Annotated in this window: 109 protein-coding genes and 1 tRNA gene (1 of these 110 cut by a window edge); 68 read left to right on the top strand and 42 right to left on the bottom strand. The window is 69.2% G+C overall.

Annotation, left to right across the window (positions count from 1 at the left end):
* Nucleotides 1-1,440, top strand: the 3' portion of a protein-coding gene (ahcY, locus tag ABIE21_RS15035) for an adenosylhomocysteinase (RefSeq protein WP_354025657.1). Its footprint begins 42 nt before the window's first position; only the last 1,440 of its 1,482 coding nucleotides appear in the window; its start codon lies beyond the left edge, outside the window; the stop codon is at nt 1,438-1,440.
* 76 nt (nt 1,441-1,516) lie between these two features.
* Here the strand turns inward: ahcY and ABIE21_RS15030 are convergent, their stop codons facing one another.
* Nucleotides 1,517-2,422, bottom strand: coding sequence for an RDD family protein (locus ABIE21_RS15030; protein ID WP_354025656.1), 906 nt, complete (start codon nt 2,420-2,422; stop codon nt 1,517-1,519).
* A gap of 16 nt (nt 2,423-2,438) precedes the next feature.
* Here ABIE21_RS15030 and ABIE21_RS15025 point away from each other — a divergent pair, with 16 nt between their 5' ends.
* From ABIE21_RS15025 to ABIE21_RS15015, 3 genes are read left to right on the top strand one after another with little or no spacing between them, the layout of a single operon-like run.
* The gene (locus ABIE21_RS15025; RefSeq protein WP_354025884.1) at nt 2,439-3,434 is read left to right on the top strand and encodes a stage II sporulation protein M; all 996 of its coding nucleotides are present in this window, start codon (nt 2,439-2,441) and stop codon (nt 3,432-3,434) included.
* Between the two features lie 52 nt (nt 3,435-3,486).
* Entirely contained in the window at nt 3,487-3,999 is a 513-nt protein-coding gene (locus ABIE21_RS15020; protein ID WP_354025655.1) for a Fur family transcriptional regulator, read from the top strand.
* Entirely contained in the window at nt 3,992-5,491 is a 1,500-nt protein-coding gene (locus ABIE21_RS15015; RefSeq protein WP_354025654.1) for a catalase, read from the top strand. Before ABIE21_RS15020 ends, ABIE21_RS15015 begins: the two co-directional genes overlap by 8 nt.
* A 196-nt stretch (nt 5,492-5,687) precedes the next feature.
* On the opposite strand, the gene ABIE21_RS15010 is transcribed toward ABIE21_RS15015, so the two are convergent.
* The 5 genes from ABIE21_RS15010 to ABIE21_RS14990 are packed head-to-tail and all read right to left on the bottom strand — an operon-like array spanning nt 5,688 to nt 11,152.
* The gene (locus ABIE21_RS15010) at nt 5,688-7,004 is read right to left on the bottom strand and encodes a DUF58 domain-containing protein (RefSeq protein ID WP_354025653.1); all 1,317 of its coding nucleotides are present in this window, start codon (nt 7,002-7,004) and stop codon (nt 5,688-5,690) included.
* Between the two features lie 36 nt (nt 7,005-7,040).
* Nucleotides 7,041-8,021, bottom strand: coding sequence for an AAA family ATPase (locus tag ABIE21_RS15005; protein WP_436232353.1), 981 nt, complete (start codon nt 8,019-8,021; stop codon nt 7,041-7,043).
* A gap of 28 nt (nt 8,022-8,049) precedes the next feature.
* Nucleotides 8,050-9,237, bottom strand: a complete 1,188-nt coding sequence (locus ABIE21_RS15000) for a DUF4350 domain-containing protein (protein WP_354025652.1) — start codon at nt 9,235-9,237, stop codon at nt 8,050-8,052.
* Nucleotides 9,234-9,896 carry a DUF4129 domain-containing protein gene (locus ABIE21_RS14995; RefSeq protein ID WP_354025651.1) on the bottom strand — a complete coding sequence of 221 codons (663 nt, stop codon included), beginning with the start codon at nt 9,894-9,896 and terminating at the stop codon, nt 9,234-9,236. Before ABIE21_RS14995 ends, ABIE21_RS15000 begins: the two co-directional genes overlap by 4 nt.
* Complete coding sequence (locus ABIE21_RS14990; protein WP_354025650.1) at nt 9,893-11,152, bottom strand: hypothetical protein; 1,260 nt, start codon at nt 11,150-11,152, stop codon at nt 9,893-9,895. The genes ABIE21_RS14995 and ABIE21_RS14990 overlap by 4 nt, the downstream gene beginning before the upstream one ends.
* A gap of 124 nt (nt 11,153-11,276) precedes the next feature.
* Between ABIE21_RS14990 and mtrA the strand changes: the two genes are divergently transcribed.
* The 6 genes from mtrA (at nt 11,277) to secA (ending at nt 19,867) form a co-directional block, all read left to right on the top strand.
* A complete protein-coding gene (mtrA, locus tag ABIE21_RS14985) occupies nt 11,277-11,957 on the top strand; it encodes an MtrAB system response regulator MtrA (RefSeq protein ID WP_354025649.1) in 681 nt (226 codons plus the stop codon).
* Nucleotides 11,958-11,959: 2 nt separating this feature from the next.
* Nucleotides 11,960-13,567: an MtrAB system histidine kinase MtrB gene (gene mtrB, locus ABIE21_RS14980; protein ID WP_354025648.1), complete on the top strand. Its 1,608-nt coding sequence runs from the start codon at nt 11,960-11,962 to the stop codon at nt 13,565-13,567.
* A complete protein-coding gene (locus ABIE21_RS14975; RefSeq protein ID WP_354025647.1) occupies nt 13,560-15,239 on the top strand; it encodes a GerMN domain-containing protein in 1,680 nt (559 codons plus the stop codon). The genes mtrB and ABIE21_RS14975 overlap by 8 nt, the downstream gene beginning before the upstream one ends.
* A gap of 91 nt (nt 15,240-15,330) precedes the next feature.
* Nucleotides 15,331-16,008, top strand: a complete 678-nt coding sequence (locus tag ABIE21_RS14970; protein WP_354025646.1) for a ComF family protein — start codon at nt 15,331-15,333, stop codon at nt 16,006-16,008.
* Nucleotides 16,009-16,153: 145 nt separating this feature from the next.
* Entirely contained in the window at nt 16,154-16,855 is a 702-nt protein-coding gene (hpf, locus tag ABIE21_RS14965) for a ribosome hibernation-promoting factor, HPF/YfiA family (RefSeq protein ID WP_354025645.1), read from the top strand.
* Between the two features lie 183 nt (nt 16,856-17,038).
* The gene (secA, locus tag ABIE21_RS14960; protein WP_354025644.1) at nt 17,039-19,867 is read left to right on the top strand and encodes a preprotein translocase subunit SecA; all 2,829 of its coding nucleotides are present in this window, start codon (nt 17,039-17,041) and stop codon (nt 19,865-19,867) included.
* Between the two features lie 63 nt (nt 19,868-19,930).
* On the opposite strand, the gene ABIE21_RS14955 is transcribed toward secA, so the two are convergent.
* Nucleotides 19,931-20,422, bottom strand: a complete 492-nt coding sequence (locus ABIE21_RS14955; RefSeq protein ID WP_354025643.1) for an Rv3235 family protein — start codon at nt 20,420-20,422, stop codon at nt 19,931-19,933.
* A gap of 152 nt (nt 20,423-20,574) precedes the next feature.
* Here ABIE21_RS14955 and ABIE21_RS14950 point away from each other — a divergent pair, with 152 nt between their 5' ends.
* Nucleotides 20,575-21,171 (top strand): hypothetical protein, encoded by a 597-nt coding sequence (locus tag ABIE21_RS14950; RefSeq protein WP_354025642.1) that lies wholly within the window; start codon nt 20,575-20,577, stop codon nt 21,169-21,171.
* Here the strand turns inward: ABIE21_RS14950 and ABIE21_RS14945 are convergent.
* On the bottom strand, nt 21,147-21,467 hold the full coding sequence (locus ABIE21_RS14945) for a helix-turn-helix domain-containing protein (RefSeq protein ID WP_354025641.1): 321 nt from the start codon (nt 21,465-21,467) through the stop codon (nt 21,147-21,149). The genes ABIE21_RS14950 and ABIE21_RS14945 overlap by 25 nt on opposite strands.
* 154 nt (nt 21,468-21,621) lie before the next feature.
* On the opposite strand from ABIE21_RS14945, the gene ABIE21_RS14940 reads away from it, so the two are divergent.
* From ABIE21_RS14940 to ABIE21_RS14930, 3 genes are all read left to right on the top strand, one after another.
* Nucleotides 21,622-22,845: an NAD(P)/FAD-dependent oxidoreductase gene (locus tag ABIE21_RS14940; RefSeq protein WP_354025640.1), complete on the top strand. Its 1,224-nt coding sequence runs from the start codon at nt 21,622-21,624 to the stop codon at nt 22,843-22,845.
* A gap of 67 nt (nt 22,846-22,912) precedes the next feature.
* On the top strand, nt 22,913-23,557 hold the full coding sequence (locus ABIE21_RS14935) for a hypothetical protein (RefSeq protein ID WP_354025639.1): 645 nt from the start codon (nt 22,913-22,915) through the stop codon (nt 23,555-23,557).
* Entirely contained in the window at nt 23,554-24,771 is a 1,218-nt protein-coding gene (locus tag ABIE21_RS14930; RefSeq protein ID WP_354025638.1) for an AAA family ATPase, read from the top strand. The genes ABIE21_RS14935 and ABIE21_RS14930 overlap by 4 nt, the downstream gene beginning before the upstream one ends.
* On the opposite strand, the gene ABIE21_RS14925 is transcribed toward ABIE21_RS14930, so the two are convergent.
* Nucleotides 24,725-25,369, bottom strand: coding sequence for a TetR/AcrR family transcriptional regulator (locus ABIE21_RS14925; protein WP_354025637.1), 645 nt, complete (start codon nt 25,367-25,369; stop codon nt 24,725-24,727). The genes ABIE21_RS14930 and ABIE21_RS14925 overlap by 47 nt on opposite strands.
* A gap of 98 nt (nt 25,370-25,467) precedes the next feature.
* Between ABIE21_RS14925 and ABIE21_RS14920 the strand changes: the two genes are divergently transcribed.
* A complete protein-coding gene (locus ABIE21_RS14920) occupies nt 25,468-26,181 on the top strand; it encodes an ATP-binding cassette domain-containing protein (protein WP_354025636.1) in 714 nt (237 codons plus the stop codon).
* Here ABIE21_RS14920 and ABIE21_RS14915 read toward each other — a convergent pair.
* Together ABIE21_RS14915 and ABIE21_RS14910 are read right to left on the bottom strand one after the other, a co-directional pair.
* The gene (locus ABIE21_RS14915; protein WP_354025635.1) at nt 26,167-26,664 is read right to left on the bottom strand and encodes a GNAT family N-acetyltransferase; all 498 of its coding nucleotides are present in this window, start codon (nt 26,662-26,664) and stop codon (nt 26,167-26,169) included. The genes ABIE21_RS14920 and ABIE21_RS14915 overlap by 15 nt on opposite strands.
* Nucleotides 26,664-27,002, bottom strand: a complete 339-nt coding sequence (locus ABIE21_RS14910) for a hypothetical protein (RefSeq protein ID WP_354025634.1) — start codon at nt 27,000-27,002, stop codon at nt 26,664-26,666. Before ABIE21_RS14910 ends, ABIE21_RS14915 begins: the two co-directional genes overlap by 1 nt.
* A gap of 54 nt (nt 27,003-27,056) precedes the next feature.
* Here ABIE21_RS14910 and ABIE21_RS14905 point away from each other — a divergent pair, with 54 nt between their 5' ends.
* The gene (locus ABIE21_RS14905) at nt 27,057-28,553 is read left to right on the top strand and encodes a sensor histidine kinase (protein ID WP_354025633.1); all 1,497 of its coding nucleotides are present in this window, start codon (nt 27,057-27,059) and stop codon (nt 28,551-28,553) included.
* Here ABIE21_RS14905 and ABIE21_RS14900 read toward each other — a convergent pair.
* Both ABIE21_RS14900 and ABIE21_RS14895 read right to left on the bottom strand, forming a co-directional pair.
* Nucleotides 28,550-29,188: a hypothetical protein gene (locus ABIE21_RS14900; RefSeq protein ID WP_354025632.1), complete on the bottom strand. Its 639-nt coding sequence runs from the start codon at nt 29,186-29,188 to the stop codon at nt 28,550-28,552. The two genes, ABIE21_RS14905 and ABIE21_RS14900, sit on opposite strands and share 4 nt — an antisense overlap.
* Nucleotides 29,189-29,285: 97 nt before the next feature.
* Nucleotides 29,286-29,534, bottom strand: coding sequence for a WhiB family transcriptional regulator (locus ABIE21_RS14895; protein WP_147784762.1), 249 nt, complete (start codon nt 29,532-29,534; stop codon nt 29,286-29,288).
* Nucleotides 29,535-29,701: 167 nt separating this feature from the next.
* Here ABIE21_RS14895 and ABIE21_RS14890 point away from each other — a divergent pair, with 167 nt between their 5' ends.
* Complete coding sequence (locus ABIE21_RS14890; protein ID WP_354025631.1) at nt 29,702-30,139, top strand: hypothetical protein; 438 nt, start codon at nt 29,702-29,704, stop codon at nt 30,137-30,139.
* A gap of 248 nt (nt 30,140-30,387) precedes the next feature.
* Here the strand turns inward: ABIE21_RS14890 and bcp are convergent, their stop codons facing one another.
* Nucleotides 30,388-30,864: a thioredoxin-dependent thiol peroxidase gene (gene bcp / locus ABIE21_RS14885; protein ID WP_354025630.1), complete on the bottom strand. Its 477-nt coding sequence runs from the start codon at nt 30,862-30,864 to the stop codon at nt 30,388-30,390.
* 72 nt (nt 30,865-30,936) lie between these two features.
* On the opposite strand from bcp, the gene ABIE21_RS14880 reads away from it, so the two are divergent.
* Nucleotides 30,937-31,009: transfer RNA gene (locus ABIE21_RS14880), tRNA-Lys, on the top strand.
* A 53-nt stretch (nt 31,010-31,062) separates the two neighbouring features.
* Here ABIE21_RS14880 and ABIE21_RS14875 read toward each other — a convergent pair.
* Both ABIE21_RS14875 and ABIE21_RS14870 read right to left on the bottom strand, forming a co-directional pair.
* Nucleotides 31,063-31,755, bottom strand: a complete 693-nt coding sequence (locus tag ABIE21_RS14875; RefSeq protein WP_354025629.1) for a hypothetical protein — start codon at nt 31,753-31,755, stop codon at nt 31,063-31,065.
* Between the two features lie 65 nt (nt 31,756-31,820).
* Entirely contained in the window at nt 31,821-33,104 is a 1,284-nt protein-coding gene (locus tag ABIE21_RS14870) for an ROK family protein (RefSeq protein WP_354025628.1), read from the bottom strand.
* Nucleotides 33,105-33,224: 120 nt separating this feature from the next.
* Between ABIE21_RS14870 and ABIE21_RS14865 the strand changes: the two genes are divergently transcribed.
* The 9 genes from ABIE21_RS14865 (at nt 33,225) to ABIE21_RS14825 (ending at nt 43,029) form a co-directional block, all read left to right on the top strand.
* Complete coding sequence (locus tag ABIE21_RS14865; protein WP_354025627.1) at nt 33,225-34,487, top strand: ABC transporter substrate-binding protein; 1,263 nt, start codon at nt 33,225-33,227, stop codon at nt 34,485-34,487.
* Nucleotides 34,488-34,538: 51 nt separating this feature from the next.
* Nucleotides 34,539-35,459 (top strand): carbohydrate ABC transporter permease, encoded by a 921-nt coding sequence (locus tag ABIE21_RS14860; protein WP_354025882.1) that lies wholly within the window; start codon nt 34,539-34,541, stop codon nt 35,457-35,459.
* 89 nt (nt 35,460-35,548) lie between these two features.
* Entirely contained in the window at nt 35,549-36,376 is an 828-nt protein-coding gene (locus ABIE21_RS14855) for a carbohydrate ABC transporter permease (RefSeq protein ID WP_436232356.1), read from the top strand.
* Nucleotides 36,377-36,380: 4 nt separating this feature from the next.
* Nucleotides 36,381-38,066 carry a glycoside hydrolase family 13 protein gene (locus ABIE21_RS14850; RefSeq protein WP_354025625.1) on the top strand — a complete coding sequence of 562 codons (1,686 nt, stop codon included), beginning with the start codon at nt 36,381-36,383 and terminating at the stop codon, nt 38,064-38,066.
* 102 nt (nt 38,067-38,168) lie between these two features.
* Complete coding sequence (locus tag ABIE21_RS14845) at nt 38,169-38,681, top strand: hypothetical protein (protein WP_354025624.1); 513 nt, start codon at nt 38,169-38,171, stop codon at nt 38,679-38,681.
* Between the two features lie 120 nt (nt 38,682-38,801).
* Nucleotides 38,802-40,028, top strand: coding sequence for a sensor histidine kinase (locus ABIE21_RS14840; RefSeq protein WP_354025623.1), 1,227 nt, complete (start codon nt 38,802-38,804; stop codon nt 40,026-40,028).
* Nucleotides 40,025-40,702 carry a response regulator transcription factor gene (locus tag ABIE21_RS14835; protein ID WP_354025622.1) on the top strand — a complete coding sequence of 226 codons (678 nt, stop codon included), beginning with the start codon at nt 40,025-40,027 and terminating at the stop codon, nt 40,700-40,702. Before ABIE21_RS14840 ends, ABIE21_RS14835 begins: the two co-directional genes overlap by 4 nt.
* A gap of 122 nt (nt 40,703-40,824) precedes the next feature.
* The gene (locus ABIE21_RS14830) at nt 40,825-42,237 is read left to right on the top strand and encodes an acyltransferase family protein (protein ID WP_354025621.1); all 1,413 of its coding nucleotides are present in this window, start codon (nt 40,825-40,827) and stop codon (nt 42,235-42,237) included.
* Between the two features lie 66 nt (nt 42,238-42,303).
* Nucleotides 42,304-43,029, top strand: a complete 726-nt coding sequence (locus ABIE21_RS14825; RefSeq protein ID WP_354025620.1) for a DedA family protein — start codon at nt 42,304-42,306, stop codon at nt 43,027-43,029.
* A gap of 127 nt (nt 43,030-43,156) precedes the next feature.
* Here the strand turns inward: ABIE21_RS14825 and ABIE21_RS14820 are convergent, their stop codons facing one another.
* Nucleotides 43,157-43,978 carry a DUF1206 domain-containing protein gene (locus ABIE21_RS14820; RefSeq protein ID WP_354025619.1) on the bottom strand — a complete coding sequence of 274 codons (822 nt, stop codon included), beginning with the start codon at nt 43,976-43,978 and terminating at the stop codon, nt 43,157-43,159.
* A 67-nt stretch (nt 43,979-44,045) separates the two neighbouring features.
* Here ABIE21_RS14820 and ABIE21_RS14815 point away from each other — a divergent pair, with 67 nt between their 5' ends.
* The gene (locus tag ABIE21_RS14815) at nt 44,046-44,405 is read left to right on the top strand and encodes a DUF488 domain-containing protein (RefSeq protein WP_354025618.1); all 360 of its coding nucleotides are present in this window, start codon (nt 44,046-44,048) and stop codon (nt 44,403-44,405) included.
* On the opposite strand, the gene ABIE21_RS14810 is transcribed toward ABIE21_RS14815, so the two are convergent.
* Nucleotides 44,365-45,057 carry a DNA-3-methyladenine glycosylase gene (locus ABIE21_RS14810; protein WP_354025617.1) on the bottom strand — a complete coding sequence of 231 codons (693 nt, stop codon included), beginning with the start codon at nt 45,055-45,057 and terminating at the stop codon, nt 44,365-44,367. The genes ABIE21_RS14815 and ABIE21_RS14810 overlap by 41 nt on opposite strands.
* Nucleotides 45,058-45,130: 73 nt before the next feature.
* Here ABIE21_RS14810 and ABIE21_RS14805 point away from each other — a divergent pair, with 73 nt between their 5' ends.
* The 7 genes from ABIE21_RS14805 (at nt 45,131) to ABIE21_RS14775 (ending at nt 50,601) form a co-directional block, all read left to right on the top strand.
* Nucleotides 45,131-45,820, top strand: coding sequence for a response regulator transcription factor (locus ABIE21_RS14805; protein WP_354025616.1), 690 nt, complete (start codon nt 45,131-45,133; stop codon nt 45,818-45,820).
* Nucleotides 45,817-46,929, top strand: coding sequence for a sensor histidine kinase (locus ABIE21_RS14800; protein ID WP_354025615.1), 1,113 nt, complete (start codon nt 45,817-45,819; stop codon nt 46,927-46,929). Before ABIE21_RS14805 ends, ABIE21_RS14800 begins: the two co-directional genes overlap by 4 nt.
* 114 nt (nt 46,930-47,043) lie before the next feature.
* Nucleotides 47,044-47,721: a M15 family metallopeptidase gene (locus tag ABIE21_RS14795; protein ID WP_354025614.1), complete on the top strand. Its 678-nt coding sequence runs from the start codon at nt 47,044-47,046 to the stop codon at nt 47,719-47,721.
* A 45-nt stretch (nt 47,722-47,766) separates the two neighbouring features.
* On the top strand, nt 47,767-49,182 hold the full coding sequence (locus ABIE21_RS14790; RefSeq protein ID WP_354025613.1) for a glycosyltransferase: 1,416 nt from the start codon (nt 47,767-47,769) through the stop codon (nt 49,180-49,182).
* An 81-nt stretch (nt 49,183-49,263) separates the two neighbouring features.
* Nucleotides 49,264-49,821, top strand: coding sequence for a dihydrofolate reductase family protein (locus ABIE21_RS14785; RefSeq protein ID WP_354025612.1), 558 nt, complete (start codon nt 49,264-49,266; stop codon nt 49,819-49,821).
* Nucleotides 49,822-49,885: 64 nt separating this feature from the next.
* A complete protein-coding gene (locus ABIE21_RS14780) occupies nt 49,886-50,383 on the top strand; it encodes a DUF2975 domain-containing protein (RefSeq protein WP_354025611.1) in 498 nt (165 codons plus the stop codon).
* The gene (locus ABIE21_RS14775) at nt 50,383-50,601 is read left to right on the top strand and encodes a helix-turn-helix domain-containing protein (protein WP_354025610.1); all 219 of its coding nucleotides are present in this window, start codon (nt 50,383-50,385) and stop codon (nt 50,599-50,601) included. The genes ABIE21_RS14780 and ABIE21_RS14775 overlap by 1 nt, the downstream gene beginning before the upstream one ends.
* 36 nt (nt 50,602-50,637) lie before the next feature.
* Here ABIE21_RS14775 and ABIE21_RS14770 read toward each other — a convergent pair whose 3' ends face one another.
* The 3 genes from ABIE21_RS14770 to hxlB form a co-directional block, all read right to left on the bottom strand.
* A complete protein-coding gene (locus ABIE21_RS14770; protein WP_436232355.1) occupies nt 50,638-52,578 on the bottom strand; it encodes an amino acid transporter in 1,941 nt (646 codons plus the stop codon).
* Between the two features lie 115 nt (nt 52,579-52,693).
* Nucleotides 52,694-53,317 carry a 3-hexulose-6-phosphate synthase gene (gene hxlA, locus ABIE21_RS14765; RefSeq protein ID WP_354025608.1) on the bottom strand — a complete coding sequence of 208 codons (624 nt, stop codon included), beginning with the start codon at nt 53,315-53,317 and terminating at the stop codon, nt 52,694-52,696.
* 45 nt (nt 53,318-53,362) lie between these two features.
* Nucleotides 53,363-53,950, bottom strand: coding sequence for a 6-phospho-3-hexuloisomerase (gene hxlB, locus ABIE21_RS14760; RefSeq protein WP_354025607.1), 588 nt, complete (start codon nt 53,948-53,950; stop codon nt 53,363-53,365).
* Between the two features lie 101 nt (nt 53,951-54,051).
* On the opposite strand from hxlB, the gene ABIE21_RS14755 reads away from it, so the two are divergent.
* On the top strand, nt 54,052-55,326 hold the full coding sequence (locus tag ABIE21_RS14755; RefSeq protein WP_354025606.1) for a helix-turn-helix transcriptional regulator: 1,275 nt from the start codon (nt 54,052-54,054) through the stop codon (nt 55,324-55,326).
* A 51-nt stretch (nt 55,327-55,377) separates the two neighbouring features.
* Here ABIE21_RS14755 and ABIE21_RS14750 read toward each other — a convergent pair whose 3' ends face one another.
* The 3 genes from ABIE21_RS14750 to ABIE21_RS14740 all read right to left on the bottom strand — a co-directional run bounded on the left by ABIE21_RS14750 (nt 55,378) and on the right by ABIE21_RS14740 (nt 61,851).
* Nucleotides 55,378-55,611: a hypothetical protein gene (locus ABIE21_RS14750; protein ID WP_354025605.1), complete on the bottom strand. Its 234-nt coding sequence runs from the start codon at nt 55,609-55,611 to the stop codon at nt 55,378-55,380.
* A gap of 120 nt (nt 55,612-55,731) precedes the next feature.
* Entirely contained in the window at nt 55,732-61,092 is a 5,361-nt protein-coding gene (locus tag ABIE21_RS14745; protein ID WP_354025604.1) for a discoidin domain-containing protein, read from the bottom strand.
* Between the two features lie 207 nt (nt 61,093-61,299).
* Nucleotides 61,300-61,851 carry a TetR/AcrR family transcriptional regulator gene (locus ABIE21_RS14740; RefSeq protein WP_354025603.1) on the bottom strand — a complete coding sequence of 184 codons (552 nt, stop codon included), beginning with the start codon at nt 61,849-61,851 and terminating at the stop codon, nt 61,300-61,302.
* Between the two features lie 66 nt (nt 61,852-61,917).
* On the opposite strand from ABIE21_RS14740, the gene ABIE21_RS14735 reads away from it, so the two are divergent.
* Complete coding sequence (locus tag ABIE21_RS14735; protein ID WP_354025602.1) at nt 61,918-62,601, top strand: DUF998 domain-containing protein; 684 nt, start codon at nt 61,918-61,920, stop codon at nt 62,599-62,601.
* Here the strand turns inward: ABIE21_RS14735 and ABIE21_RS14730 are convergent.
* Entirely contained in the window at nt 62,584-62,769 is a 186-nt protein-coding gene (locus ABIE21_RS14730) for a DUF1918 domain-containing protein (RefSeq protein WP_354025601.1), read from the bottom strand. The genes ABIE21_RS14735 and ABIE21_RS14730 overlap by 18 nt on opposite strands.
* A gap of 112 nt (nt 62,770-62,881) precedes the next feature.
* On the opposite strand from ABIE21_RS14730, the gene ABIE21_RS14725 reads away from it, so the two are divergent.
* Entirely contained in the window at nt 62,882-63,226 is a 345-nt protein-coding gene (locus ABIE21_RS14725; RefSeq protein ID WP_354025600.1) for an ArsR/SmtB family transcription factor, read from the top strand.
* Nucleotides 63,223-63,711, top strand: a complete 489-nt coding sequence (locus ABIE21_RS14720; RefSeq protein ID WP_354025599.1) for an SRPBCC family protein — start codon at nt 63,223-63,225, stop codon at nt 63,709-63,711. Before ABIE21_RS14725 ends, ABIE21_RS14720 begins: the two co-directional genes overlap by 4 nt.
* Here the strand turns inward: ABIE21_RS14720 and ABIE21_RS14715 are convergent.
* Genes ABIE21_RS14715 through ABIE21_RS14705 form a run of 3 tightly spaced genes read right to left on the bottom strand, consistent with a single transcriptional unit; the run spans nt 63,708 to nt 67,554 of the window.
* Nucleotides 63,708-64,502 (bottom strand): ferritin-like domain-containing protein, encoded by a 795-nt coding sequence (locus tag ABIE21_RS14715; RefSeq protein ID WP_354025598.1) that lies wholly within the window; start codon nt 64,500-64,502, stop codon nt 63,708-63,710. The two genes, ABIE21_RS14720 and ABIE21_RS14715, sit on opposite strands and share 4 nt — an antisense overlap.
* A gap of 14 nt (nt 64,503-64,516) precedes the next feature.
* Entirely contained in the window at nt 64,517-66,814 is a 2,298-nt protein-coding gene (locus ABIE21_RS14710; RefSeq protein WP_354025597.1) for an SDR family oxidoreductase, read from the bottom strand.
* Entirely contained in the window at nt 66,811-67,554 is a 744-nt protein-coding gene (locus ABIE21_RS14705) for a hypothetical protein (RefSeq protein WP_354025596.1), read from the bottom strand. The genes ABIE21_RS14710 and ABIE21_RS14705 overlap by 4 nt, the downstream gene beginning before the upstream one ends.
* 182 nt (nt 67,555-67,736) lie before the next feature.
* Between ABIE21_RS14705 and ABIE21_RS14700 the strand changes: the two genes are divergently transcribed.
* Genes ABIE21_RS14700 through ABIE21_RS14690 form a run of 3 tightly spaced genes read left to right on the top strand, consistent with a single transcriptional unit; the run spans nt 67,737 to nt 70,908 of the window.
* Nucleotides 67,737-68,525, top strand: coding sequence for an SDR family NAD(P)-dependent oxidoreductase (locus tag ABIE21_RS14700; RefSeq protein WP_354025595.1), 789 nt, complete (start codon nt 67,737-67,739; stop codon nt 68,523-68,525).
* On the top strand, nt 68,522-69,190 hold the full coding sequence (locus tag ABIE21_RS14695) for a lysophospholipid acyltransferase family protein (protein WP_354025594.1): 669 nt from the start codon (nt 68,522-68,524) through the stop codon (nt 69,188-69,190). Before ABIE21_RS14700 ends, ABIE21_RS14695 begins: the two co-directional genes overlap by 4 nt.
* Before the next feature lie 56 nt (nt 69,191-69,246).
* Nucleotides 69,247-70,908, top strand: a complete 1,662-nt coding sequence (locus ABIE21_RS14690) for an FAD-binding oxidoreductase (RefSeq protein WP_354025593.1) — start codon at nt 69,247-69,249, stop codon at nt 70,906-70,908.
* A gap of 2 nt (nt 70,909-70,910) precedes the next feature.
* On the opposite strand, the gene ABIE21_RS14685 is transcribed toward ABIE21_RS14690, so the two are convergent.
* The gene (locus ABIE21_RS14685; RefSeq protein WP_354025592.1) at nt 70,911-71,582 is read right to left on the bottom strand and encodes a TetR/AcrR family transcriptional regulator; all 672 of its coding nucleotides are present in this window, start codon (nt 71,580-71,582) and stop codon (nt 70,911-70,913) included.
* 67 nt (nt 71,583-71,649) lie between these two features.
* Here ABIE21_RS14685 and ABIE21_RS14680 point away from each other — a divergent pair, with 67 nt between their 5' ends.
* Entirely contained in the window at nt 71,650-72,282 is a 633-nt protein-coding gene (locus ABIE21_RS14680; protein ID WP_354025591.1) for a LysE family translocator, read from the top strand.
* Between the two features lie 10 nt (nt 72,283-72,292).
* Here ABIE21_RS14680 and ABIE21_RS14675 read toward each other — a convergent pair whose 3' ends face one another.
* Both ABIE21_RS14675 and ABIE21_RS14670 read right to left on the bottom strand, forming a co-directional pair.
* On the bottom strand, nt 72,293-72,748 hold the full coding sequence (locus ABIE21_RS14675; RefSeq protein WP_354025590.1) for a membrane lipoprotein lipid attachment site-containing protein: 456 nt from the start codon (nt 72,746-72,748) through the stop codon (nt 72,293-72,295).
* 187 nt (nt 72,749-72,935) lie between these two features.
* Nucleotides 72,936-74,462, bottom strand: coding sequence for an amino acid permease (locus ABIE21_RS14670; protein WP_354025589.1), 1,527 nt, complete (start codon nt 74,460-74,462; stop codon nt 72,936-72,938).
* Between the two features lie 208 nt (nt 74,463-74,670).
* On the opposite strand from ABIE21_RS14670, the gene ABIE21_RS14665 reads away from it, so the two are divergent.
* From ABIE21_RS14665 to ABIE21_RS14630, 8 genes are all read left to right on the top strand, one after another.
* Nucleotides 74,671-76,050, top strand: coding sequence for a glutamine synthetase family protein (locus ABIE21_RS14665; protein WP_354025588.1), 1,380 nt, complete (start codon nt 74,671-74,673; stop codon nt 76,048-76,050).
* Nucleotides 76,051-76,087: 37 nt separating this feature from the next.
* Nucleotides 76,088-76,846, top strand: a complete 759-nt coding sequence (locus tag ABIE21_RS14660; protein ID WP_354025881.1) for a gamma-glutamyl-gamma-aminobutyrate hydrolase family protein — start codon at nt 76,088-76,090, stop codon at nt 76,844-76,846.
* On the top strand, nt 76,843-78,204 hold the full coding sequence (locus ABIE21_RS14655) for an aldehyde dehydrogenase family protein (protein ID WP_354025587.1): 1,362 nt from the start codon (nt 76,843-76,845) through the stop codon (nt 78,202-78,204). The genes ABIE21_RS14660 and ABIE21_RS14655 overlap by 4 nt, the downstream gene beginning before the upstream one ends.
* Nucleotides 78,205-78,213: 9 nt before the next feature.
* A complete protein-coding gene (locus ABIE21_RS14650; protein WP_354025586.1) occupies nt 78,214-79,002 on the top strand; it encodes a 3-oxoacyl-ACP reductase in 789 nt (262 codons plus the stop codon).
* A 2-nt stretch (nt 79,003-79,004) separates the two neighbouring features.
* Complete coding sequence (locus tag ABIE21_RS14645) at nt 79,005-79,769, top strand: FadR/GntR family transcriptional regulator (protein ID WP_354025585.1); 765 nt, start codon at nt 79,005-79,007, stop codon at nt 79,767-79,769.
* 179 nt (nt 79,770-79,948) lie between these two features.
* Nucleotides 79,949-81,328: an ABC transporter substrate-binding protein gene (locus ABIE21_RS14640; RefSeq protein ID WP_354025584.1), complete on the top strand. Its 1,380-nt coding sequence runs from the start codon at nt 79,949-79,951 to the stop codon at nt 81,326-81,328.
* A gap of 4 nt (nt 81,329-81,332) precedes the next feature.
* On the top strand, nt 81,333-82,274 hold the full coding sequence (locus ABIE21_RS14635; protein ID WP_354025583.1) for a carbohydrate ABC transporter permease: 942 nt from the start codon (nt 81,333-81,335) through the stop codon (nt 82,272-82,274).
* Nucleotides 82,271-83,209, top strand: a complete 939-nt coding sequence (locus tag ABIE21_RS14630) for a carbohydrate ABC transporter permease (RefSeq protein WP_354025582.1) — start codon at nt 82,271-82,273, stop codon at nt 83,207-83,209. Before ABIE21_RS14635 ends, ABIE21_RS14630 begins: the two co-directional genes overlap by 4 nt.
* 22 nt (nt 83,210-83,231) lie before the next feature.
* On the opposite strand, the gene ABIE21_RS14625 is transcribed toward ABIE21_RS14630, so the two are convergent.
* Both ABIE21_RS14625 and ABIE21_RS14620 read right to left on the bottom strand, forming a co-directional pair.
* Complete coding sequence (locus tag ABIE21_RS14625; RefSeq protein ID WP_354025581.1) at nt 83,232-83,720, bottom strand: hypothetical protein; 489 nt, start codon at nt 83,718-83,720, stop codon at nt 83,232-83,234.
* Nucleotides 83,721-83,723: 3 nt separating this feature from the next.
* On the bottom strand, nt 83,724-83,915 hold the full coding sequence (locus tag ABIE21_RS14620) for a hypothetical protein (RefSeq protein ID WP_354025580.1): 192 nt from the start codon (nt 83,913-83,915) through the stop codon (nt 83,724-83,726).
* 138 nt (nt 83,916-84,053) lie between these two features.
* On the opposite strand from ABIE21_RS14620, the gene ABIE21_RS14615 reads away from it, so the two are divergent.
* The 3 genes from ABIE21_RS14615 to ABIE21_RS14605 are packed head-to-tail and all read left to right on the top strand — an operon-like array spanning nt 84,054 to nt 89,445.
* The gene (locus ABIE21_RS14615) at nt 84,054-84,662 is read left to right on the top strand and encodes a TetR/AcrR family transcriptional regulator (RefSeq protein ID WP_354025579.1); all 609 of its coding nucleotides are present in this window, start codon (nt 84,054-84,056) and stop codon (nt 84,660-84,662) included.
* Nucleotides 84,663-84,664: 2 nt separating this feature from the next.
* Nucleotides 84,665-87,574 (top strand): MMPL family transporter, encoded by a 2,910-nt coding sequence (locus tag ABIE21_RS14610; protein WP_354025578.1) that lies wholly within the window; start codon nt 84,665-84,667, stop codon nt 87,572-87,574.
* On the top strand, nt 87,571-89,445 hold the full coding sequence (locus ABIE21_RS14605) for a YhgE/Pip family protein (protein ID WP_354025577.1): 1,875 nt from the start codon (nt 87,571-87,573) through the stop codon (nt 89,443-89,445). The genes ABIE21_RS14610 and ABIE21_RS14605 overlap by 4 nt, the downstream gene beginning before the upstream one ends.
* Nucleotides 89,446-89,459: 14 nt before the next feature.
* Here ABIE21_RS14605 and ABIE21_RS14600 read toward each other — a convergent pair whose 3' ends face one another.
* Nucleotides 89,460-90,428, bottom strand: coding sequence for a magnesium transporter CorA family protein (locus ABIE21_RS14600; RefSeq protein ID WP_354025576.1), 969 nt, complete (start codon nt 90,426-90,428; stop codon nt 89,460-89,462).
* A gap of 105 nt (nt 90,429-90,533) precedes the next feature.
* Here ABIE21_RS14600 and otsA point away from each other — a divergent pair, with 105 nt between their 5' ends.
* From otsA to ilvC, 12 genes are all read left to right on the top strand, one after another.
* On the top strand, nt 90,534-92,081 hold the full coding sequence (gene otsA / locus ABIE21_RS14595; protein WP_354025575.1) for an alpha,alpha-trehalose-phosphate synthase (UDP-forming): 1,548 nt from the start codon (nt 90,534-90,536) through the stop codon (nt 92,079-92,081).
* Nucleotides 92,081-92,896, top strand: coding sequence for a trehalose-phosphatase (gene otsB, locus ABIE21_RS14590; RefSeq protein WP_354025574.1), 816 nt, complete (start codon nt 92,081-92,083; stop codon nt 92,894-92,896). Before otsA ends, otsB begins: the two co-directional genes overlap by 1 nt.
* A gap of 227 nt (nt 92,897-93,123) precedes the next feature.
* Nucleotides 93,124-96,021: a Na+/H+ antiporter subunit A gene (locus ABIE21_RS14585; protein WP_354025573.1), complete on the top strand. Its 2,898-nt coding sequence runs from the start codon at nt 93,124-93,126 to the stop codon at nt 96,019-96,021.
* On the top strand, nt 96,018-96,458 hold the full coding sequence (locus ABIE21_RS14580; protein ID WP_436232352.1) for a Na(+)/H(+) antiporter subunit C: 441 nt from the start codon (nt 96,018-96,020) through the stop codon (nt 96,456-96,458). Before ABIE21_RS14585 ends, ABIE21_RS14580 begins: the two co-directional genes overlap by 4 nt.
* Nucleotides 96,455-98,017: a Na+/H+ antiporter subunit D gene (locus ABIE21_RS14575; RefSeq protein ID WP_354025572.1), complete on the top strand. Its 1,563-nt coding sequence runs from the start codon at nt 96,455-96,457 to the stop codon at nt 98,015-98,017. The genes ABIE21_RS14580 and ABIE21_RS14575 overlap by 4 nt, the downstream gene beginning before the upstream one ends.
* Nucleotides 98,010-98,561 carry a Na+/H+ antiporter subunit E gene (locus ABIE21_RS14570; protein WP_354025571.1) on the top strand — a complete coding sequence of 184 codons (552 nt, stop codon included), beginning with the start codon at nt 98,010-98,012 and terminating at the stop codon, nt 98,559-98,561. The genes ABIE21_RS14575 and ABIE21_RS14570 overlap by 8 nt, the downstream gene beginning before the upstream one ends.
* Nucleotides 98,558-98,896, top strand: a complete 339-nt coding sequence (locus ABIE21_RS14565) for a monovalent cation/H+ antiporter complex subunit F (RefSeq protein WP_436232351.1) — start codon at nt 98,558-98,560, stop codon at nt 98,894-98,896. Before ABIE21_RS14570 ends, ABIE21_RS14565 begins: the two co-directional genes overlap by 4 nt.
* On the top strand, nt 98,893-99,288 hold the full coding sequence (mnhG, locus tag ABIE21_RS14560; RefSeq protein ID WP_354025570.1) for a monovalent cation/H(+) antiporter subunit G: 396 nt from the start codon (nt 98,893-98,895) through the stop codon (nt 99,286-99,288). Before ABIE21_RS14565 ends, mnhG begins: the two co-directional genes overlap by 4 nt.
* Before the next feature lie 32 nt (nt 99,289-99,320).
* Entirely contained in the window at nt 99,321-101,030 is a 1,710-nt protein-coding gene (gene ilvD / locus ABIE21_RS14555) for a dihydroxy-acid dehydratase (protein ID WP_354025569.1), read from the top strand.
* A 38-nt stretch (nt 101,031-101,068) separates the two neighbouring features.
* On the top strand, nt 101,069-102,883 hold the full coding sequence (locus ABIE21_RS14550) for an acetolactate synthase large subunit (protein ID WP_354025568.1): 1,815 nt from the start codon (nt 101,069-101,071) through the stop codon (nt 102,881-102,883).
* 6 nt (nt 102,884-102,889) lie between these two features.
* Nucleotides 102,890-103,396, top strand: coding sequence for an acetolactate synthase small subunit (gene ilvN / locus ABIE21_RS14545; protein ID WP_354025567.1), 507 nt, complete (start codon nt 102,890-102,892; stop codon nt 103,394-103,396).
* 91 nt (nt 103,397-103,487) lie between these two features.
* Nucleotides 103,488-104,513: a ketol-acid reductoisomerase gene (ilvC, locus tag ABIE21_RS14540; protein ID WP_354025566.1), complete on the top strand. Its 1,026-nt coding sequence runs from the start codon at nt 103,488-103,490 to the stop codon at nt 104,511-104,513.
* A 242-nt stretch (nt 104,514-104,755) separates the two neighbouring features.
* Here ilvC and ABIE21_RS14535 read toward each other — a convergent pair whose 3' ends face one another.
* From ABIE21_RS14535 to ABIE21_RS14500, 8 genes are all read right to left on the bottom strand, one after another.
* Nucleotides 104,756-105,406 carry a response regulator transcription factor gene (locus tag ABIE21_RS14535; RefSeq protein WP_354025565.1) on the bottom strand — a complete coding sequence of 217 codons (651 nt, stop codon included), beginning with the start codon at nt 105,404-105,406 and terminating at the stop codon, nt 104,756-104,758.
* On the bottom strand, nt 105,403-106,569 hold the full coding sequence (locus tag ABIE21_RS14530; RefSeq protein WP_436232350.1) for a sensor histidine kinase: 1,167 nt from the start codon (nt 106,567-106,569) through the stop codon (nt 105,403-105,405). Before ABIE21_RS14530 ends, ABIE21_RS14535 begins: the two co-directional genes overlap by 4 nt.
* A gap of 35 nt (nt 106,570-106,604) precedes the next feature.
* Nucleotides 106,605-107,405, bottom strand: coding sequence for an ABC transporter permease (locus ABIE21_RS14525; protein WP_354025563.1), 801 nt, complete (start codon nt 107,403-107,405; stop codon nt 106,605-106,607).
* Nucleotides 107,402-108,322, bottom strand: a complete 921-nt coding sequence (locus tag ABIE21_RS14520; RefSeq protein ID WP_354025562.1) for an ABC transporter ATP-binding protein — start codon at nt 108,320-108,322, stop codon at nt 107,402-107,404. Before ABIE21_RS14520 ends, ABIE21_RS14525 begins: the two co-directional genes overlap by 4 nt.
* Before the next feature lie 106 nt (nt 108,323-108,428).
* Nucleotides 108,429-108,623: a hypothetical protein gene (locus ABIE21_RS14515; RefSeq protein WP_354025561.1), complete on the bottom strand. Its 195-nt coding sequence runs from the start codon at nt 108,621-108,623 to the stop codon at nt 108,429-108,431.
* Nucleotides 108,624-108,721: 98 nt separating this feature from the next.
* Entirely contained in the window at nt 108,722-108,976 is a 255-nt protein-coding gene (locus tag ABIE21_RS14510) for a DUF6510 family protein (RefSeq protein WP_354025560.1), read from the bottom strand.
* Between the two features lies 1 nt (nt 108,977).
* Nucleotides 108,978-109,712 (bottom strand): ferredoxin reductase, encoded by a 735-nt coding sequence (locus ABIE21_RS14505; RefSeq protein WP_354025559.1) that lies wholly within the window; start codon nt 109,710-109,712, stop codon nt 108,978-108,980.
* Nucleotides 109,709-110,302 carry a sulfite oxidase-like oxidoreductase gene (locus ABIE21_RS14500; RefSeq protein WP_354025558.1) on the bottom strand — a complete coding sequence of 198 codons (594 nt, stop codon included), beginning with the start codon at nt 110,300-110,302 and terminating at the stop codon, nt 109,709-109,711. Before ABIE21_RS14500 ends, ABIE21_RS14505 begins: the two co-directional genes overlap by 4 nt.
* Nucleotides 110,303-110,441: 139 nt before the next feature.
* Here ABIE21_RS14500 and moaA point away from each other — a divergent pair, with 139 nt between their 5' ends.
* Nucleotides 110,442-111,509, top strand: coding sequence for a GTP 3',8-cyclase MoaA (moaA, locus tag ABIE21_RS14495; protein ID WP_354025557.1), 1,068 nt, complete (start codon nt 110,442-110,444; stop codon nt 111,507-111,509).
* The gene (locus tag ABIE21_RS14490) at nt 111,502-111,861 is read left to right on the top strand and encodes a MoaD/ThiS family protein (RefSeq protein WP_354025556.1); all 360 of its coding nucleotides are present in this window, start codon (nt 111,502-111,504) and stop codon (nt 111,859-111,861) included. The genes moaA and ABIE21_RS14490 overlap by 8 nt, the downstream gene beginning before the upstream one ends.
* Nucleotides 111,862-112,084: the final 223 nt, after the last annotated feature.

The following is a 112,084-nucleotide window of genomic DNA, read 5'->3' as shown; positions in this document are numbered from 1 at the left end:
GCCGACCTCAGCCTCGCCGAGGCCGGCCGCCACCAGTTCCGCCTCGCCGAGAACGAGATGCCCGGCCTGATGGCCCTCCGCGAGGAGTTCGGCGCGAGCCAGCCGCTCAAGGGCGCGCGCATCGCCGGCAGCCTGCACATGACCGTGCAGACCGGCGTGCTCATCGAGACCCTCGTCGCGCTCGGCGCGCAGGTGCGCTGGGCCAGCTGCAACATCTTCTCCACCCAGAACGAGGCCGCCGCCGCGGTCGCCGTCGGTCCGGACGGCACCGTCGAGAACCCCGCCGGCGTTCCGGTCTTCGCCTGGAAGGGCGAGACCCTCGAGGAGTACTGGTGGTGCACCAGCCAGATCTTCGACTGGAGCGCAGAGGCCGCCGCGGCCGGCGAGCAGTGGGCCGGCCCCAACATGATCCTTGACGACGGCGGCGACGCGACGATCCTCGTGCACAAGGGCCGCGAGGTCGAGCTCGCCGGCGCTGTCCCGGATGCCACTGACGCCGACTCCCACGAGTGGACCGTCATCCTCGACACCCTGCGCTCCTCGCTCGCCGCGAGCCCCGACCGCTGGACGAAGATCGCCGCCGAGATCAAGGGCGTCACCGAGGAGACCACGACCGGCGTGCACCGCCTGTACGAGCTCGCGCAGAAGGGCGACCTGCAGTTCGCCGCGATCAATGTGAACGACTCGGTCACCAAGAGCAAGTTCGACAACAAGTACGGCATCCGCCACTCCCTGCCCGACGGCCTCAACCGCGCGACCGACGTGCTGATCGGCGGCAAGGTCGTGTTCGTCGTCGGCTACGGCGACGTCGGCAAGGGCGCCGCGGAGGCCCTCAAGGGCCAGGGCGCGCGCGTCATCGTCTCCGAGGTCGACCCGATCAACGCCCTGCAGGCGGCGATGGACGGATTCCAGGTCACCACGATCGAGAGCGTGCTCGACCAGGTCGACATCTTCGTCACCGGTACCGGCAACGAGAACGTCATCACCGTCGACCACATCCTCGGAATGAAGCACCTCGCGATCGTCTCCAACGTCGGCCACTTCGACAATGAGATCGACATCGCCGGCCTCGAGAAGCTCGCCGGCACCGAGAAGATCGAGATCAAGCCGCAGGTTCACGAGTGGCGCCTGCCCAGCGGACGCAGCGTGCTGGTCTTGAGCGAGGGCCGTCTGATGAACCTCGGCAATGCCACGGGGCATCCGTCGTTCGTCATGAGCGCCTCGTTCACCAACCAGGTCCTCGCCCAGATCGAGCTGTGGGTGCGCGGCGAAGAGTACGGCGTCGACGTGCACGTGCTGCCGAAGCACCTCGACGAGAAGGTCGCCCGTCTGCACCTCGACGCGCTGGGCGTGAAGCTCACGACCCTCACGCCCGAGCAGGCCGCCTACATCGGCGTGCCCGTCGGCGGACCGTACAAGGTCGACCACTACCGCTACTAGCGCCGGCCGGCCGCGACGGAACAGCCGCGGGCAGCCGACGGACGGGGCGGATGCGACCGGGGCGACGCGGCCGGGCTCAGCGCTCGGGAAAGCCGTTCGGCAGCCCGGTGAGCACGGGCGCGAGCCGCTCGAGCCCTCGGGCCTCGAGCTGCAGGGCGGTGAAGTCCCGTTCGCGGCGCACGGCCGCGACCCCGGCGAGGAACAGCTCCGGATCGACGGCGGGCAGCGGCGACACGAACGGCGAGACCTCGATCGCGAGGTCGCGCGCGACCCGCACGCGGGTGTCCGGCGTCAGCTGCCCTGCCTGGGCCAGATACTGGCTGATGCGGCGCGACAGCCGGTCGGGCATGCGCGCCACGTCGGCGGTCAGCGCCCACTGGGCGAGCTGCACGGGCACGCCGTACACGGGCTTGACGACGCGCGACACCCGCTCGTACTGGCTGTAGGTGCCGGCGAGCAGGTCGCCGAGGCGCTTCGAGCGTGAGTTGAGCAGCGACACCGCGATCGCGATGCCGCCGAACGTGAGGTAGATCTCGAGCACGCCGGTGAGCGCACGGATGAACGCGTGCCTGAACCCGATCGCCCCGCCGTCGTCGCGCACGATGCGCGCGCCGACCGCGAGCTTGCCGAGCGACTTGCCGCGCGTCAGCAGCTCGACGGTGATCGGCGCGACCACGATCGCCACGACGAGCAGCGCGATCGCGACCGCGGCCACGAGCGCGTCGTCGAGCTGCAGGCTGTCGATGAGCACGGGCAGCAGCAGGAGGATGCCGAGCACGTAGAGCCCGAAGTAGGTGAGCCAGTCGATCATCGCGCCTGCGCCGCGCAGGACGAAGCTGGCGGTGCGCAGGTCGAGCGCTACGGCCTCGCCGGTGACGATCGTGTCGTCGAATTCGGCGAAGGACTCGGGCAGCGACGTGGTCGGGGAGACGACGCGCGACGACGCGCGGGCGGACTGGTCGATCGCGGGAGGGCGCGGCATGTCATCATTTAAGCAGATGGACCTCGACGCCTACGCCGCCGCTCACCGCGAAGAATGGGACCGCCTCGCCCAATTGGGCAAGAAGCACCACTTCACGGGCCCCGAGGCGGACGAGCTCATCGACCGTTACCAGTCGGGCGCGACGCAGCTCTCGGCGATCAAGACCACGACGGGGCAGTCGACGCAGGGCGATCGGCTCTCGCTCTACCTCTCGACCGCCAGGCAGCGGTTCACGGGAACCTCGAGCAACGTCCTCGCCCAGCTGGCGCGTTTCTTCGTCCTCCAACTGCCGGCGGCGCTGTACCGCATCCGCTGGCTGAGCCTCGCCGTCACCGCCGCGAGCCTCGGCATCGGCGCCCTCTACGCGCTGTGGGCGATGTCCGATCCGCAGGTGCTCGCCACCATGGGCGACACCAGCCAGCTCGAGCAGTACGCGAAGGAGGACTTCGTGAACTACTACTCGAACTACGCCGAGGGGTCGTTCGCCGCCCAGGTCTGGACGAACAACGCATGGCTCGCAGCCCAGTGCGTCGCCTTCGGGGTCGTCGGCTTCTATGCTCCGTACCTGCTCTTCACCAACGCCCAGCAGATCGGCCTCACCGCGGCCGTGATGGAGAGCCACGACCGCCTCGACGTGTTCTTCCTATACATCGCCCCGCACGGCCAGCTCGAGCTGTACTCGATCTTCGTTGCCGGCGCGGCGGGCATGCGCATCGCCTGGTCGTGGATGGCGCCGGGTGCCCGCACGCGCGGCCAGGCGCTGGCCGAAGACGGGCGCGCCCTGTTCGCCGTCGCGATCGGACTCGTCCTCTCGCTGCTCGTCTCCGGGCTGATCGAGGGCAACGTCACCCGGCAGGACTGGCCGTGGGCGGTCAAGATCGGCATCGGCACGGTGGCGCTCGCCGCCTTCCTCGCCTACCAGTGGATCCAGGGCCGGCGTGCATTCCGCGCGGGCCAGACCGGCGACCTCGACGAGTTCGAGGCCGGTGCGAAGCAGCTCATCGCCGGCTGACCCAAGGGTGCCCTTATTTTTAGTCGTTCACGATAATGGCTAGTGTGGGCGGATGCCGCAGAGCTTCGAACCCGAACTCCGCACCGCCGGTCTCAGAGTCACCGCGGGGCGGGTCGCGCTGCTCTCCGCCCTCGAGTCCGCGCCGCACAGCGACGCCGTCGCCCTGCATCGCCGGCTCGTCGCGGCCGACGCGACCACGAGCATCCAGTCGGTGCACAACGTCCTCTCCGACCTCACGGCCGCGGGTCTTCTCCGCAGGATCGAGCCGGCGAACTCCGCGGCACGGTACGAGCTCCGCGTCGGAGACAACCACCACCACATCGTCTGCACCTCGTGCGGCGCCGTGGCCGACGTCGACTGCGTCGTCGGCCACGCGCCCTGCCTCACCCCATCCGACACGGCCGGCTTCACCCTCGCCACGGCCGAAGTGACTTTCTGGGGCCTCTGTGCCGACTGCCAGCGCGATGACAGCCAGCGTGCTGACAGCCAGCGCGCTGACGGCCGGCACAGCGCCCCCTTCCCGCACGACACACCACCGGCAACACCTAAGGAGATCCATGACTGACCAGTACACGACGAGCCAGACCGGTTCCGCAGTCCCGAGCGACGCCCACTCCCTCACCGCGGGCAACGACGGCGTCACAGCCCTGCACGACCGCTACCTCGTCGAGAAGCTGGCCCAGTTCAACCGCGAGCGCATCCCGGAGCGCATCGTGCACGCCAAGGGCGGCGGCGCCCACGGCGAGTTCGTCGTGACCGAGGACGTCTCGGCCTACACACGCGCGGCCGTCTTCCAGCCCGGCGCGACCACCTCGACGCTGCAGCGCTTCTCCAGCGTCGCCGGCGAGCAGGGCTCGCCCGACACCTGGCGCGACGTGCGCGGCTTCTCGGTGAAGTTCTACACCTCCGAGGGCAACTACGACATCGTCGGCAACAACACCCCGGTGTTCTTCATCCGCGATGGGATCAAGTTCCCCGACTTCATCCACTCGCAGAAGCGCCTGCCCGGCTCCGGCCTGCGCGACGCCGACATGCAGTGGGACTTCTGGACCCTCTCGCCCGAGAGCGCCCACCAGGTCACCTACCTCATGGGTGACCGCGGCCTGCCGCGTTCGTGGCGCCAGATGCCCGGCTTCGGCTCGCACACCTACCAGTGGATCAACGCCGCGGGCGAGCGCTTCTGGGTGAAGTACCACTTCACGTCGAACCAGGGGAACATCGAGATGGGCGGCGCCGAGGCGCAGGAGATCGCCGGTGCCGACGCCGACTACTACCGCCGCGACCTCTACGAGGCCATCGCCGCCGGCGACTTCCCCTCGTGGGACGTGCACGTGCAGGTCATGCCCTACGCCGACGCGAAGTCGTACCGCTTCAACCCGTTCGACCTGACGAAGGTCTGGCCGCACGCGGACTACCCGCTGATCAAGGTCGGCACCCACACGCTCAACCGCAACCCGGAGAACTTCTTCGCCGAGATCGAGCAGGCGGCGTTCTCGCCCGCGAACACGGTTCCGGGCATCGACATCAGCCCCGACAAGATGCTCATGGCGCGCGTGTTCTCGTACCCCGACGCGCAGCGCTACCGCGTCGGCACGAACTACAACGAGCTGCCCGTGAACGCGCCGAAGTCGCCCGTGCACAACTACTCGCAGGACGGCGCTGCCCGCCACGGCTTCAAGCCCGCGACGGCTCCCGTCTACGCGCCGAACTCCTTCGGCGGTCCCGTGGCCGACCCGGCCATCGCCGGCGCAGGCAGCTGGGAGTCCGACGGAGAGCTCGTGCGCTCGGCGGCCACGCTGCACACCGAGGACTCCGACTTCGGCCAGGCGGGAACGCTCTACCGCGAGGTCTACGACGACGCGGCCAAGGCGCGCTTCCTCGAGACCATCACGGGAGCAGTCGGCGGCACCACCGTGCCCGAGATCCGCGAGCGCGCCATCCAGTACTGGACCAACGTCGACGCGACCCTCGGCGCGGCACTCCGCTCGAACCTCGCCACGCCCGGCGAGACCCCGAACGAGGTCGCCGAGCCCGTGGGAACCGGTCCGGCCGCGTAACAGCACCGATCGAGCAGCAGCACTCAACGAGCAGCAGCACTGAAAACGAAGGACTTGCCGCTCCGTGCGGCCCGTGAACACAGGTTCAACGGGTGCACGGGCGTCAAGTCCTTCGTTTACGGTCGGGCCGCGACACCGGGCCCAGCGCACGCACCGGGCGCTCGCGCACGCACCGGGCACTCCACCGGGCGCGCGGCTACAGCCGGCCGGCGGCCTTGAGCGCTATGTACCGGTCGGCGAGGGCGGGCGGCAGGTCGGCGGGCGCGCCCGTGACGACCTCGGCTCCGAGCTGACGGATGGCGGCCGACACGCGTGCCATGTCGAGCAGGGCCCGTTCGCCGGCGGCCGCCCGGTACACCTCCGCGCGGTCCGCCCGTTGGCGGGTCGCCTCGATCACGGTCGGGTCGACGACGCTCGACACGAGCACGGTGTGCCTGCGGGTGAGCTGCGGCAGCACCGTGAGCAGGCCGCGGGAGGCGCCCGGCGCGTCGATCGAGGTGGCGAGCACGACGAGGGCGCGTTGCGACGTGACGGAGCGCACGAGGGCCGGCACCGCGCTCCAGTCCATCTCGATGAGCTCCGGTTCGACCGGGGCCATCGTCGTGACCATCCGATTCAGCAGATCGGCGCCGCTGGCGCCCTGCACGCGTCCGCGCACCCGGCGGTCGAAGACGACGAGGTCGACGCGGTCGCCGGCGCGGCTGGCGAGAGCGGCGAGCAGCAGCGCCGACTCGAAGGCGGTGTCGATGCGGGGCTCGTTGTCGATGCGCGCCGCCGAGGTGCGGCCGCTGTCGACGACGATCACAACGCGGCGGTCGCGCTCCGGGCGCCAGGTGCGCACGACGAGGCCGCGGCCGGTTCCGGCGGAGAGGTCGCCGTGGCGGGCGGTCGCGCGCCAGTCGATCGAGCGCACGTCGTCGCCGCGCACGTAGTCGCGCAGGCTGTCGAACTCGGTTCCCTGCCCGCGCACCATCACGCTCGTCGCCCCGTCGAGCTCGCGCAGGCGGGCCAGCCTCGACGGCAGGTGCTTGCGGGAGTTGAACGGCGGCAGCACGGTGATCGCGCCGGGAACCACGATCGACGCCTGGCGGGCGAGCAGCCCGAGCGGCCCGAACGAGCGCAGGGTCACGTGGGCGGCGCGCCGCTCCCCGCGCCGGAACGGGGTGAGCGCTGTGACGATCGACCGGCGCTCGGCGTCCGGGACCGACACACGCTGCCGAGTGGGGGAGGCCGCCGCGGAGGGCGGCCAGCCGTCACGCACGACCGCGCGCATCCGCCGCCCGCTCTGGTTGGTGAGGAACAGGGTCGCCTCGACGCGCTCGCCCAGGCGCACCGGCCCCGGCAGCGCCCGGTCGAGGCGGATGCGGCGGGGAGAGGCGGCCAGCACCAGGTCGAACCCGGCGAGCAGCACGCAGAAGGCGAGCCACAGGTAGAGCGCGGAGGGGTCGGCGAACACCACGACCGGCACGATGCCGGCCGCGATCAGGAGAACGAACCTGCCGCTAATGGCCATGAGGCGCGATCCTTCTTGCTCTGCCGGGGGTGCGCACTAGATCGGCACCTGCACCTGCTGCATGATCGAGCGCAGGATCACGTCGGCCGAGACGCCCTCGAGCTCGGCCTCGGGGCGCAGCTGCAGGCGGTGGCGCATGACCGGCAGCGCCATGGCCTGCACGTGGTCCGGGGTGATCGCGTCGAATCCGGTCAGCCACGCCCACGCCTTGGCCGCGGAGAGCAGTGCCGTGGTGCCGCGCGGGCTCACGCCCAGCTTGACCGAGGGGCTCTGGCGGGTGGCGCGGGCCAGGTCGACGGCGTAGCCGATGACGTCGGCCGATGCGCCGACGGATGCGGCGGCGGCCTGCGCCTGGGCGAGCTGCCCGGCGTCGAGCACCGCGGTGACGCCCGCGGACGCGAGATCACGCGGGTTGAACCCGGCCGCGTGCCGGCGGATCACCTCGACCTCGGTGTCGCGGTCGGGCAGGTCGAGCACGAGCTTGAGCATAAAGCGGTCGAGCTGCGCCTCGGGAAGCGTGTACGTGCCCTCGTACTCGATCGGGTTCATCGTGGCGGCGACCATGAACGGCACCGGCAGCGCACGGCTGAGGCCGTCGACCGAGACCTGCCGCTCCTCCATGGCCTCGAGCAGCGCCGACTGGGTCTTCGGCGGCGTGCGGTTGATCTCGTCGGCCAGCATGATGTTGGTGAACACCGGCCCGTTGCGGAATTCGAACTCGCCCGCCTTCGCGTCGTAGACGAGCGATCCGGTGACGTCGCCGGGCATGAGGTCGGGGGTGAACTGCACGCGCTTGGTGTCGAGCTTGAGCGTGTGGCTCAGGGTGCGCACGAGCAGGGTCTTCGCGACGCCGGGAACGCCCTCGAGCAGCACGTGCCCGCCGGCGAGCAGGGCGATCATCAGGCCGGTGACGGCGGCGTCCTGCCCGACCACCGACTTGCCGACCTCGTCACGCACCCGGGCGAAGGCAGCGCGCAGCTCGGTCTCTGACATCTGGTGCGTTGGTGCGTCCTGCATGCGGGCGGTGCTCTCTTTCATCGGGGCTTCAGGTGGGAGTGACGGATGTCGCGACGGAACGTTCGAGGGTGAGCAGGTCGTCCGAGAGCCCGACCAGGTCTCGGTCGGTGGCGGGCGCCGCGTCGAGCAACACGCGTCGCACCTCGGCCAGGTCGGTGCGGGTGACGGCGGCGGCCGCCGCGATCACGTCGTCGACGGTCGCGACCCGGGGAAGGCCGCAGAGCACGGCGATCCGCTGCACGGCGCCGATGCGCAGCGAGTCGATCGCCCGCATGCGCGCCGACGACTTCTCGTACAGGCGCGCGCGGCCCTGCATGGTCTCGTTCGCCCTGACGGTGACGGGCAGGTTCTCGACGATGAGCGGGCCGAAGCGCCGGCCACGCCACACCGCGGCGGCGAGGGCGGTGAGCAGCACGAGGGCCGTGGCGGGCAGCACCCAGCCGGGGCTGAGCTCGCCCAGGGTCGGCGGGACCTCGGTCGTCAGGTCGTCGACCGTCGGGATGTACCAGACGAGCGTGGGGTTCTCGCCCAGCAGGGCGAGGCCGAACGCGGCGTTGCCCCTGTCGGCGACGAACTCGTTGCTGAGCGCCCGCGTGGTGCCGACGACGGTCGCGGTTCCGTCGCCGTGGGGCACCCGAACCAGCGAGTAGGCGTCGTCGCCGTCGTCGAAGCACTGCACGGCGCTCTCGTCGGTTCCGATGTAGCGGAAGGCGAAGCCGTCGCTCGTGATCGAGCCGGCGTTCGTCGCCGCCCGCAGGTCGCACCCGGCGGTCGCCTCCCCGTCCACGGCGCCGGCCTGGGCGACGTCGGGCGAGATGTCGGCGAGCTGGTCGAAGCTCGGGTTCACGGCGACGAGCGTGTCGGCGATGGCGAACGCGCGCGTGCGCTGCTCGGTGTCGAGGATCGAGTCGGGGTCGTAGTAGAGGAGTGTGGCGGATGCGGCGTCGTCGACTGCCTCCTCGGCCTCGTCGAGGCTCGAGGCGATCTCGACGGCGACACCCTGCTGGCGCAGCACCTCGACGAGCGCCTTGGCGCCGGCCGGTGCGGGGTTGTCGGCGGCGAGCGGGTCGCTCGTCGACATCGATCCAGCGACGAGGATGCCGACGAGGCTCACGATCACGGCGAATGCCGCGGCGGCGATCCAGAACACCGAACGGCGCAGCGCGGTTCCCGGGCGTGCGGTGATGACCCGCTGCTCGCCGGCGGGGGCGCTCATCCGCCCACCGTGTCGAGCACGGGCCTGGCCTCGCGCAGTCCACGTTCCAGGGCGGCGATCGCCTCGTACTGGGTGGCGCTGCCGTCGCGGCCGAGGTAGCGCACCTCGTCGAAGGCGACGGCGGCGTCGCGGAGGGCGTCGTCGAAATCGGGGAAGGCGGATGCCGCCCGCTGGGCGAAGTCGTGCGCGGTGGTGCCCGGAGTGGTGCTGAGCACGGTGCGCTCCGCGAGCCCGCGAGCCGTCGCACGGAACATCTCGGTGATGGCGAGCGCGAAGTCGCCGCGACCCGCCGCCGACTCGGCGGCACGCCGGATCGCGGCGGCGTCGCGCGCGTCGTCGCCGAAGAGGCTGCCGGTGACCCGGCTCCTGGTGGACAGCCGCGGAAGCCCGAAGACGAGGAACGCCACCACGAGGGCGACGACCACCAGGAGGATGACGATGAGCAGGCCGATGCCGGGAGGACCGCCCGCCGAGCCGACGGTGAGCGACTGGAGCCAGTCGCCGATGGCGGTGGCGAGACGGTCGAACCACGTGGGCTGCGCCTCCCGGTACTCGGGCTTGGACAGCTCGTCGAGCAGCAGCCGCCGCGCCTCGTCGGCGTCGGGGTCGACGGGGACGCCGACGGCTCCGGCCGCCGATGCGCTCAGCCCGGCCGTCACGACCAGGGGGAGTCGTTCGTCGGGGGCATGGGCGTCGGGGGCGCGGGCTGACGGGGCGCGGACTGCGATCCGGTCGCCGCGTCGACGAGGTACGGGTTGCCGACACCGCTCTGTCCGACCTGTCTGGCCTCGACGAAGCGCACCAGCTCGAGGTCGAGGCCTTCCTTGCGCATGCGCACGTCGATGTAGAGGAGTGCCGTCACCGACGCCTGCGTCACCGACGCGAGGGCGGAGAAGACGAGGCTGACGATGCCCGTGAGCACGTAGGTGACGGCGATGACCGCGATGCCGGCGCTCATGTCCTCGTTCGGGTTCACCAGGGCGCCGCCGATGCCGCTGACGATCGAGAGCGGGAACGTGACGACCTGGGCCGCCGTCTGCACGATGAAGTTGACGAGCAGCTGCGTGCCCAGGATCTTCCAGAAGTACCCGGCGCCGGAGGTGAGGCGCCATGACCTGCCGATGGCCTCGCGCAGAGGCAGCCGCTCGAGCATCAGGATGCTCGGGATGAGCGAGAGCTTGGTCGCGAGCCAGAACCAGACGACCACGGCGCCGAGTCCGGCGAAGATCGCGAGGATGATGCCGATGACCACCCCGGCGTCGCCGCCGAACGAGATGATCAGCGTGACGATCAGGCTGACCGCGACGACGGCGACGGTCACCGCCCCGGTCACGGCGGCCGACCAGCCGATGAGCGCGCCGATGCGGCCGCGGGCGAGGCGCCAGAGGCTGCGCGTCGTCAGCTTCTCGCCGAGAGTCGCCCGGGAGACCTCGAGGGAGATGATGCCCTGCAGCACGGCGCCGACGAGCACCGAGAGAACGATGGGGATGAGCGCGGCGAGCACACCCGCGCCGATGGCGCCGGCGGTGATCTCGTCGGTGTTCTCGACCGTGGCGGAGTTGACGCGCGAGAACGCCCAGGTGGCGACGCCGGCGATGATGCCGACGAAGAGCAGGATGACGACGCCGTTGAGCAGCAGCGCGATGCCGAACGTGGGGCGCGGGTTGCGGCGGATGACCTGGAACGACGCCCCGAGGAGGGTGCCGAAGCCGAGCGGGCGCAGCGGGATCAGGCCGGGCTTGGGCGGCGGGGTCCACGCGGGCTGCTGCGTGCTTCCGGGCTGCTGCGGCGGATACTGCGCGGCCGGCGGCGGAAACTGCGCTGTCGGCGGGGGAAAGGCGCCGGGAGCCACGGGCGGGGAAGGAGGAGGTGCGGGCGTGCCGCTCGGCGGCTGCCACACATTGTTGTCGCTCACTGAGAAGTGCCTCTTCCTTCTGCGTCTCGAATGCGAGTGCGCTATTTATGCTCACACACTCGGCTACTCTTGTGCGAAAGCTCCCGCTTTTACCCGAAAGCTGGGCCACAAACGGTAGAGGGCTATGAACGCCAAAATTCTAGTAGTCGACGATGACACCGCTCTCGCGGAGATGATCGGCATCGTGTTGCGCGCCGAAGGATTCGAGATCTCGTTCTGCGCCGACGGCTCCGGTGCCCTCGACGCCTTCCACAGCGCCGATCCCGACCTCGTTCTGCTCGACCTCATGCTGCCCGGCATCGACGGCATCGAGGTGTGCTCGCAGATCCGCGAGGAGTCCGGCGTCCCCATCATCATGCTGACCGCAAAGAGCGACACCGCGGACGTGGTGAAGGGCCTGGAGAGCGGAGCCGACGACTACGTCGTCAAGCCGTTCAATCCCAAGGAGCTGGTCGCACGCATCCGCACGCGTCTACGCCCCAGCCCCGAGTCGCCGACCGGCACCCTCACCGTGGGCGACCTGGTTCTCGACGTCGCCGGCCACGAGGTGCTGCGCGGCAGCGACAAGATCAACCTGACCCCCCTCGAATTCGAGCTTCTGCTGGCGCTCGCACTCAAACCGCAGCAGGTGTTCACGCGCGAGATGCTTCTCGAGCAGGTGTGGGGCTACCACTACAAGGCAGACACCCGGCTCGTGAACGTGCACGTGCAGCGGCTGCGCGCCAAGGTCGAGCTCGACCCGGACAACCCGAGGATCGTCATGACCGTGCGCGGGGTGGGTTACCGTGCCGGCAGCCCCGGCTAGCCATGCGCTACCTCACCTGGCGCGCGTGGCTGCTGCGCCTCGAGCGGCTGTGGCGCTCGTCGCTGCAGTGGCGCACGGTGGCCATCTCGGTGGCGTTGTGCACGGTCGCCGTGGGTGTGATCGGCCTGGTCATGTCGTACAGCATCAACACGAACCTGTTCAACTCCCGCGTGAACGACGCGCTCGCCGCCTCCGAGCGGTCGAACATCGCCGCGCAGGTGCGTTTCGACGCAGCTCAGCAGTCGTCGTCTCTCGACCTCGAGACGGCGATGAGCGCGGCGTCGAACGCAGCGATCCAGGCGTCGCTCACCCCGGCGGGCACCGAGATCGCGATCCTGCGCACCCCGGGGCAGTCCGGTCCGCGCATCCCCGTCGACCTCACCACCCGCGGCCTCGACCCGGAGACCACCATCTCGCCCGAGCTGCGGGAGAGCGTCGAGTCGTCGAGCGACGGACGCCAGTACTGGCAGTCGGTGTCGCTCGACCGCGACGACGGCGGCGTCGATCCGGGAATCGTCGTCGGCTCGCTGCTCGATGTTCCCACCTCCGGGCAGTACGAGCTCTACCTCGTCTACAACCTGAGCGACACGCAGCAGGTGCTGTCGTTCGTGCAGGGCACCCTCTGGCTTGGGCTCTCGAGCCTCGTGGTGCTCATCGGCGCCGTGACGTTCACCGTGGTGCGACTCATCGTCGCCCCGGTGCGCCTCGCCGCCGAGACGAGCGAGAAGCTCGCCGCCGGACAGCTCGAGGTGCGTATCCCCGAGCGCGGCGAAGACGTCATCGCCACCCTCGCCCGCTCGTTCAACGGCATGGCCGACAGCCTGCAGAAGCAGATCACCAAGCTCGCGGCGCTCTCCCAGGTGCAGCAGCGGTTCGTCTCCGACGTCTCGCACGAGCTGCGCACTCCGCTGACCACGATCCGCCTCGCCGGCGACGTGCTCTACGACCAGCGCGACACCTTCCCTCCCGCGACCGCCCGCACCACCGAGCTGCTGCACACGCAGGTGCAGCGGTTCGAGCTGCTGCTCGCCGACCTGCTCGAGATGAGCCGCTACGACGCCGGCGCCGTCGACATGGAGGTGGAGCCGACGAACCTGGTGCGCCTCGTCGAGGACGCCATCGACTCGGTGCAGACGCTGTCGGCGTCGAAGGGCACCGAGCTGCGGCTGGATGCGCCCGGGGGATACTTCCAGGCCGACGTCGACTCGCGTCGCATCCGCCGCATCCTGCAGAACCTGCTCGCGAACGCCATCGACCACGGCGAGGGCCGCCCGATCGTCGTCTACGTCGACAGCAACGCGACCGCCGTCGCCATCGCGGTGCGCGACTACGGCATCGGCATGACCTCGGCGGCTATGGAGCGGGTGTTCGACCGGTTCTGGCGCGCAGACCCGTCGAGGCAGCGCTCGACGGGCGGCACCGGCCTCGGCCTCGCGATCTCCCTCGAGGACGCCGCGCTGCACGGCGGCTGGCTCGAGGTCTGGTCTGCACCCGGGGAGGGCTCCTGCTTCCGGCTCACCCTGCCCCGCGTCCGCGGAACGGTCATCACCGAGTCGCCGCTCGAACTGCCGCCCGTCGAGGCCGCCACGAAGGAGGACGCCGATGTCTGACCGCACCTCGCGTACCCGTCGCGCCGCCGTCGCGCTCGCCGTCGCGGCGATGCTCGGCCTCTCCGCCTGCGCCGGAATCCCGACCGACGGCCGCGTCACCGCGGGCAGCGCCGTCAACGACGAGGCCGAGCCGAACCTCGGCTTCGAGCCACAGGGCCCGCGCGCCGAGTCGACCCAGGAGGAGATCCTCTCCGACTTCATCGCCGCCGCCACCAACCCCCAGAACGGCTACGAGATAGCCCGGCAGTTTCTCGCCGAGGACTTCGCCGAGGAGTGGGACCCCGACGAGCTGACCACGATCCGCTCCGGCATCGGCACGGTGCGCCGCGACTCCGAGATCGAACTGTCATACTCGCTCTCCACCTCGGCGAGCGTCAGCCGAGAGGGCCGGTACAGCGCGAGCGACCCTGCCAGCCTGAGCCTGCCGTTCACCTTCGTGAAGGAGGACGACCAGTGGCGGATCAGCTCCGCGCCGCCGGGGATCGTGCTCTCGCAGAACAACTTCCCCCAGGTCTTCGGCGAATACCCGCTGTTCTACTTCGACCCGAGCGGCGCGTACCTGGTGCCCGACGTGCGGTGGTTCCCGACCCGGTCGAGCACCTCGATCCGGGTGGTGAACTCACTGCTCGCCGGCCAGTCTCCCTGGTTGAGCAACGGCGTCGTCGTCTCTGCCTTCCCCGCCGGCACCCAGCTCGGCGACGGGCTCGTCACGATCACGGCCGGGGTCGCCACCGTCGACCTCTCCGACGAGGCGAGGTCGACGACCACCGTCGAACGCCAGCGTATGCGGCAGCAGCTCTCGGCCAGCCTCGCCGTGGTGTCGAGCGTCGTCATCACGGTCGGCGGCATACCGCTGGAGATCCCCGACACCGACGCCGCGACCGCCGTCACCATCCCCACGGTAGAGCCGGCGCCGCTCGTGCTCTCGGACGACGAGTTCGGCTTCGCCGCCGTCAACGACATCAACCCGATCCCGCAGCTCAGCAACAAGGTCGTGGCGCTCGCGCCGACCGCCGTCGCCCTCGGGAGCGGGAAGTCGCAGGCCGCCGTGCGCAACCCGCAGGGGGTGTTCGCGGTGCGCACGGGAGCGACACCCCCGCTCCTGGTCGACGAGAGGCCCGGACTCGCGGCCCCCTCGATCGACAACTCCGGATTCATCTGGTCGGTGCCCGAATCCAGCGCCTCCGCGCTCACCGCGTTCGGCCTGGACGGCCAGCCGCACGTCGTCGGCTCCACCCTGCCCGCCGATGCGGGCGTCGTCGCGCTGGCCGTCTCCCGCGACGGAGCGCGGCTGCTGATGTACCTCAGCACGAGCGCGGGGCCGCAGCTCAACCTCTACGGGATCCTCCGCCAGGACGGCGTGCCCGTCGCGCTCGGCGAGCCCTTCCCGCTGCAGGTCGGCAAGGCGACCCCTGTGGGCGCGGCGTGGGTCGACAACCGCACCGTGGCCACGCTGTCGCGCACCGGCGGCGAGACGACCGTCATGAGCTTCGAGATCGGCGGCCCGAGCGCGGTACTGGGGCAGCTCGAGGGCGGCGTGACCATCGTCGGCGGCAACGGCGGCACCGACGGGCTGCGCGTCCTCACCGACCAGGGCGAGATCTTCCGGCCGCGCGGCACCAGCTGGCAGCAGACGGGCACCACCGCGACCCTGCTCGCGGTGCAGCAGTAGCCCCTCCTCCCCGGGTGACGGCGACGCGCACGCTTCCACGGGTCGTGCCATGCGCACCCGGCTCGGTGGGCGGCGGGCCGATACTCGGCTGATGCTGCCCGACATTCTGCTGGATGCGCTGCTCGACGCCTGGGCCCTCGTGCTGCCGGTCGACTGCGCCGGCTGCGGTGCGCGCGACCGGTCGCTCTGCTCCGTCTGCTCCGACGCCCTGGCGCCTGAGCCCGTCGCGCGCCGGCTCATCGACGGAACACCCGTGGTCAGCGCCCTCGACTACGACGGTGTCGTGCGCAGCGCGATCCTCGCGTTCAAGGAACAGGGCAGAACGGATGTCGCCCGACGACTGGCCGTCCCGCTCGCCGCGGCGATGGCCGAGGCGATGAGCGCCGCGGCAGCGGGGGCGGAGATCCTGCCGGTGCCGACGAGCCCCGCGGCCTACCGTCGTCGCGGCTACGACCCCGTCGCCCTGCTGGTGCGGCGGGCGGGACTCCGGCCGACGCGTGAGCTCGCCACGACCCGCCGCGCCGCCCAGCAGAAGAAGCTGACCGCCGACGAGCGTTCCGGCAACAGGGACGGCTACCTGCGCGCCGTGCACGTCCTGGGCGGGCGACGGTTTCTGCTCGTCGACGACGTCCTCACCACGGGATCGACTATCGCGGAGGCGTCACGAGCGGTGCGTGCCGGCGGCGGTGAAGTCGTCGCGGCGGCCACGCTGGCGTACACGCAAAAGCGCGCACAGCATCCCGGTGTCCGTTCTCTGAACGTCTTATGAGACTAGCGTGACCGGTTCGTGACATTGCCGCGCAACCGGACTACGGTTGGCGAAAAGGCGCGAGAGAACAAATTTCATCGCCTGACAAAAACAGGCTTCACGGCCTGAAATAAAGGGCGGCGCCATTAGGGCTGGGAGGTCGCACATGGAAATTTCCATCACCGGACGCAACGTTGGCGTCACGGATCGCTTCCGCGAGTACGCAATGGAGAAGGCAGACAAGGTCGTCAGTCTCGCCGAGAAAGCCATTGCATTCGAAATCAAAGTCACCCGCCATCACGAGACACGGGGAGCCACCGGCGACGACCGCGTAGAGCTCACCCTCATCGGCCCGGGGCCGCTCGTGCGGGCGGAGTCCGACGGTTCGGACAAGTACGTGGCCTTCGACCTGGCCATGTCGAAACTCATAGAACGCATCCGCCAGGCCAAAGACCGCAAGAAGGTCCATCGGGGCCAGCATCGCCCCGTCTCGTTGCGAGAAGCATCCAGTGATGGATTCAGCGTCATCGACATCACCCCTGCGGCGCCGCAGGTGCTCGAGAGCGTGCGCACCGGAGCCGTCGCGGTACAGCCCGAGGCGCTCTCCGAAGACGTCGAAGAGCCGTACTGCCCCGTCGTGATCCGTAAGAAGGTGTTCGAGGCCACGCCGATGTCGGTCGACGACGCGCTCTACCAGATGGAGCTCGTCGGCCACGACTTCTACCTGTTCATCGACGACGAGACGCACCGCCCGAGCGTCGTCTACCGCCGCAAGGGCTGGGACTACGGGGTGATCGGCCTCGACGAGAACGCGGGGCAGGTCGACGCGTCGACCGAGATGGGAGCGAAGCTCGTCGTAGCGCGTTGAGTACGCCCCGCGCGCAGAGCGTTTGATACGCCTGCGGCGTAATGCAGTAAGCAAGCCTGCCCACCCAGACAGGGCACAGCGTCTGGCTGGGTAGGCTTGCTACCATTACGAGCCGGTAACGGCGGGCGCGACACTGTGCCCGCGCGCGGAAAGACCCGCGCTCAACAACCTTTGGAGTAAGTCGTGGCCAACGTTCTCGAACGCGCACTTCGCGTAGGTGAGGGTCGACTCCTTCGTCGCCTCAAGCACTATGCAGAAGCCGTCAACCACCTGGAAGACGATTTCACCCAGCTCACCGATGACGAGCTCAAGAACGAGACCGTCGAGCTGCGCGAACGCTACGGCAACGGCGAGTCGCTCGACGACCTGCTGCCCGAGGCCTTCGCCGCCGTTCGCGAGGCGGCCAAGCGCACCCTCGGCATGAGGCACTTCGACGTCCAGGTCATGGGCGGCGCAGCCCTCCACCTCGGCAACATCGCCGAGATGAAGACCGGAGAGGGCAAGACCCTCGTCGCCACGCTCCCCGCCTACCTCAACGCCATCGCCAGCCGCGGCGTGCACGTGATCACGGTCAACGACTACCTCGCGAGCTACCAGTCCGAGCTCATGGGCCGCGTCTTCCGCGCCCTCGGCATGACCACGGGCGTCATCCTCTCCGGGCAGAGCCCCGAGGAGCGTCGCCAGCAGTACATGGCCGACGTCACCTACGGCACCAACAACGAGTTCGGCTTCGACTACCTGCGCGACAACATGGCCTGGCAGGCGCAGGACATGGTGCAGCGCGGCCACTTCTACGCGGTGGTCGACGAGGTCGACTCGATCCTCATCGACGAGGCCCGCACCCCGCTGATCATCTCCGGCCCCGCGTCGGGAGAGGCGAACCGCTGGTTCACCGAGTTCGCGAACCTCGCCAACAAGCTCACCCCCGAGGTCGACTTCGAGGTCGACGAGAAGAAGCGCACCGTCGGTGTGCTCGAGCCCGGCATCGAGAAGGTCGAGGACTACCTCGGCATCGACAACCTGTACGAGTCGGCCAACACCCCGCTCATCTCGTTCCTGAACAACTCGATCAAGGCGAAGGCCCTGTTCAAGAAGGACAAGGACTACGTCGTGATGAACGGCGAGGTGCTCATCGTCGACGAGCACACCGGCCGCATCCTCATGGGGCGCCGCTACAACGAGGGCATCCACCAGGCGATAGAGGCCAAGGAGGGTGTGGCGGTCAAGGCCGAGAACCAGACGCTCGCCACGGTGACGCTGCAGAACTACTTCCGTCTCTACAAGAAGCTGTCGGGCATGACCGGTACCGCCGAGACCGAGGCCGCGGAGTTCATGGCGACCTACAAGCTCGGCGTGGTGCCCATCCCCACCAACAAGCCCATGCTGCGCAAGGATCAGAGCGACCTGATCTACAAGAACGAGCAGTCGAAGTTCGAGCAGGTCGTCGCCGACATCGTCGGGCGTCACGAGAAGGGCCAGCCCGTGCTGGTCGGAACGACGAGCGTCGAGAAGAGCGAGCTGCTGTCGAAGCTGCTCGCGAAGCGCGGCGTCAAGCACGAGGTGCTCAACGCGAAGAACCACGCACGCGAGGCATCCATCATCGCCCAGGCCGGCCGCCTGGGCGCGGTGACCGTCGCCACCAACATGGCCGGTCGAGGCACCGACGTGATGCTCGGCGGCAACGCAGAGTTCCTCGCGGTGGCCCACATGAACAACAAGGGCCTCAGCCCGGTCGACACCCCCGACGAGTACGAGGCCGAGTGGGACTCCGTCTTCGCCGAGGTGAAGAAGGAGGTCGGCGAGGAGGCCGAGCGCGTCGTCGCCGTCGGCGGACTCTACGTCCTCGGAACCGAGCGCCACGAGTCGCGCCGAATCGACAACCAGCTGCGCGGCCGCTCGGGACGCCAGGGAGACCCGGGCGAGAGCCGCTTCTACCTCTCGCTGCAGGACGACCTGATGCGCCTGTTCAACTCGGGCGCCGCCGAGGCCCTGATGGGCCGCGGCAATGTGCCCGACGACCTCGCCATCGAGTCGAAGGTCGTCAGCCGCGCCATCCGCAGCGCCCAGTCGCAGGTCGAAGGCCGCAACGCCGAGATCCGCAAGAACGTGCTCAAATACGACGACGTGCTCAACCGCCAGCGCGAGGCCATCTACGGCGACCGCCGCCACATCCTCGAGGGCGACGACCTCCAGGACCGCGTGAAGCACTTCCTCGAAGACGTCATCACCGAGGTCATCGAGGTGCACACCGCCGAGGGACACTCCGAGGAGTGGGACTTCGACGCACTCTGGACCGAGCTGAAGACGCTCTACCCGGTCGGCATCACGATCGACGAGCTGCTCACCGAGGCCGGCGCGCGCGGCAAGGTCACCGAGGCGTTCCTCAAGAAGGAGATCCTCTCCGACGCTCAGGTCGCCTACGACAACCGCACCGCCCAGCTCGGCGAGCCCGCCATGCGCGAGCTCGAGCGCCGCGTCGTGCTGTCGGTCATCGACCGCCGCTGGCGCGACCACCTCTACGAGATGGACTACCTCAAGGACGGCATCGGACTGCGCGCCATGGCGCAGCGCGACCCGCTGGTCGAGTACCAGCGCGAGGGCTTCGCCCTGTACCAGCAGATGATGGGGCAGATCCGCGAGGAGACCGTCGGCTTCCTGTTCAACCTCGAGGTCGAGGTGACCGGCGGCGGCGCGAACGCGACCGCGCCGATCGTCGCGGCCAAGGGCCTCACCGGCAACGCGGCTCCCGTCGAGCGGCTCAGCTACTCGGCTCCGAGCGAAGAGGCCAACGGCGAGGTCGAGGTGCGCAACCAGCGCGGCCAGGTCGAGCGCGCGGCGACCGCCCGCGCCCAGCAGGCCACGCAGCAGAACCCGACCCTCGCCCGGGCCAAGGCGCCCGTCGCGGCGGCACCCACGAAGAAGGGCGCCTTCGGCCAGTCGACGGATGCCCCGGCGGACACGGCAGCGCCCGTCAACCGCCAGCAGCGCCGGGCCCAGGACAGGAAGAAGTAGCCCACACGGCTGAAGCCGGTCGAGTGGGGTCGCACGCGACCTCACTCGACCGGCTTTTTCTCATCACAGCACGTTGATCGCGGTCGCCCTCCAGCGAGTGTCGACGCCCTCGAGACGCAGCGCCACCGCGCGCGTTCGGGCCCTGCCGATCACGATCACCACGGCCTCGACCACACCGTCGCGCGGCTCGCAGATCGACATCGACCCGATCGAGAAACTCGGCCGGCGCGCCACCTGGCCCTTGGCCTGCCGGGCCCGCGTCGACAGCACGACCCGCTTGAGCAGGTGCCGGTAGACGTCGTCGTCGACCCAGCGCGCGATCTGCTCGAGATCGCGCGCTCCTGCGAGGATCTCGATGACGCAGCGGGTGAGGTTCTCGAGCAGCGGCTCGGGGTTGGGCAGTGTCGCGCGCGTGGCGGGCTGCACCCCGAAGAACTCGTCTTCGTCGAAGGGCGCCCGGATCTGTTTCGAGGCGAGGGCCGCGGCGTCGGATGGATGTCGTGAACGTGCCCGCTCGTCGTCATGGTCGTGTCGCCGGGCGGCCGCGCTCGTCATCTGGGACTCCCATCGTAAAAAACGCGAGAAGTGCACACCCCCGAACAGGGGGTGAGAAGACTCAAGCAGACCCGCCGGGCCCCTCCCCGCTCTCTACCGGAAACTGTGGATAACCGCTATCGTCCCGCCGTCGTGGTCGATAGGGTCGGCGCATGCGCTGGGACAGACTGTTCGACGACCTGGAGGGGCAGCTCGAGCGCGAGCTCAGCGCGGAGGAGTTCGACCTGCGGGCAGAAGAGGAGCGGCTGCGCATCGGGCGCCTCACGGTGCGCGACCGCCTCATCGCGATAGGCGAGTGCGGACACGCGACCGAGCAGTCGGTCGGCGTGCTGCTCACCACGGGGGAGCAGCTCGTCGTGCGCCCCTCGTCGTTCGGCCGCGACTGGTTGCTGGCCGAACTCGCGAACGAGGACCGGCGCTCCCGGTGCGTCATGCCGCTCGCGGGCGTCGCCGCGCTGCTGCTCACCCGCTCCCAGATCGAGGCGAGTCTCACCCAACCGGAGAACCCGGTGAACGAACGTGCCCTGTCGGCGCGGCTCACGCTGCCGTTCGTGCTGCGCGACCTCTGCCGTCGGCGTGCGGCCGTCTCGCTGCACACCGCCGCCGGCGACGCGCACGGCACGATAGACCGGGTCGGCCGCGACCACCTCGACCTGGCCGTGCACGAGCCCGACAGGCCGCGCAGGTCGAGGGCGGTGACGCAGTACCGGGTCGTGCCGCTCGATCAGCTCCTGCTCGTGCGGCTCTGATCGTCGGGGCCGCGACGATCGCCGCGCTCGTATGCCGGGCCCGCGAGCTCCGGGATGTTGCCGTAGTCCGACTGGTTCCACAGACTCAGTCGGCGCGACTCCTCGTACTTCGCCTCGATGTACGACTCGAGCACGTCCCGCTCGACGCGCCACTGCCCCTTGCCGCCGATCTTGATGGCCGGAAGCTCGCCGCTGCGCACGAGGATGTACGCCTGGTTCAGCGAGACGTTGAGCACCTCGGCGGTCTCGGCGAGCGTGAGAAATCGCCCGAGGCTCGCCGCATCCGTCTGGTCCATAGGTCGATTATGGACTCGGGGCTGTGGATGAAACGGAGATGTGGATAACTTTCCGGGTGCGTCGGGTCGGTGGTGTCACGTCCGGAGGCGCTGGTCAGTCGGTCTTTGTGGAGCGCATGTCGCGCACCGAGAAGACAGGCACAGGGGAGACCGAATGAGCACGCAGTCAGAGCACACCGTCGTCGTGATCGGCGCAGGGTACGCCGGCGTCATCGCCGCTAACCGGGTGCAGGCGTCGCTGTCCCCCGACGAGGCACGCCGCGTGCGCGTCGTGATGGTCAACTCGTCGCCGGACTTCATCGAGAGGGTGCGCCTGCACGAAGTCGCTGCCGGAACGCGCGCCACCGCGGCCATCCCGCTCGCCGACATGCTGCACGGGCGGGTCGAGGTGATCGTCGGCACGGTGCTCGAGATCGACGCTCCGGCCCGGGAGGTTGCGATCGAGCGGAAGGTCTCCTTCGAGGCGGGCGGCGACGTGACCCGCGAACGGTACGACAGCCTGGTCTACGCGGTGGGCAGCGTCGCCGCGCTCGGCGTACAGGGGGTGGCGGAGTTCGCCCACGCGCTCGGCGACCCGGACGGGGCCGAGACCGCCCGCGCCGCGATCTCCGCGGGCGCGTCCGACCAGCGCATCATCGTCGTCGGGGGAGGAGCCACCGGGGTCGAGGCGGCTGCGGAGTTCGCGGAACAGCACCCCGCGGCATCCGTCACGCTGGTCTCCCGAGGCGCCGTGCTCGGCCACCTTCCGGCCGCGTCCCGCAGGTCGGTCGCGCGTTCGCTGGACAAGCTCGGCGTCGAGATCGTGGAGGGCGCGGCGGTGGCTCGCGTTCATCCCGTCGCGGTCGAGCTCGCGGACGGCACGCTGATCGGCAGCGACGTGACAGTCTGGACCGCGTCGTTCGCCGTGCCCGATCTGGCCAGGCGCAGCGGCCTCGAGGTCGACGCGATCGGCCGCCTCCTCGTCGACGAGACGCTGCGCGCGCCCGCGTACCCCGAGATCTTCGGCGCGGGCGACGCCGTGCGGCCGCCCTCGTCGGTCGGCGCGCACCTGCGCATGGGCTGCGCGATCGCCATGCCGATCGGCGGTCACGCGGCCGACAACGTGCTCGCCTCGTTGCGCGGCGCCGAGCTCGCGCCGCTCGACGTCGGGTTCGGCGCCCAGTGCATCAGCATCGGACGGAAGGCCGGGCTGATCCAGCTGCTCAGCCGGGCCGACGAACCGCGCGCGTTCCGGATCACGGGGCGGCCGGCAGCCCTGGTGAAGGAGTTCGTCTGTGCGGTGCTCGCCACCGGTTCGACCCGGCGCGAGCGCACGAGGCCCGGGTCGCTCATGCTGCCCTCCGGCCCGAAGCGGATGCCGGTCGACACACGGGCGTGAGCGGCGGGCCGCGGAAAATGTGTGGATAACTTTTTCACACCTTCGCACGGATCGACAGCATGGGACCATGACAGCCACGATGCGCGACGGGGCCCGAGCCGGCGCGCGCCGGCGGTTCTGGTTCGACCCCAGATTCGCGATCGGTCTGCTGCTCATCGTCGCCTCCGTCGCGGGGGTCGTCGGCATCGTGGGTGCCGCCGACTCGAGCGTTCTCGTCTACGCCGCCCGGGAGCCTCTCGCCCCCGGCGACCGGGTCGACGCCGACGACCTGGTCGGCACGAGTGTGCGCCTCGCCGGGGCAGAGCGGCTGTACCTGGTGCCCGACGACCTGCCCGACGACGGACTCGTGGTGACGAAGGCCGTCGCCGAGGGCGAGCTCGTGCCCGCCTCCGCGGTCGGGTCGACGGAGGGGGAGCGGCAGACCTCGATCGTCGTCGGGGTCAGCGGCGAGCTGGCGGAGTCGGTCGAGGCCGGCTCCATCGTCGATGTCTGGAGCGCGCGCGAATCGACTGGCGGGGTTTTCGAGGCGCCGGTGGTCATCGTGTCGGGCGCGACCGTCGTGCGCCTCGTCGACCGGCAGGGGCTCGTGGTCGACAACGACTCCAGGTCGATCGAGGTGCTCGTGCCGCGCACCGACGTGGCCCGTGTGCTCGAGGCCATCGCGAACGACGACGCTATCGCCGTCGTGCCCGCCAGTCTGCCGGGCAAGTGACCGTGCGGATAGCTCTCGCGGTGCCGTCCCCGCACGACGAACGACTCGCGTTCGAGGCCCGGCGCCACGGCCACGATGTCGTGGTCACCGCCGTCGACGCCGACGACCTCGAGTCGGCACTCGTGCCGGCCCGGCCCGAAGTGGCGATCGTCTGGGCCGACGAGCGTTATCTCAGCTACGGAGTGCTCGCCGAATGCGACGCGCGCGGTGTGCGGGTCGTGGCCGCCGTGTCGAACGACGTCGAACGCCGCTACGCGACCGGCATCGGTCTCTACGACCTCGTCGACGCCGAGGCCGGCTGGGACGCCATCGCCACGCTGCTACCCGGAGCCGACGCGCCTGCGCCCGCGCCGCACGCGCGGGGCACGGTGATCGCCGTCTGGGGTCCGGCAGGATCGCCCGGTCGCACCACCCTCGCCATAGCGATCGCGGCCGAGATCGCGGCGGCCGGGTTCACCGTGGCGCTCGCCGACGTCGACACGCACAGCGCCTCCGTCGCCCCGGCGCTCGGCCTCATGGACGAGGCGCCCGGGTTCGCCGCCGCCTGCCGTCTGGCCGGCGCCGACAGCCTCGACCGCGCCGAGCTCGAGCGCATCGGCCAGCGCCACGACGCCGGCGACTCGTCGTTCTGGGTGCTGACCGGCATCGGGCAGCCCAGCCGCTGGCCCGAGCTCTCGGCCGACCGCGTGCTCGCGACGATCGACGAGTGCCGCCGCTGGGTCGACTACGTCGTGCTCGACACCGCGTCGAGCCTCGAGAGCGACGAGGAGATCTCGAGCGACATGTTCGCGCCGCGCCGCAACGCCGCCACGGTGACCGCGTTGCGCGAGGCCGATCACATCGTCGCCGTGGCATCCGCCGATCCCGTCGGACTCGCCCGCTTCCTGCGCGCCCACGGCGACCTCGCCGACGTCGCCGTGACGCTCGAGATCACCGTCGTGGCGAACAAGGTGCGGGCGAGCGCCATCGGGCTGGGCCCGGCGGCTCAGGTCACGCAGACGCTCTCCCGTTTCGGCGGCATCGACGACCCGGTGCTCGTGCCCTGGGACCAGCAGGCCATGGACGCGGCCGTGCTCAGCGCCCGCACGCTCGCCGAGGTCGCGCCGAAGTCGGCGGCGCGGCTCGCGATCCGGCGGCTCGTCGCCGACCGCCTGCTGCCGGTCGGAGCTACGCGGAGACGCGCTGTCGCAGGCTCTCGACTATGGCGTCGATGACGAGCTGCACCGTCTCCGGCATGTCGACACCGTCCGGGTCGAGCAGCCACTGCACCTGCAGGCCGTCCATGACGGCGATGATGGCGGATGCCGCGGCGACCACGCGCGCGTCGGCGGCGTCTGCCCCGACCGTGAGGCCGAGGGCGTCGGCGACCACGAGTCGCAGGCCGTCGAACCGGCTGCGGAAGAACTGCTGCGCCGGATGGTTGCCGGTGACCGACTCGGCGGAGAGCACGGCGTAGGCCTGCACGATGCCGCTGCGTTCGGTGTTCTCGCGAGTGGTGTGCACGAGATGGGCGAGGAACTCCGCGCCGACCGGGCGCTTGCGGTCGACGAGCCGCTCGATGTCGTCCTCGTCGCGGTGGGCGAGCACCGCGAGCAGCAGCTTCTCCTTCGAGCCGAAGTGGTGCAGCACGCCGGCGTGCGTCATGCCCACCCGTTCGGCGATCTCGACGAGGGAGCCGTTGTTGTAGCCGCGCGAGCCGAAGACGCTCGTCGCCGCCTCGAGGATCGCCGTGCGACGCTCGGCGGTCTGGGGTTTCGCTGCCCTGGTGGTTCCGGCGAGGGCCTGCGTGCTCGCGGCTTGCTTGATCGCCACGGATCCTCCTCGCAGAACGTCGGCTGACTATGCACAATGTTACCGACGCCGGCGTGCGTGTCCCGCCGGGTGACGGAGGCGTCTGCGATGATTCGGGCATGGAGTTCTCGCGGCTGCCGGTGCGCTCCGTCGGCGAGCATCCGCTCAACCCGATCGACCGTGGCGTCTGGCCGGCCACCCTCGCGCCCGTGACCCGGCTGCTCGACGACGGCCTCGAGCTGGGCGCAGCCACGGTGCTCGTCGGCGAGAACGGGGCGGGCAAGTCGACGCTGGTCGAGGCGATCGCCATGGCCTACGGGCTGTCGGGCGAGGGCGGTTCGAGCAGCGCACGGCTCGAGACCCGGGCGAGCGAGTCGCCCCTGTGGGACCACCTGCAGCTTGTGCGCAACGCCGGCGCGAGCAAGCGCGGCTACTTTCTGCGAGCGGAGACGATGCACGGCGTCTTCACCTACCTGGAGCAGATCGGCAGCCCGGGCGCCGCGTACCACGAGCGGTCGCACGGGGAGTCGTTCATCGAGTTCGCCGCCGACCGCTTCCGGGGTGCCGGGCTGTGGATCCTCGACGAGCCGGAGTCGGCCCTGTCGTTCTCCGGATGCCTCGCGCTGCTCGGTCTGTTGAAGTCCAGGCTCGCAGACGGCAGGTCCCAGGTGATCCTCTCCACGCACTCGCCGGTGCTCGCCGCGCTGCCGGGGGCCACGATCTACGAGGTCGGCGACGCCGGGCTCGAGCGGCGCGAGTGGATGGACCTCGCGCTGGTCGACGACTACACGCGGTTCCTCCTCGACCCTCAGGCGCGGCTAGACGAGCTGTAGCCGGTACACCCGCACGGCGACGCCCGTCGGAGTGACGTCGGAGCGGTCGAGGGCGAAACCGAGCCGCAGGGCGAGGCCGATCGACGGGGTGTTGCGCGGGTCGATGACCGGGGTGATGGAGTCGATGCCGGCTTCGGCGCGCGCCCACTCGATCCACGCCCTGCTCGCCTCGGCAGCGAGACCGCGACCCTGCGCGCGAGCCGCGAGCACGTAGCCGAGCTCGACCTCGTCCCAGTCCGGCCAGTAGTGCAGACCCGCCCGGCCGAGGAAAGCGCCCGTCGCCCGGTCGATCACCGCGCTCTGCCCGTAGCCCCGGTCGCGCCACTCGTCGGCGAGGCGGCCCGCTTGCGCGGCCGTGAACTCCGCGGTCCGCGCCGCGCCGCCGATGTACCGGGCGACGTCGGGGTCGGAGTACAGGTCCACCAGCTCCGGCGTGTGCGCGCGGGTGAGGGGAGGGAGAAGGAGGCGCTCGGTGTCGAGCATCAGCGGGCCGGCCGCACGGCGACGACGTTCGTGTAGCCGATCAGGTTGGTGATGGTGAAGTCGTAGGTCTCGCCGACCTCGATCTGCGCGCGAACGTCGAGGTCGCGCACGTAGAAGTCCTCGCAGGCGGCGGCTCCCGAGGTCTGAACGCTGAAACCGGGGCGTTCCGCATCATCCGCACCCTGCGTCGCATCACCATAGGTGGAGTCGACGATGCAGGTCACCGTGAGCGGTCGCGCGTTCAGGGTCGTCACGAACGAGAGTGCCGCGACGGTGCTGCCGCCGACGAACACGACGACCACGAGCACGAGCAGCGTGATGGCCCAACCCTTGCTCATAGCAGCTATTCTCGCAGCCGATGGGCGCACGGCAGACACGGTAGCCTGAACAACGTGTCGACCCTCAGTGATCTCGTACAGGCCCAGGGACGTTCCAGCGAAGCGGACATCGAGTGGCTTCACCTGCTCGTCGGCGACTGGCAGCTGCTCGCCGACCTCGCCTTCGCCGACATCGTGCTCTGGGTGCCCAGCGCCGAGGGCAGCTTCGTGGCCGTGGCCCACGCACGCCCGTCGTCGAGCGCCACCCTCTTCTACCGCGACTTCGTCGGCCAGGCCGTGAAGCCCGAGTGGCAGACGCAGGTCGTCGAGGCCTTCGAGACCGCCACCATCATCGACACCGGAGCACCCACCTGGTACGAGGAGACGCCCACGCGCGTGCGCGCCGTACCCGTGCTGCGTCGGCTGTCGCCGAGCGGCGCCGCCATCTCGGAGCATCCCGTCGCCGTCATCACCCGCCACAGCAACCTGAGCGAGGCCCGCACTCCCGGCCGCCAGGAGCTCACCTTCAACGAGTGTGCCAACGACCTGTTTGCGATGATCGCCTCGGGCGACTTCCCCGACCTCGGCGCACCGACCGGTCCGCGTCGAGGCGCGCCCCGGGCATCCGACGGTCTGATCCGTCTCGACGTCGACGGCACGGTCACCTTCGCCAGCCCCAACGCGCTCAGCGCATTCAACCGCATGGGCTTCGCCGGCGAGCTCGAGGGCGAGTCGCTCGCCGAGGTCACCACAAGCCTGCTGCACGGACGGCTCGTCGTCGACGAGTCGCTGCCGCTCGTCGTGACCGGCCGCGCCCCGTGGCGCACCGACATCGAGGCGCGCGGCGTCACGGTGTCGATCCGCGCCATCCCCGTGCGCAACCGCGGCGAACGCGTCGGCGCCATCGTGCTCTGCCGCGACGTGACCGAGGTGCGACACCAGGAGCGCGAGCTGATCACCAAGGACGCGACGATCCGCGAGATCCACCACCGGGTGAAGAACAACCTGCAGACGGTGGCCTCGCTGCTGCGCATCCAGGCGCGGCGCACGCACAGCGACGTCGCCCGCGAGGCGCTCGGCCAGGCGATGCGTCGTGTGACCGCCATCGCCGTCGTGCACGACACCCTGAGCGAGGGCCTCAACCAGAACGTCGACTTCGACACCGTGTTCGACCGGGTGCTGCTGCTCATCGCGGAGATCGCGACGGGTCACAACACCACGGTGCATCCGAAGTCCACCGGGAGCTTCGGCGTGCTCCCCAGCGAATACGCCACCCCGCTGGCACTCGCGCTCACCGAGCTTGTGACGAACGCGGTCGAGCACGGACTCGCCGGGCGAGCAGAGGGCGAAGTGGAGATCATCGCCGAGCGCACCGACGACGTGCTCTCGGTGAAGGTGCGCGACAACGGCGTGGGCCTCGCCGAGGGCAAGGTCGGCTCCGGCCTCGGAACCCAGATCGTGCGCACCCTGATCCAGGGCGAGCTCGGCGGCGCCATCGACTGGCACACCATCATGGGGTCGGGCACCGAGGTCACGATCGAGATCCCGCTGGTCTGGCTCGAGAAGAGCTAGGTTCGGCCGCTTCGCGGAGTCGCGGCGCGGGCGGGTTCCCCGGTCTCGGGCGTGTGGAGGACGTAGTCGACCGCCTCGTCGCGGGTGAGCCTGGTCGGATGGTCCATCCAGGCGTACCTGCCGGTCGGGTCGAAACGGTCCGCCGAGGCATCCGGAATACGGATCGGCGAACGACGCAGCATCTCGGCGACGACCTCGCGCTCGTCGACCGTCAGCTCGGGCGCACGCGACGCGCGAACGCAGAGCAGGCCGCTCTTCGGCGGCGACCCGACACGCAGATAGCTGTGCGTGCTCCCTCGGTACGGGACCCGCAGGTAGTCGGCCGACTCGAGCTGTCCGAACGGCACGGTCGTCGTTCCGAAACGCACCGTCCCGGTGTCGAGGTTGATCGCCACCCGCCGATTGCGGCGAGCCGCGAGAACGAGTGCGACGGGGATCGCGGCGATCAGCGGAACCACGGCCAGCACGACGGCGGTCCGGCCGGCGTCGTCGAGCGGGGCGTGCAGACCGATCTGCAGGACGACCTGGATCGCCAAGAGGAGCACGATGACGCCGGAACCCGTGCCCGGAGTGAAGAGGTTTCTGACGAGCGACCAGCGGCCGACCACGATCCACCCGTGCGGAAGCTGTGACATTCGCTCAGGCTAGCGGGTTCGAGCCGTCAGCTCCCTTAACGACCGAACTGCCGCTCTCCTTCGGGGGAGGAGCGGCAGTTCGTTCTGCTGGGTGCGACTAGGAAGCGCGGCGGGCGCGAGCTGCGCGACGCTTGAGGGCGCGACGCTCGTCTTCGCTGAGGCCGCCCCATACGCCCGAGTCCTGGCTCGTCTCGAGTGCGTACTGGAGGCACATCTCGGTCACGGAGCAACGCGCGCAGACTGCCTTGGCCTTGTCGATCTGGTCGACGGCCGGACCGGTGTTCCCGACCGGGAAGAACAGCTCCGGGTCAGCGGTGAGGCAGGCAGCTTTGTCGCGCCAATCCATGGGGGCTCCTTTGATAGAGGGCTCTTCCGGGCATGGGTATATGCCCTCGAGAATTCGGGTGAGAAAGAGAGATGGGATTCGCTCGCAGCACTGCAAGCGCGAAATCAACCTCGAATAGACTCTCATATCGACGCACGCAAATCAATGGTTTTGTATGGGATATAGCTGTGAGCAATTCACCGAACGTTGCCGAATTCGACAATGAGGGTTCACCTCGGCCGCGTCACCACGGGCTAGTGCTGCTGCTCGCGGGGGTGCTGTTTCTCGAGGCGACGGCGCTCGCCGCCGCCACCGTCTACCTCGTCGTCGAGCTGATGGTCGACCGCCCCGACTCGTTCGTGAGCGCCGTGGCGCTCACCGTGTGCGCGGCGATCGCCGCCGTCTGGGTGGGGGCGATCGCGGTCAACACCCTGCGCGGACGGGCCTGGATCCGCGGCGCCGCCGTCGTGGTGCAGGTGCTGATCGCGGCGGTCGCCCTCGGGAGCTTCCAGGGCGTTCTGCCGCGCGCCGACATCGGCTGGCTGCTGCTCTTCCCGGCGATCGCGGTCATGGTGCTGCTGTTCACGAAGCCGGTGCTCGCGGAGACGTCGCGTCGCGACACCTGAGCGGGTTTCCGCCCGGCCGGCGCCCCGCCCGACTCTGCCCGATGGCCCGATCGCGGCCGTTCGCTGCCGGGCGGGTCGCTCGCGAGCCTCTTTCGGCGCGATGAGCCGTTTTCGGCGCGGGCGGTTGGTTCGCGAGCCGCTTCCGGGCGGATGAGCCCGCCGCGGCGGGCTCGCGGGTCCGGAAACGGCTCGCGTCGCGCAGGGCATGCGCGCCTGCTGAGTGCGCCCGCATACGCGCAGCGCGAGTACTACGCGTCGACGCCGAGCTTCTTGCGCAGGCTCGCGACGTGGCCGGTGGCCTTCACGTTGTAGAGGGCGAGCTCGATCGTGCCCGTCTCGTCGAGAACGAACGTCGAGCGCAGCACCCCGGTGACCAGCTTGCCGTACAGGTTCTTCTCGCCGTAGGCGCCGTAGGCGTTGTGCACGTCGAGGTCGAGGTCGCTCAGCAGCGGGAAGTTCAGCCCCTGCTCGGCTTGGAACTTCTTCAGGTCTTCGACCTTGTCCTTCGAGACGCCGAGCACCTGGTAGCCGGCCGACTTGAGGGAGTTGATGTTGTCGCGGAAGTCGCACGCCTGCGTCGTGCACCCCGGCGTCCCGGCGGCCGGGTAGAAGTAGACGATCACTTTCTGACCCTCGAAATCAGACAGCGAGACGGATGCACCGTCCTGATCCTTCAAGGAAAAAGCGGGTGCCTTCGTGCCGATTTCGAGTTTTGTGCCGCTCATGGTGCTCCTTGTGTCGCAGGGGTGTTTTACTCATGCTAATCTTGCTTCTCGGCGCTGAAGTTCGAGCGCTACGCACCTCTAGCTCAATTGGCAGAGCAACTGACTCTTAATCAGTGGGTTCCCGGTTCAAGTCCGGGGGGGTGCACTTCAGGCCCGGATTTCCGGGCCTTTTGTGCGTCCGGAGCGTTCGGGCACGCCCTATCCCCCGGGGCAGTGCCCGCTGGTGCCGTAGCAGGGCGGGGTTTCGTTCTCGCCGCCACGCTCGCTCGGTCCGTGGGTCGGCCGAACGTCCTGAGAGTTGAAGTATTCGACGAACGTCTCGACGACGGCGAAGTGCAGCGAGCCCGTCGCCAAGGACTCGGTTACCACGTCCGACGGCCAGTCGCCCTCGTCCGATATGACGTTCTGTCCAGCACTGACCGGTAGATATTGCATGTCGCTGGTGAGGTCGCTGGCGTCGAACAGCTTGACCACAAAGCCGGGGTCGTCGAGAGTGGCGAGGCTGGGCGGGGGCGAGAACCGTACGGCCGCGATCGCTTCAACCTGGGCGACCATGCTCGTCTCGCTCACGGCGCCGTTTGCGGCAAGGAACGCGTCGATGACCGCGGCCGCCGCGATATCGTCGGCCGCGGCGGGCAACGAGAAGACCGCGATCGAGCTGAGTGTGCAGCGCAGTCCCAGGTCTTCGTGGCCGACGAATCCCTGCTGATTACGCGCCGTGCCGCAGGCATCGACCGCATGGCTTGCCAGCAGAGTCATCCCGGAACCGTCGGTCGCCAACGAGGCGACGTCGGGGAATGCCTCGTGCGCCGCCACGCGCGCGTTGACGACGTCGCCGTCGTCGGACGAGTGCTCGGGCGCGGGGGTGCAGCCGCTGAGCAGCGTCACCATCGCGGCGACGGCGGCGACGCTCAAAGAGCCGCGCATGCCGCGGGCTACCCGAGATCGAGGGAACCTCATGGGCCGAGTTTACCTATGACGCCGGGCAGTCCAGTGTCGCTTGGGCTCTCGCTCGTTCCACCGAGCCCGATGGGCGAACGCCCATCGCCGAGATGCAGCACGCCCCGCCGTGCTGCGTCGATCGCGGCCGACACCGCCCCCGTCGCCACCGAGGCGGAGCCGAGCGTCGAGAGCACCAGCTCGGGCGCCGGAAGGTCGAGTTCGTCGGGCAGCCGAGCCCGCGCGACATCGACCACCTCGTCGAGACCCTCGGCGATCGCACCGGCGACGATGATGCGCGCGGGATCGTAGAGGCTGCCGAAGACCGCGGCGATGCGCGCCAAGAGCAGACCCGCCCGCTCGACCATGGCCTGCGACCATGCGTCGCCTGTTCGCGACAGCTCGATCACGGCGCGTCCGTTCAACGTCTCGACGGGCGCGCCGTCGAGCGGATGACCCGGCGGGATCTCACCGGCCGCGGCGGCGGCGCGCACCCATTCGGTGAGCCGCGTGCCGAGTCCGTCGGCGGTCTCGACGCCCACGATGTGGTCGAACGCCACGGTCTCTCCGGCACCCCCGTGGGCCCCTCGCAGCAGGTGGGCGTCGATGACGACTCCGGCGCCGAAGCGTTCGCCGGCGAGCAGCACCACGAAGTCGGACACCCCCACGGCGCTGCCGACGGAGCCCTCGGCGACCGCGGCGAGCGAAGCATCGTTCTCGATGCGCACGATCGGCACCCAGGCGTCGAGTGCATCTCGCAGGTCGGGGTTCATGCGGCGCCAGAAGTCGTCGCGGTGGTGCGGTGAGCGGCCGTCGGCGTCGACCGGCGCCGGCACGCCCACGCAGACGGCGAGCACGCTTTCGCGCGAACGCGAGGCGGAGGCCAGAGCCGAGTCGATGGCGTTCGCGACCGCGGCGCGGCGCTCCTCGGGACTGTCGTGTGCGACATCCAATTCCGTCGTCTCCCGCGCGAGCGTGGCTCCGCGCAGGTCGGACACGGTGGTCGTGAGATGGGCGCGCCCGGCGTCCATGCCGATCACCACCGCCGCGTCGGCTCGCAACTCGAAACGCCGTGACGGGCGGCCCTTGCGATACTCGCCAGCCGCGCGAGCGTTGGGCAGCTCGAGCAGCAGGCCGGCGTCGATCAGCTCGTCGAGGGCGTCGATCGTCGTGGTGCGCGTCAGGCCGGTGGCGGCCATCGCGTCGTCGCTCACGAACCCGCCGGCGTCCCACGCGAATCCCAGCACCGCGTCGAGGCTCGCGCGCGGGGGAGTGGCGTGCCGCTTCAGCGTGGTTCTCAAGACACTTGCCTCTTTCGTTTCCTTGACGCATTATGGTGCACACGAAGTTGATTCGTTGAAAAAATCTAGTCTGCGAAGCAACGTTCGAATACCAACGGCGGTACTCGAAAGGACGAAGACGTGCCTCAAACTCACCGCACACGACGTGTGCTCGCGGCGGGCATCGGCCTGCTGCTCGTCGGTTCGGCGCTCTCCGGCTGCGTGGGAGGCGCCGACGCCCAGACCGTGCGCTTCCATCTCAGCAAACCGGAGGCGATCCCCTATTTCAGAGAGCTGATCAGCGAGTACAACGCCGAGCACGACGACGTGCGCGTCGTGCTCGACTCGTCGTCGAATCTGCAGGCGGGGTTTCTGCGCGGCAACCCGCCCGACCTCGGGCTATTGAACTACAACATGGAGATGGCGCGGTTCATGGAGCGCGGCGCGCTGAGCGACCTCGGCGACATGCCGGAGGCCGACCGCATCCTCCCCGAGGTGCAGGACCTCGTCGACCAGTACGCGACGTACCCCGGCCGCACGAGCGTGCTGCCCTACTCGGTGATGGCCGCATCCGTCATCTACAACAAGCAGATCTTCGAGCAGCAGGGCCTCGACGTCCCGCAGACCTACGACGAGTTGATCGCCGTCTGCGACCAGCTCACCGCCGCGGGAGTCACCCCGTTCTACGCCACCTTCAAAGACCCGTGGACCGTCGCGCAGGGCTGGTTCGACTACACGGTGGGCGGCCAGGTCGACGTCGCCGACTTCTACGAGAAGATGAACGAGCTCGGCACCGAGGTCGGTCCCGATTCGCCCGTCTCGTTCGAGAAGACCTTCGCGGCTCCCGTCACGCGCATGCAGCAGCTCATCGACGACTACTCGAACTCCGACGCCGCCAGCAAGGCCTACGGCGACGGCAACCTCGCCTTCGCGCAGGGCGAGGCGGCGATGTACCTGCAGGGGCCGTGGGCATTCGGCGAGATCGCGAAGACCGCACCCGACCTCGACCTCGGAACATTCCCGCTGCCGATGACGGACGATCCCGGCGATCTGCAGGTGCGCGTCAACATCGATCTGGCGGCGTGGATCCCCGAGGCATCGGAGAGCAAGGATGCGGCGCGCGAGTTCCTGAGCTTCCTCTTCCGCAAGGACGTGATGGATGCGTACAACGCCGCGCAGCTCGGGTACGGCACGACCACAGACGCCGCGCCCGTCACCGACGAGCGCATCCTCGGCATGAAGGAGTACTACGACTCGGCGCAGTTCTATCAGGGGGCGTCGAAGGCGATCCCGCTGACCATCCCCACCGAGAACTACACGCAGGGCATCGCCCTCGGCGGAGACGTCGAGCGCACGCTACGCATCCTCGATGCCGACTGGGCGCGCCTCGCCTTGCGTCAGTGACCGATCTCGAAAGCAGCGCACCTCTAGGCAAAGGAGCCCAGAATGACGGCCATGACAGTGGCGCCCGCGACCCCGGTCGCCTCGTCGCACAGCACCACCGCGCCCAGGGGGAGGCGGCGCAAGGTCGAGGGGATCTACTACTTCTTCTTGCTCCCCAGCCTCGTCCTGTTCACCCTGGCGATCACCGTTCCGGCGGTCATCGGCATCTTCTTCAGTTTCACGAACTCGATCGGGTTCGGCGACTGGGAGTTCGTCGGCCTCATCAACTACGTGGCCATGTTCTCCGACCCTGCCATCCTGCAGAGCTACCTGTTCACCTTCGGCTTCGCCGCCGTCACGGTGGTCATCGTGAACGCGATCGCGTTCCTGCTGGCGGTCGGGCTGACCGCGCAGATCAAGATCAAGACAGGGCTGAGAACGGTCTTCGTGATCCCGATGGTGATCTCGGGCATCATCATCGCCTACGTCTTCAACTTCCTCTTCTCCAACTCGCTGCCCTTATTGGGGCAGACGCTCGGCATCGAGTGGCTCAGTTCGAGCATCCTCGCGAACCCCGATCTCGCCTGGGTGGCCATCGTGATCGTCACCGCCTGGCAGGCGATCCCCGGCACGCTGCTCATCTACATCGCGGGGCTGCTGTCGATCCCGGGAGACGTCTACGAGGCTGCCGACATCGACGGGGCGGGCAAGGCGCAGCAGCTGTTCCGAATCACCCTCCCGCTCGTGGCCGGGTACGTCGTCATCAACGTCATCCTCGGCTTCAAGAACTTCCTCAACGCCTACGACATCATCGTCGGCCTGACCAACGGCGGACCGGGAACCGCGACGAGGAGCATCCCGATGACGATCGTCACCGGGTTCACCGGCGGCGACTACGCCTACCAGATGGCCAACGCGACGATGTTCTTCGTCATCGTCGTGATCGTCTCGGTGCTGCAACTGCGGCTCACCCGTGGAAGGAACGAAATCTGATGACAGTGCAGCCCGCCCTCGTGGTCGAGGGCACAGATGCCGAGCTGACCCGCGAGACCGGGAAGGCACGCCGCGCGGACGGCGCGAGGATGCGCGGCGACAAAAAGAATGTGCCGCTCACCATCGTGCTCATCCTGTGCGCGGTGACCGTGATCGTGCCCCTGTACGTGACCCTCACGACGGCCTTCAAGACACAGTCGCAGGCCGCCGAGGGAAACGCGTTCTCGCTCCCCGCCCCGTTCAGCGTCGAGGGGTTCGTCACGGCGTGGAACCTCACGAACTTCCCGGCGGCTTTCCTCGTGTCGATCCTGATCACCGCAGGATCGGTCGCAGGCACGGTCATCCTCGGCGCGCTCGCCTCCTTCGCCATCTCGCGCAACTGGGACCACCGCCTGTTCCGCTGGTCGTTCTTCTACCTGCTCGCGGCGATGTTCATCCCGTTCCCGGTCGTCGCGCTGCCGCAGATCCAGCTCACGGGCCTCGCCGGTCTAGACAACCCGCTCGGGGTGACGATCCTGCACATCATGTTCCAGCTGAGCTTCAGCATCCTGCTGTTCACCGCGTTCCTCCGGTCGATCCCCGCCGAGCTGGAGGAGAGCGCCCGCATCGACGGTGCGACCACCTGGCAGACCTTCTGGAGGCTGATCTTCCCGCTGCTCGCCCCGATGAGCGCGACCGTCGGGATCTTCGCGTTCCTCGCCTCGTGGAACGACTTCATGATGCCGTCGCTGATCACCTCCGATCCGGCGCTGCAGACCCTCCCGGTGGTGCAGAACATCTTCCAGACACAGTTCAGCAACAACTACAACGTGTCGTTCGCGTCGTACCTCATGGCAATGGCACCCGCCATCGTCGTCTACCTCTTCACCCAGCGGTGGGTCATGGAAGGCGTCACGCAGGGCGCCGTGAAAGGCTGAATGGATGGCTGACACTCGCGACCTCGACCACGCCCTCGACCACGACGCCGACCTCGAACTGCCGCCCTGGTGGCGCCAGGGCGTCGTCTACCAGATCTATCCGCGCAGCTTCGCCGACGCGAACGCCGACGGCCTCGGCGACATCGCGGGGATCGTCGCGAAGGCCGACTACCTCGAGTCGCTGGGCATCGACGCGGTCTGGCTGAGCCCGTTCTACCCGTCGGCACTGGCCGACGGCGGCTACGACGTCGCCGACTACCGCGACGTCGACCCGCGGCTCGGCACGCTCGCTGACTTCGACGACCTCGTCGACGCGCTGCACTCGCGCGGCATCAGGGTCGTCGTCGACATCGTGCCGAACCACACCTCCGACCAGCACGCGTGGTTCCGGGAGGCGCTCGCCGCGGGGCGCGATTCGGCGGCGCGCGAGCGCTACATCTTCCGCGAGGGAACCGGCCCCGACGGCGCGCTGCCGCCGACCGACTGGGTGTCGATGTTCGGCGGGTCGGCGTGGGAGCGTGTCGACGACGGCCAGTGGTACCTGCACAACTTCGCGATCGAGCAGCCCGACCTCAACTGGGAGTACCCCGAGGTGCGCGCCGACTTCGTGACGACGCTGCGTTTCTGGTCCGACCGCGGGGTCGACGGCTTCCGCATCGATGTCGCCCACATGCTCACGAAGGACCTCTCCGAGCCGCTGCCCTCGCAGGCGCAGCTCGACGCGCTTCCCCGCGACGGCATGCACCCCATGGTCGACCGCGACGACGTGCACGAGGTCTACGCCGAGTGGCGTCGTGTGTTCGACTCCTACGACCCGCCGCGCACCGCGGTCGCGGAGGCGTGGGTCGACAAGGCGCGTGTGCCGCTCTATGCGAGCCGCGAGAGTCTCGGGCAGGCGTTCAACTTCGACCTGCTGCAGGCCGACTTCGACGCGGGCCAGTTTCGACGTGTGGTGCAGGACAACCTCGAACTCGCCGACGCATCCGGATCGTCGAGCACCTGGGTGCTGTCGAACCACGACGTGGTGCGTCACGCCACACGGTACGGGCTGCCGCACCCCGGCCGAGACGAGCGCGGCGCACCGCTGCGCAAGCACGGCACCGAGTGGGTGCGCAGCGGGGGAGTCGATCCGGTGCTCGACCGCGACGCCGGCGGGCGTCGCGCGAGGGCGGCGTCGCTGTTTATGCTCGCGCTTCCCGGCTCGAGCTACATCTACCAGGGCGAGGAGCTCGGGCTGCACGAGGTGGCCGAGATCCCGGCCTCCGAACGGCAGGACCCCACGTTCTTCCGCAGCGAGGGCGCGGACTTCGGCAGAGACGGATGCCGCGTGCCGCTGCCCTGGCGAAGCGACGGCCCCTCGTTCGGATTCGGCGACGACGGCTCCCACCTTCCGCAGCCCGAGTGGTTCGCCGACTACGCGGTCTCGCGCGAAGACGGGGACCCAGCGTCGACCCTCACCCTCTACCGGGAGGCGCTGCGGCTGCGCCGCTCGCTGCAGACATCGGAGCGTCTCGAGTGGATCGAGAGCGGCCGCGACGACGTGCTGCGCTTCCGCCGACCGAACGGCTGGGAGGCCGTCACGAACTTCGGCGCTGAGCCGTACCCGCTCGACCGTGGCCACCCGGTGATCGCCAGCAGCCCCCTCGACGGCGGCCTGCTCCCGGGCGATACGACAGTCTGGTTGCGTTAGCCCCTGCCGCTGTTCTCGGGAAGAAAAACGCCCTGTCGCCGGTTGCACGGGTAACGCGCGAACCGCCGCGTCCACACTAGAGAGAACAAGGATCACACCCTCATGGGCTTCTTCGACAGGGTCTTCGGCCGCGACAGCACGCTGGAGGACCGCCCGGCCCCACACCGCACCGCCGACGAGATCGCCGTCGAACGGTACGACTACCTCCTCCGCACCGCTTCGCCGAAGACCATCGACAGGGTGCACGAGGAGGCGTTCGCCAAGCTCACCCCGGCCCAGCTGGACATCCTGTTCAGCCGTCTCACCGAGGCGGCGCCCGAAGGCGAGCGACCGGCGGATGCAACGCCCGCGGCGCTCGCGAAGGCCGCGACGCTGACCGAGGCGAAGCAGCCCGGGGCACTCTCTCGGGCGTTCGGCGGCCAGGACGGCGCGGGCTGGGGCGGCAGCATGTACGGCACCCTCGCCGGCTACGTCGTGGCATCCAGCATCATCGACGCCTACTTCTTCGCCGGGCTCACGAGCACGGCGGTTGCTCAGGGTGCGGGTGCCGACACGGCGGCCGCGAGCGCGGCAGCCGGCGACGGCGGCTGGGGCGGGTTCGACTTCGGCTTCTAGCCGACGGCCGGTCACGCAGGCGGGCACTGCGCCGGGCCGAGACAGTACGCCGGTAGGGGGCGCGCGCACTACCGCGAGGTGATGTGCGCCCCGACCGGCCCGTGCCAGACTGGCCGCACGATGAACACTCCCCGACGGCAGATGCAGTGGCTGGTCGTGGCATCCGCCCTCGCCATCGTGATCTTCAGCGTCAGCGTTCCGGTGTCGGCCACCGTCTACCAGGTGCCCGTTCTCGCCGCGTTCGCGATCGGCGTCCTGCAGTGCGGAAGCCTCCCGCTCTCCCTCGTCGCTCCGCGCTGGGCCGTCGCCGGCTGGGCGCTCGGTGCGGCGGGCTTCGTGCTATTCGGCGTCGCAGCGGCCGGGGCGCCCTGGCCGCTCGACGTGTGCGGCCTGCTCAGCCTGTGCGCGCTGCTGCTGTCGCTCGGGCTGCGTCGTCCGGTGACCGAGGGCGTCGTCGGCTGGGCAGTGGGAATCGCCACGCCGTTGCTCGTGCTGTTCCTCGTCGGGGCGGGCGCGACGGGCAACGCCACCGTCGACGGAATCGTCGCGAACCTGGTGACCTCGACAGCGATCACCGCTTTCGTGCTGCTCGCGGCGGTCTTCTTCGCACAGCGCGCACGGCTTCGCGGCGACCTCGCCGCCGAGCAGCATCGCCGCGGCATCGTCGAGGAGCGCAACCGCATCGCCCGCGAGCTGCACGACGTAGTGGCGCACAGCATGTCGGTGATCCAGGTGCAGGCCTCGAGCGCGCCGTACCGTCTGCCGCAGCTCGACGACGACGCGCGCCGCGAGTTCGGAGAGATCGCGGCATCCGCCCGCTCGGCGATGCAGGAGATGCGACAGCTGCTCGGCGTGCTGCGCAGCGACGGCGCGGACGTCGACCGGATGCCCCAGCCGGGCGTCGCCCAGATCGTCGAGCTGGCGCACACCCTCGAGCGTGCGGGCACCAGGGTGACCGTCGACCTCGACGACGCGCTGCCCGCCGAGGGGCTCGCGAGCACCGCCGCGTACCGTATCGCGCAGGAGTCGCTCAGCAACGTGGTGCGGCACGCTCCGGGCGCCCCGGCCCGGGTGCACGCCGAACTGGTCGACGGAGCGATCATCCTCCGCGTCGAGAACGACGCTCCGGCCGCTCCCGCGGCCATCCAGCGCGCGGCAGGCGGCCACGGCATCATCGGCATGCGCGAGCGCTGCGAGATGCTGGGCGGGACCCTGCACGCCGGTCCGACCACCGCGGGCGGGTACCTCGTGCGGGCGACTCTCCCCGTCGCCGCATCCGCCCCGACCCTCACCAGCAGCACCGCCCACAGCAGCGCCACCCAGAGCAAGGACCCCGAACGCCCGTGACCATCTCAGTTCTCGTCGTCGACGACCAGGCCATGGTGCGCGCCGGATTCGCCGCCGTGCTCGACGCGCAGCCGGGCATCGACGTCCTCGGCCAGGCCGCCGACGGGCGGGAGGCCGTCGAGCTCGCCCAGCGGATGCGCCCCGACGTCGTCGTGATGGACGTGAGGATGCCAGTGATGAACGGCCTCGAGGCCACCCGCGCGCTGCAGACACCGCCGCGCGGCACCGACTACGTGCCCCGGGTCCTCGTGCTCACGACCTTCGACATCGACGACTACGTGTACGAGGCGCTGCGCGCCGGGGCGAGCGGGTTCCTGTTGAAGGACGCGCTCCCCGAGGAGCTGGTCGCCGCGGTGCGCATCGTCGCGGCGGGCGACGCGCTGCTCGCGCCGAGCGTCACCCGCAGGCTGATCGAGGACTTCGCGCGCGCCGCCCCGCCTCGCCGCGTCGACGGCAACCTCGTCTCGGCGCTCACCGAGCGCGAGGTGGAGGTGCTCACCCTCGTCGGCCGCGGGCTCTCGAACGGCGAGATCGCCGCCGCCCTGTTCATCGCGGAGCAGACGGTGAAGACGCACGTGAGCAAGGTGTTCTCCAAGCTCGGGCTGCGCGACCGTGTGCAGGCGGTCGTGTTCGCCTACGACGTCGCCCTGGTGCAGCCGGGCACTCGCGGCTGAACCGCCCGACCCTACCGCGGTAGGGTCCGCGAACGGCTCCCCGGGTTGATGCCCGGCGGCATACCGTCTCCCTAACCTGCTGTCACCGAGCGGATGCACCGCCCGAACCGAGGGGGACATCCGTGACGATCGCAGCGAGCCGACCAGCGACACCGGGCCCGGCGATACACGCGCCGGTGCCGGCCGGAGCCCGACCGGCGGTGACCCGCGACCGCAGCATCGACGCCGTGCGCTCGACCCTGCTCGTGACGGTCGTCGCCCTCCACGCCATGATGGTCGGCGTCAGCGTGTCCACTGCGGGACCCGTGCTGGAGAACGCGATGGAGAACCAGACCTGGTTCGCCCCCGCGAGCTGGGCCGTGCAGGTCATGCCGCTGTTCTTCATCGTCGGCGGTTTCTCGAGCATCACGCAGTGGCGCGGCCTGCGGGCCCGCGGCACCACGGCCTCGGCCTACGTGCGCACACGCATCGACCGACTCGTGCGCCCGGCGATCGCGCTCGTCGCCGTGGTGGGCGCCGCCCTGCTGGCCATGGCGCCCGCGGGCGTGCCGGCGGACATCGTCGCCACCGCCGGGTACCGCATCGGCCAGCCCATGTGGTTTCTCGGCGTCTACATCCTCTGCTCGTCGCTCGTGCCGCTGATGGCCAGGGCGCACGAGCGGGCCAGGGTCGCGACGCCGCTGCTGCTGCTGGCCGCCGTGCTCGCCGTCGACGCTGTCCGCCTGTCGAGCGGGCTCGACGCCATCGGCTTCCTCAACCTGCTGTTCGTCTGGCTGCTGGTGCAACAGCTCGGCTTCTGGCTCGCCGACGGCAGCGTCGAGGCGCTGGGCCGCGGCGCCCGTCTCGGCGTTCTCGGGGCCGCGCTCGCGGTGCTGCTGGTGCTGACCGCCGGTCCGTACTCGCCCGACATGCTGGTGAACCTGAACCCGCCCACGGTGTGCCTCGTCGCGCTCGGAGTCGCCCAGCTGCTGGTCTTCTCGCTGCTGCGCCCCCGCTTCGCGGCCCTCGCCGAGCACACGGTGTACGGCCGGGTCATCGACGCCCTCGGCCGAACCGGCATGACCGTCTACCTCTGGCACATGCCGGTGCTCATCGGGCTGGCGGCGCTGCTGCTCGCGCTCGAGGCCGCAGCCGGCGTGCCGCTGCCGGAGCCGCTCGGCGCCGAATGGTGGGCGGGCAGGCCGTTCTGGCTGGTGGTCGTCGCTGTAGCCGTCGTGCCGGTCGTGGCGCTGTTCGCTCGTTTCGAGCGGGGGCGCGGTATGCCGGGCGGCAGGGGCGGCAGGGGCGGCAGGGGCGGCAGGGGCGGCAGGGGCGGAACGGGCGGCGCGGGCGATGCGCGCTTCGCCGCGCTCGACACGCTGCTCGGAGCAGGCGGCGTCGCGCTCGTGCTCGTCGCCGGATTCGGCGTCGTGCCCGCGACGATCGCGCTGCTGGTGCTGCTCTGCTCGCTCGTCGGAACGAGCCGTATCGCCTCGCTACCGAGAATGTCGTTCCGTAGGACGACACGGCTGGCACCGGCGGTGGATGTGGCGTAGCCGGCCGATTTCTAGGCTCGAAACCAACCCCGCGCTCGACCGAACCTCGAATCGACACCCTCCACCATGGAACAGATCTCCGACTTCCTCCTCACCGCGGTGAGCTCGCCCTGGGCCTACCTCGTCGTCTTCGCGATCGTCGTCATCGACGGGTTCTTCCCGCCGGTGCCGAGCGAGAGCATCGTCGTCGTGGCGGCGGCCATCGGCGTGAGCACAGGCTCTCCGAACCCCGTCGTGATCGTGCTGCTCGCGGCCGTCGGAGCGGCGGTCGGCGACAACGTCGCGTACTGGATCGGGCGCAGGATCGGCACGACCCGGTTCCGGTGGATGCGCCGCCCGCGGGCGGCGGGCGCGATCGGCCGGGCGGGTCGCGGTCTCGCGGTGCGGCCGGCGAGCCTGCTGCTCGTCGCCCGCTACATCCCCATCGGGCGGGTGGCGGTCAACATGACGGCCGGCGCCACCCGGTTCCCGTACCGCAGGTTCTGGCCGCTGACGCTGCTCGCCGGCGCCAGCTGGGCGGTGTACTCCACGGTGATCGGAGTGGTCGCGGGCCACTGGGTGAAGGACCAGCCGCTGCTCGGCGCCGCCATCGGCGTGGTGATCGCGCTGACGCTCGGTGTGGTCATCGACCGCGTGACGGCCGCCGTGACGCGCCGCCGCCGGGCCGCCACCGCCGAGGTCGTGCCCGAGCCCGAGCCCGAGCCCGCGCCGGTGCCCGCGCCCGCGCCGGCGCCCGCGACGGTGCCCGTGCCGGCGCCCGAGGCCGTGGAGCACGCGCCCGTGTGGCTCTAGTCTCGCCGACGCGTCGGCCGGCGAGCTGGCTGGCCAGTTGTGGCCCCTTCGTCCGGCGGTATGCAGCCCGAACTGGCCAGTCAGGTCACCGATCGCGCCGGTTGCCGCCGTGACGCGGCGCCGCCTGCTACGAGCGGGGGTAGCGCGCGCGGATGAAGCAGTAGACGCCGTAGGCGGCGAGCCCGAAGGCCACGACGACGAGGAGCACGTTTCCGAACGGCAGCTCGGCGAGGGTCTTCAGGGCCCCGTCGAGCCCGGTCGCCTCACTCGTGTCTGACGTGACGGCCGCCACGACGAACAGCACCCCGACGATCGCGATGGCGACGCCCTTGGAGACGTAGCCGAGAACGCCGAGCACGGTAGCCGTCTTCTTGCGCGAGCCGTTCGTCAGGGCGAGGTCGTCGAGGAACTTCTGGCGGATGCCCTTGGTCACGAAGTAGGCGCCGACCGCTGCCACCCCGAGGCCGAGCACCACGAGAAGGACCACTCCGCCCGGGCTGGTGAGCAGCTGGGCGCTCAGGCTCTGCGCCTGGTCGCCGCTGTCGGGCGAGCCGCCGAGTGCGTAGGTCGCGGCAGAGCCCCCGACCGCGAGGTAGGCGATCGCCTTGCCGCCCTCCTTGGCCCGGTCGGCCCAGTCGTCCTTGTCTGTGCCGCGCACGAGCACCGTCTCGAGCACCTGGAACAGGCCGAGCGCGAATAGGCCGCCGGCGAGAAACCAGAGGAGGGCGAAGCCGAGCGGCGCCTCGGCGACCTGGGCGAGCGCCCCGCCCTGGTCGGCGTCGCCGCCGTCGCCGAACGCGACCGAGAGGGCGATGCCACCGATGAGAATGTGGATGACGCCGTTGACGGCATAGCCGACGCGGGCGAACATGCGGAAGACGTGGTTCTCGTGCAGGGACTGCGCGCCCGAGCGCACGCTCTCGGTGGCCTGGCCCGCTGTCGTGTTCATCGTCCCAGCGTACGGGGCGTGGCCGGGGCACGGGTCTAGGCTCGTGCCCACACCAAAGGAGGAGACCATGGCCACACCCGCCGTGATCGTTCGCCGCGTCTACGACGCGCCGCTGGACACCGATGGCGCCCGGGTCCTCGTCGACCGGCTGTGGCCGCGTGGGCTCAGCAAACAGAAGGCGGCGCTGGACGACTGGAACAAGGAGGTCGCCCCGTCGACCGCGCTGCGCCAGTGGTACGGGCACGAGCCAGACCGGTTCGAGGAGTTCACGCGCCGCTACGGCCTCGAACTCCAGCAGCCCGAACGCGTGGCTGCCCTCGACCGGTTGCGGGCCCTCGCCGCGGCGGGACGGCTCACCCTGCTGACGGCTATACGGCAGCCCGAGATCAGCGAGGCCGAGGTTCTCGCTCGGATGCTGCGCGGCTGATCCTGCCCGGACGGTACGCGCTGACGGTCGGATCGTCGGCGGTCCAGAACCGCCACGGGAAGCGGGCGCCGTCGCCGGCCGGCCCGCTTACTCCGACGCGAGGGCCCGTGGCGGGCGCGAGACCCGTGGGCGCATCCGGAATCAGGAATCGCCACGCGCCGCCGAACAGGTCGTCCCCGTCGTCGGCGCGGGTCACGCCGAACGCCCGGGCCACGTTGCCCGGCCCGCGGGCCAGATCCAGGTCGCGGAGCGGTGCGACGCGGCGAGCGTTCACGCCGGGTCCGTGCTCGCGACGGCTGCGGGCGAGCGGCTCGCCCACGACCACCCGGCCGGCGCGCACGAGGCACCCGTACGGCTGCCCGGCGAGACCGGCGACGAGGTTGACGGCGTGGTGCAGCCCGTAGGTGAAGTACACGTAGACGTGGCCGGGCTCGCCGAACATCGTCGCGTTGCGGGCGGTCTTGCCGCGGTAGGAATGGGAGCCGGGATCCCGTTCGCCGGCGTAGGCCTCCACCTCGGTGATGCGGATCGCGACCGTGCCGTGCGCGTCGGTGCGTTCGAGCACGCAGCCGGGCAGCTGCGGGGCGACCTCGAGCGCGTCGCGGGCGAAGAACGAGCGATCCGTCTCGGCGAATCCGGTCAGAGCGTGCACGCTGCGACACTAGCGGAGGCCCGGCGGCATCGACCATACGCCCGCGATATGCGCCGGTCTTTACGATGGGTGCATGCGTGTGCTGATTGTCGAAGACGAGCTCTACCTCGCAGAGGCGATCCGCGACGGACTGCGGCTCGAGGCGATCGCGGCCGACGTGGTCGGCGACGGCGACACGGCCCTCGAATACCTCGCGGTGAACGAGTACGACGCCGTGGTGCTCGACCGCGACATCCCCGGCACCCATGGCGACGAGGTCGCCCGCCGCATCGTCGCCGACGGCCTTCCCACCCGCATTCTGATGCTCACCGCCGCCGGTCTGCTCGACGACAAGGTGCGCGGGTTCGAGATCGGCGCAGACGACTACCTGACCAAGCCGTTCGAACTGCGCGAACTCGTCATGCGGTTGCGCGCCCTCGGCCGGCGACCTGCCGAGGGCGCGCCGCCCGTGCAGGAGTTCGCCGGTCTCACCCTCGACACGTTCCGCCGCGAGGTGTTCCGCGACGGTCGCTACGTCGGTGTCACCCGCAAGCAGTTCTCGGTGCTCGAGGTGCTCATGGCGGCGCGCGGCGGCGTCGTCAGCGCAGAGACACTGCTCGAGCGCGCCTGGGACGAGAACGCCGACCCGTTCACGAACGCCGTGCGCATCACGATCTCCTCGCTGAGAAAACGGCTCGGCGACCCGTGGCTCATCCACACCGTCGCGGGCGTCGGATACCGCGTCGGCGAGGCAGGGCCCGTCGACGACACGAGCGGTCCATGAGCGCGCGGCTGCGGCTCACCCTGAGCTATGCGGGCTTCCTGCTCATCGCCGGGTTCGCCCTTCTGGTGGTGCTGCTCTACATCATCCGGTTCGTGCCCGAGGGCAACATCAGCGAGAGCGGCGGCGGCGCGGTGCCGGGACGCTTCGTGCCCGACCGCAGCGACCTGCTCGACGCGCTCTGGCCGAAGGCGTGGCTGGTCATCGCCGTACTCGCCGTCGTCGGCCTCGTCGGCGGGTGGTTCCTGGCGGGGCGGATGCTTCGTCCGCTGCAGCGCATCAACGGAGTCGCCCGGCGCGTGGCGGCGGGGTCGCTCGACGAGCGCGTGCGCCTCGGCGGTACTCCCGACGAGTTCCGCGAGCTCGCCGACACCTTCGACTCCATGCTCGACCGCCTGCAGCACTCGTTCGACGAACAGCGCCGGTTCGCGGCCAACGCCGCGCACGAGCTGCGCACCCCCTACGCGATCGAGAGGTCGATGCTCGACGTGGCTCTCGCCGACCCGGCCGGACTCGACGCGGCCCGGCTGGTGCGCCGGCTCGACGAGACGAACCGCCGGGGGATCGAGGTCGTCGAGGCGCTCCTCGCCCTCGCCTCGCTCGACGACGGGCGCGAGATCGCGCGGGAGCCGGTCGACGTCGCCGACACCGTGACCGACGTGGTGACCGAGCTGCGCCCGCTCGCCGACCAGGCGGGAGTCACAGTCACGAGCGTCATCGGCGAAGGCGACATCGACGGCAGCGCGACCCTGGTGCGGCAGCTCGTCGCCAACCTCGTGCTCAACGGCATCCGGCACAACCTCGACGCCGACGGCTGGGTCGAGATCAGAACGGAGACCGAGCTGGACGGCTCGGTCGAGATCGTCGTGCTGAACACCGGGCCCGTGGTGTCGCCCGAGCTGCTCGTCACGCTCACCGAACCGTTCGTGCGCGGTGTGGGCCGGGTGACCGCGCGCACGCCCGGAAGCCGGGGCAGTCACGAGGGCAGCGGCCTCGGGCTCGCCCTCGTCGCGCGGGTGGCGACCGCGCACGGTGCTGTGCTGCGCCTCGACGCACCGGCCGAGGGCGGTCTCGTCGTGCGTGTGCGCTTCCCCGCTCCGGGAAACGGCTAGCCGAGGCATCCGCGAAGCCCGTCCAGCCTGTGTATCGCGAGCATATGCGATTCTCGAGACGCCCCGGCAACAGCGCGGTTGGTCAACTGGAGGCTCAACAGAGAGCGAGCTTCCATGCCACTGACGACGTACCGAATCGACCCGGCGCCCTCCAGAGCCCAGGACGAGGCCCGCGAGCGACGGTTCCGCCGCACACGCAGGGTGGTCGCCGTGATCCTCGTACTGGCGACCCTGCTGACCGGCGGCACGGCCGCCGTGCTCGTCGCCCTGGGTGAGACCTCGGGATTCGGGCAGAGCGAGCAGCAGACCGTCGACCCCCTGGCGCCGCCCGACGCTCCGGCGGGGGCGCTGGGCGACGACGACGGTTTCGTGGCGAAGGGCGGCTCGGTGTCACCGTTCGCCGATGAGCTGCCCGCGATCGCCCGCCTCGACCCCGCGCTGCGGTCCGCCATGCAGGACGCCGCCCGCGACGCCATCGCCGACGGCGTCGAGTTCGTGGTGACGAGCGGCTGGCGCAGCGCCGCCTACCAGCAGTGGCTGTTCGACGACGCGGTGGCGGAGTACGGCAGCGTCGACACGGCCCGCCAGTTCGTGCTCTCGCCCGACAGGTCGAAGCACGTCACCGGTGAGGCCGTCGACATCGGGCGCACCGACGCCAACAGCTGGCTGAGCCAGCACGGCTCCGACTACGGGCTCTGCCAGACCTACGCCAACGAGATGTGGCACTTCGAGCTCGCGACGGTCCCCGGCGGGCAGTGCCCCGAGCAGCTCGCCGACGGCACAGCGGGGTGAGCGCCACCCCCTTGACTCTCTCCGCGAGGCGTCTAGCGTCGAATAATGGCTGGTGACAGGGGTGGACGCGCCGTGCCGCTTCCTCGCGGCAGGCACTTCGCCGTCACCTGGAGCATCCCCGACGACTTCGGCGGGATGACCAGCGCTCTCCTGCGTCGCTCGCGCGCCTTCGTGCGGCTCGGCGGGGTCGCCGTCGACGTGCTGACTCTCGACACCCGGCCGGACTACCCGTCGGTCGAGGCCCGGCTGCGCGCCGCCGGTGAGCTGATCGACGGCATGCGGCTGGTCAACCTGTGGGACTGGCTCCGTGACACCCCGCTCGACGGCGCCGACACCCTCGACCTCACCGGCTTCGACCCGCTGCGCGGCACAGGCCGGGCGGAGAGCACGAGAGACGGGCGCGTGCTGACCCGCACCCGGACGGCGGCCGACGGCGAGGTTCTGCAGGTCGACCACTATCGCGCAGACGGCACCCTCGTCGCCAGTGACCGGCGCGACACGGCCGAACGCGGTCGCCCCGGCGGCCGTTCCGTCGTGCTCTGTGGGGCGGATGGCGCGCCGGTGCGGTCTTTCCCGAGCGCGTGGGCGCTGTACCGCTGGTGGCTCGACGCGCTGCGTCAGCGCGAGCCGAGCTTCATCGTCGTCGACAGCAAGACCGTTGCACGGTTCGCGCTGACCTACCGGCGCAAGCGGGCGGTGGTCGTGCACGTGGTGCACAACTCGCACCTTCAGGGCGACGGCGGCCTGCGCGAATCACGCCGCGAGGTGTTCGAGAACCTCGACCGGCTCGACGGCGTGGTCGTGCTGACCGAGCACCAGCGCCGCGACATCGAGTCGCGGTTCGGCGAGCAGCCCGGGCTGACCGTGATCCCGAACTCGTGCGCCCTGCCGGCCGTTCCCGTGCGCAGCGACCGGGCCGGCGGCGTCGTGTTGTCGTCGCTCACCTCCCGCAAGCGCGTCGACCATGCCATGCGTGCGGCGACCGCCGCCGGCGCGGCGCTCGACGTCTTCGGCTCGGGCGACCCGACGCCGTTCCGGGCGCTGGAGACCGACCGTGTGCGGTTGCGCGGCTACTCCCCGAACGCACGCGACTTGCTGGCCGACGCGTCGTTCGTGCTGCTGACCGGGCGGTCCGAGGGCTTCCCGCTCGCGCTGGTCGAGGCGATGGCCGCCGGCTGCATCCCCATCGCCTACGACGTGAAGTACGGGCCGGCGAGCGTGATTCGCGACGGCCGCAACGGCTTCCTCGTCCCGTCCGGCGACCAGGCAGCCCTGGCCGACGCGATCCGCCGGTTCGAGGCGTTGCCGCCGCGCAGAGTGGCGGCGATGCGGTGGAGCGCGCGGCGCACCGCTGCGGCATACTCCGACGAGGCGATCACCCGGCAGTGGGCTCGGGCGCTGCGCGCCGCGGAGCAGCGCAAGGCGGTGCGGTGGAGGCAGGACACCCTTATAAACGGCTGAGCGGTATCTTCGGACCGTGTCGAATCCGCCGTCCGCCGTTCGACGTCTCAGTAGAAGCGCCATCGAACCGATAGGAGACCCATGCGCCAGCTCATCGTCACCGAATTCATGACCCTCGACGGGGTGATCGACTCGCCCGGCGGCGGACCGCACCCGCAGGCCGGCTGGACCTTCAAGCAGGTCCCCTTCGTCGAGGAGGCCTACGAGATCAAGGGCCGCGAGCAGCTCGAGGCCACGGCGATGCTCATCGGACGTGTGAGCTACGACGAGTTCGCCCCCGTCTGGCCGCGCATGGACGAGTTCGCCGAGTACAACGCGATGCCCAAGTACGTGGTCTCGACCACGCTCGAGAACCCGGAGTGGAACAACACCTCGGTGCTCCGCTCGATCGACGAGGTCGCCGCGCTCAAGCAGGGCGACGGCGGCAACATCCTCGTGCACGGCAGCGCCACACTCGCCAAGGGGCTCGCCGCCGCCGGACTCGTCGACCGGTACCACCTGCTGGTGTTCCCGGTGCTGCTCGGCACGGGTCGACGCCTGTTCGACGACTCGGTCGACACGCTGCAGACGCTCGACCTGATCGAACACGAGGCGTACTCCAACGGGGTGGTGAAGGCCGTCTACGACGTCGTTCGCTGATCGGTGCGTGCGGTGCGGTGCGATTTCTATTGACATTCGATAGATAAGCGACGAGTATCGATGCATGCATCCGTCGAATCTGCCCGTCACCCTGCTCCGCGTGTTTCTCGCGACGCTCTTCGCCTTCCTCGTGGTCTTCCAGCTGATGAGCCTGCCCGGCCAGTTCGCGCTCGACGCGCAGGGGCCCTCCGAGCTGGCGTACATCAACTGGATCCTGCTGGTCGTCGCCGAGCTCGGCGTGCTGTGCGTGCAGGTCGTGATCGTCTGCACGTGGCAGTTGCTCACCCTGGTCAGGCGCGACCGCATCTTCACCGAGGCGTCGCTGCGCTGGGTCGACTGGATCGTGGGGGCGTTCGTCGCCGGCTGGCTGCTGCTGGCCGGGCTCTCGGCGTATCTCGTCGGGGTCATCTACTTCACCCCCGAGCTGCGTGATCCCGGGGTGCCGATCCTGCTCTTCGGCGCGGTGCTGATCGGAGCCGTCCTCGTGCTGCTCATGCTGGTCCTGCGCACGCTGCTGCGTCAGGCGACCGTGCTGCGGGCCGACATGGACGTGGTCATCTGATGCCGATCGTCGTGCGCATCGACGTCGAGCTCGCCAAGCGCAAGATGAGCGTGGGGGAGTTCGCCGAACGTGTCGGGCTGACGCCCGCGAACGTCGCGGTGTTGAAGAACGGGCGGGCGAAGGCGATCCGATTCAGCACCCTCGACGCGATGTGCCGAACTCTCGAGTGCCAGCCTGGCGACCTGCTGGAGTGGGTCGACGACGGCACGGGCGACTGACGGCGGGAGTCGCGGCCGGCGATCACCGTCCCCGGGTCATCCGCCCACATGGATGCTGGGTCGCAGCGCCGGGTCCCTCTCGTTCTCACGCAGGATCTCGCGCACCAGCGGTGCCGTGTCTCCGCGGCCGAACAGCAGGTACTTGAACAGGTAGGCGATCGGGTTGCCCTCCGCCCACTCGAAGTAGCACTGCGGGCGCACTCCGGTGGCGTCGCGCAGGGCGAGCAGGATCGCCGCGATCGTGTTCGGCACGACGGCGCTCTCGACGCGCAGGATGCGGTACTCCTCGACCTCGACCCCGCGCACCTTCAGCGTCTGGCGGAAGGTCGACGGGTCGACGACGTCGACCTCGAGGAAGAGGATCTTCGCCCGGCTCGGCACGGGGTTCATTCCGCGCTGTGACGCCTCCTTCTCGGCGTACTCCTCGCGCTTGCCCGTCTCGCGGCGGTTGGCGATCACGTTGATCTGCCCGCCCTCGGCGAGAGTCTCGGCGATGAGGCGCTGCGCCGTCGCGTTGAACTCGATGCGCTCGACCCGCAGCTCGGTGGCGCGGTAGACGCGGGAGATGAGGGAGACCGCGATGATGCCGGCGATGAAGAGGCTCGAGATGGCGATGCCGTCGGGCTTCTCGACGACGTTGGCGATCAGGGCGTAGAGCAGCACCACGGTGAGCACAGTGAAGCCGACGGATGCCCGCCGCTCGCGTCTGCGGTACGCCGCGAGGGTGACGGCGACGGCGCCGGAGACCATCATGGCCAGGATCCCCGTGGCGTAGGCGCCGGCCTGGGCGTTGACGTCGGCGTTGAACGCCACGGTGATGACGATGCTGATGCCGGTGTAGACCAGCACGACGGGGCGCACGGCCTTGCTCCACTCGGGCGCCATGCCGTACGAGGGCAGGTAGCGGGGCACGATGTTGATGAGACCCGCCATGGCGGACGCCCCGGCGAACCAGAGGATCAGGACGCTGCTGATGTCGTAGACGGTTCCGAATCCCTCGCCGAGGTAGAGGTGCGCGAGGTAGGCGAGGGCGCGTCCGTTGGCGGCTCCGCCCTCCTCGAACTCCTCCGCGGGGATGAGCACGGTCGTGACGACGCTCGTCGCCAGCAGGTAGGCGCTCATGATGACGGCCGCAGTGGTGAGCAGCTTGCGGGTGTTGCGCACCCGCGAGGCGAGCACCTGGAACTCGGTGAACCCCTCCGACTTCACGAGCGGCATCATGCTGACGCCCGTCTCGAAGCCGGAGAGTCCGAGCACGAGCAGCGGGAAGGCGAACAGGGCGGTGCGGGTGACGTCGCCGAAGTCGCCGCTGCTCGAGGCCAGGCGCTGCAACCAGTCGTCGAGACTGCCGGGTTCGGCGACGATCGCCGCGACGGAGACGACGATGACGACCGCGTTCACGCCGAGGAAGATCACCACGAGCGGGATCGCGACGTTGACGGCCTCGTTGAACCCGAGCAGGAACACCCCGCCGAGCACCAGCAGCAGCACCACGGTCACCACGACGTTGAGGCCGCGGAAGGCCTCGGGAACGAACGGGTTCTCGAGAAGGTGCACCGTGGCATCCGCGCTGGAGAGCGTGATGGTGATGATCCAGGATGTCGCGACGAAGCCGAGCAGCACGAGCACGAAGATCTTGCCGCGCCAGAAGGGCAGCAGCTTCTCGAGCATCGCGACCGAGCCCTGGCCGTGCGGGCTCTGCTTGGCGACGCGACGGTACATCGGCAGCATGCCGAACAGGGTGAGCAGCACGATGAGCAGCGTCGCGATCGGCGACAGCGCCCCGGCGGCGAGCACGGCGATCGCGGGCAGGTACGAGAGGGTGGAGAAGTAGTCGACGCCGGTGAGCGTCATGACCTTCCACCAGGCGTGGGTCTGGTTCTTCTCGCCCGCCTCCGGGCCGGCCGGTGCGACCTGGTTGGCGAGCAGCCAGGTGGAGAGCCGGTTGGCTGGGGGGCGGTGCCCGTTGGTCGTCAGCGAGACGACAGGGGGGATGCCGCGGGGCTGGCTCGTTTCGGTCACGAACGACGACACTACTCCGCGGCGGAGAAGGCGGGGGACGACCGCTGACGCGGCCGTCCCCGGGGCGATGCTAGACGATCGCGGCGCGCAGTTCCGCGGCGGCGGCCGCGGGGTCGCTCGCGCCGTAGATCGCGCCGCCGGCCACCGCGACGCTGGCGCCCGACTGCTGCACCGACGCGATCGTCGAGGCGTTGACGCCGCCCGCGACGGAGAACGCGACGCCGGAGTTCGCGCCGTCGGTGAGCAGGGTCTGGAACGTGAACCCCTCTTCTGCCTGCTCGTCGAGGCCGGCGTGCATCTCGACGAACTCGACTCCCAGCGCGGTGACCTCGCGGGCGCGGGTCGCCTTGTCTGCGACGCCGATCAGGTCGACGACGATGCCCTTGCCGTGCTCCTTCGCCGCCGTGACCGCGCCGATGATGGTGCTGTCGCCCGCGGTGCCGAGCACGGTGACGAGGTCGGCGCCCGCGGCGAAGGCGATGCCGGCCTCGAGCTCTCCGGTGTCCATCGTCTTGAGGTCGGCGAAGACGATCTTGTCGGGGTGGGCGTCCTTGATCGCGGTGACGGCGCGCAGGCCCTCGGCCTTGATCAGCGGGGTGCCGAGCTCGATGATGTCGACGTAGGGGGCGACCTTGCCGGCGAGGGCGAGGGCGTCGGCGGTGGTCAGTACGTCCATGGCGAGTTGCAGCTTCATGAGGGTGTTCCTTACTTGTGGGGGGCTTGGCTTGTGGGGGAGTGGCTATTCGAGATTGGAGTGGCGGGGCCAGAGGTCGTCCGCGCTCAGGCCGGACGCCTTCCACATGGCGTGGAATAGGGCGTCGCCGACGACGACCACCGACTGTTCGAAGAGGCTGCCGGCGTACTGCGTGGAGGCGGCGGAGTCGCGGTCGAGCTTGCGGGCGGCCGGCACGACGACCGCGACGGTCGAGGCGAGGGCGAGAGCGGATGCCGCGTCGGCGGTGATCGCGACGACCGATGCTCCCACCTCCGACGCCGTCTGCGCCGCGTGCACGATGCCGGGCGTTGTGCCCGAGCCGCTCGCGACCAGCAGCAGGTCGCCGGACTCGATCGCGGGCGCCGTGGCATCGCAGACGACGTGCGCGGTCAGGCCGAGGTGCATGAGCCGCATCGCGGTCATCTGCAGGGCGAGGCCCGAGCGGCCGGCGCCGAGCAGGAACACCCGCCGCGCCCGCAGCAACTCCTCGGCTGCACGGTCGAGCTGGGAGTCGGCGACCGCGCCCAGCGTCGCCGTGATCTCGGCGTCGATGTCGGTGAGGGCCGCGGCCACGGATCCGGCGGGCAGGGGAGCGAGGGGAGCGAGGTGCATCTATCCATCGTCGGACGCCCGCCCGGTTCATCCGGCCCACCCCTCGGGGAGTCTTTCCCACCCGTCCGGATGGGTTCGGGCGCGTCGACTACCCTCGTGAGGTGCCGACATCGCCTTCTTCCCACCCCGTGTCCCATCCCGACGACCTGCTCGACGACGTGCGCGGTGTGATGTCGCAGTCGCTCCTCGGCATCGCCGAGGCGCTCTCGGCGCTGCTGCGCCCGCAGGTCGCTCACTCGGCACTCGTCATCTTCACCGAGGACTGCACCGGCCGGCCGCAGAAGAAGTCGGGCGCAGCGCACATCGTCGAGAACGTCACCATCGCCGAGCTCGACGCGATCCGCGGCGGGGGAGCGGACGCCCCGATGGTGCGCGACGTGGTCATCGCCGGCGGTGACCACCCCGTGGCGGTCTGGACGGCCGACACGTCCGCGATCCTGGTACTCGTCGACGTCGATCGCGCGCCCGACGGCGACGACCGTCTGCCCGCCGATGTCGCGCGCCGCATCGGCCGCGTCTGGCAGCTCGTCGCGCTGAGCATCCGTCAGCAGGTCGCGGCGGCCGGGCCCGCCTATCTCGCCGACTCCCGGGCGGCGTCGCGCGACCGGGCCGGCGTCATAGCCGATCTCACCGACGCCCACGCCACAGCGCTCGAGTCGTTGCTCGTGGTGCTGCGCTCCGCCCAGCACTCCGACACCGCGGCGAGGCAGCGCTCGATCGACATCGCCGCCGCCGCCATGGTGCGGCTACGCTCGGTGTCCGACCGCGACCGGATGCTCTCCGAGGAGCCGGTGCACAGCGCGTTCGAACGGCTGCGCGACGACCTGGCCCCGCTCGTGCGACACGGCGGCCTCGACGTCGAGTTCGTGCCGCCGCCGGAGACCGGCAGGCCGCTGCCCGGCGAGGTGGCGCACGCCGCCCGCGCGGTCGTGCGCGGCGCCGTGCTCGCGCTCTCCGACGACGCGCGCGTCAGCCGGGTGCGCATCCAGTGGGACTGCGACGGTTCCAACCTGCTCATCGGCGTGCGCGACGACGGCGCCGGCGAGGAGCGCACGGGTACCTCCGCGCTCACCCAGTTGGCCGGCCGGGTGTCGGTGCTCGACGGCAGCTTCGCGGTGCGGGCGACGCCGGGGTGGGGATCCCAGCTCGACATCGTCCTGCCCCTCGACCAGGCTCCGCCGACGATCCTCCCTCAGGGCGACGGCCTCACCGTCAGGGAGCGCGAGGTGCTCGCGCTGCTCGCTCAGGGCTGGCGCAACCGGGCCATCGGCCTCGAGCTGTCGATCAGCGAGAACACCGTGAAGTTCCACGTCGCCAACGTGCTGCGCAAGACCGGCACGGCGTCGCGGGCAGAGCTCGCGGCGCTCGCGCGTTAGCTGCCGGTCGCTCGCTCCGGGGTCGCTCGCGCCGCAGCGCCCGCCGGCGGCCTACTCGCCAGGGATCTCCGAGTCGGCGTAGCTGCCGGGCTCGTCGTGCCCGTGGTCGATCTTCTCGACTCCGTCGTTCTCGGTGTAGCTGCCCCGCTCCTCGTGCGTGTGACGGGCCGGCTCGCCGGGAATCTCGGAGTCGTCGTAGCTGCCGGGTGTCTCGTTCGAGTGGTCTTCCTTCTCGATCGGGTCGTTGTCGGTGTACTCGCCCTCGTGCTGGTTCGGATTCGACATTGAATTTCCTCTCATCGATGCGTGGCCCGCGTGTCACTCGACGCTACGCCCTGCGGTCGTTTCGGCAAACCCATCGACACGGCCCGCGCGAGGTGTCTAGTCACGCGGGCCGTGTAGTCGTCAGTTGACGATCACCTCGAAGATCGAGTAGCCGTACGGTGTCGCCCGTTCGATCCCCTGCACACGCACGAAGCGGTAGGAGCCCGCGACCTCGAGTGTCTCGGTGCCGCCGGTGCTCTCCTTCTTCGTAGCGAGGGTCTTCCACGGGCCATCCGCATCGTCGGATCCCCGGATGGAGAATTCGGATGCGTGCGCGGCCTCCCAGACGACCGTCACCGAGGTCAGTGCCGCCTTCGACCCCAGGTCGATCGTGAGCGACTCGTCGTCGGTGGACTCGCTCGCCCACCTCGAGGCGCTGTTGCCGTCGACGGCATTGGCGGCGACCGTGCCCGACGCCTGCTCCGACGTGGCGACGACGGGACGGGAGGCGGCGAGGTTCTTCGCCGCGACGTCTCCGTCGCTCGACCACACCGACAGGCCGAAGAGCGAGTAGCCGTACTGCGTGCCCCTCTCCACGCCCTTCATCCGCACGTAGCGGGCGACTGTGTCTACCTCGTGGCTGTCGGTGCCGCCGTCTCCCGCGTTCTCGGTGACGACCGTCGTCCACTCGTCGTCGGCTGCGATGCGAGTCTGCAGCAGGTACTTCGATCCGAACGCGTTCTCCCAATCCAGATCGATGCGTTCGATCGTGCTCGAGGCTCCGAGGTCGACGGAGAACCATGCGCCGTCGCTCGCCGCGCTCGCCCAACGGGTGGCCGGCTTGCCGTCGACAGCGAACTCGGCGGGCGTGCCGCTGTTCTCGTCCGACGACGACGAGGCCTTCTTGCCCTCGGCTATGTCGACGAGCTCGCCAGCCGGCGGGTTCTCCGCCTCCGTCGTGTTGCGCACGACGGTTGCGGTGGCCGCGCCGACGACGCCGTCGAATCCGAGGGAGACCGGGTAGTCGCCCACCGTATCCCCGGCGGTGAAGACGCCCTTCCCGTCGATCGCACCGCCCTCGGCAGTCCAGGCATCCGAGACTCGGCCGCCATTGCCCGCCGAGTCGAACGCGTAGGCGGTGAAGGCCTGCTCGCGACCGCTCACCACGGTGGGGCTCTGCGGTGCCACGATCACGACGCTCGTGTCGATAGACGAGGTCGCCAGGGTGCCGGTGAGCCCGAGATCCCAGATCGAGTAGCCGTATCCCGTGAGCCGCTCCAGCCCGGTGATGCGCACGTAGCGCCCGGTCCCGCTGACCGTCAGATCGTCGACGGCGGCGTTCGCCTTCGTGACCGTCTTCACCGTCTCCCACGGGCCGTCGTCAGAGTTCGAGACCTGCACCTCGTACGCGGCGGCGGCGGCGTTCTCCCAGTTGATGTGCACGCCCGAGATGTCATACGACTTCTCGAGATCGACCTGCAACCACTGGACCGCGTCGCCGTGCTTGCTCTCCCACCGGGTGCTCGACGAACCGTCGACGGCCGCTGCGGCCGAGTTGGCCCCGTCAGAGCTCGACGCTGTCGCGTTCTTGCCCAGGGCGATGTCGACCGCCGGAGCGACGACCGCGACGACGGCGGTACCGGATGCGGCCCCGGTCGTCGCGGTCACGATGCCAGCTCCCGCGACTCCGGCGTCGAGCCGGCCGGCCGCGTCGACCGTTCCGTTCGCGCTCGTCGACCAGGTCACCGGCCCCGCCTCCATCGGGTCCCCGTACTGGTCGAGTCCCTGAGCGGTGAAGTCCTGCGCACCGCCCGCGGTCACCCGGGTGAACCCCGGCGACACCTCGAGGTTCGACAGCACGGGCCGAGGCGCGACACGCAGCTCGTACTCGGCCGTCACCCCGGCGGACTGGGCCGTGACCGTGATCGGGTCGGCGTTCTTCTCCGCACTGAACACGCCGGACGCCGCGATGGTTCCGCCGCCGCTGGTCTGCCACTCGAGGTCCTCGAGCGGGATGGTCGCGCCGTACTGGTCGTAGCCGACCGCGGTGAGGGCCAGCGTGTCGCCGCGCTGCACCGTCTTGGCCGAACCGGGCGCGGTCACGACGATGTGGTCTAGCTTCGCGTCGAGGTGGTGCTGCACGAGTGTGTGTGCCGGCACCTGGATGGTGCCGATCGCTGTCTCGCCGTCGTAGACGGTGTAGCCGGCCTGGCTCGCGGTGGGGTTGTAGACCGCGTAGCTGTAGGTCTTCGTCTCCTCGTTGAAGTACACCTGGCTCGTCGGGTTGGCCACGTGGCGGGTGATGATCTCGCTGCCGAGCGAACGATTCGCCATCGCGTTGTAGTAGACGGCGCCAGCCATCGAGTCCGAGGTCACCACCGGGTCGCCGGTCTTGGCGAGCTCGCCGTACATGTCGGAGTAGAACTCCGGGTCTGACTGGGCGGTCATGCCGAGCACCACGTTGCCGAGCGCGTCGCCCATCGCACTGTAGACGCTTGCCGCCTGCTCGGTGTCTACGCCGCGCTCGTAGCCGGACACGTCGTAGTTGTGCAGCTTCTGCAGCACGTCGGGGTCGGCGGAGTAGCCGGTCGACAGGTAGTCGAAGAGCTCCCAGCCCTTCGCCCACTCCTTCGGGTCGGAGTCGGGCTTGCCTGCCGGCGGAGCCGGGGGAGCGAATCCGGCGGGGATCGTCTCCGGGGTCCAGTGCTCGTCGGGGAAGGCCGGCTGCCCCTTCTCGTCGAGCGTGAAGTAGAGCTCGCCGGTCGCCTCGTCGAACAGCGGGTTGGCCGCGCTCGCCGCGCCCGTGTAGCCGGGGTTGTTGAGGTAGGCCTTGCGGACGACGTCCTTGAGCGTGTTGACCGAGTCCACGGGGTTCTTCGTGACGATCCCGCCGTACCAGGTGCCGACGCCGGCCAGCTGCTTGGCGGAGAGGCCGAGCAGGCCTGTGATCTCGCCCTTCACGAACTCGCCGCTCGACGCCGGGCGGGCGTCGAACATGTCATCCACGAGGCTCTGGGAGAACCCGCGGTCCCATCCGAGGTAGTTCAGCCACGGTCCGGTGGGCAGCCACTGGATGCCGTAGATCCACGCCGGATCACCGCTGAAGTAGGTGGCGAACGCCTGGCCCGAGTCGCCGAGGATCCCGGCCGTGGTGTGGGCGTAGCTGTCCGGGAACACGCCGGTTCCTGTGCCGTCGGCGGCATCCGGGTTTCCGTTGTAGTCCAGGTAGTAGTCCATGACGGCGGCGCGCTCGGTGACGTAGCCCATCGCTCCCGTCGCCTGCATCTCGGCGTTGCCGAGAGAGGTGCCGAGGAGGAAGATCCCCGCCCACGACTGGATCGCCTCGGAGCTGGACTCCTGGTTGTTGCCGCCGTTCGAGCTGTAGCCGCCGGCGTAGGAGTGGCCTTCGAACGCGTCGAAGGTTCGCAGGTACGGGAAGCTCTTGTCGTCGCGGTCCCAGTTGGCGTACTGCTTCGCCACGAGCGTGGCCATCGGGCCGAACTCGGCCGCCCACTCCGGGTCGTCGAAGGCGAGGAGGCCCGCGGCGAGCGTGAAGTAGCCGTAGTGGAAGTGGTTGTCGGTGAACTCGAAGGAGCCGTAGGAGTCGCCGAAGCCGACGAGCGCCTTCCAGGTGTCGTAGCGGGCGAAGAACTTCTCGGTCTCGCCCGGCGTGTAGGTGAACCAGTCGGAGAGCGCTGTCTTGAGCGACTCCTTGAGCTTCTTGTACGACTCGTCGTCGCCGATCTGCTTCGCCATGGTCATGTACTCGGCGAACTGCAGGACGTCTTTGCCGCCCCAGTAGGTGTCCGCGCCGTATTCGGTGCGCGTGGAGTAGCTGCTGACGAACTTCTTCATCGCCGCGACGTCGTAGTCGTTCGTGCCGCCGGTCTTCTGCGGGGCCGGGGCGACGGGGGTGATCCCGGTGAACGGGTAGCTGACGGTCCAACCGCCGTGTCCGATCGCGGTCTTCATCACGCCTCGAGGCGTGGAGTAGGTCGGCTCGGCGAAGTCGATATTGGTGGTCGTGCTGTTGTAGGTGTGCGGGAGCCAGCCCTGGATGGTGTCGAGGTCGGTCCCCTGCAGCGCCTCCGTCTCGAGTGCCCAGGTCTCGACGACCTCGCCGCGTTCGGCGCTGTACTCGTACTCCATGGTGGTGTTGCGGGGAACGGCGAAGGCGTGCTCCGACATGTAGTCGAGGTCGGCTCCCGTCGTGGGCAGGGCGCTGACCACGAGGTAGCCGGCCGTGAGCTGCGCCTCGATGGAGTTTCCGGCGAGGTCGAATGTGCTTCCGGCCGGAGCGTGCACGCCGAAGCTGCGGTTGTCCTGGGTGATGGTGAACGCGTCGACGGTCGCGGGGAACACGAGGGGCGAGCCGTCGGCGTTCGCGAACGTGGCCTTCTCGCTCACCGTGATCTTGGGAACCACATTCTCGAACTCGAACCAGGTGTACGGGGTGCCGCGGGCGATGGTGACGTCCATGAACTGGCTCGCGGACTGCTTCATCCGCCAGCTCACGTTCCAGTCTCCCCAGCGCAGAGCGGTGGCGTCGACGGCCTTGAACGAGGTGCCGAAGCGGTCGCCGATCTTCTCGGGCACGTCGGTGAGCACGATCTGGTCGACGAGCACGTGGGCCCAGCCGGCGGGCATGTCGTCGACGATCTGGATGGTGGCCGTCTGGCCGGCGAGGTCCTTCACGTCCCAGGTCTCCCAGCGCAGGATCTCCGAGTCCGCGCCCGTGGCCGACCGGACGGTCGCGCCGTCGACCACGAGACGCGCCTCGGTGCGCCCGGGGTGGTTGCCGCCGCCGACCATCAGCGCGACGAAGTCACGGTCGATGACGAACTCGGGAGAGGTGAGCGTGCCGACGGCGCCGTCGCCCTTCTCGTCGGTGAACGAGTTGACGAGACCCTTGCCGAGGAACTTCTCGACGGCGGTCTGCCCCCTCGACGTGCCCTTCACCGGCCCGTCGCCGAACGCGTCTCCGGTGGTCGACCATCCGGCTGCGTACTCGGCACCCTCGAAGCCGGCGAGGTCGATGTCGGACGCGTCCGGCTGCGGGGGGACCGAGCCCCGCACCTGGATCGCCGAGTCGTCGAGCATGAACTTTCCCTCCGCCTGCCACTCGGTGGGGTAGGCGATCCGCGTACCCGCCTCGGTGTTGGAGACGACGAACGGGTCGGCCCACAGGTTGCCGGAGAACTTGCTCACCAACAGGTCGGTCCACCACTTGTTGGTGGGAACCGGTTCGCCGCTCATCGACTCGTCGATGTAGAGCTTCTTGTCGACGACCGCCGACACGTCGTGGCCCGGCGTGTCGAGCGACTTGGGCGGAGACGCGGCGTACGAACCGCCACCGACCGGGATCGGGCTCGGCAGGGCCGGGTCGACCGCCGCGACGACCGCGGGTGCGGCGATCGCGGGCGTGGGAACGATGGCGAGGAAGGAGAAGGCGACCGCGAGAGCTGCGGCCGACTTCAGGGTGGTGCGGAGTGGATGACTCATGGTGCTTTCCGTGATCGTGGTGCGGAAGGGTGCGCGCTGCGTCGGGCCGGACTGGTGCGCAGCAGTCGGCGCGTTACTCATGCCTGTCGGCCGTGCGGACGGTGATGTTAGGCGGCAGCGGGGCTGCCCTGTTCAGCGTGCGGCCTCGATGGTCGCGCCGCCTCGGTGGAACTACTGAAAAGGGGCGTCTGAAGGGCCGCGTTCGGGTCAGCCCGGGCCGAAGGGCAGCAGGGCCCACGCGCGCGCGGCGACGGCGCGGCGGTCGCCGACGGCGGTCTTCGCGAGGGCGCCCACGAGCATGGCGATGCCGAGCTGCACGTCGTCGCCGGTGACCCAGTCGGGCACTCGCCCGCTCGAACGGGCGTCGGGCAGCTTCGAGGCGAGGACGCTGCCGATCTTGCGGGCGAGCTCCTGCCCCGCGTCATCCGCCCTCTCGATCTCGATCATCTGGAAGAAGGCGGTCGAGACGATGGCCTGGTCGGTGATCGCGCGCAGCACGTCGTCGAGCGTCGACCCGGGCCGTGCCGCGATCGCCTCGAGCTCGTCGGCGTTCTCCTGGAAGACGGCGACGGCGAGGCTGCTGCGGGTGGGGAAGTGCCGATAGAGGCTGCCCTGACCGACGCCGGCCTGCCGGGCGACCGCGCTGAGCGGGGCGTCGAGCCCGTGGGTGGCGAAGATGGCGCGTGCCGCGGCGATGAGCGCCGCGCGGTTCTCGGCGGCGGCCCCCGGTCCGCGGTTCGAACGCGGGGAGGTTGCCATGTTGCAATACTAGAACCGGACTGCGGTGTCCTATGGCGAACGGCGATCAGAGGGCAGTGTGGGCGAATGGGGATGCGACGAACGGCGGATGCCACGGGCCGATACGGTGCGGGCGCCGTCGCGTTCATCGTGGGCGGCCTCCAGTACGCGGCCCTCGAGGCCGTCGCAGCCTCCGCCTGGACCAGCCCGCCCTACGACTACGTGTACAACTACATCAGCGATCTCGGCGTGCCGGATCCGCAGGTGTACAACGGGCGCGACGTCGACTCGCCGCTGGCCTGGGTGATGAACATGGGGCTCGTTGTGCACGGCCTGATGTTCGCGCTCGGCGCGGTGCTGCTCGCGGGTCTGTTCGCCGGCGCCGCGCGCCGGCTCTTCGTCGCCTTCGCGCTGCTGCACGGCGTGGGCATCGTGCTCGTCGGTCTCTTCCACGAGGCATCCGGGGTCCCCGTCGCCCACGTCGGCGGCGCCCTCCTCGCGATCCTCTTCGGTAACCTCGCCGCCCTCGTCGCCGGGCTGTCGTGGCGTGGGCTGGGCCTGCCGCGGTGGTTCGGGGCGGCCAGCGTCGCCCTGCCCGTGGTCGGGCTGCTGAGCGAGGTCGTGCTGCTGGCCGGTCTCGCCGATGCGCGCTTCGACGGCCTGTTCGAGCGCGGCGGGGTCTACTCGATCACCGTCTGGGAGGTGCTCTTCGGGGCCGTGATGCTCTGGCGCCTGAGTTCGCGCCGCTCTCGCTCACGCGGGTCGCTCTAGCGAGCAGTCCGGCCCTGGGTAGACGAGCGACTCGTGTCCGTCGTCGAACCTCACCCAGTACGGCGGGTCGCCGTTCGGGCCTCGCACCTCTGTTATCTCGCCGTGGCGTTCGGGCGAGCCGACGTTCTTGCCATGGATGACGATCCGTTCACCCACCGTTGCGTGCATAGTGATCACCTCGTGGCCATGGTACGACCGGCGATCACGCGCGCAAAGGGGGTGGGGTGACGGCGATGGTTAGCTCTTGCGCTCAGTATCTCGACGCGCAATACTTATCCGCATGGCTCAGTATTTCGCACCGCTTGACGACGTCTTCCAGGCTCTCGCCGACCCGACACGGCGCGCGGTGCTCAGCCGGCTCGGCACCGGGCCTGCGACCGTCAGCGAACTGGCGCGGCCGTTCGACATGGCCCTGCCCTCCTTTATGAAGCACATCCGGCTGCTCGAGAAGAGCGGGTGGGTGCGCACGCGCAAGGTCGGTCGGGTGCGCACCTGCACCATCGACGAGACGTCGTTCGCCGCCGTCGACGGCTGGCTCGCGGCGCAGCGCGACCTCTGGGAGGGCCGCGCCGACCGTCTCGAGAACTTCGTCACCGCCACCCAGACCCAGGAGAAGAGATCATGACCGTCGACACCGCCACACCCGTGCAGCCCGACTTCGACCTCACCATCACCCGCATCATCGCCGCGCCTCGGCCGGCCGTCTGGAGGGCGTGGACCGACAGCGCCAGCTTCGAGCAGTGGTGGGTTCCCGCGCCGGCACTCTGCCGGGTCCTCGACATGGAGCTCGCGCCCGGCGGCTCGTTCCGCACCGAGATCAGCGAGGGCGGCGGCGATTTCGGCCCGCACATCACCGGCTGCTTCCTCGCCGTCGACGAGCTGGAGCGCATCGTTTTCACCAACTCGCTCGTCGCCGGCTGGCGGCCCGCCGAGTCGCCGTTTATGACGGCGGTCATCACGTTCGCCGACCATCCGGACGGCACCGAGTACATCTCCCACGTGATGCACCGAAACGCCGCCGACCGCGCCCTGCACGAGGAGCTCGGCTTCTACGACGGTTGGGGCACCGTCATCGGGCAGCTCGCGGGACTCGTGGAGAAGACCGGCTAGGCGGCGACGCCGTACTTCTTCATCGCGGTCTCCACGATCTCGAGACCGTCGAGGCCGGGCATGCGGGAGATGTGGTCGTCGAGCTTGCGGATCTCCCGCATGCCCTCGTCGCCGGAGAACAGATGCCCCATGACGTGGGTGACCTCGTCGGGCTCCATAACGCTTGAACCGACCGGGCCCCAGGCCTTCTTCAGCGCGAAGCGGGCGAGCACCCGCGCCTTCTTGCTGGCGGCGAGGCGTTCGCGTGCCTGCGTCGCGTAGAAGGCGACGTGCTTGGCCTCCTGCTTCGCGATGCGCTTGAGCAGCACGGCGAGAACCGGGTGCTTCTCGAGGTCGGCGAGCCGGTTGTAGGCGGCGACGGCCGACCACTCGTTGGCGGCGCCCCAGATCATGTGCACGGCGATGAAGTCCTTGCCGACGATGTTGCCGAGCAGCGACTGCTTGACCGGGTCGAGCTTGTCCTTCCAGCCCAGCTTCAGGCGGGTGGCCTTGAGCTCGTCGAAGTCGACGGTCACGCCGTGGGCGCCGAGCACCGCGGCGAGGGCCTCGCCGTGCCAGAACTCCTCGCGGTTCCACATGGTCATAAACGCCGAGACCTCGGGGTCTTTGTGCGACGGAGTCACCAGCATGTCGCGCAGGTAGCAGACCGTGTGGTACTCGATGTCGCACATGTAGCGCAGGCTGCGCAGGGTCGACTCGGGCAGCGGGTTGGTGCGGAACTCGTCGAAGTCGAGGTCGCTCCAGTTCACGTTGACGCTGGTCTCGGTGTACTTGTCGATGTCGAATGCCATGTGGATGCCGCGGCTCAGCTTGCGCTGGACCGCTCTCCTTTCTCGGGACGGAGCGCTGTCACAGATGCGTTCGGAACGGCGGGCGTCTTCAGTTTGCTCGTGGCACCCCACGACTGGATCGCCCAGCGCCGCGCCTGCGCGTGGCTGTAGAGCTGGGTGTCGGGGTTGACCGCGCTCGGGTTGCCGAGCAGCTGCAGCCAGGCGACGTCGGCGTGCGAGTCGCCGTAGCCGTACGACTGCGTGAGGTTGTAGCCGTGCTGTTTCGAGTACTCGCGCAGCCAGGCGGCGCGGGCCTCGTCGACGAGCGGGGGAGCGGCGAGGTAGCCGGTGAGCACCCCGTCGCGCTCGTGCATGCTGCCCGCGACGATCTCGTCGAAGAACGGAGCCAGCGGGGTGGTCATGAGGTCGATGGTGCCCGTGACGAGCACGGTGCGGTGGCCGGCCTCGCGGTGGGCCTGGGCGCGGCGCAGCGCGTCGGGAAGGATGTGCGACATCAGCTTGCGGCCGAACCGGCCGCGTACCAGCTGCTCGATGCGGTCGACGCGGATGCCCTCGTACCGGCGCATGAACGTGCGGATGAACTCGCCGCGGTCGTGCCGCTCGGCCCGCAGGTATCTGGGCGTGGAGAGCACGAGACCGGCGAGCTCGCGGGCCATGAACGTTTTGGTGATGCCGAGCCAGATGTACTGCTGCACGAGGTTGGACTCGAGCACGGTGCCCTCGAGGTCGAAGACGGCGACGACATCCGTCCGCACCGGGAGCGCCCGCTCCGCCCGCTTGTTCGACTGCGGGCGGTTGGCGAAGGCCTTGGTGAGCGCGGTGATCGCCGGAAAGTGCACGCGCTGGAAATAGTCGTTCCAGTCGATGGATGCGACGTCGAACCCTTGCGCGGCGCGCTTGTCCTCCGGGATCGAGTTGTGCAGCCGCTTGGCGTTGCTGTCGTCGAAGATGATCTCGGTCTGCACGTAGGCGCGGTACAGCTCGGTGTAGCCGCGCAGCGTCTCGAGCGCGCTCTGGTTGACGTGCACGCCGTCGAGCCACTTCTGGGTGCGCTTGGTCGACGGAAGCCGGGTGATGGCGCGCTCGGCGAAGTCGGCGATGTCCTCGCGGCGCCTGAGCGCGCTCTCCACCTTGCGAGCGCCGGGGAACCGCCAGAGCGGCACGCTGATGTGGCCGTCTTCGTGGGGGAGCGGGTTCGCCGTGAAGAACTCGTTGACGTTCTCGTACATCTCGTGGAACGGCAGCGGGTTCGAGGCGCCGGAGTTCACGTGGTAGTACTGCGGATCCTCCGGATCCGGGTTCGTGCCGGCCGCGGCGATGATCGCGTTGACCACGAAGTCGACCGGGATGATGTCGAGGATGGAGTCGGGCAGACCGGGGAAGTCGGGCAGCTGGCCGCGCCCGTAGGCCAGGATGAGCGGGTCGGCGACCTTGAAGCCGTCGATCCAGCCGGGGAACGGATGGCTGATGGCGCTCTCGATGATGGCGGGCCGCACCACCGAGAGGCGGTGGCCGGCCTGCGCCCACAGCTCTTCGGCGGCGCGCTCGCCGAACGCCTTCGTCAGCGTGTAGACGTCGGTCCAGCCGAGGCTCTCGGCGCGGGTGCGGCCGTAGTCGACGAGCTGCTTGGTGACCCACTCGGCGCGGGCGGTCTCGGCCGCCCGGGCGACGGCCTGCGGGCCGGCCTTGCCGTTCGCCGAGCGCGAGCGGTGGATGAAGCGGCGCAGGTTCTCGGGTTCGCGTGAGGCGAGCTCGACCTGTTCGCGCGCCTTCTCGGCCGCGACGGCCTCGGCGCGCCAGTCGACCTCGTGGGTGAGCGACGCCTCGGGCAGGACGCCCTTGCGGATGCCGCCGACGTAGCAGGTGGAGACGTGCACGACGTGCGGGTCCGACCCCGACTCGAGCAGTGCGCCGTAGAGCCCGAGGGCGCCGCCGACGTTGGTGTCGAACGCCTCGTCGATGGGCGGGTCGAACGAGACTGTGGATGCGCCGTGGATGACGACGTCGATGTCGCCGGGCAGGGCGGTGATCGACGTGAGGCTCCCCTCGACGACGGAGACCCGTTCGGCGAGGACGCGCGCGGCCTCCTCGTCGCCGACGCTCTCGCGCCAGGTGCGGAACACGGGCTTGCGCAGCAGGTTGGCGAGCCGCGTCTCGGTGGTCGCGCTGCCCTTCTTGCGCACGAGGATCGACACGCGCGTGTCGGGATGCGACGAGAGCAGTCGCTCGAGCACGGCCTGGCCGACGAATCCGGTGGCGCCGGTGAGGAAGACGTGGGCGCCGTCGAGGCCCTGCTTCGTGGGGGCGCTCACGCGCGCCCTCCGCGGTGGGCTGCGACTGCACGGGACATAAGACTGAGACCTTCCTGGCCGGGGAGAGAGGAGATTCTGTCGTCGATCGCCGCGACGGTGGTCGGCGCGCCGGCGAACAGATAGTCGTAGAAGAACGCGGTCTCGGATGCGGCCTCGGCGCTCGCGCCCACCGGCCACCCGGTGCGCACGATCTGGCGCGCGACGACGGCGCGGGTGCGTTCGGAGGTGGCGAGCCGGTCGCGCGCCTGCGCCTCGAAGAACTCGAGCTGGCGTGCCTTCACTTGCAGCAGAGTGTCGACGATGGAGCGCAGTGCCGGGTTCGGGTCGAGCTCGGCGACCCGCTCGAGCGCGGCCTCTGTGAGCCACTCGTCGATCGTGCCGACCGTCATGTGCACGGCGATCATGTCCTCGCCGATGCGGTTGGCGCGGATCGAGCCGGTGATGGGGCGCACCCGGTCGCGGATCTCGCCGAAGAACGCTCCGATGCGCGACTGCCTCACGGGGGCGGGCAGCACCACGGCGGGATGCGCGTCGACGACATGCTGCAGGGCGTCGGCGATCCAGAACTTCTCGAACGCCCATGTGCCGAGGAAGGCGGTGACCCGCGCGTCCTTGTGCGTCGCGGTGACGAGCACGTTGCGCAGGTGCCCCATCGTGCCGCTCTCCGCGGCGACGAGGAGGCGCAGCGCCCTGAGGGTGTCGGCGTGAAGCGGGTGCTCGGCGAAGGCGGAGAAATCCATGGTCGCGCGGTGGCTGCCCACTGCGGTCCTGGCGTATTCACGCACGCTGAACCCCTGGGCTGGAACGGCCTCGCGAGGCCCGTCGGTCGTATCGCGCACAGTGCTCTTTCGCCGGCAAAATTACTTGGGTGACGGAAGTCTATTCGATGAGCGATACGCCCTGCGTAGCGTATTCTTTCCGAATGGCTACTGCTCTCATCACGGGTGGGACGTCGGGCCTCGGCGCAGAGTTCGCCCGCACCCTCGCCCGTCGCGGATACGACCTCGTGCTCGTCGCGCGGAACCTCGAGCGACTGGATTCCACCGCGGGCGAGCTGCGCACCAGGTTCGGCGTCGACGTCGAGACCTTTCCGGCAGACCTCTCCGACCGGGCGGACGTGTCGCGGGTCGTCGACAGGATCACCGACGACACCCGCCCGATCGAGCTGCTCGTCAACAACGCGGGCTTCGGGGTGCACACGCCGCTGACGTCGGAAGACACCAGCAGTCACGACCTGGCCATCGAGGTCATGATGCGCACCGTCCTCGTGCTCGGCGGAGCCGCCGGGCGCGCGATGCGTGCCCGCGGGCACGGGGCGATCATCAACACCTCCAGCGTCGCCGGGTTCATGGCGATGGGCAGCTACTCGGCGGCGAAGGCGTGGGTGACCAGCTACTCGGAGGGGCTAGCCGTCGAACTGCACGGAACCGGCGTCCGGGTCACGGCGCTCTGCCCCGGCTGGGTGCGCACCGAGTTCCACGACCGTGCCGGAATCACCACGAGCTCGATCCCCGACGCCCTGTGGATCGACGCCGGACTCACGATCGAGGCGGGTCTGCACGCCTCCGACCGCGGCCGCGTCATCGTCATCCCCTCGGCGCGGTTCAAGTTCCTCTTCTTCTTCGTCCGCTACCTGCCACGCAGCGTCATCCGCGCCATCTCCGGCAAGATCTCCGCGAGCCGGCGCGACTCCGTCGAGTCCAACGCATGACGGTGACGCACCTCCACCGGTTCTCGTCATCCGGTCACGCCGCGGCGCGTTTCGTCGCGCAGCGGATCATCCTGAAGTCCGTCGTCTGGACCCAGACCAGGGTGACCGTCGTCGGACGAGAAGCGCTCGAAGACCTCACCGACCCCTTCATCGTCGTGGCCAACCACTCGAGCCACCTGGATGCGCCCCTCATCACCGGCGCCCTGCCCCGAGCGCGGGCCCGCTACCTCGCCGCGGGCGCCGCGGCCGACTACTTCTTCGACGTGGCGTGGCGCCGCGCCCTCACCGCGCTCTTCTTCAACGCGTTCCCCGTCGACCGCAGCGGCAGCGGCGCCCGGTCGGGCCTGGCCAAGGAGCTTCTCGGCCGCGGGGTGCCGCTGCTGATCTTCCCGCAGGGCGGCCGGTCGAAAGACAACACGATCGGGCCGTTCAAGCCCGGCGCGGCGACCCTCTCGGCGATGACGGGCGCGCCCTGCGTGCCGGTCGCCATCGTCGGAGCCGCGGCGGCGATGCCCCCGGGACGCAACTGGCCGATGCCGGGGCGTCCGCCGATCGTCGTCGCGTTCGGCGAGCCGACCGTGGCCGCGCCCGGCGAGACCGCCGCCGAATTCTCTGCAAGACTGCACCGCACGGTGTTGGAACTGCACGCCGCACACGCCGCCTAACCGAGCCGGCACGCCCGGCAGCGCCGGGGCCGCTCGCACTACGAGAAAGAAGACCGATGACAGGCGTCAAGCACATGAAGTGGTGGGGCTGGGGAGTCGAGGGCGTGGCCTTCAACTACGACAACAAGCCCGGATTCGCCCCCTTCGTGAAGAAGGCCGTGGGGCTCGACCTCTCGCAGCCGGCCGGCGCTCCCGTCGCCTTCTCCGACCTGACCCTTCCCTCGAGCACCATCGACGACGCGTTCCTGTCGAAGCTCGTCTCGATCGTCGGCGCCGACAACGCCATCACCGACGACGAGTTGCGCCTCGTGCACACCTACGGAAAAAGCATCCGCGACCTGCTGCGCGTGCGCGCCAGCACGCTGCCCCGGATGCCCGACGTGGTCGTATACCCGGCCGACGAGGCCGAGGTCGCCGAGATCGTCGCCCTCGCCGTCACGGCCAACGCCGTCATCATCCCCTTCGGCGGCGGAAGCAACATCTCCGGCAGCCTGGAGCCGCATCCCGGCGAGGCTCGCGTCGTGATCTCGCTCGACCTCGGTCGGCTCAACAGGGTCGTCTCGATCGACGAGGGTTCGGGCGTCGCCCGCATCCAGGCCGGCGCCCAGGGTCCGTACATCGAGGAGCAGCTGAACGCGCGCGGCTGGACCATGGGGCACTTCCCCGACAGCTTCACGCACTCCACCCTCGGCGGCTGGGTGGCCACCCGGTCGTCGGGCATGCAGAGCGACAAGTACGGCGACATCGCCGACATCGCGCGCGGACTGCGCATGGTGCGCCCGGCCGGCATCGTCGACATCCGCCCGGTGCCGTCGGCGTCGACCGGACCGAGCGTGCGCGAGATGATCCTCGGAAGCGAGGGCCGCCTCGGCGTCATCACCGAGGTCACCGTGCAGGTGCACCGCACCCCCGCGGTCCGCGAGATCAACGGCTATCTCTTCCCCAGCTGGGAGGCGGGCATCGCCGCGATGCACGAGATCTCCGAGAGCGACGCGCGCCCCACGGTCACGCGTGTCTCCGACGCGCGCGAGAGCGGCTTCTCGTTCGCCACAGGAAAGGCGAAGACCGGCTTCGACCCGCAGAAGGTGCTCATGGCCTACCTGCGCAGGCGCGGCTGGAACCTCGAGGGCATCAACCTGTCGTTCATCGGCTTCGAGGGCAGCGCGTCGCACGTCGCCTACGAGAAGAAGATCGTGAAGCGCATCGTGAAGAAGCACGGCGGCCTCGCCGTCGGCAAGGGCCCGGGCGTGCTCTACGACCAGAAGAAGTTCGACACCCCCTACCTGCGCGACTTCCTCCTCGACCGCGGCGCCGCCGCCGACGTGTCGGAGACCGCGGCCCCGTGGTCGCGGCTCAACGAGATCCACGACGCCGTGTATGCGGCCGCGAACGAGGCCTACGAGAAGATCGGCACGCCCGGCTGGATCATGAGCCACCTCTCGCACTCGTACCACTCCGGCGCGTGCCTGTACTTCACGTTCGCCTTCGTGCACGACGGGGAGAACGCGATCGCCCAGTACGACGTGGTCAAGTCCGCCATCCAGCAGGCGTTCGTCGACCACGGCGGCACCATCTCGCACCACCACGGCGTCGGCCGGGAGCACGCACCCTGGCTCGAGCAGGACATCTCGACCGAGGGCGTCGCGCTGATGAGCGGCCTGTTCGCCACCGCCGACCCGAAGAAGAACTTCAACCCCGACAAGGTGATCACCTACTAGTTCTACGCGCTGAACCCCGGCCAGAGCAGGGCGAGCACGGAGTCGGCCCACTCGTCGTCGAGCTCGCCGCCGCGGATGAGCTGACCCATCAGGGCGCCGAGCAGCATCGTCGCGGCCAGGCCGATGTCGAGATCGGCTCTGAGGTCGCCGGCCGCGACGCGCTCGTGCAGGAAGCGGGTAAGGCGCACCGAGCGCGCCTTGATCATGTCGCGCATCATCTCGTTCGACTCGGGATGCTCGTTGAGGATGATAGAGGCGGCGGCGCCGCGGCCGACCATGTTGTCGGCCATCCGTCCGGCGTCGCGCAGCAGCCACATGAAGGTCTCGTAGGTCGAGAGGTCGGTGGGGATCTCCACCTCCGGCTGCGACGACTCGACCGCCGCGCGCAGCAGCTGTTCGCGGTCGGTGTAGCGACGGTAGATCGTGGTCTTCGCAATGCCGGAGACCGCTGAGACCGACTCGATGTTGACCGCCGCCGGCCCGCGCTTGCGCAGGATGTCGAGCGTCACACTGAGGATGCGGGCGTCGATCGCGCGACCGCGCACCGCCTTCACCTGCTGCGCTGCGTCGACCTGCTGCGCTGCCTCGGACTGCGGCGCTGCCTCGGACCGCTGCGCTGCCTCGGGCACGAACTTCCCTCCGTCGACCACGTGAGGGTCAATCGTAACCTTCATCGCTACGCGTCGCGTGTCGATAGCGGCGCGGTTCCCTGTGGATCGCCCCTGCGTCTAGCATCGGCGTATGGTCCCCGCCGCCAACCTCGTCGCGTTCTCGCTCGCCGCGCTGCTGCTCGTCGTGCTGCCGGGGCCGAGCGTGCTCTTCGTCATCGGACGCGCGCTCGAGATCGGCCGGGTCGGCGCCCTGCTCAGCGTCGCCGGCAACGCGCTCGGGATGCTGGCGCAGGTCGTGGCGATCGCACTCGGGCTCGGGGTCATCCTCGAGCAGTCCGTCGTCCTGTTCACGATCGTGAAATTCGCGGGTGCCGCGTTCCTCGTCTATCTCGGCGTCCAGGCCATCCGTCACCGCAACGCGAGGGCGGTGAGGACCGCGGATGCGCCCACGTCGTACTGGCGGTCGCTGGCCGAGGGCGCGGTCGTGGGTGTGACCAACCCGAAGTCGGTGGTCTTCTTCATCGCCGTGCTGCCGCAGTTCGTCGATCCCGGCGTCGGCGGTGTGCCGCTGCAGATGATCGAGCTCGGGGTCGTCTTCGCGCTGCTCGCCCTCGTCTTCGACAGCCTCTGGGCGCTCGGCGCCGGGTTCGCGCGCGACTGGCTCGGACGCTCGCCCCGCCGCCTCTCGCGCCTGGGCGCGACCGGCGGTGTCGCGATGATCGGCCTCGGGGTGGGGCTCGCGGCGACCGGCTCGAAGCACTGACCCGGGAGTTCTAGCCGAGACGCGGCGCGGGTTCGCCGTTGACGAGCACGTCGCCGTCGTCGGCGAACCCCTCCGGAAGCTCGATCACGAACGTCGTGGCCGCCATGTCGGCGGTGCAGACCTCCGACTCGCCCGTGTACTCCGCCCACAGACTGAGCGCCTCGGTGCTGTCACGGTCGTACGACACCGGCTCGACCGGGCAGCTGCTGCTGCCGAACGTCACCAGCGCGATGCGGCCGGGCACGTCGGCGACCCAGCCGGGCTCGAACGTCTCGTCGAGCGCCGCGCCCGGTGGCAGGCCGGGATACCTATCGACCACCGTGACGGGTGCGGATGCCGTCGGCGCCGCCGATGGTGCGGCGGTCGCCGGGGCGTCGGTCGGCTCCGGCAGGGGAGGGATCGACGGCTGGGCCGCGCAGCCGGAGAGGAGCAGGGCGAGTCCGATAGGAACGAGCATTCGTCGCATCGCACCAGTCTGTCGGTTCCGCGTCATCCACACGTCCACCTATCGACTGATTTTCGCCCTCCTGACCGGATATCGGCCGAAGAACGAAGGAGATCGTGGCGCGACCGGCCCTGAAACGATCCGAACCGCGCTCACCTGGCAGTATCTCCTTCGTTTTCGGTCACCGGCGGGCGGGCCGCACACGCGGCTACTTCGTGAAGATCTCGTCCTCCATGGTGTCGTAGCCCTCGGCCTGCGGGTCGCCGTGCAGGCCGCCGCTCAGCGCGTACTCCTCCTCGGGCGAGAGCACGAGGCGGTGGCGGCCGTAGACGGCGAACCCGATCAGTATCAGCACGTAGACCACGACGATCGCGACGATCGCCGGCAGGTAGGCGGGGTTGAAGAGGAACCCGAGGAACACCAGCAGGGAGATCGCGGCCGCCGAGTATGCGCCGAACAGCCCCCACGGGCTGCGGTAGGGCCGCGCGGCCTTCGGGAACTTGCGACGCAGGATGATGAACGACACCATCTGCAGGAAGTACGCGAGCACCGCGCCCCAGACCGCGATGTTGAGCACGATCGCGCCGGCGACGCTCGCCGCGCCGCCGAGCAGGTCGACCACGACGAGCGCGACGAATCCGAGAACGGCTCCGACGACCAGGGCCACCCACGGCGTCTGGCGTTTGCCGGTGAGCGAGAACACCTTCGGGTAGTAGCCGGCTCGCGACAGCGAGTACATGTTGCGCCCGTAGGCGAACATGATGCCCTGCAGCGACGCGAGCAGGCCGACGAGCGCGAGCAGCGCGAGCACGGCGGCCGCCTCGTCGCCGACGATCGCGCGGAAGCCGTCGAGCAGCGGCTCGGCCGAGACGCCCATGGCCTCCGCACCGATGACGCCGGTGTTGAGCACGAGCACGAGCAGGCCCGTCACGATGAGGGTTCCGCGGGCCCAGAGTCCGGCGCGGGGAATGTCGCGGGCCGGGTTGTGCGCCTCCTCGGCGGCGAGCGGCAGCTCCTCGATGCCGAGGAAGAACCACATCGCGAACGGCAGCGCGAACAGGATGGGGAAGACGCCGTGCGGCAGGAACTCCGTCTGGCCCTCGTCGGGGACGATGTCGAACAGGCTGTCGAAGCTGAAGACGCCCGAGAACACGGCCATCGCCGAGAAGACCAGGAGGATACCGATCGAGATGATCGAGACGACGATCGCGAACTTGAACGAGATGTTGGCCCCCGCCGAGTTCAGGGCGATGAACACCGCGTAGAGCACGATCCACCAGATCCACATGCTGTTCGACAGGTCGAAGTTCAGCAGCTCGGCGGTGATCGAGTTGGCGTACTGCGCCGAGAAGAACACCACGACCGCGGTCGTGGCCACGTACTCGATGGTCTCGGCGAGACCCGTCACGAGCCCGCCCCACGGCCCCATCGCCGAGCGCGCGAACGAGTATGCGCCGCCGGTGTGCGGCATGGCCGACGACATCTCGCCGATCGAGAAGGTGAGCCCGTAGTACATCACCACGAGGATCGCGAAGGCGATGAGCATGCCGCCGAAGCCGGCGAAGTCGATGCCGAAGTTCCAGCCGGAGAAGTCGCCCGAGATCACGGCCGCGACCGCGAGCCCCCACAGCCCCCATACTCCGGCCGAGCGTTTGAGGCTGCGCTTCTCGAAGTAGCCCTCGGCCGCCTTCTTGTAGGTGACGCCGGAAACGCTTCTGCCCGACTTGTCGGTCATGGTGATCCTCCAGAAAGCACGCACGGGTCGCGACGGCGCTGGCTGCGCCCGCCGCGCGGTTATCCGAGAGCTTGGCGGCTATTGGTGGCCTCTGTCTACCTTTGGGTGTAAACAACTCATTACGAGATTCGCGGATGCCACGGCAGCACTGTGGTGTAATGGTCGGGTCAGCGACACCCAGAGTCTCACCACGATCAGATCGGCTGCCATGACCACGCTTCCCAGCACCCCTGTTTCGGGCAATCTCACCATCGAGCAGCTGACCGAGCTGGTCGCGCAGAAGCAGATCGACACGGTGATCATCGGGTTCACCGACATGCAGGGCCGCCTCGTGGGCAAGCGCGCGTCGGCGAGGCTCTTCCTCGAGGAGTTCGCCGAGCACGGCGCCGAGTGCTGCAACTACCTGCTCGCGGTCGACGTCGAGATGAACACCGTCGACGGCTACACGATCTCGTCGTGGTCGAAGGGCTACGGCGACATGGCGATGATGCCCGACATGAACACGCTGCGCGTCGTGCCGTGGCTCGAGGCGACCGCGCTGGTGATGGCCGACCTGACCTGGCTCGACGAGGAGCCCGTCGTGCAGTCGCCGCGCGAGATCCTCAAGGCGCAGATCGCACGCCTCGCCGGGCACGGCCTCGTGCCGTACTCCGCCACCGAGCTCGAGTTCATCGTCTTCGACGACAGCTACCGCTCGGCGTTCGCGAAGGGATACACGGGTCTCACTCCCGCCTCGGACTACAACATCGACTACGCGATCCTCGCCTCCACGCGGATGGAGCCGCTGCTGCGCGACATCCGCAACGGCATGGACGGAGCGGGGCTCTACTGCGAGGGGGTGAAGGGCGAGTGCAATCTCGGCCAGCAGGAGATCGGCTTCCGCTACGCGCACGCGCTGGCGACCTGCGACAACCACTCCATCTACAAGAACGGGGCGAAGGAGATCGCCGACAAGCACGGCAAGTCGCTCACGTTCATGGCGAAGTTCAACGAGCGCGAGGGCAACAGCTGCCACATCCATCTGAGCGTGCGGGCCGACGACGGCACCCCGGTCATGGCCGGCGACGGCGCGCACGGCTTCTCCAAGCTCATGGAGCACTGGCTCGCCGGGCTGATCGCCACCACCCGCGACTTCAGCCTGTTCTTCGCCCCCAACATCAACTCGTACAAGCGGTTCGTCGAGGGCAGCTTCGCGCCGACCGCCGTCGCGTGGGGGCTCGACAACCGCACGTGCGCGCTGCGCGTCGTCGGGCACGGACAGGGACTGCGCGTCGAGAACCGCGTGCCGGGCGGCGACGTGAACCAGTACCTCGCGACCGCGGCGCTCATCGCCGGCGGCATCTACGGCATCGAGAACGAGCTCGAGCTGGAACCGATGCTCGAGGGCAACGCCTACGGGTCGGATGCGCCCCGCGTTCCCACCTCCCTCCGCGACGCGGCGCAGCTGTTCGGCGACTCGGCCATCGCGGCCGAGGCCTTCGGGCCGGAGGTCGTCGCCCACTACCTCAACAACGCCCGCGTGGAACAGGCTGCCTACGACGCCGCGGTCACCGACTGGGAGCGGGTGCGCGGCTTTGAACGCTTCTGAGCACACGGAAGAACCGACGTCGCAGGCTCCGTCGGCGCTGGCGTCGCGTGATCGCTGGCGCGATCACCATAGCTCCAGCGCGCCGCTGATCGGCCTCACCACCTACCTCGAGCAGGCGCAGACCGGGGTGTGGGACGTACCTGCCGCCTTCCTGCCGAAGGTGTACTTCGAGGCGGTCACCCGCGCCGGCGGGATCGCCGTGCTCCTGCCGCCGCAGCCCGTCGACGAGAGCATCGCGAACCGCGTGCTCGACGGACTCGACGGCCTCATCATCACGGGCGGAAAAGACGTCGACCCCGCGCGCTACGGCCAGGAGCCGCATGCGACGACGGATGTCCCTCGCCGCGACCGCGACGCCTGGGAGGATGCTCTGCTCACCGCCGCGATCGACCGCGAGCTGCCCTTCCTCGGCATCTGCCGCGGACTGCAGGTGCTCAACGTGTCGCTCGGAGGCACACTGCATCAGCACCTGCCCGACGTGATCGGGTCGACCCGGTACAACGCGGGCTACGGCAAGTTCACCGAGAACGCCGTCGAGGTGCACGCGGGCACCAAGGCGGGCGAGCTGCTCGACGACGCCGAGGCGCTCGCCGTGCACTCCTACCACCACCAGGCGATCGACGAGGTCGCGCCGGGCCTCACCGTGAGCGCCCGCAGCGACGACGGCACGATCCAGGCCGTCGAGGTCGACTCGGTGCCGTTCGGCGTCGCCGTGCAGTGGCACCCGGAGGAGAACGCCGACGACCTTCGGCTGTTCGCCGGGCTGGTCGAGGCAGCTAGGGAGTACCGAAGATGACGTCCATCACCCTCGTCAACCCGTCGGACGAGACCGTCATCCAGACGCTCGCGCACACCACCCTCGCCGAGGTCGACGACGCGATCCTGCACGCGGTCTCCGCGCAGAGGGCCTGGGCCGCGCTGCCGCCGGCCGAGCGCGCCGCGGGCCTGCGCAGGTTCGCCGCCGCGGTCGACGGCGCGATCGAGGAGCTCGCGCTTCTCGAATCGACCAATTCGGGGCATCCGATCGCCCAGGCGCGCTGGGAGGCGGGCCACGTGCGCGACGTTCTCACCTACTACTCCGCCGCGCCCGAGCGGATGATCGGCAAGACCATCCCGGTGGCGGGCGGCATCGACGTCACCTTCCTCGAACCGCTCGGCGTGGTCGGCGTCATCGTGCCGTGGAACTTTCCGATGACGATCGCGGCGTGGGGGTTCGCCCCTGCGCTCGCCGCGGGCAACGCGGTCGTGCTGAAGCCCGCCGAGTGGACTCCTCTCACCGCGATCCGCCTCGCCGGGCTCGCCCTCGAGGCGGGGCTGCCCGACGGGCTGTTCCAGACGCTGCCCGGCCGAGGCTCCGTCGTCGGCGATCGCTTCGTCACCAACGAGAACGTGCGCAAGGTGGTCTTCACCGGGTCGACCGCCACCGGCAAGAAGGTCATGGCCGGATGCGCCCACCAGGTGAAGGCGGTCACCCTCGAGCTGGGCGGCAAGAGCGCCAACGTGGTCTTCGCCGACTCCGACCTGGAGAAGGCGGCGGCGACAGCGCCGTACGCGGTGTTCGAGAACGCGGGCCAGGACTGCTGCGCGCGCAGCCGCATCCTCGTCGAGCGCAGCGTCTTCGACCGGTTCATGGAACTGCTCGAGCCCGCCGTGCGCGGCGTCAGGGTCGGAGATGTCGCCGACGCCGACACCGAGATGGGCCCGCTGGTCGCCAGGGCCCACTTCGACAAGGTCGCCTCCTACGTGCCGAACGACGATCAGGTCGCCTTCCGTGGCAGCGCGCCGACCGGCCCCGGATTCTGGTTTCCGCCGACGGTGCTGCTGCCGGGGTCGCGCACCGACCGAGTCGTCACCGACGAGATCTTCGGCCCGGTCGTCAGCGTGCTGCCCTTCGACGACGAGGCCGACGCGATCGCCCTCGCCAACGACAGCGTCTACGGGCTCAGCGGCTCGATCTGGACGCGCGACATCGGGCGTGCCCTGCGCGTCTCGCGTGGCATCGAGAGTGGCAACCTCTCGGTGAACTCGCACTCGTCGGTGCGCTACTCGACGCCGTTCGGCGGCTTCAAACAGAGCGGACTGGGCAGGGAGCTGGGCCCGGATGCCGCTGCCGCGTTCACCGAGACCAAGAACGTCTTCATCAGTACCGACTAGGAGCACCGAATGGCAATAACCAAGATCGACCTCACCCAGCGACTCGCGGGCAAGGTGGCCGTGATCACCGGGGGAGCATCCGGAATCGGCCTCGCCACCGCCCGGCGCTTCGCCGCGGAGGGGGCGACCGTCGTGATCGGCGACTTCAACGCCGAGACCGGCGAGGCCGCCGCGATCGAGGTGGGCGGGCTGTTCGTGCGGGTCGACGTGACCGACCAGGCGCAGGTCGACAACCTGTTCGACACGGCGGCGGCGACCTACGGCTCGGTCGACATCGCGTTCAACAACGCCGGGATCTCGCCCCCCGACGACGACTCGATCGAGACGACCGAGCTGCCGGCCTGGGACCGCGTGCAGGACGTCAACCTCAAGAGCGTCTACCTGTGCTCGCGGGCGGCGCTGCGCCACATGGTCGCGCAGCAGCGCGGTTCGATCATCAACACCGCGAGTTTCGTGGCCGTGATGGGCAGCGCCACCAGCCAGATCTCGTACACGGCGTCGAAGGGCGGTGTGCTCGCCATGACCAAGGAGCTCGGCGTGCAGTTCGCACGCCAAGGCATCAGGGTCAACGCGCTGTGCCCCGGCCCGGTCAACACCCCGCTGCTGCAGGAGCTGTTCGCCAAGGACCAGGAGCGCGCCCAGCGCCGCCTCGTGCACATACCGGTCGGCCGCTTCGCCGAGGCGGAGGAGCTCGCGGCCGCCGTCGCCTTCCTCGCCAGCGACGACGCGAGCTTCATCACCGCGTCGACCTTCCTCGTCGACGGCGGGATCAGCTCCGCCTATGTGACACCCTTGTAAGAATGACGGATGCTTCGGCGGTGACGGGTTCCGGGGGCGGAGCCCTCGAGCCGCCGAGTCTCGCCGACGAGGTGGTCTTCCGGCCGGTGCGCAACGGCAACGCCTTCGAAGACACGGTCGCGCGGCTGCTGCAGGCCGTGCGGCTCGGCATCGTGGAGCCGGGAGGGGCGCTCCCCGCCGAACGCGACCTCGCCGCGCGCTTCTCGGTGAGCCGCGACACCGTGCGCGACGCCATCCGGTCGCTCGCCGACGCCGGGTACCTCGTCGCGCGCCGCGGCCGGTACGGCGGCACGTTCGTGAGCGACCGCCTGCCCGTCGAGGGAACGGGGGAGCCCCAGGCGGCCTCGCCGTCGATGGCGGAGATCGACGACGTGCTTGGCCTCCGCGAGATCCTCGAGGTGGGGGCGGCACGCGCCGCCGCGGGGCGCAGCCTCTCGGCAGCCGACCGTGACACGCTGTGGCAACGGCTCACCGAGACATCCGCCGCCTCGGTCGACGACTACCGCCGCCTCGACTCGCGCCTGCACCTCACGATCGGCCAGCTCGTCGGCACACCGACGCTCGTCACGCTCATGGCCGACAACCGCACGCGGCTCAACGAGTTGCTCGACCACATCCCGCTGCTGCCGCTCAACATCGCGCACTCCAACGAGCAGCACGAGACCATCGTCGCGGCGATTCTCCGCGGCAGCCGCGACGACGCCGCGGCCGCGATGAGCGAGCACCTCGAGGGCTCGGCTGTGCTGCTGCGAGCCTTCCTCTCGTAGACGCCTCTCTCTCGTAGACGCGTCTGTCGTAGAAGCGCTTCTACCAGACGACTTGTCACCCGTACAGGGGGTGAGTCTCGCCGTCGCGCGCGGCGTACCGTCGGCTTACTTCGTTTCCCACCGCCGTGGGTCGAGGCTACGTCTCGGCGCACGACTGCGCCCAAAATGAGGAGACCCGTGTGAAAAAGTCCACTCTGCGCTGGCCGATTATCGCCGTCGCCGGCGCCCTCGTGCTGACCTCGTGTGCCACGGGAACGGGGGGTCAGAACGACGATGACGTCGACTACGACCCCGACGCCGAGCTGTCGGGAACCATCAACGTGCTCGGCTTCGGTGCGGGCGACGAGATCGCCACCACCCGGGTCGATGTGGCGGAGGAGGCGCTCGGCGACGATGTCAGCGTGAAGCTCGTCGAGGGCGACCTCGACATCCAGCAGCTGCTCTCCTCCATCGCGGCGGGCGACCCGCCAGAGCTCATCTACGCGAACCGCGACCAGATCGGCTCGCTCGCGGCACGCGGGGCGATCCTGCCGCTCGAGCGGTGCATCGACGGCGAGGGCATCGACACCGACCAGTTCGTCGACTCAGCCCTCGAGCAGGTCACCCTCGACGGCAAGATCTACGGAATCCCCGAGTTCAACGTCGTGCAGCTCACCATGGCGAACACCTCGCTGCTGCAGGCGGCCGGGTTGGGCATCGACAGCGTCAACGGGTCGGACTGGGCCAAGGTCACCGCTGCCGCGACGGCGCTCCTGCAGGGCAGCGGCGACGAGATCTCTGTGATCGGGGTCGACTCGAAGATGCCCGAGTTCTTCCCGCTCTGGGCGAAGGCGAACGGGGCCGACCTCGTCTCCGACGACGGGCGCACCGCCAACCTCAACGACCCGAAGGCGGTGGAGGCTCTCGACTTCGCGGTGAACGTGTACAACGTGCAGGGCGGTTTCGCCCCGATCAAGGCGTTCCGCGACTCGGCGGACTTCTTCGGCGCCGAGAACCAGTACGCGTCGAACGAGCTCGGCTCGATGTGGATGGAGCAGTGGTACGTCAACGTGCTCAACGACGTGTCGCCCGACGCCACGATCAGCTTCGACACCTTCCGGACCCCCGAGGGCGAGCCGCTCGCCTTCGCCAGTGGCTCAGCCTGGGCGATCCCCGCGGGCAGCGAGACCGCCGCCGCGTCCTGCCGGTTCGCCAAGGCGATGACCGCGACCGACACCTGGATGGAGGCCGCCAACGCCCGGGTCGACCTGCGCGCCGAGGAGGGCAAGCCGTTCACGGGCCTGCTCACCGGCAACGAAGACGCCGACGCCGCGATCCAGGAGCTCGTCACGTCAAGCGGTAGCGCGCAGTGGGACAGCGCGGTCGAGGCCACCTACCTCGCCAACGAGAACACCTTCAGCCTTCCCGCGAACCCCGCGGACGCCGAGTTCAAGAAGGCCTGGCAGGATGCCGCGAACGAGGTGTTGACGGGCGATGCGACCGCGCAGGAGGCCCTCGACAAGGCCCAGGACGAAGCACAGGACGCCCTCGACGAGGCCTGGGCGAAGTTCGAGGAGTAGGCCGGTGAGCACAGTCGTATCCGCCGCCCAGCTCAGCGCACGCCGCCGGCTCTCCAACCGGCGCGAGACGGTGGCGGCGCTGCTGTTCATCAGCCCGTGGATTCTCGGGTTCCTCATCTTCACCGTGTGGCCCGTGATCTACAGCGGCTACCTCTCGTTCACCGACTACGACGTCATCAACGACCCGAACTTCGTCGGTCTCGAGAACTACGTGACCATGTTCGAGGACCCGCGCATCGCGCTGTCGCTCACGAACACGCTGATCTACACGATCCTCTCGGTTCCCGCTCACATCATCGTGGCGCTCGCCCTCGCGATGCTCCTGCTGCGGGCGGCGCGAGCGTCCGGCTTCTTCCGCACTGTCTTCTTCCTTCCGAAGATGACACCGGCCGTGGCCGTCGGCGTGCTCTTCCTGCTGCTGTTCAACGGGCAGGACGGCCTCATCAACAAGATGCTGCGGGCGATCGGCCTGCCGGCGCCCTATTGGACCACCGACCCGTTCTGGGTGAAGCCGGGTCTCGTGCTGATCAGCCTGTGGGCGATGGGTTCGTCGATCGTCATCCTGCTGGCGGCGCTGAAGAACGTGCCGGTCGAGCTGTACGAGTCGGCCCGCATCGACGGGGCCAACCTCTGGCAGCAGACCACACGCATCACCGTGCCGATGATCAGCTCGACCATCTTCTTCCTGGTGATCATCAACACGATCGCCGGGTTCCAGATGTTCACCGAGGCGTACACGGCGTTCTTCGGCTCGGGCAACACCACGTACAGCAACGACGCCGCACTGTTCTTCGTGATCTACCTGTTCCAGCAGGGCTTCGAGTTCCTGAACATGGGCTATGCCTCGGCGATGGCGTGGCTGCTGTTCCTCGTGATCACGATCTTCACCGTGGTGCAGTTCGTCGTCTCGAGACGGCTCGTCTACTACGAGGGAGACCAGCGATGACCTCCACACTGGATCCGACGGATGCCGCGGCTCGCGCCGCGGCCCCGCTCGCCGCCGCCGAGACCGCCGAGGCCCCTAGAGTCGTCCCTCCGCGCAGGCGCACCACACGTTCCCGCATCGCACGGGTGGTGCTCTACGTCGTGCTCGCGGGGTGCGCCGTGGTGTTCACGTACCCGTTCGTGTGGCTGGTGAGCGCGTCGTTCAAGCCGCGCAGCGACGTGTTCGACAATCTGCTGATCCCGAAGAACTTCACTTTCGAGAACTACCTCACCATCTGGCAGGAGGCGCCGATCGGCGTGTGGCTGATCAACTCGGCGATCGTCACCATTCTCGCCGCGGTGACGGTGACCGCGTCGAGCGCCATGGTCGCCTGGGGCTTCGCCTACTTCCGTTTCCGCGGACGCGGCGCGCTGTTCGCGCTCGTGATCGGCACGATGATGCTGCCTGGCGCGGTGACCATGATCCCGACGTTCCTCATCTGGAACGGTCTCGGCGCGACCGGCACTCTCACCCCGCTGTGGGCGCAGAACCTGTTCGGCAGCGCGTTCTACATCTTCCTGCTGCGGCAGTTCTTCCTCGGGCTGCCGCGCGAGCTGTTCGAGGCGGCGAGGATCGACGGCGCGAACAACTGGCGCATCTTCACCCGGGTCGCTCTGCCGTTGTGTCGGCCGGCGCTCGCGGTGACGTTGCTGTTCGAGCTGCAGGCGTCATGGACCGACCTCATGCGGCCGCTGATCTATCTGCGCGACAGCGACACCTTCACGGTTCCGCGCGGCCTGAAGTCCCTGCTCGACCAGTTCGGTTTCGGCGGCGAATACCACTGGGAGATCATCGTCACGGCGAGCGTCATCACCACCGTGCCGATGATCATTCTGTTCTTCATCGGGCAGAAACAGTTCGTCGACGGCATCGCCACCACCGGGACGAAGGGCTGAGGAGCCCTCCGCACCGGGAACGCTAGACGGTGGGCGGCGGCGTCTTGGGGGTGCGCGGAGTCGCCGGCTTCTTCGCGGCGCTCTTCGGAGCGACGGGCACCGAGGTCGGCAGCTGGGTCGTGGTGCTCGACGTGGAGGCGCTCGACGTGTCAGTGCTCGACGTGTCGGGCGACTTCGCGCGGCCGATAGCCGCATCGACCGGCGACGGTGCCTGGGCAGGCGACGCTGCGTCGGACGACCCCGTCGGGGTGGTGGTCGGCGGCGTCGGGCGCGAGGAGGGCTCGGTCGATCCGGAGGTCGCGGGCCCGGTCACGGGAGACGCCGTCTTCGTGGGCGAGTTCTTGGCCACGTAGAGCTGCGCGGCCTTCGTTCCGATGAGCAGGAATCGCACCAGCAGGATGACGAGGCCGGTGACGACCGCGAGTGCCAGCAGGGCGAAGACGCCGTAGGCGATCAGTCCGACCACGTGCACGAAGCCGAAATAGCCCCAGTCGTTTCCTTCGTAGTTCATGGTCTACTCCTCGATCTCGTTGGCGTCGTTGGCTTGTTCGATCACGGTGCCGATCGCGATCGCGAGCGAAGCGCCCCAGCTGACCCACATGAGGATCAGCCTCCAGTCGCGCGGGCCCTTGCGAGTGGTCTGCAGCACGCCGAGACCGCCGAAGATGGCGCTGACGATCGCTCCGTTGAAGATGAATTTACGCATGGGTCTCCTCTGGTCCGGTACTCAACGCTACCGGTTGGCGCTCGCCCGACAACCCGGTGGTCGGCAAATCCTGCAAATTCGCTGGCAAACTGACCGATCGGACAGGAGCTGACCGATCGGTCAGATATCGTCGGATGCATGTCGACCAGAGAAGAGCTGCGGCTCATCGCGCTCACCGAGTTCTCCAACTCCGGCTACATCGGCACCTCGCTCCAACGCATCGCGGAGATCGCCGGCGTCTCCAAGTCGAGCGTGCTCTACCACTTCGCCTCGAAGGAGGCCCTGCTCGACGAGGGGCTCGCCCCGGCGATCGAACGGATGCAGGGCATCCTCGACCGCACCAAGGGCGCCCCGTTCAGCGCCGCGCGACGCGACGCGTTCATCGTCGAGTTCGTCGACTTCCTGCTCGAGAGCCGCCTCGAGGTGAACCTCTTCCTGAACCACGGCCAGTCGCTCGAAGACGTGCCGGTGATCGACAGGGCGAACGCCCTCGTCGGCCGCCTCGCCGACTATTTCTCGTCGGCGACGACCTCCACCGAGGGGGTCATGCGCTTCGGCATGGCGCTGGGAGGCGCCGCCTTCATTCTGAGCAGCAGGAACAAATTCGGCGAAGACGTCTCGACGTCGATCGCCGAGCCTCCCGTCGACGAGGTCAGGGCCGCCCTCGTCGTCATCGTCACGGAGCTCCTCGCACCGCTGACGCTCTCCACGCCCAAAGCACACAGCACACCCAGCACGCAGGAGTAATCATGGCCACCCTTCTCTATCGTCTCGGACGGTTCTCCTACCGTCACGCCTGGCGGGTCATCGGGGTCTGGGCCATCGTGCTGCTGGGCATCCTCGGCGGCAGCGTCGCGCTCGGCGGCCAGACCAGCGAGTCGTTCAACATCCCGGGCACGGAGTCGCAGAACGCCCTCGACCGACTCGAGTCGGTGTTCCCCTCCGTGGCCGGTGCCAGCGCGCAGGTGGTGATGGAGGCGCCGGAGGGCGCATCCGTCGACGACGCCGACTACGAGGCGGCCATCGAGGACACGGCGGCGGCGATCGAGAAGGTCGACGGCATCAACACGGTCATCAGCCCGTTCAACGAGTACGCAGGCAAGGCGGTCTCCGACGACGAGTCGATGGCGATCATCAAGGTGCAGTTCGACGGGGCGTCGACGGATGTCACGGAGAAGACTCTCACCGACCTGCAAGACACCGCGCAGATCGGCCGCGACGCCGGAATGGTCGTCGAGTTCGGCGGTCAGGTGTTCCAGGACAACACCTTCGGCGTGACGGTGACGGAGGTGTTCGGAGTGCTCTTCGCCGGAGTGGTGCTCTTCATCACCTTCGGCTCCCTCGTCGCGGCGGGGATGCCGCTCATCAGCGCCCTCATCGGGGTCGGTGTCGCCATCGGCGGAATCAGCGCCTACTCGGCGTTCGCCACCGTGGGCAGCACCGCGCCCCTCCTCGCCCTCATGATCGGCCTCGCCGTCGGCATCGACTACGCCCTGTTCATCCTCTCCCGGCACCGCAACCAGCTCGCCGCGGGGGAGGACCCGGAGGAGTCCGCCGCCATCGCCGTCGGCACCGCGGGCAGCGCGGTCGTCTTCGCCGGTGTCACGGTCATCATCGCCCTGCTCGGCCTGCTGGTGGTCGGCATCCCGTTCCTCAGCGTCATGGGCGTCGGCGCCGCGTTCGCGGTGCTCGTCGCGATCGCGATCGCCGTCACCCTGCTGCCGGCCATGCTCGGGCTCGCGAAGGGGCGGCTCATCCCCAAGCCCGGTTCGCGCGCCTACCGCCGCGCCGTCCCCGCCGCCGACGCGAAGCCCACCATGGGCCTGCGCTGGGTGAAGCTCGTGATGAAGGCCCCCTGGGTGGCGCTCGTCGGCGTCGTCGCGATCCTCGGCACGCTCGCCATCCCGGCGCTCAGCCTCGACCTCAACCTGCCCGACAACGGGTCCGAGCCCGCCGCGTCGACGCAGCGCCAGGCCTACGACCTCGTGAGCGAGGGCTTCGGCCCGGGCTTCAACAGCGTGCTCGTCGTAGAGGTCGACATCACCCAGACCGTCGACATCGTCGAAGACCTGGATGCGATCGGCGACAGGATCCGCGACCTCGACGACGTCGCCTACGTCGCGCAGGGGTTCCCCGACGAGGGGCTCGACACGGCGATCATCCAGGTGACCCCCGAGAGCGCGCCCGACTCGGTCGAGACGAAGGAGCTCGTCGAGAACATCCGTGCGATGGCGGGCGACATCGAGGACGAGTTCGACACCCCGATCGCCGTCACCGGCGCCACCGCCATCGGCATCGACATCTCCAACCGCCTCACCAACGCGCTCATCCCGTTCGGGACCGTCGTCGTCGGACTCTCGATCATCCTGCTCATGATGGTCTTCCGCTCGGTGCTCGTGCCGATCAAGGCGGCCCTCGGATTCCTTCTCTCGGTCGTGGCGTCGTTCGGCGTCGTCGTCGCCATCTTCCAGTGGGGTTGGTTCTCCGAACTGCTGCACGTCGAGAAGGCCGGGCCGATCCTGAGCTTCCTGCCGATCCTGCTGATGGCCGTGCTGTTCGGCCTCGCGATGGACTACGAGGTCTTCCTCGTCTCCGGCATGCGCGAGGAGTTCGTGAAGACCGGCAACGCGCGGTTCGCCGTCGAACACGGCTTCGCGAACGCGGCCAGGGTGGTGGTCGCGGCCGCCCTCATCATGTTCTTCGTCTTCTTCGCGTTCGTGCCGGAGGGGTCGGGCGCCATCAAACCGATCGCCCTCGGGCTCGCGGCGGGCATCACCTTCGACGCGTTCCTCGTGCGGCTCACCCTCGTGCCCGCCGTGATGACACTGCTCGGACGGGCCGCCTGGTGGATGCCGCGATGGCTCGGACGACTCCTGCCCAACGTCGACATCGAGGGCGAGCAGCTGCGCGAGCACCGCGACGCGGTGGTGTGGGCCGAGGGCCAGCAGGGACTCGCCGTCAGCGCCGAAGACCTCGTCACCGGCACGGCCGACAGCTCGGTCGGGCCGCTCTCGCTCGCGATTCCCGCCGGTGCGGTCGCCATCGTCAGCGGAGACCCGATCGACCGCAGGCTCGTCGCCGCGACGCTCGCCGGCCGCCTCGCCGCGACCGGCGGACGCTCGCAGGTGGCGGGGCATCCGCTGCCCTCCGAGGCGACCCAGGTCTCCCGGCTGGTCGCGCTCGCCGACGTGGGCGGCGTCGACCCGTCCGACTCGTCGGTGACGATCGGCGAGCTGCTCACCGAGCGCATCGAGATGACCCAGCCCTGGTACCGCGCGTTCACCACCTCGAGACGGGCCGACCGCTGGCTCGACCGCGTGAACGCGGTGCTCGCGGCCTCGTCGACGCGCGAGACCGTGGCCGTGCGCCCCGGCAGCACGCTCGTCGAACTGCCGCAGCTCGAGCGGGCCGTTGCCCTCGCCGCCCTCGCGCTGGCCGAACGCACCCCCGTCGTGATGCTCGACCAGCTCGACTCCTTCGCCTCGGCCGAGGAGGAGAGCGCCTTCGTGACCGCCATCCGCCACCTCGCGCCGGCGACGACGACGGTGATGCTCGGCACGCCGCAGCCGCCGCGATCGGCGGTGCGACGCGACGTCGACGACAGAACCCTGATCGAGATCGATCTCTACAGCGTGAGCAAGAAGGGGGCTCTCCGATGAGCCAGCACAGCCTGCCCGGAGTCCACCACGGCAACCCGGTCGCCGCCCGCAAACGCTGGGTGCGCTGGGGAGCCCTCGGCGCCGTCGTGCTCGTGCCTCTCGCCTTCGTCGGCCTCTTCGTCGGGGCGCTCTCCCAGTCGGACACGTCGATCGACCGCATCCCCGCCGCGATCGTCAACGAGGACTCCCTCGTCACGACGACGGCACCGGATGGCTCGGAGCAGAACGTCTTCGCCGGACGCCAACTCGTGACCGAGCTCACCGGAAGCGACTCCCAGGGCTTCGACTGGACGATCACCAACGCCGACGACGCCGAGGCGGCGCTCGCCGCGGGCGAGGTCTACGCGATCCTCACCGTGCCGGAGGACTTCTCCACCTCCGTGCTCTCGATCCAGAGCGACCAGCCGGTGAAGTCGAACCTGACCATCCAGACCGACGACGCGCACAGCTACCTCACCGGCTCCGTTCTGCAGGTCGTCGGCCAGACCATGGTCGGAACGTTCGGCAAGCAGATCACCTCGCAGTACATCAGCGGCCTGTACTCCGGGCTCGGCGGGGTCGGCACAGCGCTGTCGACGGCATCGGCCGGGGCAGCGGAGCTCGGCACCGGCGCGACGGGAATCGCCGACGGCGCCACCCAGCTCGGCAGCGGCGCCACGCAGCTCGCCGGCGGAGCCTCGCAGCTCGGTGCTGGACTGAAGACCTACACCTCCGGCGTCTCCTCGCTGAGCTCTGGGCTGGCGCAGCTGAACTCCGGCGCCGCCGGTCTATCGCAGCTGAGTTCGGGGGTCGCCGCGTACACCGGGGGAGTCGGGCAGCTCTCCGGAGGCCTGTCCCAGGTGAACGCGGGGATCCAGGCGAACCTCCTGATCCCCGCCGAGCAGCGCGCTGCGCTGCAGACGATCACCGACCAGCTCGCGGGAGCCGCCGCCGCGGGTCCCGCCCTCAGCCAGCAGACTGCGGGCGCGATCACCGGCCTCCAGTCGGGAATCGGGCAGAGCGCCTCGGGAGCCGCCAGGCTCGCCTCCGCCGGCCCGGCCCTCGTGACCGGGGTCAACGGCCTCGCGACCGGCGCGACCGGCCTGGCAACCGGGGCATCCGGAATCGCCGACGGCGCGACCCAGCTCGCGACGGGAGCCGGCACGCTCTCCACCGGACTCGCAGACGGCGCCGCCCAGGTGCCGACCCAGGACGAAGACGCGGCCGCGACCGCGGAGGTCGCCGCCGACCCGGTCACCCTGTCGGTCACCACCGCCAACGCCGTCACCGACATCGGCCAGGTCATCGCGACCTTCCTCGTTCCGATCGGGCTGTGGATCGGGGCGCTCGCCGTGTTCCTCGTCCTGCGTCCTCTCTCGAGGCGCGCTCTGGCCTCGACGGCGGTCGACGGCCGCCTCGTGTTCGCCTCCCTCGCGCGGGCCAGCATAGTGACCGGCGCGCAGGCAGTGCTGCTGGTGCTGCTGATGCACATCTCGATCGGCGTCGGCTGGAACCTGCTGCCGGCGACGCTGCTGTTCTCGCTGCTCACGGCGGTGTCGTTCACCGCCTTCCACTACCTGCTCACCACCGCGTTCGGGCGGGCGGGACTCGTGATCTCGCTGTTCCTGCTCGCGATCCAGCTCACCGCGACGGGCGGCATCTACCCGATCGAGGTGCTGTCCGAGCCGTTCCAGGCGATCAGCCCGTTCCTGCCGCTCACCTACGCGGTGTCGGGCATGCAGGGCATCATCGCCGGCGGCAGCGTCGCGCCCGTGCTCACCGCGGTGGCGGTGCTCGCCGGGTTCGGAATTCTCAGCGCCATCCTCGCCCTCGCCGCGATCAGGCGGTCGCGGTCGGCGAAGCGGCTCGGTCTGACGCCGCTCGCGGCGTAGCGTGACGGGCGCCGCTACAGCCAGTCGCGGCGCTTGAAGGAGACGTAGAGCGTGAGCGACGTCGCGAGGATCAGTCCGATCGACAGCCAGGTGCCCCATGCCGTGGCGAATCCGATGAACCGCAGGTTCTGACCGAAGAAGCCTGTGATCGCGGTCGGCACGGCGATGATCGCCGCCCAGCTCGTGACCTTCTTCATGATGAGGTTCATCCGGTTGCCCTGGATGCTCAGGTTGGTGTCGAGGATCGTCGCGACGAGGTCGCGCAGAGACTCCGTCCACTCGGTCGCGCGCAGAACGTGGTCGTAGACGTCCTGGAAGTACGGCGCCATGTCGTGCCGCATCAGCTCGATGTCACGGCGCATCAGCGTGTTCACCACCTCGCGCATCGGCAGCACGGCGCGGCGCAGCAGAACGAGGTTCTTGCGCAGTTCGAACGAGTTGCGCTGGATCTCCAGGCCGTGGTTCTTGCCGTCGAACAGCAGGTCCTCGTAGGTCTCGATCTCGGCGTCGAGGTCCTGCACCGTGTTGAAGTGGCCGTCGACGATGACGTCGAGCAGGCCCCAGAGCAGGAACGAGGCGCCGTTCGACGCGAGGTCGGGGTTCGAGTCCCAGCGCTGGGTGACGGTCGTGATGTCGAAGCTCTCCGGATGCACCGTGACGACGGCGCGCTCCGTGACGAACGCCTTCACCTCGACCTTCGACAGTTCCTTGGTGACGGAGTCGAGGCTCACCGCGTAGGCCGCGAGGAACAGGTGGGTGTCGTAGCGGTCGAGTTTCGGGCGCTGGTGCTCGTGCACCGCGTCTTCGACCGCGAGGTTGTGCAGGTTCAGCTCCTCCTCGATCGACGCCAGGTCGTCGGCGGTCGGCGATGTGAAATCGGCCCAGACCGTGGCATCCGTCTCCGTGAGATAGTCGGAGATCTCGGAGACCGGAAAATCGGTCTTCACCAGTTTTCCTGCGCGGTACAGCCGGGTAGTCACCATGAGGCAATGCTAGGTGCGCGCGGGGTGCGCGAAGCGCGGCTGGTATCCTGAGAGAAGCTTGCCGACGATGGTGCTGGTGCGCAATCCGAATGGAGCATAAGCGTTGTGAACGCCCCCCTTGAAAGTTCTGAAACGTCCACCGCTGGGAACGCCGCAGAGTACGACTTCGTGGTCGTCTCCAACCGGCTGCCCGTCGACCACGTCGTCGACGACGACGGCGCGACGAGCTGGAAGGCGTCGCCCGGCGGGCTCGTCACAGCCCTCGAGCCGATCATGCGCAGCAACGACGGCGCCTGGGTCGGCTGGGCCGGACGCCCCGACCTCGACATCGCGCCCTTCGACAACGACGGCATCCACATCGTGCCGGTGCCTCTGAGCGCCGAAGACGTCGAGAACTACTACGAGGGCTTCAGCAACGACACCCTCTGGCCGCTGTACCACGACGTGATCGCCCCGCCGACGTACCACCGCGAGTGGTGGGAGAGCTACGTCGCCGTCAACCAGCGATTCGCGGATGCCGCGGCCGCCGTCAGCGCGGAGGGAGCAGTCGTCTGGGTGCAGGACTACCAGCTGCAGCTCGTGCCGAAGATGCTGCGCGACAAGCGCCCCGACCTGACCATCGGGTTCTTCAACCACATCCCGTTCCCGCCGTACGGGATCTACTCGCAGCTGCCGTGGCGGGCCGCCATCATCGAGGGGCTCCTCGGCGCAGACGTCATCGGCTTCCAGCGCGTGGCCGACGCGAGCAACTTCGCCCGCGCCGTGCGCCGGCTCACCACGTCGACGACGAAGACGACGACCATCGAGGTGGCCTCGCCCGGCCGCGCCACGCGCCGCGTGATCGCCAAGGCGTTCCCGATCTCGATCGACTCCCGCTCGTTCGAGGAGCTCGCCCGCCAGCCGCACATCCAGGCCAGGGCGAGGGAGATCCGCGAGGGACTCGGCAACCCGAAGACGATCATGCTCGGCGTCGACCGGCTCGACTACACGAAGGGCATCGGCCACCGGCTGAAGGCCTACGGCGAGCTGCTCGCCGACGGCCGCATCAAGGTGGAGGACGTGACGCTCGTGCAGGTCGCGAGCCCGAGCCGCGAACGCGTGCAGGCCTACATGGACCTGCGCGACGAGATCGAGCTCACCGTCGGGCGCATCAACGGCGACTTCGCCACGATGAGCCACACCGCGATCAGCTACCACCACCACGGCTACCCGCGCGAAGAGATGGCGGCGCTGTACCTCGCCGCCGACATCATGCTGGTCACCGCGCTGCGCGACGGCATGAACCTCGTCGCCAAGGAGTACGTCGCGGCCCGCTTCGACGACGACGGCGTGCTCATCCTCAGCGAGTTCGCCGGGGCCTCCGACGAGCTCAAGCGTGCGCTGCGCATCAACCCGCACGACATCGACGGGCTCAAGGAGATCATCCTGCAGGCCATCTCGATGCCCAAGCGCGAGCGGGCCGCCCGCATGCGCTCGCTGCGCAAGCGCGTTCTCGAATACGACGTGTCGCGCTGGTCGACGGCGTTCCTCTCCGCCCTCGCAGGCGTCAGGGGCGACAGGGACACCGCCGAGTCGATCGATCTGATCGACGACGACCCGCTCGGCGACCTCGAGTGGACCGTCGAGCGGGTGCCGCGCGGCACGGAACTCTGATGGTCGACGTCGACACCCCGCCCCCGTTCTCCCGACTGCCGGAACCCCTCGTCGGGGCACTGCGTGAGCTGACCCGCACCAAGCAGCTGCTCGTCGCGCTCGACTTCGACGGCACCCTGGCCCCCGAGGTCGACGACCCAGAGCGCGCCCGCGCGCTGCCGGAGGCCCGCACGGCAGTTCTGCGCCTGCTCGAGATGCCGCACACCCGAGTCGCTCTGGTCTCCGGCCGGTCGCTCGCCAGCCTCGAGCACGTCTCGCAGCTGCCCGACAACGCGCTGCTGATCGGCTCGCACGGCATCGAGATCCGCCTCGACAACCCCGACGACATCATCGGCCTCGACGCCGCCGAGCTCGAGCGCGTCGAGGTGCTGAAAGAGGTGCTCACCGAGGTGGCCGACTCGATCGACGAGGTCTGGCTCGAGTCGAAGCCCGCCGGTTTCGCCCTGCACACGCGGCTCGCGACCGAGCACAACTCGCGGGTGGCGCACCTCGTCGCCCTCAGCGAGACCGCCGCCGAGCTCGACGACCTCACGGTGCGCGACGGCAAGAACGTGCTCGAGTTCTCGGTCCGGTCGACCACGAAGGGCGAGGCGATCGAACACCTCCGCGCCTACACGGGCGCCACCGCCGTGTTCTTCGCCGGCGACGACGTGACCGACGAAGACGGCTTCGCGGCGCTCGACGCCGACGACGTCGGCCTGAAGGCGGGGGAGGGCTCGACCCTCGCCAGCCACCGAGTCAAGGGACCGGTCGAGGTCGCGCGCGCTCTCACCCTGCTCGCCGACCTGCGCGAGGGCGACGTCCACGAGCAGTGAGCCGTTCGCCCGCTGCGTAATTTCTCTCCGCCCAAGCGGGAATAAAGCTCACGAGCTCCCGAAACGCCGGGCGGATGTCTCGACCAGAGTATTCGGCCTGCGCGAGTGCCGTCGTCCGGGGGTAATCGCCGACGCATCACCCGGTAAACTAGCGAGGCGGCTTCAGGGAAATTTCCGAGTAATCTCCAGCGACGTGTACTTGCCGCACTAACGCACTGGGAGGCAGCATGCTCGCGATTCTCATTGCGTTCGGGGCGATATCGGTCGTACTCATGCCGCTGACGCGCGTGCTCGGCCGCCGCATCTTCCTCGTCGCCGCCGTCGTGCCGACCGCAGCCTTCGCCTACACCCTCGCTCAGTGGAACGCCGTACTCGACGGCGGACAGCTCTTCGAGAGCGTGCGCTGGGTCCCGCAGCTCGACCTCACGGTCGCGGTGCGGCTCGACACGCTCTCGTGGGTGCTGTCGCTCGTCGTCACCGGGGTGGGTGCGCTCGTGCTCGTCTATTGCGCGCGCTACTTCTCCGACACCGAGGTGGGGCTCGGCCGGTTCGCGGCCATCCTGCTCGCCTTCGCCGGCGCGATGTACGGCCTCGTCATCGCCGACGACGTCTACCTGCTCTTCGTCTTCTGGGAGGCGACGAGCGTTCTCTCCTACCTCCTGATCGGCCACTACACGGGGCGCAAGGCGAGCCGTGGTGCGGCGCTGCAGGCGCTGCTCGTCACCACGTTCGGCGGGCTGGTGATGTTCGTCGGTCTCGTGCTGCTCGCCGTCGACACCGGAACCGCCCGCATCTCCGAGATCGTCGCCCTCGCCCCGAGCGGCCCGCTCGTGACCGTGGCCATCCTGCTCGTGCTCGTCGGCGCCATGTCGAAGTCGGCGATCGTCCCCTTCCACTTCTGGCTGCCGGCAGCGATGGCGGCGCCGACCCCCGTGAGCGCCTACCTGCACGCGGCGGCCATGGTGAAGGCCGGCATCTACCTCGTCGCCCGGTTCGCGCCGGGCTTCGCCGAGGTGCCCGGATGGCAGCTGGTCACCGTCGGCTTCGGTGTTCTCACGATGATCTTCGGCGCCTGGACCGCCCTGCTACAGACCGACCTCAAGCTCGTTCTGGCCTACGGCACAGTCAGCCAGCTCGGGTTCCTCATGGTGATCTCCGGCTACGGCACCCGCGACGCGGCCCTCGCGGCCCTCGCCCTGCTGCTCGCGCACGCGCTCTACAAGAGCACGCTCTTCCTCGTCGTCGGCATCATCGACCACTGCTCCGGAACCCGCGACCTGCGCAAGCTCTCCGGCCTCGGGCGCAAGACGCCGCTGCTCGCCGTCATCACCGCGCTCGCCCTCGTCTCGATGGTGGGCCTGCCGCCCGCCCTCGGCTTCGTCGCCAAGGAGGCCGTGTTCACCTCGCTGCTCGAGGGAGGCCTCGCCGGCAGCCCGATGGGCTGGTTCGCCCTCGTCGGCACCGCGCTCGGCTCCGCGCTCACAGTCGCCTACAGCGCCCGGTTCTTCTGGGGCGCCTTCTTCACCAAGGGGGGCGTGGAGACGGTGCGCCCCGAGCACGAGCGCTCCGGCTTTATGCTCGCCCCCGCGCTGCTCGCCGCGAGCGGCATCGTGCTCGGACTCGCGGCGCCCATGGTCGACGCCACCCTGAGCGGGTACTCCACGACCTTCCCCGCCGACGGCGAGGGCAGCTACCACCTCGCGCTGTGGCACGGGCTCGAGCCGGCGCTCGCGATCTCGGCGGTAACGCTGATTCTCGGTGCCGCAGTGTTCGTCTGGCGTGGCCGCTCGGTGGCCGCCGTCTCGACGTCGCGGGTCTCGGCGGCCGGCTCGTACTCGAACGTGCTGCGCGCGATCGACACCATCGCCGCCCGCACCACGAGCGTGACCCAGCGCGGCTCGCTGCCCTTCTACCTCGGCGTGATCCTCGTCGTCTTCGTCGGCGCCGTCGGAACGGCGCTCGCCCTCAACCGCACCTGGCCGACCGAGTTCAAATTCTGGGACTTCCCGGCCCAGCTCGCCATCGGCGCGGTCATGATCATCGCCGCCTTCGCCGCGACCCGCGCGAACAAGCGATTCCAGGCCGTCGTTCTCGTGGGAGTCACCGGTTACGGCATGGCCGGCCTGTTCGCGCTGCAGGGCGCCCCCGACCTCGCGCTCACCCAGATCCTCGTGGAAATCGTCACGCTGGTGGCCTTCGTGCTGGTGCTGCGTCGGCTGCCCGCGCGCCTCGGCGAGAAGAACGGCAGCGCCAACCGGGGCATCCGCGCCGTCATCGGCGCGGCGGTCGGCATCATCATGGCGACCGTCGCCCTCGTCACGCTCGGCGCGCGCAACGCCCTCCCGATCTCGCTGCAGTGGCCCGACCTGGCGTACAACCAGGGGCACGGCCGCAACGTGGTCAATGTCGCCCTCGTCGACCTGCGCGGCTGGGACACCATGGGCGAGCTCTCGGTGATCATCGTCGCGGCCACCGGCGTCGCCAGCCTCATCTTCATCAGCGGACGCACCGACAACCTGCCCCGCCTGCCCCGCAAGGAGGCCAAGGAGAAGATCCGCAGGCAGCGGGCCAGTGCGGATGCGGCGCAGGCGACGGGTGACGACTCCCGCACTTCGTGGCTGCTGGCCGGGCGCACCCTCTCGGCGAGCAACCGGTCGATCCTGCTCGAGGTCGTGGTGCGGCTCATCTTCCACCCGCTCATCATCGTGTCGCTCTACCTCCTGTTCGCCGGTCACAACCTGCCCGGCGGAGGCTTCGCGGGCGGACTCGTCGCCGGCCTCGCGCTCGTCGCCCGGTACCTCGCGGGAGGCAGGCACGAGCTCGGCGCCGCCGCCCCGGTCGACGCCGGCAAGCTGCTCGGCACCGGACTCGTGCTCGCGGTGGGCACCGCGCTCGTACCCCTCTTCTTCGGGCAGGCTCCGCTGCAGTCCACGTTCTGGGAGGGCGACGTCTGGCTCTTCGGGCACGTCGAGTTCGTGACATCCACCATCTTCGACGTCGGCGTCTACCTCGTCGTCGTCGGGCTCACGCTCGACGTTCTGCGCAGCCTCGGCGCCGAGGTCGACAGGCAGCAGGAAGACGAATCGAAACTCGACGACGAAAAGACGGAGGAGGTGAACGCGTGAGCATCTCCCTCGTCCTCATCGGCATCATGGCGGTGCTCTACGCCTGCGGCGTCTACTTCCTGCTCGAACGGAGCATGACCCGCGTGCTCCTCGGCTTCCTGCTCGTCGGCAATGCCACCAACCTCCTGCTGCTGACCATGGTCGGCAAGGTGGGCAGCGCGCCGATCGTCGAAGACGGCGTCGCGGCGGGCGAGATGACCGACCCCATGCCCGAGGCGCTCATCCTCACCGCCATCGTGATCACGTTCGGAGTCTCCGCCTTCCTCATGGCCCTCATCTACCGCTCATGGCGACTCGAACGCGACGACGACCTCGACGACGACCTCGACGACATCGCACTGCGCGATCCGACGGTCGCCGCCCTCGGCGAGACGCTCGAGTCGACCAAGGAAGACTCCGAGTTCCTGCCCGGCGACGAACTGGAGCCGAAGCGATGATCACCCTCGTACCCCTCGTGGTGATGCTGCCGCTGCTCGGCGCCGCATCCGCCCTCATCCTCGGCAAGCGTCCGCACCTGCAGCGCCTCGTCGCCATCGGCACCCTCGCCGCCGTACTCGTGATCAGCGTCGTGCTGCTCGTCGTGGTCGACGACTCCGCGCCGCTCGTGGTCGAGGTCGGCGGCTGGCAGGCGCCCTTCGGCATCGTGCTCGTCGTCGACCGGCTCGCCGCGCTGATGCTCGTGGTGTCCGCGCTCGTGCTGCTCGCCGTGCTCATCTACTCCGTGGGCCAGGGTCTCGCCGACGGAGACAGTGAGACGCCGGTCTCGATCTACTTCCCGACGTACCTCATCCTCGCCGCCGGCGTCTTCACTGCGTTCATCGCCGGCGACCTGTTTAACCTCTACGTCGGATTCGAGATCCTTCTGGTCTCCAGCTACGTGCTCATCACCCTCGGCGGCACGGAGGCGCGCATCCGCGCCGGCGTCACGTACATCGTGGTGAGCCTGCTCTCGTCGCTGCTGTTCCTCGCCTCGATCGCGATGATCTACGGAGCCGTCGGCACCGTGAACATCGCGCAGATCTCCGCGCGCATGGCCGAGATCCCGACCGACGTGCAGATCATCCTGCACGTCATGCTGCTCGTCGCGTTCGGCATCAAGGCCGCGGTCTTCCCACTGTCGTTCTGGCTGCCCGACTCCTACCCGACGGCGCCGGCGCCGGTCACCGCGGTGTTCGCCGGCCTGCTCACGAAGGTGGGCGTCTACGCGATCATCCGCACCGAGACCGTGCTCTTCCCAGGACCTGAGCTCAACACCGCCCTGATGATCGTGGCACTGCTGACCATGGTGATCGGGGTGCTCGGCGCGGTCTCGCAGGCCGACATCAAGAGGATCCTGTCGTTCACCCTCGTCAGCCACATCGGCTACATGATCCTCGGCGTCGCGCTCGGTGCGGCGGAGGGCACCGCCGCGGCGATCTACTACATCGTGCATCACATCGTCGTGCAGTCGACGCTCTTCCTCGCGGCCGGGCTCATCGAGCGCATCGGCGGCAGCACGTCGATCACCAAGCTCGGCGGGCTCCTCAAGGCGGCACCGATCGTGGCCGTGCTCTACTTCGTTCCCGCGCTCAACCTCGGCGGGATCCCTCCCTTCTCCGGGTTCATCGGCAAGCTCGCTCTCTTCGAGGCGAGCGCCCAGCAGGGCACGCCCATCGCGTACGTGCTCATCGGCGCGGGAGCCCTCGTGTCGCTGCTCACCCTCTACGCGCTCGTGCGCGTCTGGAACATGGCGTTCTGGCGCTCCTCGAAAGAGGTCGAGGGCTACGAGTCCACCCTGCTCAACAACGTCAGCGAGGCCCCGGGCGCACCCGCCATGCGCGCCACCCGCACCGTGCCGCGGCTCATGACCGCGGCGACCGGCGGCATGGTCGTCGTCAGCCTCGCGCTCACCGTCTTCGCCGGCCCGCTCTACGGCATCGCGTCGCGGGCGGGCGAGAACCTCGAGGGTCCGTCGTTCTACGTCGACAGCGTGTTCCCGGGAGGCATCGATGACTGAGCGAGCGGTGAAGAGAAACGCCAAGGTGCGCCTCTGGCTGCAGGTGCCGCTGCTGGTCGTGCTGGTGGTGTTGTGGATGCTGCTCTGGGGACAGTTCACCGCGCTGAGCTTCGTCACCGGGCTCGTGCTGGCGGTCGTCGTCACACGCGCGTTCTACCTCCCCCCGGTCGAGTTCTCCGGACGCCTCAACGTCTGGCACCTCGCCCTGTTCCTCGGCCACTTCTCCTGGCGGCTCGTCGTCGGCTCGTTCCAGGTCGCGCTGCAGGCCTTCAGCCCCCAGCCGATCCGCGGCAACGGCGTCATCGCGGCGCAGATGTTCACCCGCTCCGACCTCATCATGACCCTGACAGCCATCGCCGTGTCGCTCATCCCCGGATCCCTCGTGCTCGAGGCCGACCGGGAGCGCTCGATCCTCTACCTGCACGTTCTCGGCACGGGTCCCGGCGACAGCGTGGCGACGGCCAGGGCCGAGGTGGAGCGCGTCGAACGCAGCCTGGTCCGTGCTCTCGGCTCGCGTGAAGACATCGAAAGGATGAAGCAGTGAACGTCGTCTTCATCGTCACGAGCGTGCTGTTCACCATCGCGGCGCTGCTCACCGTCTACCGCATCGTCCGCGGGCCGTCCATCCTCGACCGGATGATCGCATCCGACGTCCTTTTGACCACGCTCATGCTCGTGGTCGGCGCCGAGATGGTCTACAACGGACACACCCGAACCATCCCCCTGATGGTCGTGCTCGCGAGCACGGCGATCTTCGCGACCATCGCCGTCGCCCGCTACGTGTCGAAGCAGGACAGGGTGCCGACGCAGGCGACCCTGGCAGATCCGGGCACTCTGGCAGATCCGGGCCCGGGCACTGGCGAGGAGGCGACACCGTGACCTTCGACGAGACCCTCAACCTGCTGGCCTCCATCTCGCTGCTGCTCGGCGCCTTCCTCTCCGTGGCCGCCGGCATCGGACTCGTGCGCTTCCCCGACGCGCTCAGCCGCATGCACGCCGCGACGAAGCCGCAGATCCTCGGGCTCATCTTCGTTGTGCTCGCGATCGCGCTCGAGTCGCGTGAGTGGGCAACGCTGCTGCTCGTGATCCCGATCGTGCTCTTCCAGATGCTCACCGCGCCCATCTCGGCGCACATGGTGGGCCGTGCGGGCTACCGCACCGGCAACTTCTCCAAAGAGACGCTCGTCGTCGACGAACTCGAGGACGCCGTCAACCGTGCGTCCACTGACGCGGCAGACTCCCGACGGGGCACGGACGACGCACGCGCGTAACCCGGGCACCGCGGGAGCTTTACACTCGTAATATGCCGGACACATCCCGAGACGCCATCGACATCAAGCCCCGCTCACGCACCGTCACCGACGGTATCGAGGCGACGACCTCGCGCGGCATGCTGCGCGCCGTGGGAATGGGCGACGCCGACTGGGAGAAGCCCCAGATCGGCATCGCGAGCTCGTGGAACGAGATCACGCCCTGCAACCTCTCGCTCGACCGCCTAGCGCAGGCCGCGAAAGAGGGTGTGCACGGGGGCGGCGGATACCCGCTGCAGTTCGGCACCATCAGCGTCTCCGACGGAATCTCCATGGGCCACGAGGGCATGCACTTCTCGCTCGTCTCCCGCGAGGTCGTCGCCGACTCCGTCGAGACCGTGATGATGGCCGAGCGCCTCGACGGCTCCGTGCTGCTCGCCGGCTGTGACAAGTCCATCCCCGGCATGCTCATGGCCGCCGCGCGCCTCGACCTCTCCAGCGTGTTCCTCTACGCCGGCTCGATCGCCCCCGGCTGGGTCAAGCTGACAGACGGCACCGAGAAGGACATCACCATCATCGACTCCTTCGAGGCGGTGGGCGGCGTCAAGGCCGGCACCATGAGCCTCGAAGACGCCCACCGCATCGAGTGCGCGTTCGCCCCCGGCGAGGGCGCCTGTGGCGGAATGTACACCGCCAACACCATGGCGTCGGTCGCCGAGGCCCTCGGGCTCAGCCTGCCGGGCTCCGCGAGCCCCGCCGCAGCCGACCGCCGCCGCGACTACTACGCGCACCGCTCCGGCGAGGCGGTCGTCAACCTGCTGCGACTCGGCATCACCGCCCGCGACATCCTCACCAAGGAGGCCTTCGAGAACGCGATCACCGTCGCGATGGCTCTCGGCGGCTCGACCAACGTCATCCTGCACCTGCTCGCCATCGCCTACGAGGCAGAGGTGGAGCTCACGCTCGACGACTTCAACCGCATCGGCGACAAGGTGCCCCACGTCGGCGACCTCAAGCCCTTCGGCAAGTACGTGATGAACGACGTCGACCGCAACGGCGGAGTGCCGGTGCTGATGAAGGCGCTGCTCGACGCGGGTCTCATGCACGGCGACGTGATGACGGTCACCGGCAAGACCCTCGCCGAGAACCTCGCCGAGCTGAACCCCGACCCGCTCGACGGCAAGGTGCTGCGCACCCTCGACAACCCGATCCACGCGACGGGTGGCCTCACGATCCTTCGCGGCTCGTTCGCCCCCGAGGGCGCCGTCGTCAAGACCGCCGGCTTCGACGCAGAGGTCTTCGAGGGTCCGGCCCGCGTGTTCGAGCGTGAGCGTGCCGCACTCGACGCGCTCACCGAGGGCAGCATCAAGAAGGGCGAGGTCGTGGTCATCCGCTACGAGGGCCCCAAGGGCGGACCCGGCATGCGCGAGATGCTGGCCATCACCGCCGCCATCAAGGGCGCAGGGCTCGGCAAAGATGTACTACTGTTGACGGACGGCAGATTCTCAGGCGGCACAACCGGACTGTGCATCGGCCACATAGCTCCCGAAGCAGTAGACGCAGGTCCTATTGCCTTCGTGCGCGATGGTGATCTTATACGGGTCGATATCGCAGCTCGCTCACTCGACCTACTTGTCGAACCGGCAGAGCTGGAAGCTCGCCGAAACGGCTGGGCTCCCCTTCCCCCGCGCTACACCCGAGGCGTACTCGCCAAGTACGCGAAGCTCGTGCACTCCGCCGCAGAAGGCGCAGTCACCGGCTAAATGCGCGGTATCACTCACCATTACTTCTAAGGAAACCCATGTCCACGGACTCACCAGCCGTGTCAACGGCCAGCCCCCGACCGCCGAAGAAGCCGCAGTCCACTGAGCCGGAGATCCTCACCGGCTCGGGCGCGGTGCTCCGCTCGCTCAAGAACCTGGGCATCACCGACGTGTTCGGACTGCCGGGCGGCGCGATCATCCCGTTCTACGACGAGCTGATGGCCGACACCGACATCCGCCACATCCTGGTGCGCCACGAGCAGGGCGCGGGCCACGCGGCAGAAGGCTACGCCGCGTCGTCCAACCGGGTCGGCGTCGCCATCGCGACCTCCGGCCCCGGCGCCACGAACCTCGTGACCGCGATCGCCGACGCGTACATGGACTCGGTGCCGCTGCTCGCGATCACCGGTCAGGTGTTCTCCACGCTGATGGGCACCGACGCCTTCCAGGAGGTCGACATCATCGGCATCACCATGCCGATCACCAAGCACTCCATCCTCGTGAAGGACCCGGCGGATGTGCCGGCGGCCATCGCCTCGGCGTACCACATCGCGACGACGGGCCGCCCCGGCCCGGTGCTCGTCGACATCACGAAGGACGCGCAGCAGAACTCGGCGCCGTTCGTCTGGCCGCCCAAGCTCGACCTGCCCGGCTACCGTCCCGTCACCAAGGCGCACGGCAAGCAGATCACCGCCGCCGCCGAGATGCTCGCGGCCGCCGCTCGCCCGGTGTTCTACGTCGGAGGCGGAGTCATCCGCTCCCAAGCCTCGGCCGAACTGCTGCAGCTCGCCGAGAAGACCGGTGTGCCCGTCGTCACCACGCTGATGGCCCGCGGCGCGTTCCCCGACTCGCACCCGCAGCACCTCGGCATGCCCGGCATGCACGGCACGGTGCCCGCGGTGCTCGGACTGCAGGAGAGCGACCTCATCATCGCCCTCGGCTCCCGCTTCGACGACCGGGTGACCGGTAAGACGAGCGAGTTCGCCCCCAACGCCAAGATCGTGCACGTCGACATCGACCCGGCCGAGATCGGCAAGATCCGCGCGGCCGACGTGCCGATCGTGGGCGACGCGAAGGAGGTCATTATCGACCTCATCGCCGCCTGGGCGACAGCCGTCGAGCAGACCACCCCCGACTACTCCGACTGGTGGACCCGCCTGAGCGGACTGCGCGAGCAGTTCCCCCTCGGCTACACCATGCCCGACGACGGGCTGCTGTCTCCGCAGCAGGTCATCGAGCGCATCGGCCAGATGACCGGGCCGGAGGGCATCTACGCCGCCGGCGTCGGCCAGCACCAGATGTGGGCCGCGCAGTTCATCAAGTACGAGCGCCCCAACTCGTGGCTCAACTCCGGCGGCGCAGGCACCATGGGCTACGGCGTCCCCGCAGCCATGGGCGCCAAGGTCGCCGAGCCCGACCGCGTGGTCTGGGCGATCGACGGCGACGGATGCTTCCAGATGACCAACCAGGAGCTCGCCACCTGCGTCATCAACAACATCCCGATCAAGGTCGCGATCATCAACAACTCCTCGCTGGGCATGGTGCGCCAGTGGCAGACGCTGTTCTACGACGGGCGCCACTCGTTCACCGATCTCAACACCGGACACGGCACCGCCATGGTGCCCGACTTCGTCAAGCTGGCCGACGCGTACGGCGCGCTCGGGATCCGGGTGACGAAGCAGGACGAGGTGGATGCCGCGATCCAGCTCGCACTCGACACCAACGACCGCCCCGTGGTCATCGACTTCATCGTGAGCCGCGACTCCATGGTGTGGCCGATGGTGCCGCAGGGCGTCGGAATGTCGCAGGTGCAGTACGCCCGCGACCACGCCCCCGAGTGGGAAGAGGAGTAGACCCCCATGAGCCACGTCCTTTCCCTCCTGGTCGAAGACAAACCCGGTCTGCTCACGCGGGTCGCCGGGCTCTTCGCCCGCCGCGGCTTCAACATCGAGAGCCTCGCCGTCGGCAAGAGCGAGATCCCCGGACTCTCGCGCATCACCGTCGTCGTCGACGTCGAGGAGCTTCCGCTCGAGCAGGTCACCAAGCAGCTGAACAAGCTCGTGAACGTGATCAAGATCGTCGAGCTCGACTCGTCGACGTCGGTCACCCGCGAGCACATGCTCATCAAGGTGCGCGTCGACAACACGACCCGTTCGCAGGTGCTCGAGGCGGTCTCGCTGTTCCGCGCCAGCATCGTCGACGTGGCCACAGACGCGCTCGTGGTCGAGGCCACGGGCGACAGCGGGAAGATCCAGGCGCTGCTGAGAATTCTCGAGCCCTACGGCATCAAGGAGATCGCCCAGAGCGGTCTTCTCGCCATCGGGCGCGGGAGCAAGAGCATCACCGAGCGCGTTTTCAAGAACTAGTAATTGCACGGATGAGCGGCACGGCGTGCCGCGGCAAGACTTAAGTACCACTGATGCATAAATCCATCGATGAAACAGAAAGATGAACAAAGTGACTGAGATCTTCTACGACAAAGACGCAGACCTCGCCCTGATCCAGGGCAAGAAGGTGGCCGTCATCGGCTACGGCTCGCAGGGCCACGCGCACGCCCAGAACCTCCGTGACTCCGGTGTCGAGGTCGTCGTCGGCCTCAAGGAGGGCTCGAAGTCGAAGGCCAAGGCCGAAGAAGCCGGCTTCACCGTTCTGACCGGCGCCGAGGCCGCGGCCTGGGCCGACGTCATCGTCATCCTCGCTCCCGACCAGAGCCAGCGTCACCTCTACGCCGACGACATCGCCGCAAACCTCACCGAGGGCAAGGCGCTCGTCTTCGGCCACGGCTTCAACATCCGCTACGGCTACATCACCGCCCCCGCCGGCGTCGACGTGCTCCTCGTCGCACCCAAGGGCCCGGGTCACACCGTGCGCCGCGAGTACGAGGCCGGCCGTGGCGTTCCCGTCATCGTCGCCGTCGAGCAGGACGCCACCGGCGCCGCCTGGGACCTCGCCTGGTCGTACTCGAAGGCCATCGGCGGCCTCCGCGCCGGCGGCATCAAGACCACGTTCACCGAAGAGACCGAGACCGACCTGTTCGGCGAGCAGGCAGTTCTCTGCGGCGGCGTCTCGCAGCTCGTCCAGTACGGCTTCGAGACCCTGACCGAGGCCGGCTACCAGCCGCAGATCGCGTACTTCGAGGTGCTGCACGAGCTCAAGCTCATCGTCGACCTCATGTGGGAGGGCGGCATCGCGAAGCAGCGTTGGAGCGTCTCCGACACCGCCGAGTACGGCGACTACGTCTCCGGCCCCCGCGTCATCACCCCCGAGGTCAAGGAGAACATGCAGGCCGTTCTCGCCGACATCCAGAGCGGCGCGTTCGCCGAGCGCTTCATCGCCGACCAGGACGCCGGAGCCCCCGAGTTCCTCGCCCTCCGCGAGAAGGGTGCAGCGCACCCCATCGAGGCCACCGGCAAGGAACTGCGCGCTCTCTTCGCGTGGAAGCAGCAGGACTCCGACTACACCGACGGCTCCGCCGCTCGCTAAGCTCGCGGCTCCGCCGCCGGTGCAGTCGGCAAGCCGACGCTGTGCTTGTCAGCGTCTGCGCTTCGCTCCGGCGCACCGACGGCTCCGCCGCTCGCTAAGCTCGCGGCTCGCCAGCCGAGCACGACCGACGCCCGCCCTTCCCGACCACGAGTCGGGGAGGGCGGGCGTTTTCGCGTGTCAGAGAGGCCCGCGCCCCCGTCGGCATGGGACGAGGCTGAAGCTCGACCGCTCGCCGGTGGCGATCAGACCAGACCGCTCTGGTAGGCGTGGATGACAGCGTGCACCCGGTCGCGCACGCCCAGCTTCGCCAGGACACGGCCCACGTAGGTCTTCACCGTCGACTCCGACAGAAACAGTTCCGCCGCGATCTCGGTATTGGAGAGTCCGCGGGCGATACCGAGCAGCACGTCGCGCTCGCGGTCGGTGAGCGACGCGTGGGCGTTCGAGTCTGCGTCAGTCGGGGCCATGGCGGAGCGGTGTATCTCGAGCAGCCGCCGGGTGATGCGCGGCGAGACGATGGCATCGCCGTCGGCCACGGTCCGCACCGCCTGCACGAGCTCCGCGGCTGGTGTGTCCTTGATCAGGAAGCCGCTCGCCCCCGCGTTGAGCCCGCCGAGCGCGTACTCGTCGAGGTCGAATGTGGTGAGGATGATGACCGAGCTCGCGGGATGGTCGCGCGCGATCACCCGTGTGGCCTCGATCCCGTCCATTCCGGGCATCCGCACGTCCATCAGGACGACGTCGGGCTTCAGTGCCCGCACTCGCTCGATCGCGCTCTCGCCGCTGGCCGCCTCGCCGACGACGCGCATGCCGTCGGCCTGGCCGAGCACCATCGACATGCCCATCCGCATGAGGGCCTGGTCGTCGACGAGGAGAATCGTGATGTCGCTCATGAACGGTCGTCCTCTGGTCGTGGGATGGTCATCCGGGTGCGCCAGCCCGAGCCTTCGAGCGGGCCGGCGTCGACTCGTCCTCCGTAGAGAGCGGCGCGCTCACGCAGTCCGAGCAGCCCGTGGCCGGTCCCGACCGTCGTCGTGGGCACGTCCGAGTTGCCGTCGTCCGTGACATCCACCTCGATCTCCTCGTCGTCGAAGCGCAGCGAGACGAGCACGTGCCGAGCGCCGACCGCGTACCGCAGCGCGTTGGTGAGCGACTCCTGCACGGCGCGATAGACGACCAGCTGCACGGCGGGGTCGGTGGGGCGGATGCCTCGTTCCCGCAGGGTGACCGGCATGCCCGTCGCGCGGTAGGTCTCGAGCAGGGGCTCGAGCTCGCCCAACGTGGGCTGCGGGGCCCGGCTGGCCTCCACACCGTCGTCGAGAACGCCGAGCAGCCGTCTCATGTCGGCGAGGCAGGCGCGACCCGTAGCCCCGATCTGACGTACGGCCTCACGAGACCGCTCCGGATCGGCATCGGCGACCGCGTCCGCTCCGTCGGAGAGCCGGACCATCACCGAGAGACCGTGGGCGACGACGTCGTGCATCTCGCGGGCGATTCGGTTGCGTTCGCCGATCACCGCGAGCTGTTCGCGTTGGGCCGACCGATCGACGACGGCGGCGACGTAACGAATCCTGCTGCCTCGGATGATGCCGAGGAGCAGCGCGATCGTGACGGTCGCCGTGACGGTCGCCGCCGTCAACGTCATCGCGATGTCGCTGTCGCGGGCAGAGGCGATCTCGGCCGCCACGACGACGGCGATAGAGATAGCGGCGACGGCGGCGGCCGAACGGGCAGAGCGGAAGACGGCGAGGGAGTAGACCGCGATTCCGAGGCATATCCACGTCGGGTACCGGTCCACGACCACCAGGGCGCACGTCGCGACCAGCACGACGCACAGCGTTGCGACGGGGCGGGAGCGGCGGAACGGCAGAGCAGCGCACGCGACGAAGGCGAAGATGAACAGTCGCACGTCGATCTGGTGGTACGGCGCCGTCTCTACAAGGTAGGCGATGACGAGGGCGGAGGCTGCCACGAGCGTGTCGGTCGTTCTCGGCGACCGCTCGAGAATTCCCGCCAGCCTGCCGGGACGCGGTAGTGGGGAGTCGGAGGAGAGCACCGGGCGCTGCCCTGTGCCTGACGCCCCGGCACGGTTCAGACGCTCCTCCGAGCGAAGAGCACCGAAGCGGCCGCGCCGGGGAGAACCAGCCAGGCGAGTGTGACCGCCAGGTTGCGCCCTAGGTCGGCGGCGGCGGCCGGGTTGTAGAGCGCCGAGGTTGTCATATCTGCAGCGTAGGACAGAAAGAAGTACTCGCCGGGCACATCCGCGATCATCGGTAGAGCCGGAGCCGCGAGGATCACGCCGAAGAGGATGGCGATCACGATGGTGATCGCCACTGCCGCGTTGCGCACAATCGTGGCGAGCATCAGAGCGAATACGGCGACGACGACGAGGTACAGGGAGTCTGCCAGCGCGGCCGTGACGATGACGGGGTCGGCGATCGAGGCTCCCCGGCCCACCGGATCGAGCAGCGGCATGGCTGCCGCGTACTGCACGAGCGACGACAGGAGCGAGAGCAGCGTCGTCACGACCGCGACGACGACCGCCTTCGCCGCGAGCACCGGCAGGCGACGGGGGACGCTGATGACCGTGGTCTGAATCGTGCCGCTGGAGAACTCGTGCGTGACCAGTATCACGGCCAACGCGGCGACGAACAGCTGCGTTCCGGTGCGGACTATCCAGAAGACCGAGAGCATCGTTTCGACACCGCTGACCGGATCGACTCCCGGCGCGGTGCTGTTCTGCGCCTCGGCCACCGCGACCAACCCCGCCGCGGCCAGCATGGCGACGGCGACGATCCAGATGGACCGCAGGGTGACCAGCTTGGTGAACTCGGAGGCGAGCACTCCGCCGAAGCGGATGCGGGTGTCGGTGGTGAAGGTCGCGGTGCTCATTGGGGGTCCTCGCTGGTCGTCGTTGTCTGTCGGAACTCCACGGAGCCATGGGTCAGTTCGAAGAACGCGTCTTCGAGCGAGACCTGCACGGTGGCGAGCTCGATGAGCAGGATGTTGTTGGTGCGGGCGGTCTCTGCGATGGTCTCTGCGGTCAGTCCGGTGATCTCGAGCGTGGAGGCGTCGAGTTGGAGCACCTCGGCGCCCGCGCGGCGTACCAGGTCTGCGAGCTCGACGGCCCTCGTGGTGCGTGCGCGAACGCGGCCGGCGCCGGAGACGACGTCGGCCATGCTCTCGTCTGCGAGGATGGCGCCGCGGCCGAGCACGATGACCCGGTCGGCGGTCAGCGCCATCTCCGCCATGAGATGGCTGGAGATCAGCACCGCGCGCCCCTCGGCAGCGAGAGATCTGGTGAGCGACCTGATCCAGCTGACGCCCTCGGGGTCGAGGCCGTTGACCGGCTCGTCGAAGATGAGCGCACGCGGGTCGCCGAGCAGGGCAACCGCGATACCCAGCCTCTGCCCCATTCCCAGCGAGAAAGTGCCTGCCCGCTTCTTCGCCACGCTTTCGAGGCCGGCGAGTCCGATCATCTCGTCGACGCGGCGGTTGGAGATGCCGTGCGTTCGGGCGATGATGCGCAGGTGGTCGCGGGCGCTGCGATTGGGGTGCGCCGCTCGCGCGTCGAGCAGCACACCCACCTCGCGAATCGGAGCCCGGTGCTCCGCGTAGCGTCTGCCGCCGATGAGCGCACGGCCGGAGTCGGGACGCTCGAGACCGAGCAGCATGCGCATGGTCGTGGTCTTGCCGGCCCCGTTCGGGCCCAGGAAGCCGGTGACGCTGCCCGGCTCTACCCGGAAGGTGACATCGTCGACCACGGTCTTGCCGCCGTACGACTTGGTGAGTTGCTCAACTTGGATCATGCCTTCGACATTAGAAAAGCCGATGGCGGCGGGGTATCGACCCGGGTACCCGTCGAGTGGTACCACGGTGCCGACGGGCCGTGTGCGTCAGGCGACCGGTATGGCTCTAGCTGACCCAGGAGACGAGCGAGGCGATGACTACGCCGATGATGCCCCACAGGACTACCGCGACGCTGATCGCGATCGCCCAGCCGCGAAAGCGGTGTGCGTTGCGCTCGCCGCGAGCGACACCGGACGGGAGAAACCAGATCCGTGCGTCCGCTGACCCGGATTCCTGCCCGACCGCTGTCGTCTCGTGCATTGTTCCCCCTGGAGCGTCAGGCACCCCCCGTGCCTGCTGCAACCGTAGGGCGCGGCGCTCCGCACGGGTATTCCCGTGAACTGGGGGTAGACGCTCGGTCACAGCGGGACCTTGATCATGCCGATTCCCCGCAGTTCGATGCGCAGGTCGCCCGGGGTGTGCACGAGCGTCATCATCACGTCGTCGCAGTGGCTGCATCGCACGACCAGGTCGGTTCCCGACTCGTAGACCATCGCGCGGGCGAGCACAGACTCGTCTCCGCATCCGACGCATCGACCTGTGGCCAGCGTCATGTCGACGCTGAACAGCTCGGACAGCGGACCGGCGAGCACGTTTCCGTCGACGTGGTTCACGCTACTTGCCTCCAAACCGCTCTGTCTTCACGGATGCCGCGGGGTGGCCGAGCTCGACGAGCAGGTCGGCCACGGTCTCGACGAACCCGGTCGGGCCGCAGACGAAGACCGCGGGGTTCTCGTTCGCCGGGATGGTGGACGAGGTGAGGATGTCGCGGCTCACGCGACCGGCGGGGGTCGCCCACCCGGCAGGGGTAGCGCGCGTGTAGACCCAGGTGATCTCGATCTCGCTGGACGCGAACGCCATCAGCTCGTCCTTGAAGAACACGTCTTCGGGTGTGCGCACCGAGTAGAGCAGCCGGAATCTCGCGGTGCTCCCGGACGCCGCATGAGCGCGCACCATCGCCATGAGCGGCACGATGCCGGAGCCGCCCCCGATGAGCTGCACCGGCTCGGTCAGCTCCGGACGCCACACGAACCAGCCGCCGAGGGGGCCGCGCAGTTCGATCTCGTCGCCCGGCTGCAGCTCGTCGACCAGGTACGGCGACACTTCTCCGTCGGGCAGGCGGTCGACGGCGAGCTCCACACGGTCGCCGGATGACGCGGACGCGATGGAGTACGAGCGCACGGCCTGATAGCCGTCGGGTGCGGTCAGGCGCAGGTCGAGGTGCTGGCCCGCGAGGTTGCCGCCCCATCCCGGAACGTCGATCATGATGCTGCGACCGGTCGGGGTCTCGGTGTGCACGGATGCCACGACGCCTACCTTCCACACGCTTGTCGGAGCGAGAGCGGTCACGAATACCGCTGTTCGAGCCAGGGGTCTCCGTAGATGTTGTAGCCGTTCTGCTCCCAGAAGCCGGGGTCGTCGCCCTTGTGCATCTGGATGCCGCGCACCCATTTCGCGCTCTTCCAGAAGTAGAGGTGCGGAATCAGCAGTCGGGCGGGGCCGCCGTGCTCGGGGTCGAGCGGTTGGCCGTCGAACTCGAACGCGATCCACGCCTTGCCTCCGAGGAGGTCGGCGAGGGGGACGTTGGTCGTGTAGCCGCCGTACGAGTGCGCCATGGTGTAGCCGTACTTGGTGTCGATGCCGGCGAACAGGGTGTCGAGCGACACTCCTCGCCACGAGGTGCCGAGCTTCGACCAGCGGGTGACGCAGTGGATGTCGGTGGCGACGTCTTCGACCGGGAGGGCCATCAGGTCGGCCCAGCTCCAGCGATGCACGGTGCCGTCTTCGGTGCTGATGGTGAATTCCCACTCGTCGGTGTCGATGCGCGGGGTGGGCCCGGCAGACAGAACGGGAAAGTCCTCGGTCAGGAACTGCCCGGGGGGAAGCTCGGGATTTTGTTCACGAGACCGCCCGGAGAAACCACGAGAGATGATGCCCATGTCACTACCCTTCGGTTAGAAACCCAGCCTAGCGATCACCCCGCCGAATCGCGTAGCTCCATGCCGTGACGGTGTTCGTGGCGGCGGTGTGTTGACCGCGCGGCTCACCTTCTCGCCGGTCACGAACTAGGGTTGCTACATGACACGCCTCGGACTCGGAATACCGATGATCCGGCGCGACCCGGCCCGGATGCCCTCGACCCACGGACGACCGGATGTCGCGGGGCTGGTCGACCAGTTCGGACGCGAGGCGCGCGACCTGCGCGTGTCCATCACGGAGAAGTGCTCGCTGCGCTGCACCTACTGCATGCCGGAGGCCGGGCTCCCCGCGATCGCACGCAACGACCTGCTCACCGCGGCCGAGATCGGCCGGCTCGTCGGAATCGCCGTGCGCGACCTCGGGGTGCGCGACATCCGTTTCACGGGCGGCGAACCGCTCATGCGAAACGACCTCGAGGAGATCATCCGGCTCAGTTCATCCGTCGCCCAGGGCGCCTCGATCTCGATGACGACCAACGGCATCGGTCTCGACAAGCGAGTCGACGCGCTCGTCGCCGCCGGACTCACCCGGGTGAACATCTCGCTCGACACCGTCGACCGCGATCACTTCGCGCGGCTCACCCGGCGCGACCGGCTGCCCGCCGTCTTCGCCGGCATCGCCGGGGCGCAGGCCGCCGGTCTCACACCGCTCAAGATCAACGCCGTGCTGATGCGTGACACGCTGAATGGCGCCATCGACCTGCTCGAATGGTCGATCGCCCACGGCGTGCGGCTGCGCTTCATCGAGCAGATGCCCCTCGACGCCGACGAGGCATGGGCGCGCGACAACATGATCGACGCCGCCGAGCTGCTCGACGTGCTCGGCGAGCGGTTCACTCTCACCCAGCCGCATCGCGAAGACCCTTCGGCGCCCGCCGAGGAGTGGATCGTCGACGGCGGTCCCGCCACAGTCGGCATCATCGCCTCGGTCACGCGTTCTTTCTGCTCTGCCTGCGACCGCACCCGGCTCACCGCCGAGGGGACCGTGCGCTCGTGCCTCTTCGGAGACGACGAGACCGACCTGCGCGGACTCATGCGCGACGGCGCGAGCGACGAGCTCATCGCCGACTGGTGGCGTGCGGCCATGTGGGGCAAGCAGGCCGGTCACGGCATGGAGCGCGCCGACTTCGTGCGCCCCGTCCGCAGTATGGGAGCGATCGGTGGCTGACGTTTCCGGGTACGCCTCACCGACCGCGGTTGCCGGCGCTGATGCGGGGGCCGGCGCTGATGTGGGGGCCGGCGCTGATGCGGGCGCCGAGGCAGGCGCAGTCGTCGTCGGGGCGAGCGTGACGGTGCGCTACTTCGCGGCGGCGGCGGATGCCGCTGGCCGGCTCGAAGAGACTCTTCCGGCCCTGGCGACGGTGGGTGCGCTGCGCGCCGAGCTCGTCGCGAAGTACGGCGACCCGATGGCACGCGTTCTCGCCTCCGGTTCGTTCCTCGTCGACGGCGTCGTGAGTCGTGACGATTCCCGCACGCTCGGCCTGCGAGTCGACGTGCTACCTCCCTTCGCCGGCGGCTGACCGGTCAGCACGGCGGAACGACGCGGTTGCGACGTCGGGCAGAGCGGCGCTGCGGGTTGGACCGGTGCAGGTCAGAACGGCATCACGTCTCCGGGATTGTCGGGGGTGTTCCAGCTGTCGTCGGTGGCGGTCTCGGGTTTCTCGGTGTCGGGTTTCTGGTCGGCGAGTGCTTCGACGAAGGCGGGTGAGAGTCGGCGGTGTGGTGCGACTTTTCTGATCCGGC

The organism is Conyzicola nivalis (assembly GCF_040548875.1).
Lineage (GTDB): Bacteria > Actinomycetota > Actinomycetes > Actinomycetales > Microbacteriaceae > Conyzicola > Conyzicola nivalis_A.
The sequence above is the reverse complement of the archived record's forward strand: the minus strand, read 5'-3'. Positions and strand labels throughout refer to the sequence as shown.

Coding starts and splice junctions, on each gene's coding strand:
- ABIE21_RS14705 (WP_354025596.1), bottom strand. CDS start 67,554: ATGGATTTCTCCGCCTTCGCCGAGCACCCGCTTCACGCCGACACCCTC.
- ABIE21_RS14840 (WP_354025623.1), top strand. CDS start 38,802: ATGAACACTCCCCGACGGCAGATGCAGTGGCTGGTCGTGGCATCCGCC.
- ABIE21_RS14875 (WP_354025629.1), bottom strand. CDS start 31,755: ATGGTGACGCTGCTCAGCGGCTGCACCCCCGCGCCCGAGCACTCGTCC.
- ABIE21_RS14665 (WP_354025588.1), top strand. CDS start 74,671: ATGACCACGCTTCCCAGCACCCCTGTTTCGGGCAATCTCACCATCGAG.
- moaA (WP_354025557.1), top strand. CDS start 110,442: ATGACACGCCTCGGACTCGGAATACCGATGATCCGGCGCGACCCGGCC.
- ilvD (WP_354025569.1), top strand. CDS start 99,321: ATGCCGGACACATCCCGAGACGCCATCGACATCAAGCCCCGCTCACGC.
- ABIE21_RS14630 (WP_354025582.1), top strand. CDS start 82,271: ATGACCTCCACACTGGATCCGACGGATGCCGCGGCTCGCGCCGCGGCC.
- ABIE21_RS14515 (WP_354025561.1), bottom strand. CDS start 108,623: ATGCACGAGACGACAGCGGTCGGGCAGGAATCCGGGTCAGCGGACGCA.
- ABIE21_RS14845 (WP_354025624.1), top strand. CDS start 38,169: ATGGGCTTCTTCGACAGGGTCTTCGGCCGCGACAGCACGCTGGAGGAC.
- ABIE21_RS14970 (WP_354025646.1), top strand. CDS start 15,331: ATGCTGCCCGACATTCTGCTGGATGCGCTGCTCGACGCCTGGGCCCTC.
- ABIE21_RS15020 (WP_354025655.1), top strand. CDS start 3,487: ATGCCGCAGAGCTTCGAACCCGAACTCCGCACCGCCGGTCTCAGAGTC.
- ABIE21_RS14780 (WP_354025611.1), top strand. CDS start 49,886: ATGCATCCGTCGAATCTGCCCGTCACCCTGCTCCGCGTGTTTCTCGCG.
- ABIE21_RS14750 (WP_354025605.1), bottom strand. CDS start 55,611: ATGTCGAATCCGAACCAGCACGAGGGCGAGTACACCGACAACGACCCG.
- ABIE21_RS14690 (WP_354025593.1), top strand. CDS start 69,247: ATGACAGGCGTCAAGCACATGAAGTGGTGGGGCTGGGGAGTCGAGGGC.
- hxlB (WP_354025607.1), bottom strand. CDS start 53,950: ATGCACCTCGCTCCCCTCGCTCCCCTGCCCGCCGGATCCGTGGCCGCG.
- ABIE21_RS14605 (WP_354025577.1), top strand. CDS start 87,571: ATGAGCCAGCACAGCCTGCCCGGAGTCCACCACGGCAACCCGGTCGCC.
- ABIE21_RS14910 (WP_354025634.1), bottom strand. CDS start 27,002: ATGAGCAAGGGTTGGGCCATCACGCTGCTCGTGCTCGTGGTCGTCGTG.
- ABIE21_RS14615 (WP_354025579.1), top strand. CDS start 84,054: ATGTCGACCAGAGAAGAGCTGCGGCTCATCGCGCTCACCGAGTTCTCC.
- ABIE21_RS14720 (WP_354025599.1), top strand. CDS start 63,223: ATGACCGTCGACACCGCCACACCCGTGCAGCCCGACTTCGACCTCACC.
- ABIE21_RS14675 (WP_354025590.1), bottom strand. CDS start 72,748: ATGCGACGAATGCTCGTTCCTATCGGACTCGCCCTGCTCCTCTCCGGC.
- ABIE21_RS14895 (WP_147784762.1), bottom strand. CDS start 29,534: ATGGATTGGCGCGACAAAGCTGCCTGCCTCACCGCTGACCCGGAGCTG.
- ABIE21_RS14715 (WP_354025598.1), bottom strand. CDS start 64,502: ATGGCATTCGACATCGACAAGTACACCGAGACCAGCGTCAACGTGAAC.
- ABIE21_RS15000 (WP_354025652.1), bottom strand. CDS start 9,237: ATGAGCGCCCCCGCCGGCGAGCAGCGGGTCATCACCGCACGCCCGGGA.
- ABIE21_RS14685 (WP_354025592.1), bottom strand. CDS start 71,582: ATGAAGGTTACGATTGACCCTCACGTGGTCGACGGAGGGAAGTTCGTG.
- hxlA (WP_354025608.1), bottom strand. CDS start 53,317: ATGAAGCTGCAACTCGCCATGGACGTACTGACCACCGCCGACGCCCTC.
- ABIE21_RS15030 (WP_354025656.1), bottom strand. CDS start 2,422: ATGCCGCGCCCTCCCGCGATCGACCAGTCCGCCCGCGCGTCGTCGCGC.
- ABIE21_RS14570 (WP_354025571.1), top strand. CDS start 98,010: ATGACTGAGCGAGCGGTGAAGAGAAACGCCAAGGTGCGCCTCTGGCTG.
- ABIE21_RS14680 (WP_354025591.1), top strand. CDS start 71,650: ATGGTCCCCGCCGCCAACCTCGTCGCGTTCTCGCTCGCCGCGCTGCTG.
- ABIE21_RS14820 (WP_354025619.1), bottom strand. CDS start 43,978: ATGAACACGACAGCGGGCCAGGCCACCGAGAGCGTGCGCTCGGGCGCG.
- ABIE21_RS14850 (WP_354025625.1), top strand. CDS start 36,381: ATGGCTGACACTCGCGACCTCGACCACGCCCTCGACCACGACGCCGAC.
- ABIE21_RS14945 (WP_354025641.1), bottom strand. CDS start 21,467: ATGGACCAGACGGATGCGGCGAGCCTCGGGCGATTTCTCACGCTCGCC.
- ABIE21_RS14975 (WP_354025647.1), top strand. CDS start 13,560: ATGTCTGACCGCACCTCGCGTACCCGTCGCGCCGCCGTCGCGCTCGCC.
- hpf (WP_354025645.1), top strand. CDS start 16,154: ATGGAAATTTCCATCACCGGACGCAACGTTGGCGTCACGGATCGCTTC.
- ABIE21_RS15010 (WP_354025653.1), bottom strand. CDS start 7,004: ATGGCCATTAGCGGCAGGTTCGTTCTCCTGATCGCGGCCGGCATCGTG.
- ABIE21_RS14725 (WP_354025600.1), top strand. CDS start 62,882: ATGGCTCAGTATTTCGCACCGCTTGACGACGTCTTCCAGGCTCTCGCC.
- ABIE21_RS14935 (WP_354025639.1), top strand. CDS start 22,913: ATGACAGCCACGATGCGCGACGGGGCCCGAGCCGGCGCGCGCCGGCGG.
- ABIE21_RS14855 (WP_436232356.1), top strand. CDS start 35,549: ATGCGCGGCGACAAAAAGAATGTGCCGCTCACCATCGTGCTCATCCTG.
- ABIE21_RS14800 (WP_354025615.1), top strand. CDS start 45,817: ATGAGCGCGCGGCTGCGGCTCACCCTGAGCTATGCGGGCTTCCTGCTC.
- ABIE21_RS14695 (WP_354025594.1), top strand. CDS start 68,522: ATGACGGTGACGCACCTCCACCGGTTCTCGTCATCCGGTCACGCCGCG.
- mtrB (WP_354025648.1), top strand. CDS start 11,960: ATGCGCTACCTCACCTGGCGCGCGTGGCTGCTGCGCCTCGAGCGGCTG.
- ABIE21_RS14950 (WP_354025642.1), top strand. CDS start 20,575: ATGCGCTGGGACAGACTGTTCGACGACCTGGAGGGGCAGCTCGAGCGC.
- ABIE21_RS14730 (WP_354025601.1), bottom strand. CDS start 62,769: ATGCACGCAACGGTGGGTGAACGGATCGTCATCCATGGCAAGAACGTC.
- ABIE21_RS14650 (WP_354025586.1), top strand. CDS start 78,214: ATGGCAATAACCAAGATCGACCTCACCCAGCGACTCGCGGGCAAGGTG.
- ABIE21_RS14585 (WP_354025573.1), top strand. CDS start 93,124: ATGCTCGCGATTCTCATTGCGTTCGGGGCGATATCGGTCGTACTCATG.
- ABIE21_RS14860 (WP_354025882.1), top strand. CDS start 34,539: ATGACAGTGGCGCCCGCGACCCCGGTCGCCTCGTCGCACAGCACCACC.
- ABIE21_RS15005 (WP_436232353.1), bottom strand. CDS start 8,021: ATGCAGGACGCACCAACGCACCAGATGTCAGAGACCGAGCTGCGCGCT.
- ABIE21_RS14955 (WP_354025643.1), bottom strand. CDS start 20,422: ATGACGAGCGCGGCCGCCCGGCGACACGACCATGACGACGAGCGGGCA.
- otsB (WP_354025574.1), top strand. CDS start 92,081: ATGGTCGACGTCGACACCCCGCCCCCGTTCTCCCGACTGCCGGAACCC.
- ABIE21_RS14625 (WP_354025581.1), bottom strand. CDS start 83,720: ATGAACTACGAAGGAAACGACTGGGGCTATTTCGGCTTCGTGCACGTG.
- ABIE21_RS14815 (WP_354025618.1), top strand. CDS start 44,046: ATGGCCACACCCGCCGTGATCGTTCGCCGCGTCTACGACGCGCCGCTG.
- ABIE21_RS14550 (WP_354025568.1), top strand. CDS start 101,069: ATGTCCACGGACTCACCAGCCGTGTCAACGGCCAGCCCCCGACCGCCG.
- ABIE21_RS14795 (WP_354025614.1), top strand. CDS start 47,044: ATGCCACTGACGACGTACCGAATCGACCCGGCGCCCTCCAGAGCCCAG.
- ABIE21_RS15015 (WP_354025654.1), top strand. CDS start 3,992: ATGACTGACCAGTACACGACGAGCCAGACCGGTTCCGCAGTCCCGAGC.
- ABIE21_RS14620 (WP_354025580.1), bottom strand. CDS start 83,915: ATGCGTAAATTCATCTTCAACGGAGCGATCGTCAGCGCCATCTTCGGC.
- ABIE21_RS14940 (WP_354025640.1), top strand. CDS start 21,622: ATGAGCACGCAGTCAGAGCACACCGTCGTCGTGATCGGCGCAGGGTAC.
- ABIE21_RS14610 (WP_354025578.1), top strand. CDS start 84,665: ATGGCCACCCTTCTCTATCGTCTCGGACGGTTCTCCTACCGTCACGCC.
- bcp (WP_354025630.1), bottom strand. CDS start 30,864: ATGAGCGGCACAAAACTCGAAATCGGCACGAAGGCACCCGCTTTTTCC.
- ABIE21_RS14575 (WP_354025572.1), top strand. CDS start 96,455: ATGATCACCCTCGTACCCCTCGTGGTGATGCTGCCGCTGCTCGGCGCC.
- ABIE21_RS14525 (WP_354025563.1), bottom strand. CDS start 107,405: ATGAGCACCGCGACCTTCACCACCGACACCCGCATCCGCTTCGGCGGA.
- ABIE21_RS14500 (WP_354025558.1), bottom strand. CDS start 110,302: ATGGGCATCATCTCTCGTGGTTTCTCCGGGCGGTCTCGTGAACAAAAT.
- ABIE21_RS14600 (WP_354025576.1), bottom strand. CDS start 90,428: ATGGTGACTACCCGGCTGTACCGCGCAGGAAAACTGGTGAAGACCGAT.
- ABIE21_RS15025 (WP_354025884.1), top strand. CDS start 2,439: ATGGACCTCGACGCCTACGCCGCCGCTCACCGCGAAGAATGGGACCGC.
- ABIE21_RS14920 (WP_354025636.1), top strand. CDS start 25,468: ATGGAGTTCTCGCGGCTGCCGGTGCGCTCCGTCGGCGAGCATCCGCTC.
- ABIE21_RS14740 (WP_354025603.1), bottom strand. CDS start 61,851: ATGGCAACCTCCCCGCGTTCGAACCGCGGACCGGGGGCCGCCGCCGAG.
- ABIE21_RS14700 (WP_354025595.1), top strand. CDS start 67,737: ATGGCTACTGCTCTCATCACGGGTGGGACGTCGGGCCTCGGCGCAGAG.
- ABIE21_RS14670 (WP_354025589.1), bottom strand. CDS start 74,462: ATGACCGACAAGTCGGGCAGAAGCGTTTCCGGCGTCACCTACAAGAAG.
- ABIE21_RS14790 (WP_354025613.1), top strand. CDS start 47,767: ATGGCTGGTGACAGGGGTGGACGCGCCGTGCCGCTTCCTCGCGGCAGG.
- ABIE21_RS14535 (WP_354025565.1), bottom strand. CDS start 105,406: ATGAGCGACATCACGATTCTCCTCGTCGACGACCAGGCCCTCATGCGG.
- ABIE21_RS14825 (WP_354025620.1), top strand. CDS start 42,304: ATGGAACAGATCTCCGACTTCCTCCTCACCGCGGTGAGCTCGCCCTGG.
- ABIE21_RS14805 (WP_354025616.1), top strand. CDS start 45,131: ATGCGTGTGCTGATTGTCGAAGACGAGCTCTACCTCGCAGAGGCGATC.
- ABIE21_RS14745 (WP_354025604.1), bottom strand. CDS start 61,092: ATGAGTCATCCACTCCGCACCACCCTGAAGTCGGCCGCAGCTCTCGCG.
- ABIE21_RS14900 (WP_354025632.1), bottom strand. CDS start 29,188: ATGTCACAGCTTCCGCACGGGTGGATCGTGGTCGGCCGCTGGTCGCTC.
- ilvN (WP_354025567.1), top strand. CDS start 102,890: ATGAGCCACGTCCTTTCCCTCCTGGTCGAAGACAAACCCGGTCTGCTC.
- ABIE21_RS14915 (WP_354025635.1), bottom strand. CDS start 26,664: ATGCTCGACACCGAGCGCCTCCTTCTCCCTCCCCTCACCCGCGCGCAC.
- ABIE21_RS14735 (WP_354025602.1), top strand. CDS start 61,918: ATGGGGATGCGACGAACGGCGGATGCCACGGGCCGATACGGTGCGGGC.
- ABIE21_RS14775 (WP_354025610.1), top strand. CDS start 50,383: ATGCCGATCGTCGTGCGCATCGACGTCGAGCTCGCCAAGCGCAAGATG.
- ABIE21_RS14785 (WP_354025612.1), top strand. CDS start 49,264: ATGCGCCAGCTCATCGTCACCGAATTCATGACCCTCGACGGGGTGATC.
- mtrA (WP_354025649.1), top strand. CDS start 11,277: ATGAACGCCAAAATTCTAGTAGTCGACGATGACACCGCTCTCGCGGAG.
- ABIE21_RS14655 (WP_354025587.1), top strand. CDS start 76,843: ATGACGTCCATCACCCTCGTCAACCCGTCGGACGAGACCGTCATCCAG.
- ABIE21_RS14520 (WP_354025562.1), bottom strand. CDS start 108,322: ATGATCCAAGTTGAGCAACTCACCAAGTCGTACGGCGGCAAGACCGTG.
- ABIE21_RS14645 (WP_354025585.1), top strand. CDS start 79,005: ATGACGGATGCTTCGGCGGTGACGGGTTCCGGGGGCGGAGCCCTCGAG.